96 protein-coding genes (1 of these 96 running past the window's edge) are annotated in these 115343 nt (G+C 43.6%); 65 read left to right on the top strand and 31 right to left on the bottom strand.

Annotated features, from left to right (window positions below; genetic code table 11):
- On the bottom strand, window positions 1-47 hold the beginning of the coding sequence (locus ACN0W5_RS16525) for an isocitrate/isopropylmalate dehydrogenase family protein (RefSeq protein ID WP_417455185.1). Its footprint begins 1057 nt before the window's first position; the window shows 47 of its 1104 coding nt (coding positions 1-47); its start codon is at window positions 45-47; its stop codon lies beyond the left edge, outside the window.
- A gap of 373 nt (window positions 48-420) precedes the next feature.
- Between ACN0W5_RS16525 and ACN0W5_RS16520 the strand changes: the two genes are divergently transcribed.
- From ACN0W5_RS16520 to ACN0W5_RS16480, 9 genes are all read left to right on the top strand, one after another.
- Entirely contained in the window at window positions 421-1443 is a 1023-nt protein-coding gene (locus tag ACN0W5_RS16520) for a TRAP transporter substrate-binding protein (RefSeq protein ID WP_417455184.1), read from the top strand.
- Window positions 1444-1514: 71 nt separating this feature from the next.
- Window positions 1515-2060: a TRAP transporter small permease gene (locus tag ACN0W5_RS16515; RefSeq protein ID WP_417455183.1), complete on the top strand. Its 546-nt coding sequence runs from the start codon at window positions 1515-1517 to the stop codon at window positions 2058-2060.
- A complete protein-coding gene (locus ACN0W5_RS16510; protein WP_417455182.1) occupies window positions 2057-3340 on the top strand; it encodes a TRAP transporter large permease in 1284 nt (427 codons plus the stop codon). Before ACN0W5_RS16515 ends, ACN0W5_RS16510 begins: the two co-directional genes overlap by 4 nt.
- Before the next feature lie 78 nt (window positions 3341-3418).
- The gene (locus ACN0W5_RS16505) at window positions 3419-4438 is read left to right on the top strand and encodes an SMP-30/gluconolactonase/LRE family protein (RefSeq protein ID WP_417455181.1); all 1020 of its coding nucleotides are present in this window, start codon (window positions 3419-3421) and stop codon (window positions 4436-4438) included.
- Window positions 4438-5481: a Gfo/Idh/MocA family protein gene (locus ACN0W5_RS16500; RefSeq protein ID WP_417455180.1), complete on the top strand. Its 1044-nt coding sequence runs from the start codon at window positions 4438-4440 to the stop codon at window positions 5479-5481. The genes ACN0W5_RS16505 and ACN0W5_RS16500 overlap by 1 nt, the downstream gene beginning before the upstream one ends.
- Window positions 5482-5547: 66 nt before the next feature.
- Entirely contained in the window at window positions 5548-6240 is a 693-nt protein-coding gene (locus ACN0W5_RS16495; RefSeq protein ID WP_417455179.1) for a GntR family transcriptional regulator, read from the top strand.
- Between the two features lie 350 nt (window positions 6241-6590).
- Complete coding sequence (locus tag ACN0W5_RS16490) at window positions 6591-7523, top strand: AEC family transporter (RefSeq protein ID WP_417455178.1); 933 nt, start codon at window positions 6591-6593, stop codon at window positions 7521-7523.
- An 856-nt stretch (window positions 7524-8379) separates the two neighbouring features.
- On the top strand, window positions 8380-10584 hold the full coding sequence (locus ACN0W5_RS16485; protein WP_417455177.1) for an ATP-binding protein: 2205 nt from the start codon (window positions 8380-8382) through the stop codon (window positions 10582-10584).
- Window positions 10585-10590: 6 nt separating this feature from the next.
- Window positions 10591-11298, top strand: coding sequence for a response regulator (locus ACN0W5_RS16480; RefSeq protein WP_417455176.1), 708 nt, complete (start codon window positions 10591-10593; stop codon window positions 11296-11298).
- 24 nt (window positions 11299-11322) lie between these two features.
- Here ACN0W5_RS16480 and ACN0W5_RS16475 read toward each other — a convergent pair whose 3' ends face one another.
- Window positions 11323-11808 carry a hypothetical protein gene (locus ACN0W5_RS16475; RefSeq protein ID WP_417455175.1) on the bottom strand — a complete coding sequence of 162 codons (486 nt, stop codon included), beginning with the start codon at window positions 11806-11808 and terminating at the stop codon, window positions 11323-11325.
- A gap of 634 nt (window positions 11809-12442) precedes the next feature.
- On the opposite strand from ACN0W5_RS16475, the gene ACN0W5_RS16470 reads away from it, so the two are divergent.
- The 7 genes from ACN0W5_RS16470 to ACN0W5_RS16440 all read left to right on the top strand — a co-directional run bounded on the left by ACN0W5_RS16470 (window position 12443) and on the right by ACN0W5_RS16440 (window position 20969).
- Window positions 12443-13792 carry a hypothetical protein gene (locus ACN0W5_RS16470; protein WP_417455174.1) on the top strand — a complete coding sequence of 450 codons (1350 nt, stop codon included), beginning with the start codon at window positions 12443-12445 and terminating at the stop codon, window positions 13790-13792.
- Window positions 13793-13975: 183 nt separating this feature from the next.
- On the top strand, window positions 13976-16063 hold the full coding sequence (locus tag ACN0W5_RS16465) for a hypothetical protein (RefSeq protein ID WP_417455173.1): 2088 nt from the start codon (window positions 13976-13978) through the stop codon (window positions 16061-16063).
- On the top strand, window positions 15999-17168 hold the full coding sequence (locus tag ACN0W5_RS16460; protein WP_417455172.1) for a hypothetical protein: 1170 nt from the start codon (window positions 15999-16001) through the stop codon (window positions 17166-17168). Before ACN0W5_RS16465 ends, ACN0W5_RS16460 begins: the two co-directional genes overlap by 65 nt.
- Window positions 17169-17177: 9 nt before the next feature.
- Window positions 17178-17729, top strand: a complete 552-nt coding sequence (locus ACN0W5_RS16455; RefSeq protein ID WP_417455171.1) for an RNA polymerase sigma factor — start codon at window positions 17178-17180, stop codon at window positions 17727-17729.
- A gap of 2 nt (window positions 17730-17731) precedes the next feature.
- The gene (locus tag ACN0W5_RS16450; RefSeq protein WP_417455170.1) at window positions 17732-18349 is read left to right on the top strand and encodes a S8 family serine peptidase; all 618 of its coding nucleotides are present in this window, start codon (window positions 17732-17734) and stop codon (window positions 18347-18349) included.
- Entirely contained in the window at window positions 18349-19956 is a 1608-nt protein-coding gene (locus tag ACN0W5_RS16445; protein ID WP_417455169.1) for a S8 family serine peptidase, read from the top strand. The genes ACN0W5_RS16450 and ACN0W5_RS16445 overlap by 1 nt, the downstream gene beginning before the upstream one ends.
- Window positions 19957-20174: 218 nt before the next feature.
- Complete coding sequence (locus tag ACN0W5_RS16440) at window positions 20175-20969, top strand: hypothetical protein (RefSeq protein WP_417455168.1); 795 nt, start codon at window positions 20175-20177, stop codon at window positions 20967-20969.
- Between the two features lie 67 nt (window positions 20970-21036).
- Here the strand turns inward: ACN0W5_RS16440 and ACN0W5_RS16435 are convergent, their stop codons facing one another.
- Both ACN0W5_RS16435 and ACN0W5_RS16430 read right to left on the bottom strand, forming a co-directional pair.
- Entirely contained in the window at window positions 21037-27729 is a 6693-nt protein-coding gene (locus ACN0W5_RS16435) for a VWA domain-containing protein (RefSeq protein WP_417455167.1), read from the bottom strand.
- Between the two features lie 511 nt (window positions 27730-28240).
- The gene (locus ACN0W5_RS16430; protein ID WP_417455166.1) at window positions 28241-29497 is read right to left on the bottom strand and encodes an MFS transporter; all 1257 of its coding nucleotides are present in this window, start codon (window positions 29495-29497) and stop codon (window positions 28241-28243) included.
- Window positions 29498-29736: 239 nt separating this feature from the next.
- Here ACN0W5_RS16430 and ltaE point away from each other — a divergent pair, with 239 nt between their 5' ends.
- The 6 genes from ltaE to ACN0W5_RS16400 all read left to right on the top strand — a co-directional run bounded on the left by ltaE (window position 29737) and on the right by ACN0W5_RS16400 (window position 35188).
- Window positions 29737-30810 (top strand): low-specificity L-threonine aldolase, encoded by a 1074-nt coding sequence (ltaE, locus tag ACN0W5_RS16425; RefSeq protein ID WP_417455165.1) that lies wholly within the window; start codon window positions 29737-29739, stop codon window positions 30808-30810.
- 172 nt (window positions 30811-30982) lie between these two features.
- Window positions 30983-31810, top strand: a complete 828-nt coding sequence (gene phnC, locus ACN0W5_RS16420; protein WP_417455164.1) for a phosphonate ABC transporter ATP-binding protein — start codon at window positions 30983-30985, stop codon at window positions 31808-31810.
- Between the two features lie 67 nt (window positions 31811-31877).
- Window positions 31878-32894, top strand: a complete 1017-nt coding sequence (gene phnD, locus ACN0W5_RS16415; protein WP_417455163.1) for a phosphonate ABC transporter substrate-binding protein — start codon at window positions 31878-31880, stop codon at window positions 32892-32894.
- 93 nt (window positions 32895-32987) lie between these two features.
- Window positions 32988-33794 carry a phosphonate ABC transporter, permease protein PhnE gene (gene phnE / locus ACN0W5_RS16410; RefSeq protein ID WP_417455162.1) on the top strand — a complete coding sequence of 269 codons (807 nt, stop codon included), beginning with the start codon at window positions 32988-32990 and terminating at the stop codon, window positions 33792-33794.
- A 3-nt stretch (window positions 33795-33797) separates the two neighbouring features.
- Window positions 33798-34442: a chloramphenicol acetyltransferase gene (locus ACN0W5_RS16405; RefSeq protein ID WP_417455161.1), complete on the top strand. Its 645-nt coding sequence runs from the start codon at window positions 33798-33800 to the stop codon at window positions 34440-34442.
- 44 nt (window positions 34443-34486) lie between these two features.
- A complete protein-coding gene (locus tag ACN0W5_RS16400) occupies window positions 34487-35188 on the top strand; it encodes a DUF1045 domain-containing protein (RefSeq protein WP_417455160.1) in 702 nt (233 codons plus the stop codon).
- Window positions 35189-35198: 10 nt separating this feature from the next.
- Here ACN0W5_RS16400 and phnN read toward each other — a convergent pair whose 3' ends face one another.
- From phnN to phnG, 8 genes are read right to left on the bottom strand one after another with little or no spacing between them, the layout of a single operon-like run.
- Window positions 35199-35801 (bottom strand): phosphonate metabolism protein/1,5-bisphosphokinase (PRPP-forming) PhnN, encoded by a 603-nt coding sequence (gene phnN, locus ACN0W5_RS16395; RefSeq protein ID WP_417455159.1) that lies wholly within the window; start codon window positions 35799-35801, stop codon window positions 35199-35201.
- Between the two features lies 1 nt (window position 35802).
- Window positions 35803-36945, bottom strand: coding sequence for an alpha-D-ribose 1-methylphosphonate 5-triphosphate diphosphatase (locus ACN0W5_RS16390; protein ID WP_085902641.1), 1143 nt, complete (start codon window positions 36943-36945; stop codon window positions 35803-35805).
- A gap of 2 nt (window positions 36946-36947) precedes the next feature.
- Window positions 36948-37643 carry a phosphonate C-P lyase system protein PhnL gene (gene phnL, locus ACN0W5_RS16385; RefSeq protein ID WP_417455158.1) on the bottom strand — a complete coding sequence of 232 codons (696 nt, stop codon included), beginning with the start codon at window positions 37641-37643 and terminating at the stop codon, window positions 36948-36950.
- 10 nt (window positions 37644-37653) lie between these two features.
- Entirely contained in the window at window positions 37654-38457 is an 804-nt protein-coding gene (phnK, locus tag ACN0W5_RS16380) for a phosphonate C-P lyase system protein PhnK (RefSeq protein ID WP_417455157.1), read from the bottom strand.
- The gene (locus ACN0W5_RS16375; RefSeq protein ID WP_417455156.1) at window positions 38454-39374 is read right to left on the bottom strand and encodes an alpha-D-ribose 1-methylphosphonate 5-phosphate C-P-lyase PhnJ; all 921 of its coding nucleotides are present in this window, start codon (window positions 39372-39374) and stop codon (window positions 38454-38456) included. The genes phnK and ACN0W5_RS16375 overlap by 4 nt, the downstream gene beginning before the upstream one ends.
- Before the next feature lie 4 nt (window positions 39375-39378).
- On the bottom strand, window positions 39379-40533 hold the full coding sequence (locus ACN0W5_RS16370) for a carbon-phosphorus lyase complex subunit PhnI (RefSeq protein WP_417455155.1): 1155 nt from the start codon (window positions 40531-40533) through the stop codon (window positions 39379-39381).
- 1 nt (window position 40534) lies between these two features.
- Entirely contained in the window at window positions 40535-41161 is a 627-nt protein-coding gene (phnH, locus tag ACN0W5_RS16365; RefSeq protein WP_417455154.1) for a phosphonate C-P lyase system protein PhnH, read from the bottom strand.
- Window positions 41161-41667 (bottom strand): phosphonate C-P lyase system protein PhnG, encoded by a 507-nt coding sequence (gene phnG / locus ACN0W5_RS16360; protein ID WP_417455153.1) that lies wholly within the window; start codon window positions 41665-41667, stop codon window positions 41161-41163. The genes phnH and phnG overlap by 1 nt, the downstream gene beginning before the upstream one ends.
- A 126-nt stretch (window positions 41668-41793) precedes the next feature.
- Here phnG and phnF point away from each other — a divergent pair, with 126 nt between their 5' ends.
- Window positions 41794-42531, top strand: coding sequence for a phosphonate metabolism transcriptional regulator PhnF (gene phnF, locus ACN0W5_RS16355; protein ID WP_417455152.1), 738 nt, complete (start codon window positions 41794-41796; stop codon window positions 42529-42531).
- A gap of 1 nt (window position 42532) precedes the next feature.
- Here phnF and ACN0W5_RS16350 read toward each other — a convergent pair whose 3' ends face one another.
- From ACN0W5_RS16350 to ACN0W5_RS16340, 3 genes are read right to left on the bottom strand one after another with little or no spacing between them, the layout of a single operon-like run.
- A complete protein-coding gene (locus ACN0W5_RS16350; RefSeq protein ID WP_417455151.1) occupies window positions 42533-43477 on the bottom strand; it encodes a carbohydrate kinase family protein in 945 nt (314 codons plus the stop codon).
- Window positions 43478-43480: 3 nt separating this feature from the next.
- Window positions 43481-44167 carry a D-lyxose/D-mannose family sugar isomerase gene (locus ACN0W5_RS16345; protein ID WP_417455150.1) on the bottom strand — a complete coding sequence of 229 codons (687 nt, stop codon included), beginning with the start codon at window positions 44165-44167 and terminating at the stop codon, window positions 43481-43483.
- Between the two features lie 30 nt (window positions 44168-44197).
- Window positions 44198-45412: an ROK family transcriptional regulator gene (locus ACN0W5_RS16340; protein WP_417455149.1), complete on the bottom strand. Its 1215-nt coding sequence runs from the start codon at window positions 45410-45412 to the stop codon at window positions 44198-44200.
- 240 nt (window positions 45413-45652) lie between these two features.
- Between ACN0W5_RS16340 and ACN0W5_RS16335 the strand changes: the two genes are divergently transcribed.
- The gene (locus ACN0W5_RS16335) at window positions 45653-45784 is read left to right on the top strand and encodes a hypothetical protein (RefSeq protein ID WP_417455148.1); all 132 of its coding nucleotides are present in this window, start codon (window positions 45653-45655) and stop codon (window positions 45782-45784) included.
- Window positions 45785-45875: 91 nt separating this feature from the next.
- Here the strand turns inward: ACN0W5_RS16335 and ACN0W5_RS16330 are convergent, their stop codons facing one another.
- The gene (locus ACN0W5_RS16330; protein WP_417455147.1) at window positions 45876-46790 is read right to left on the bottom strand and encodes an aldose 1-epimerase; all 915 of its coding nucleotides are present in this window, start codon (window positions 46788-46790) and stop codon (window positions 45876-45878) included.
- A gap of 254 nt (window positions 46791-47044) precedes the next feature.
- Here ACN0W5_RS16330 and ACN0W5_RS16325 point away from each other — a divergent pair, with 254 nt between their 5' ends.
- The 3 genes from ACN0W5_RS16325 to ACN0W5_RS16315 are packed head-to-tail and all read left to right on the top strand — an operon-like array spanning window position 47045 to window position 49360.
- Window positions 47045-47749, top strand: coding sequence for an ABC transporter permease (locus tag ACN0W5_RS16325; RefSeq protein WP_417455146.1), 705 nt, complete (start codon window positions 47045-47047; stop codon window positions 47747-47749).
- Complete coding sequence (locus ACN0W5_RS16320) at window positions 47749-48510, top strand: ATP-binding cassette domain-containing protein (RefSeq protein WP_417455145.1); 762 nt, start codon at window positions 47749-47751, stop codon at window positions 48508-48510. The genes ACN0W5_RS16325 and ACN0W5_RS16320 overlap by 1 nt, the downstream gene beginning before the upstream one ends.
- A gap of 13 nt (window positions 48511-48523) precedes the next feature.
- Window positions 48524-49360, top strand: coding sequence for a substrate-binding domain-containing protein (locus tag ACN0W5_RS16315; RefSeq protein ID WP_417455144.1), 837 nt, complete (start codon window positions 48524-48526; stop codon window positions 49358-49360).
- A gap of 53 nt (window positions 49361-49413) precedes the next feature.
- Here the strand turns inward: ACN0W5_RS16315 and ACN0W5_RS16310 are convergent, their stop codons facing one another.
- The 6 genes from ACN0W5_RS16310 to ACN0W5_RS16285 form a co-directional block, all read right to left on the bottom strand.
- Entirely contained in the window at window positions 49414-49869 is a 456-nt protein-coding gene (locus ACN0W5_RS16310; protein ID WP_417455143.1) for a DUF411 domain-containing protein, read from the bottom strand.
- 48 nt (window positions 49870-49917) lie between these two features.
- Window positions 49918-50274 (bottom strand): hypothetical protein, encoded by a 357-nt coding sequence (locus ACN0W5_RS16305; protein WP_417455142.1) that lies wholly within the window; start codon window positions 50272-50274, stop codon window positions 49918-49920.
- Window positions 50275-50387: 113 nt separating this feature from the next.
- On the bottom strand, window positions 50388-53363 hold the full coding sequence (locus tag ACN0W5_RS16300; protein ID WP_417455141.1) for an NAD(P)-dependent oxidoreductase: 2976 nt from the start codon (window positions 53361-53363) through the stop codon (window positions 50388-50390).
- A 491-nt stretch (window positions 53364-53854) separates the two neighbouring features.
- A complete protein-coding gene (locus ACN0W5_RS16295; protein ID WP_417455140.1) occupies window positions 53855-54874 on the bottom strand; it encodes a fumarylacetoacetate hydrolase family protein in 1020 nt (339 codons plus the stop codon).
- A 15-nt stretch (window positions 54875-54889) separates the two neighbouring features.
- On the bottom strand, window positions 54890-55426 hold the full coding sequence (locus ACN0W5_RS16290) for a VOC family protein (protein ID WP_417455139.1): 537 nt from the start codon (window positions 55424-55426) through the stop codon (window positions 54890-54892).
- Between the two features lie 275 nt (window positions 55427-55701).
- Window positions 55702-56676 (bottom strand): GlxA family transcriptional regulator, encoded by a 975-nt coding sequence (locus tag ACN0W5_RS16285; RefSeq protein ID WP_417455138.1) that lies wholly within the window; start codon window positions 56674-56676, stop codon window positions 55702-55704.
- A gap of 162 nt (window positions 56677-56838) precedes the next feature.
- Between ACN0W5_RS16285 and ACN0W5_RS16280 the strand changes: the two genes are divergently transcribed.
- The 6 genes from ACN0W5_RS16280 to ACN0W5_RS16255 all read left to right on the top strand — a co-directional run bounded on the left by ACN0W5_RS16280 (window position 56839) and on the right by ACN0W5_RS16255 (window position 65322).
- Entirely contained in the window at window positions 56839-57732 is an 894-nt protein-coding gene (locus ACN0W5_RS16280; protein WP_417455137.1) for a 3-keto-5-aminohexanoate cleavage protein, read from the top strand.
- Between the two features lie 40 nt (window positions 57733-57772).
- Window positions 57773-59266: a carnitine 3-dehydrogenase gene (locus tag ACN0W5_RS16275; protein WP_417455136.1), complete on the top strand. Its 1494-nt coding sequence runs from the start codon at window positions 57773-57775 to the stop codon at window positions 59264-59266.
- Between the two features lie 207 nt (window positions 59267-59473).
- Window positions 59474-60634: an acyl-CoA dehydrogenase family protein gene (locus ACN0W5_RS16270; RefSeq protein ID WP_417455135.1), complete on the top strand. Its 1161-nt coding sequence runs from the start codon at window positions 59474-59476 to the stop codon at window positions 60632-60634.
- A 32-nt stretch (window positions 60635-60666) separates the two neighbouring features.
- Complete coding sequence (locus ACN0W5_RS16265; protein WP_417455134.1) at window positions 60667-62745, top strand: acetate--CoA ligase family protein; 2079 nt, start codon at window positions 60667-60669, stop codon at window positions 62743-62745.
- On the top strand, window positions 62745-63527 hold the full coding sequence (locus tag ACN0W5_RS16260; RefSeq protein WP_417455133.1) for a carnitinyl-CoA dehydratase: 783 nt from the start codon (window positions 62745-62747) through the stop codon (window positions 63525-63527). Before ACN0W5_RS16265 ends, ACN0W5_RS16260 begins: the two co-directional genes overlap by 1 nt.
- Window positions 63528-63696: 169 nt before the next feature.
- The gene (locus ACN0W5_RS16255; protein WP_417455132.1) at window positions 63697-65322 is read left to right on the top strand and encodes a GMC family oxidoreductase; all 1626 of its coding nucleotides are present in this window, start codon (window positions 63697-63699) and stop codon (window positions 65320-65322) included.
- A gap of 26 nt (window positions 65323-65348) precedes the next feature.
- On the opposite strand, the gene ACN0W5_RS16250 is transcribed toward ACN0W5_RS16255, so the two are convergent.
- Window positions 65349-66251 (bottom strand): LysR substrate-binding domain-containing protein, encoded by a 903-nt coding sequence (locus ACN0W5_RS16250; RefSeq protein WP_417455131.1) that lies wholly within the window; start codon window positions 66249-66251, stop codon window positions 65349-65351.
- Window positions 66252-66370: 119 nt separating this feature from the next.
- Here ACN0W5_RS16250 and ACN0W5_RS16245 point away from each other — a divergent pair, with 119 nt between their 5' ends.
- From ACN0W5_RS16245 to maiA, 13 genes are all read left to right on the top strand, one after another.
- Entirely contained in the window at window positions 66371-67480 is a 1110-nt protein-coding gene (locus tag ACN0W5_RS16245) for a mandelate racemase/muconate lactonizing enzyme family protein (RefSeq protein ID WP_417455130.1), read from the top strand.
- A gap of 59 nt (window positions 67481-67539) precedes the next feature.
- Window positions 67540-69033, top strand: coding sequence for an aldehyde dehydrogenase family protein (locus tag ACN0W5_RS16240; RefSeq protein WP_417455129.1), 1494 nt, complete (start codon window positions 67540-67542; stop codon window positions 69031-69033).
- A gap of 466 nt (window positions 69034-69499) precedes the next feature.
- Window positions 69500-71086 (top strand): ABC transporter substrate-binding protein, encoded by a 1587-nt coding sequence (locus tag ACN0W5_RS16235; RefSeq protein ID WP_299371860.1) that lies wholly within the window; start codon window positions 69500-69502, stop codon window positions 71084-71086.
- Window positions 71087-71096: 10 nt separating this feature from the next.
- Window positions 71097-72056: an ABC transporter permease gene (locus tag ACN0W5_RS16230; RefSeq protein WP_417455128.1), complete on the top strand. Its 960-nt coding sequence runs from the start codon at window positions 71097-71099 to the stop codon at window positions 72054-72056.
- A gap of 11 nt (window positions 72057-72067) precedes the next feature.
- A complete protein-coding gene (locus ACN0W5_RS16225; RefSeq protein WP_417455127.1) occupies window positions 72068-72889 on the top strand; it encodes an ABC transporter permease in 822 nt (273 codons plus the stop codon).
- Window positions 72889-74523 carry an ABC transporter ATP-binding protein gene (locus ACN0W5_RS16220; protein ID WP_417455126.1) on the top strand — a complete coding sequence of 545 codons (1635 nt, stop codon included), beginning with the start codon at window positions 72889-72891 and terminating at the stop codon, window positions 74521-74523. Before ACN0W5_RS16225 ends, ACN0W5_RS16220 begins: the two co-directional genes overlap by 1 nt.
- Before the next feature lie 71 nt (window positions 74524-74594).
- Window positions 74595-75434, top strand: coding sequence for an alkaline phosphatase family protein (locus tag ACN0W5_RS16215; RefSeq protein WP_417455125.1), 840 nt, complete (start codon window positions 74595-74597; stop codon window positions 75432-75434).
- Between the two features lie 131 nt (window positions 75435-75565).
- Window positions 75566-77629, top strand: coding sequence for a CocE/NonD family hydrolase (locus ACN0W5_RS16210; protein ID WP_417455124.1), 2064 nt, complete (start codon window positions 75566-75568; stop codon window positions 77627-77629).
- A 130-nt stretch (window positions 77630-77759) separates the two neighbouring features.
- Complete coding sequence (locus ACN0W5_RS16205; RefSeq protein WP_417455123.1) at window positions 77760-78785, top strand: TRAP transporter substrate-binding protein; 1026 nt, start codon at window positions 77760-77762, stop codon at window positions 78783-78785.
- A 158-nt stretch (window positions 78786-78943) separates the two neighbouring features.
- On the top strand, window positions 78944-79390 hold the full coding sequence (locus tag ACN0W5_RS16200) for a TRAP transporter small permease (RefSeq protein ID WP_417455122.1): 447 nt from the start codon (window positions 78944-78946) through the stop codon (window positions 79388-79390).
- A complete protein-coding gene (locus ACN0W5_RS16195; protein WP_417455121.1) occupies window positions 79390-80694 on the top strand; it encodes a TRAP transporter large permease in 1305 nt (434 codons plus the stop codon). Before ACN0W5_RS16200 ends, ACN0W5_RS16195 begins: the two co-directional genes overlap by 1 nt.
- Before the next feature lie 75 nt (window positions 80695-80769).
- Complete coding sequence (locus ACN0W5_RS16190; protein ID WP_417455120.1) at window positions 80770-81267, top strand: MarR family winged helix-turn-helix transcriptional regulator; 498 nt, start codon at window positions 80770-80772, stop codon at window positions 81265-81267.
- A 3-nt stretch (window positions 81268-81270) separates the two neighbouring features.
- Window positions 81271-81918: a maleylacetoacetate isomerase gene (gene maiA, locus ACN0W5_RS16185; RefSeq protein ID WP_417455119.1), complete on the top strand. Its 648-nt coding sequence runs from the start codon at window positions 81271-81273 to the stop codon at window positions 81916-81918.
- Between the two features lie 84 nt (window positions 81919-82002).
- On the opposite strand, the gene hppD is transcribed toward maiA, so the two are convergent.
- Complete coding sequence (gene hppD, locus ACN0W5_RS16180; RefSeq protein ID WP_417455118.1) at window positions 82003-83106, bottom strand: 4-hydroxyphenylpyruvate dioxygenase; 1104 nt, start codon at window positions 83104-83106, stop codon at window positions 82003-82005.
- Between the two features lie 439 nt (window positions 83107-83545).
- On the opposite strand from hppD, the gene ACN0W5_RS16175 reads away from it, so the two are divergent.
- The 6 genes from ACN0W5_RS16175 (at window position 83546) to ACN0W5_RS16150 (ending at window position 91628) form a co-directional block, all read left to right on the top strand.
- On the top strand, window positions 83546-84439 hold the full coding sequence (locus ACN0W5_RS16175) for a ribokinase (protein ID WP_417455117.1): 894 nt from the start codon (window positions 83546-83548) through the stop codon (window positions 84437-84439).
- Window positions 84440-84447: 8 nt separating this feature from the next.
- Window positions 84448-85401, top strand: coding sequence for a nucleoside hydrolase (locus tag ACN0W5_RS16170; RefSeq protein ID WP_417455116.1), 954 nt, complete (start codon window positions 84448-84450; stop codon window positions 85399-85401).
- A 198-nt stretch (window positions 85402-85599) separates the two neighbouring features.
- Window positions 85600-88371, top strand: coding sequence for a xanthine dehydrogenase family protein molybdopterin-binding subunit (locus tag ACN0W5_RS16165; protein ID WP_417455115.1), 2772 nt, complete (start codon window positions 85600-85602; stop codon window positions 88369-88371).
- Entirely contained in the window at window positions 88364-88879 is a 516-nt protein-coding gene (locus tag ACN0W5_RS16160) for a (2Fe-2S)-binding protein (protein ID WP_417455114.1), read from the top strand. The genes ACN0W5_RS16165 and ACN0W5_RS16160 overlap by 8 nt, the downstream gene beginning before the upstream one ends.
- Complete coding sequence (locus ACN0W5_RS16155; RefSeq protein WP_417455113.1) at window positions 88876-89883, top strand: hypothetical protein; 1008 nt, start codon at window positions 88876-88878, stop codon at window positions 89881-89883. Before ACN0W5_RS16160 ends, ACN0W5_RS16155 begins: the two co-directional genes overlap by 4 nt.
- 182 nt (window positions 89884-90065) lie before the next feature.
- A complete protein-coding gene (locus tag ACN0W5_RS16150; protein WP_417455112.1) occupies window positions 90066-91628 on the top strand; it encodes an alkaline phosphatase family protein in 1563 nt (520 codons plus the stop codon).
- Between the two features lie 89 nt (window positions 91629-91717).
- Here ACN0W5_RS16150 and ACN0W5_RS16145 read toward each other — a convergent pair whose 3' ends face one another.
- Window positions 91718-94042: a methyl-accepting chemotaxis protein gene (locus ACN0W5_RS16145; RefSeq protein ID WP_417455111.1), complete on the bottom strand. Its 2325-nt coding sequence runs from the start codon at window positions 94040-94042 to the stop codon at window positions 91718-91720.
- Window positions 94043-94543: 501 nt separating this feature from the next.
- Here ACN0W5_RS16145 and ACN0W5_RS16140 point away from each other — a divergent pair.
- Together ACN0W5_RS16140 and ACN0W5_RS16135 are read left to right on the top strand one after the other, a co-directional pair.
- The gene (locus tag ACN0W5_RS16140) at window positions 94544-96139 is read left to right on the top strand and encodes a peptidoglycan DD-metalloendopeptidase family protein (protein ID WP_417455110.1); all 1596 of its coding nucleotides are present in this window, start codon (window positions 94544-94546) and stop codon (window positions 96137-96139) included.
- Window positions 96120-96785 (top strand): bactofilin family protein, encoded by a 666-nt coding sequence (locus ACN0W5_RS16135; RefSeq protein WP_417455109.1) that lies wholly within the window; start codon window positions 96120-96122, stop codon window positions 96783-96785. Before ACN0W5_RS16140 ends, ACN0W5_RS16135 begins: the two co-directional genes overlap by 20 nt.
- On the opposite strand, the gene ACN0W5_RS16130 is transcribed toward ACN0W5_RS16135, so the two are convergent.
- The 3 genes from ACN0W5_RS16130 to ACN0W5_RS16120 all read right to left on the bottom strand — a co-directional run bounded on the left by ACN0W5_RS16130 (window position 96782) and on the right by ACN0W5_RS16120 (window position 100660).
- A complete protein-coding gene (locus ACN0W5_RS16130) occupies window positions 96782-97765 on the bottom strand; it encodes a threonine ammonia-lyase (protein WP_417455108.1) in 984 nt (327 codons plus the stop codon). The genes ACN0W5_RS16135 and ACN0W5_RS16130 overlap by 4 nt on opposite strands.
- Before the next feature lie 22 nt (window positions 97766-97787).
- Complete coding sequence (locus ACN0W5_RS16125) at window positions 97788-98471, bottom strand: haloacid dehalogenase type II (protein ID WP_417455107.1); 684 nt, start codon at window positions 98469-98471, stop codon at window positions 97788-97790.
- A 119-nt stretch (window positions 98472-98590) separates the two neighbouring features.
- The gene (locus ACN0W5_RS16120) at window positions 98591-100660 is read right to left on the bottom strand and encodes a lytic transglycosylase domain-containing protein (protein WP_417455106.1); all 2070 of its coding nucleotides are present in this window, start codon (window positions 100658-100660) and stop codon (window positions 98591-98593) included.
- A gap of 251 nt (window positions 100661-100911) precedes the next feature.
- Between ACN0W5_RS16120 and dapA the strand changes: the two genes are divergently transcribed.
- Both dapA and smpB read left to right on the top strand, forming a co-directional pair.
- Window positions 100912-101805 carry a 4-hydroxy-tetrahydrodipicolinate synthase gene (gene dapA / locus ACN0W5_RS16115; RefSeq protein ID WP_299379262.1) on the top strand — a complete coding sequence of 298 codons (894 nt, stop codon included), beginning with the start codon at window positions 100912-100914 and terminating at the stop codon, window positions 101803-101805.
- A 4-nt stretch (window positions 101806-101809) separates the two neighbouring features.
- Window positions 101810-102298, top strand: a complete 489-nt coding sequence (smpB, locus tag ACN0W5_RS16110; RefSeq protein ID WP_417455105.1) for an SsrA-binding protein SmpB — start codon at window positions 101810-101812, stop codon at window positions 102296-102298.
- An 82-nt stretch (window positions 102299-102380) separates the two neighbouring features.
- On the opposite strand, the gene ACN0W5_RS16105 is transcribed toward smpB, so the two are convergent.
- Entirely contained in the window at window positions 102381-103040 is a 660-nt protein-coding gene (locus ACN0W5_RS16105; protein WP_417455104.1) for an NYN domain-containing protein, read from the bottom strand.
- A 404-nt stretch (window positions 103041-103444) separates the two neighbouring features.
- On the opposite strand from ACN0W5_RS16105, the gene folK reads away from it, so the two are divergent.
- The 9 genes from folK to parC all read left to right on the top strand — a co-directional run bounded on the left by folK (window position 103445) and on the right by parC (window position 112888).
- On the top strand, window positions 103445-103957 hold the full coding sequence (gene folK, locus ACN0W5_RS16100; RefSeq protein ID WP_417455103.1) for a 2-amino-4-hydroxy-6-hydroxymethyldihydropteridine diphosphokinase: 513 nt from the start codon (window positions 103445-103447) through the stop codon (window positions 103955-103957).
- A 132-nt stretch (window positions 103958-104089) separates the two neighbouring features.
- On the top strand, window positions 104090-104464 hold the full coding sequence (gene rpoZ, locus ACN0W5_RS16095; protein WP_299373725.1) for a DNA-directed RNA polymerase subunit omega: 375 nt from the start codon (window positions 104090-104092) through the stop codon (window positions 104462-104464).
- Between the two features lie 120 nt (window positions 104465-104584).
- The gene (locus ACN0W5_RS16090; protein WP_299373727.1) at window positions 104585-106732 is read left to right on the top strand and encodes a RelA/SpoT family protein; all 2148 of its coding nucleotides are present in this window, start codon (window positions 104585-104587) and stop codon (window positions 106730-106732) included.
- 43 nt (window positions 106733-106775) lie between these two features.
- Window positions 106776-107183, top strand: a complete 408-nt coding sequence (gene acpS / locus ACN0W5_RS16085) for a holo-ACP synthase (protein WP_417455102.1) — start codon at window positions 106776-106778, stop codon at window positions 107181-107183.
- 65 nt (window positions 107184-107248) lie between these two features.
- Window positions 107249-108028, top strand: a complete 780-nt coding sequence (gene lepB / locus ACN0W5_RS16080; RefSeq protein ID WP_417455101.1) for a signal peptidase I — start codon at window positions 107249-107251, stop codon at window positions 108026-108028.
- The gene (rnc, locus tag ACN0W5_RS16075; protein ID WP_417455100.1) at window positions 108015-108731 is read left to right on the top strand and encodes a ribonuclease III; all 717 of its coding nucleotides are present in this window, start codon (window positions 108015-108017) and stop codon (window positions 108729-108731) included. The genes lepB and rnc overlap by 14 nt, the downstream gene beginning before the upstream one ends.
- Entirely contained in the window at window positions 108731-109687 is a 957-nt protein-coding gene (era, locus tag ACN0W5_RS16070) for a GTPase Era (protein WP_417455099.1), read from the top strand. Before rnc ends, era begins: the two co-directional genes overlap by 1 nt.
- Before the next feature lie 99 nt (window positions 109688-109786).
- Window positions 109787-110500 carry a DNA repair protein RecO gene (gene recO / locus ACN0W5_RS16065; protein WP_299373734.1) on the top strand — a complete coding sequence of 238 codons (714 nt, stop codon included), beginning with the start codon at window positions 109787-109789 and terminating at the stop codon, window positions 110498-110500.
- Between the two features lie 135 nt (window positions 110501-110635).
- Window positions 110636-112888 carry a DNA topoisomerase IV subunit A gene (parC, locus tag ACN0W5_RS16060; protein WP_417455098.1) on the top strand — a complete coding sequence of 751 codons (2253 nt, stop codon included), beginning with the start codon at window positions 110636-110638 and terminating at the stop codon, window positions 112886-112888.
- Between the two features lie 47 nt (window positions 112889-112935).
- On the opposite strand, the gene ACN0W5_RS16055 is transcribed toward parC, so the two are convergent.
- Together ACN0W5_RS16055 and ACN0W5_RS16050 are read right to left on the bottom strand one after the other, a co-directional pair.
- On the bottom strand, window positions 112936-114147 hold the full coding sequence (locus ACN0W5_RS16055; RefSeq protein ID WP_417455097.1) for a benzoate/H(+) symporter BenE family transporter: 1212 nt from the start codon (window positions 114145-114147) through the stop codon (window positions 112936-112938).
- Window positions 114148-114170: 23 nt separating this feature from the next.
- Complete coding sequence (locus ACN0W5_RS16050; protein WP_417455096.1) at window positions 114171-115145, bottom strand: bifunctional helix-turn-helix transcriptional regulator/GNAT family N-acetyltransferase; 975 nt, start codon at window positions 115143-115145, stop codon at window positions 114171-114173.
- Window positions 115146-115343 lie beyond the last annotated feature (198 nt).

Below are 115343 nucleotides of genomic sequence, written 5' to 3'. Positions count from 1 at the left end.
ATTCCGTCACCTTTAATTGTAGCAATTTGAAAAGACGGTTTACTCATTTTTTTGTCCTGTTTGGTTTTTATCTCTTCCTGAAAGTTATTCAGAAGAGTGAATTGCGTGCGGTTGCTTTGAAGGAGCTTAATTTATTTTGTGAAGTCTTTTAAAAAATAAATTTCGCCTAATGAAATTAAATAATTCATATAAAACAAGCCTTTAATGTTGATTTGGCATTTGCTGTTGGTTTGTATTAGATAGATAGTTTTGGTATGTGTCAATGTATACATTAAAAAATACATTGACACATACTTTTAATAATTTATCGTGATCCGGGTTAGAAGTTGCTGTTGATGTTCGTATTTTGGGACCATTTAAATCAGCAACTCGAATTGGATTTAAAAACGGTAAAACATGCCGTTAGCTGGGGAGGCTTAAATGTTAAAAAAAATATCAAAAATAACGACGGGAACACTTACAGCGGTCACGTTGTTAGGTACAGCTATGATAACAACTGGTGATGCGTATGCTGAAAAAGTTCTTCGTTTTAGTCACACAGATAATCCTGGAGGGTCCCGACAGGCTGCAGCAGAAGTGTTTGCAGAAAAAGTCGGCGAATATACTGAAGGGCGTTATAAAGTAAGAATTTACCCATCTGGTCAGCTTGCGAATGATCCAAAGGCTATTGAACAATTACAGTTGGGTGGTGTTGATTTTACCGTATCCGCAACAGGAAGTTATGCAACACATCAACCAAGCTTGAATCTAACGGCGATGCCTTTCCTTGTTGATACATATGAACAGGGATGGGAGTTTTATGATAATTCTGCCTGGATGAAATCTGAGTTTGCAAAATTACCTGAAAAGGGTTTCCGCGTACTTTCTACTTGGGAAGCTGGCTTTAGAAGCTTTACAACAAGTGATCCCCTTGCATCGCCAAAAGATGCAGAGGGCAAGAAAATGCGTGTTTATCCTAATGATATGATTAGATGGACAATGGAAGCGATTGGCTTCCAGACTGTTGTGATGCCAATCACCGATGTTTATCTTTCTATTCAACAGGGGGTTGTTAATGGACAGGAAAACCCAGTAGATACAATTAAATCGCTGCGTTTTTACGAAGTAGCACCAAACATTACACTTACTCGCCACGTTTATAGTCCTTTACCACTAACAGTATCAGAGCAGACATGGCAGAGCTTCTCTCCTGAAGATCAAGCTGCTGTTCAGAAAGCTGCGATTGATGCGTCGGCATTCAGCCGTAAACTGGTTCGTGATTCCGTAAATGGTCAAATTGAAGAAATGAAAAAAGCTGGTGCAACAGTAAGTGTTCCGGAAATTGGCCCCTTCCGTGATGCCGTACAATCTGTGTATGAAAAAGCCAAAGGCATTTATGGCGATGAAGTTGAAAAGGTTCTAGCCGATACTGCTGAAATTCGTAAAAAACTCCCAGCAAATTAAGTTTTAAGTTATTGAAGTGCCTTTTCTTTTGAGGGGGCACTTCTCTTTTATCCAGTTTGGGAGCCCGTATTGTGGATTACCGAAGTCGATATCCCGCCTTGTTAAGATATCTAAGCCAATTGATAGATATTTTTCTTGTTTGTGGCGGTGTGATTGTTCTCTTACTTATATTTTCCAACGCTGTTTTACGCGGAGCTGCAGGCTTTGACTTGGCTTGGTCGCTTGAGATCACAGCGTTTTTGTTATTATGGCTGACTTTCTTAGGCTGTGCAGCAGCAACAGCACGTGGAGCACATATGCGTGTTACAGAAATAGTTGAAAACTTAGTACCTTTAAGGTTGCAATCAGTTCTACAGATTCTGATCAATTTGGTTATCACTATTATACTCGTAACGGTGCTTTATAATGGAAGTAACATTGCCTTACATACCTGGGCTCAAAAGACGACTGTTCTATATTGGCCCGTAGGGCTTTTGTACGCATCTTTGCCAATTGGTATGCTCTTTACTCTGATTTTTCATCTGTATAATTGCTTAATAGACGTACAGAATATTTCTAAAAATATTGATGGCGGGATTTCGAAATCCGATGACCATAGCTGGGAGGATTTCGAATGATATTACTCTTTATTTGCGCCGTATTTCTTTTTACGATTGTGATCGGCATACCGCTTGTCTGGGCTATCCTTATCACTGCTATATTACCCATTTTTGTCTTTGATTTAGGGTATCCGTTACAGGCTGTTTACCTCAATTTTATTGGGGGAGTTGAGCCAAACCATTTCATTGCAATTCCATTGTTCATTTTTGCGGGTGAATTAATGGGCAGAGGCGGCGTTGGCCAACGCATTATTGATTTCGCAAAAGAGGCTTTTGGCTTCTTACCTGGTGGCCTTGGTTTTGTCGTTGTCGGTGCATCTATGCTTTTTGGTGGCATTTCAGGATCTGCAATTGCAGATTCTGCTGCCATTGGTTCTGTAATGATTCCAAATATGGCCAAGCAAGGTTATAGCAAAGCATTTGCAGGCGGTTTAGTTGCCGCAGCAGGAACGATCGGTATTATTATACCGCCATCCATTCCAATGCTTATTTATGGCTTTGTGGGAAATGTTTCTGTCGCTGATTTGTTTTTGGCGGGTGTTGTTCCCGGGCTGATTTTTGGTCTTTTGTTTATGGCTGTTTGTTACTACATCGGCAAAAAAACCAACTGTGATCCTGGGGGGCAAAGAACATCGGCCAAAGCTCTTTGGAGGTCTTTTGTTCGGTCTGCGCCGGCCTTGTTTATGCCTGTTTTGATATTAGGTGGCATTTTTGGCGGTCTTGTTACGCCTACAGAAGCTGCTGCTGTTGCCGTGGTATATGGTTTTTTTGTAACAGTTGTTCTCTACAGAGACTTCAGTATCAAAGAAATGCCTAAGCTAATCATTGATTCCTTTATAACCAGTGCCATTGTTATGGTTGTAATCGGTGCTACAACAGTACTGGGGTGGTTGATTACACTTGAACAACTTCCTCAAATGCTTGCACAGTTTATCAATAGCGTTTCAGAAAGCCCGTTTACCTTCTTGTTGTTGGTTAATGTCGTTTTACTGATGCTTGGTTTGGTTCTGGATCCGCTACCTGCAATCCTGCTGACCGCACCGTTGTTTATTCCTACAGCAATGAGCTTTGGTGTAGATCCTGTGCATCTTGGCGTCATAATGACGTGTAATGTTGCTGTTGGATTGTTTACGCCGCCAGTTGGTGCAACACTTTATGTCGCATCACGAATATCAGGCGTAGGGGTTCTTTCTATCGCAAGGGCTATGGCACCACTGTATTTAGCTGCTATATCGGCTTTGTTACTCGTGACTTACGTTCCGGCAATATCCATGACAATGGTCGAGTTATTCAGATAGATTCCTCACGCTATGATATGATGAGCCTGGATTAAATAGATAAATTCAGGCTCATTCTTAACAATGAGTATTTAAGGTATGAGTACGATGATAAGTCTTGATAATATTGAGAAAGTTGGGACAGGCCTAAACAGACCAGAATGTGTTTTGAGTACATCAAATGGTCGTTTGTATACGGCTGATTGGCGCGGCGGCGTCGGGATAACAGAAGCCGATGGTTCTCAGTGGTATTTGTTACCGAATGATAAATCCTTAAACCTAAAACCGAATGGTATATGTCTGATGCCGGATGGTTCTGTTCTGATTGCTCATTTAGGGGATACAGATGGAGGGGTTTATCGAATAGCCCAAGATGGCACAACAACCCCGTTTTGTCTGGAAGTTGACGGTAACTCATTACCACCTAGCAATTATGTACATCTAGATGAAAAGGGGCGTGTCTGGATAACGATCAGCACACGAAAAATGCCCAGAAGCGAAGGTTATAAACCTGATGTTTGTGACGGGTTTGTCGTACTGGTTGATACATCAGCAGAAAATGTACCGCCCCGAATAGTTGCGGATAACCTTGGTTATACGAACGAATGCTTGGTTAGCCCTGACGGTAACAAGCTCTACGTAAATGAAACTTTTGCTCGTAAGTTGGTATCTTTTGATATCGCTGAAAATGGTGACCTCTCAAATAAAACCACTGTTGCTGAATTCGGTTTGGGAACATTCCCTGATGGTATGACATTTGATACAGATGGTGGCATTTGGATTACATCTATTGTGAGCAACAGGGTTATTCGTATAGCACCGGATGGCTCTCAAACCGTGATGATTGAAGATTGTAATAATGATCATCTAGAGTGGGTTGAGGCAGCATTCCAAGCTGGGGAAATGGGGCGTCCTCATCTGGATAATGCACAAAGTAAAAAGCTTAAAAATATTTCAAGTCTTGCGTTCGGTGGGGCAGATTTAAAAACCGGGTACCTCGGTTGTTTATTGGATCAATCAATCTATTCGTTTGATTCGGACTATGTAGGACATGCCCCGGTGCACTGGAATTTTGATGGCCCGAACAAATCTTCGATGAAAAGTGAGACTGCATCCTGATGAAGCCGTCAAAAACGTTAAAGGTCGCAACTGTCGGGACAGGATATTTTAGCCGGTTTCAGTATTCTGCCTGGGCCAGAATTCCCGAGGTGGAAATGGTTGCCGTATGTAACCGAACAATTGAACCTGCTCAGGAACTGGCGAATAAATATCAGATTAAATCTATCTATCAGGATTTTGATCAAATGCTTGATGAGGCTAAGCCTGATCTGGTTGATATTATTACCCCCCCGGTAACGCACCAATCTTATGTGAAATCATGTGTTTTGAGGGGAATTCCCGCGATTTGCCAGAAGCCTTTTACAACTTCGCTCAAAGATGCAACTGACCTGGTAGCATTAATCAAAGAAAAAAAAGCGAAGGTTATCATTCATGAAAACTTCAGGTTTCAGCCCTGGTACCTGAAAACCAAAGAGCTTTTAGCGCAAAATATTCTAGGTGAACTCTATCAGATTTCTTATGCGTTGCGCCCCGGGGATGGTCAGGGGCCTGATGCTTATATGGAACGGCAACCTTACTTTCAACAAATGGATCGACTTTTGGTGCACGAGACTGCTGTGCATTTAATTGACGTTTTTCGTTTTCTGTTTGGAGATATGAAATCAATTTATGCTGATCTAAGACGTTTGAATCCTGTGATTAAAGGTGAGGATGCCGGGATTATTATTTTCGATTTCGTAAATGGATCACGCGGTGTTTTTGATGGCAATAGGTTGTCAGATCACAAAGCGAACAATCGACGCCTAACCATGGGAGAATTAAGAATAGAAGGAGCGAAGGGAACGCTGTTTTTAAATGGTGATGCTGAACTCTCATTTCGTCAACATGGTGAAAATACAGATGAAAAAATAAGTTATACTTGGAAAAATTGCGATTTTGGCGGAGATTGTGTTTTTAATCTGCAACGTCATGTTGTTGATCATTTACTATACGATAAAGAGGTGATGAATACTGCATCAGATTATCTGCTTAATGTTCAGGTAGCTGAAGCTGCATATCAATCAAATGATCAAGGAAGGTGCCTTAATTTGATTGATCGCTGAAACAAGTCTTGATAAACGCAATAGAATTGTTAAAAAATAGCTTAAATGCAAAGGGGATAATTATTGGTGACAACACTTAAGAAAAAGAAATCAAAATCACCAAAAATATCTTTAACTGAAAAAGCTTATAGAGAGCTTAAACGACGCATTCTGGAAAATGAACTTCCCCCAGGGACACAGCTTATGGAAGGCGAACTTGCTGAGTTACTGGACATAAGCAGGACCCCGGCGCGAGAAGCTATGACACGTTTGGAAGTTGAAGGTCTCGTCGAAGTACGTGCCCGTCATGGGATGAAGGTCAAGCCAATATCCGTTTCCGATATGCAGGAAATTTATGCTCTTTTGACAGGATTAGAATCAACTGCAGCGTGGCAAGCAGCAAAAAATGACCATAGCCGCGGAGAAATAGAATCTCTTCGAGGGACTGTGAAAGAGATGGATAACGCTTTGCATGCAGAAGATCTCAAAGCTTGGGCTTTATCAGATGAAAAATTTCACAAACTTTTAGTTTCTATGAGTAGAAACAATAGGTTAATTGAGCTGGTTGATCGTTTTATTGACCAATCTCACCGTGTTCGTATGCTAACTTTAACATTACGTCCAATTCCGGCGCAATCCAATGAAGATCATGCAAGAGTTGTTGATGCAATAGAGGCAAAAGATGCAGATACAGCACGTCGTGTGCACCGTATCCATCGCGAAAATGCAGGAAAATTATTGGTCGATCTTTTGGAAAAACACCATCTGACACAGCTATAAAAGCGTAACCCATCAGCACTTTCATCCAGTTATCTGGTTTTGGCCGTTGCTGAAGATATTTATACGCATATAAATTGTTCCGATTGTGTTTCTTGTCATAAATATATTGGAACGCACGACAAATAAAAACAGAGTTTGTTTGTAAGCTAAACTAAACAAAACACCCGTTTTTTATGCTTCGATAGTGAAATTATTAGCGATATCTCTCAACTCTACGAGAAAGGCGAGATCTTAAGCGAACTATTCGTTGATATTAATGCTCGTGGAACTCACCCAAAAGAGTTAACTCTCTAGTTTTTAATGAGAAAATTCCTTGAAACTATTTACCTGAAAAGGGTTTTTGAAAACATATGTTTGATATCTTGATTAAGGTTTCTCCTTTTTTTGGTCTTGTTGCACTTGGTTATTTTATTAAACAAAAGCAGGTTATATCTGTTACGGGACAGCAATATCTCACTCGCTTTATAATGTATGTATCACTCCCTGCTGTTTTACTGGAAAAACTTGCAACGACTGAGTTTAAAATGTTGCTAGATTTCAAATTTCTTGGAGCTTATATTTTATCCTTATTTGTTCTTTTGATATTGAGTGGGCTTGTTGGTTTTCTTGTCTTTGAGCGCAAGACATCACATGGGATTATGATTGGTCTCAGTAGTGTCTATGCAAATATTGGGTTCCTTGGTATTCCGGTATTGGCGGTAAGTGTTGGAGAGTGGACATCCATTCCGCTTGCTCTCATGCTAACAATTGATCTGGTGATTTTGTTGCCGCTTGCTTCTTTATTATTGCAACTGACGACGGAGCAAAATGTAGATAATACCCACAGGCCCGTGGAAATTCTAATTCGTTCGCTCCTTAATCCCTTAATCATTTCTATTATCGTCGGGCTTTGTATATCTGCCTTAAGGGTTAATGTGGGGGAATCAATAACGGAGGGCTTGAAATTTATTGGTAACACAGCGGGGCCATGCGCCATGTTTATTGTCGGCACATCATTGGTAGGACGTAAAATAAGCGCAAAACCTTATGAGGCAGGTCTTATATCGGTTTTCAAGCTCTGTATCGCCCCTTTTATTGTCTTCATGGTGATGACAGGCTTTAATGTTTCCCCTGCTTGGATAATGGCGGCAACCTTAGGTGCTGCTATGCCATGTGCCGCTGTTTTAGGGGTTGTTGCTGAAGAATATAAAGTTATGCCTTTTCAGGCCTCGACAGCGGTTGTGTTGACAACATTATGTGCAGCGGGAACCTTACCCGTTTTAATTCATTATTATCCTGGCTGAAGAATTCTCACTTGAAGACTTTATAGTATGCTCAGACGGCAGCCTTCTGTCGTTATTTATTCGTGTTATGCTGGTCATACTCAACGCTATCTTAAATTTTACTGAGATACGCTAGATGTCTTTTGGTGATTAAGTCGATATGTAGGGTTTTAAAATAATCGCGTTATTCTGAAGAAAAAAACAAACCAGATTGACCACACCCCCAGAATAAAGAACTGCACTGTAAAGATACTCCATATGTAAGCGTGTGAAGATGAAATCCAGACCGAAGCACAAAGCACGATGCTTACGATAGCAATTAATAAGACTTGGGGGCGGAGATGATGTTGGATTTCGTCCGACACCCAAAAGCAAGAATATACCAATAAGCAGCTAAGGCTAATTCTCAAAATCCACTTGGGTAGAGTGATTGACCAATTATTTTGCCACCCAAAATAAGCAGTTGTTAAATGTATTAATATGATACTTATAGGGATTAAAAATTCTAATTTCACTATGTCAGTACTCTTTAAGTTATGTATGCAGAATTGGGTATTTTACTACAAGTATTATATTCTTTGATATTATGATCGGCGTTTGTATCATTCTGATGTCTTACTCAGATGGTCGGTTTGTTATTAATTATTGTGTGTCTTATTACGGACGCCTTTTACAAAAATGAAAACTACGAACCAAACTTTTTAACTATCGCGAATTGATAGTGTTACAATTGATACAAATTACAAATGCTTAGACATCTTACAGATACCTTCATTTTCTACTATAATCATGTGGATTAGAACATTGTGGCTCGAACACGAAAGAGAATTAAGTGGAGACGTCTGTTTTTGAGGCGGTAATACAAAAGGGATCTCAAATGGAGACTGGTTTTGCGACCTTTGATCAAGATGGACGCTTACTAACAATCAATGATTGTTTTGTGACCTTGAGTGACGAAGAGCGGAAAGCCTTACTTAAGACCAAGGCCGAGCATTTTGTTTTGGAAAAATCCTTTGGAAAGTCAGTAAATTCTAGCCTCATACAAACAGTTATACGTAAATGGCAGTCTTCTGATCGCGGCTTTGTTTGGCAAGATACTGTTGGTGATAAGTTTTCATTATCACGTTACACAACATCAGAAGGAAATACCTGTTATCTAAAAGTTTTACTTGAGAACCAGAATGCAGACGTAAAAGTATCTGCGCCTGAAGTGCTTTTCGATATTATTCAATCATTGGATATTGCTGTTGCACTTTATGATTCTGATTTGTGTTTCGTCTTATCAAATAAAAAGTATGCCGATGTTATTGCCTTACCTGATGATAAGTTGCGGCGGGGGCGTCCTATAGAAGAAATTATGCAGGGGATGATCACTGGATACCAAAATACATGTGATCACAAATCTATAATCAAGAACACAAACGAAGCCGAGAAAACGATTGAGAGAATTATCAAAGGTGTTTCAAGTTATAAAAAGGACCATGAAATAGAGCGTTCTGATGGACGTATTTTATCAAGTTCTTCACATGAAACCGGATTTGGCGGTTATCTGGTTACGATCAAGGACATTACCGAGCAAAAGAAAATTGAAGAGGCGAGCCGTGAAGCAGATATGTTGCTTCATAAAATTGTTGAGGCTTGTCCTGCGAACTTTTTGGTATCCCGTGTTTCGGATGGAAAAATCATATATTTTCCACCTGCTTCTCGCGATCGGTTTGGTGATATAGAAACGGCAAAAAGCTTTTTCATTAAACCTCAAGACCGTGAAAATTATCTCAAGGCTTTGTTGCCGACGGGTGTATTGGATGATTATAGGGTGCAGTTTCGCCGGCGAGATGGCACCATTATGCAAGGTCTGACGTCTGCCCGAGTGACTGATTACAAAGGTGAGGATGTTATTGTCTCGTCAACACGAGATATCACCGAACAAATTCAGATGCAAAAAGAGCTGGAAGAGCAGAAGGAAATCGCACATCAGAATGAAAAGATATCAGCCTTAGGCGGGTTACTTGCTGGTGTTGCCCATGAACTGAATAATCCACTTTCTATTGTCGTAGGTTATGCCTTGATGCTTCAGGATAAAACGGATGATCCCGAGGTAAAGCGAAGAGTAGATCGAATTGCAATGGCAGCAGAGCGTTGCGCCAAAATTGTTAAAACATTTTTGGCTATGGCCAGACAGCGTCCGATGCAGATAGAAAATTGTAATCTGAACGAAGCAATCGAAGTCGCCATGGATGTTGCTGGTTATGGGGTGAGGGTATCTGGCGCAGAGGTATCTTTGTCATTGGCGAAGGATTTGCCTTTTGTCGATGCCGACCATGATCAAATGGCACAAGTCTTTACCAATTTGATTGTAAATGCAGAACATGCGTTATCTGAGAAAGGAAAAGAGGGGAAACTCGTTATTCGTTCCTCGTTTGATGACTTATTAAACGAAGTCGTTGTTGATGTTATTGATAACGGCGTAGGTATTCCCAAAGAGATACAGGCCAGAGTTTTTGAACCTTTTTTTACAACAAAAGATGTTGGAAGTGGTACAGGTGTTGGGCTTGCTTTTTGCCATCGTATTGTTGATGCTCACCACGGAAACCTGTCTTTCCGATCCTCAGGTAAAGGAGGAACTTGCTTTACAGTGCGAATGAAAGTTTCGGAAGTAACAGATGAAAATAAAAACGTTCCTGATATTCCGGATAAAAAACATTTAAAGCAAGGAGTACTGGTTGTTGATGATGAGGTCGATGTCGCTGATTTAATTAGCGAAATTTTGAGTGAAGACGGCTATCAAGTGACTGTTACCAATTCAGCTAAAGATGCCCTGAAAAAATTAAAAGCACGTTCATACACCGCAATTTTAAGTGACGTGAAAATGCCCGGTATGAATGGTATAGAGTTTTTACAGCATATGACGGCTGAATTTCCTGATATGGCTAAAAAAACTGCTTTTGTGACTGGAGATTCAATGAGTCCGGAAGTTGCCGATTTTATCGAAAATTCTGGATGCTTGCATCTGGATAAACCTGTTTCTCCGGAAGAGCTTGTCAATTTGATGCGATCACTTATCCAAAAAACAAGGACCTAGTTTTACATGAGTGCGAATGGTTACAAAATTATTGTCTGTGATGATGAACCACATTTACGTGAAATGGTTGCCGAATATTTAAGTGATCGTGGCTATGAAACAGTTGAAGCCGCCGATGCAAAAGCGATGCACAAGTTTACCGAAAAGCATTCTCCTGATTTGGTAATCCTAGACATTAATATGCCCGGTGAAGATGGTTTGACTGCCCTTCGTAACTTACGAAATAACTCTGACGTGCCGGTTATAATGTTGACGGCGGCATCTGAAGTCGTTGACCGTATTGTCGGACTGGAAATGGGGGCTGATGATTATCTGGCCAAACCTGTGGATTTGAGAGAGTTGGAAGCAAGAATAAAAGCGACTTTACGAAGAATACCGAGCGCTTTGTCAGAGCAAAAATCTGCTAAAACCAAAGGATCAATTCAGTTTGGCGTGTGCAGACTTGATCTGGATAGTGCGCAGCTTCTTGATGCTGATAATAATGAAATTGCCATGACAGCGATGGAATTTAGTCTTTTACGTGTTTTTTCTGAAAATAGGGGGCGTGTTTTAAATCGGGATCAATTACTTGAACAAGCTCATGATAGAGGGTGGGAACCCTTTGACCGATCCATCGATCTTCGTATTTCCCGGCTTCGGCGTAAAATTGAAGTTAATCCGACAAAACCAGAAATCATACGTACCGTTCGCGGAATAGGTTATGTCTTTGGGTAATTGGGTATAAAGAATAAATCAGAACTAATTCTTAGGTATCGTGATCTCTATGTTTCGGGGTTGTTTTCCATCGCAGGGAATTGTTGCTAGCGTGATGTTCTTATCATTCATTCCTGTTAATACGCTGCCACAGTCACCGGGAGAAGTTGACCAAACTTCTTGGCTGGTTTGTGTCTCGATATCTAGGTAATAGGCTTTGCCTGTTCCATTATATCCTTCTGTTGCAACGTAAAGTGATTTTCTGTCATTTCCCCACATAAAACTGGTGATAGAAAAAGCCCAGTCACCGCCTTGCCATGTCCTTTGGGTGAGGCTATAGGGGCCGATTATGGGGGTATCATCGCAATAAACATCGACGGAAAATTCCCCGATAGGTTGGTTGTACCTGTCGGCTTCACATACTTGGCTTAGATCTTTCAGGGCAGGTTTTTGCGCGTTGGCATGTCCTTTGATGGAGTGAAAACCAACTGAACTTACAAGTAACCCGATAAATATGAGGCTTTTAAGCATAGGAAGCCTTTACTTTCATATCTATGAAAAGTTTACAGATTAATGGGTGCTTCGTGAAGGTTTATCAAGTTCGCTGCAAGATAGAGTTGTGTATTATTATCAAGTAACTGTCTGTGGTTTCCAAATGAGGAAGGTGTGTCCTTATGAGAGGAGGAGGTGGGAATAATATCATCAAATAGGTCAGAAAAGACTATAGTATTGCCCATGTGTAATTCTGTTTTTCGGGGGCGATCCTGAAGGTGAGTAATAGGCATTTTCTGATGTCCTGTTTAATCGTTGTTCCAATTCGTTGATAGAAGTTGGTCGTAGGGACGGTCAGCCAGGTTCAAATTTAATTATTTATGCTCTGGGTTTAAGGCAGGTCATATCACAGTGCCATTCTTCTGTTTGATACAATCGATACTTTTCCTGAAATAATGCAGATACCAAAATCGTTTAAATTATTTTTCATCGATGAACGGGATAGAATTTCTGTACATCATGGTGTCTGTATTGAGAACAACGAGATAGCTTAAATGGGACTATCTGAAATAAAAATTATTTATTTTGAACCTTTCCCGTTCTTATTGCGTCAGACCCTGTAACGACAACATCGGGTTACTCGAAACAGTGAGTGACAATACAGGAGAACAAAATGAATAAGTTTCAAAAGTTACTTCTTGGCGTAAGCGCTGCTGCACTTGGGACGAGTGCTATCATTTCAAGCACTGTCTTTGCGGCATCTAGTGGAAACTCTGAGTACGTTCAGAATGTAGATCTGAACTTTCCGGGGTATGCCGCGGTTATTAATGTCAAGAATACTTCAGGAAGTAAGTCTGTAAACAATGTCAATTTACAGATACAGGAATCATCCATTGAGATCGAAGCCGATGGTTTTGTACAGTGTGGCGATGATAAAAAAATAGATTTTAAAGAGGCCAAGATTTATTTTGGCCCTCTCGGTATGTTTGTTGATGACATCAATGATAATGCAGCACTGTATCAAAGTTCCTATGAAGTTAGTCATAAAAGCCGCATTGGCTTGGGTAAGTGGGTAACAGAGGGGACGGATGGTGATGAGAGTTTCACAGTTCCTTTAAATCAAATTAAAAATGGCCATCCGGCTGTTCGCGTTGATCCCTTGGAAGAAATCAATAAAAAATTACAATCCCACCTACAAGGTGGTGGATCGAAAGCAGATTTTTATAAAAACGATCAGGAAATCGTTCTGCAAAGGCCTGTTTCTCTTGCGGGGTGGTGCAGAAAATATCTCTCGCCAGGTCACAGCCCATGGAAAGCTGGCTTTGAGACCAAAAATTTTACTATTCAAGTCAAATATAAAGGTGACTCCGCTATAACCGATAAGCCTATTTTGAATGCTCAATTGGGACAGGTGGGCAATAATCCACAGTATAACAACAATCAATCTTTGCTTTTAAATCAGGCAACTTTTCAGCCAAACATGCCACATCATATTGGAAAATGTTCCGAAGGGACGCCTAACCCTAAAATTCGTGTGAACTACAAAGGGGCAGGTAAGGGAACGGTCCGTTTTAAAATTGATGTGAAAAACAGTGAAGGAAATTTTGTACTGCCAAACATCTATTTGGGCAGTTACGATTCAGAGAGCCAGATAAACAGGCACTTTGATTTTGATTATCCCTTGATTGAAAAAATGTACAATCATCAACAATTCAAATGGTGGAACACAATCAATAAAACCTATGAACATGCGATGACGATTGAAGCTCAAGTCAAAGATCAAAACAGTGATAGTTATGGGCCTTGGAAAGAGTTTGGTTCAGCGACTTTCAAGCATCGTTGTACACCTCAGGTAACTGTAAATGGTAGTAATGCCAAACTGGGTGGTTATCAAAATCAGGGGAGCGACACTATGCCAGATACACGTGGTACTGTGCAGAAAAAGCCGCAAAGGGCTCCCCTTGGTAAAGCAACACAAGAAACTGAAAGACCCAAACGCCTGATAATTCAGACACCTCAATAAACGAAAGTGAAGTAAATGTAGCAGGGTCTAAAATAAGGTCCTGCTGCTCTTTTCTTATGTCGTTGAAAATGAATTCAGCTTTTACTGATACAATTGATACACTTTGGATTATTGTTCAAATTACTGATTTCTATAGTATCTTGGTGTAAAATTGTACGAAGTCTGCCTTGGAGAATATCAGGCGTGCGTTTGAAAAAACGAAAAAAAAATCGATATGGTTTGGGTACGCTGATAGCGGCAATATTTTTGCCGTTTTTATGCGTTCAATCAAGCTTGGCCGATTGGATTGCAGATTTTACACCACCAGAAACATCTGATGCAAAAATACGAATAGATCTTCCGGATGATTTGGATGTGATAACTCTGACACAACTTGGTGTCGAGTTGGACGGTATTGATATTACGTCACTTCTTTCCCTTGATGGGGTTGATTTTATATACAAGCCACTTCAAGCCCTTGAGGGAAATGAACACACATTGAAATTGGTAATGCTAAACCCTGACGGTTCGTCAGAGATAAGGCAGAAATGGACTTTTACTATAACTGGCGATGGCACAGGATCGGCTGGTAATGTTTCTGATTTAAGTGCAAGCAACCCTGAGATTGAAATGGCTGAACGTTTACTTCGTTCGGCTTATTTTCGGGCTGATACGCTCACCGAATTCAGTCGACGTGTCGTGCAGCAAAATATTGGACATGCAACCAATCGTTCTACTTTATCGGGTAGTGGCGATGTTAACTCAGGTTTTACCGCTGGAAAATGGACGGTCGATGCCCATGCGAATTATTTAGTACAAAGTGATGTCGATTTTGCGCAGACAGAACGTACGATCGATTTGGGTGAATATGACGTAAATGCAGATTATCAGGGAGATACTCTGACAGGTGGCTTTTCACTGGGGCACCATGATACAGGGCTGGAAAATCTCCTTGTTTCAGACTTTTATCGTCGGGGTGTTTCTGCGCGAATTGGGACAAGTGATAGCAGGGTAGAGGCACAAGGCTTTGCATTCGGGGCTGAGTCCGTTTCTGGGGCGGCTGATATGACTGGTCTTAACAGTACGGAAAACCGTGTTAAAGGTGTTAGTCTGTCGGTAAAACCCTTTGCAACTGATGTGGACGCGTTGAAATTAACGGGCACCTATTATGATGGTTTGGGGGAGGGAAGCGGTATTGGTCTTTCAGATCTGGATAGTTCTGCATCTGGTTCTGGCTGGGGGATCGGTGTTGAAAAGAGCTTTGGTCATCAAAGAACAAGATTAAAAGCGCAATATGCACATACACTATTTGATCAAGATGGAGATCATGGTGATGCCCCCAAAGACAGCAGCGACGCTGTATCACTACTGATAGATCATCGATTGTTTGATGAAGGGCCCGTCATTGGTGATGACCTACTTAATATTGATGTTGGTTTTGGCTATGACCGTGTTGATACTTTCTTTGAAAGTCTGGCTAACCCTGGCATGATATCAGATCGCGATGCCTATACTGCTTTCAGTAATCTTTATTGGGGCGCTTTATCTGCGAATATCTATGCCTTGCATGAAACCAACAATGTAGATGGTCTCGCGAACGTTCCAACTGATCGCTTGAAAAGTATTGATTTTGGGATGAACTATTCTTTTGATCAACAGACTGGATCAAGGGAATGGTTAGGAACCCCTTATTTATATATGAACAGTTACTTTGCCAGTTTGGAACGTGTTAAAACGCCAAATGGTTATGAGGGCGGAGATACAGATAATTTATCTTCGTCAATTACATTGGGCGGAGGATCAAGCTACGATGTATGGTATTGGTCTTTATCGCATAGCTATTCACGTTTTGATGATTATACAAATATTTCCAGCGACACAGTTAACAATTTGACGGGTTTGGATGTTGGCTGGACTGTTTCTGATAGACTGCAACTTAACGGTGGTACCCAGTTTGGCGTGTTTGAAGACCTTGATACAAATAAAAACAGTTTCAGCACAAACCTGTATTTAGGGGCGACAGCGGAACTTGTTCCAGAAAAAGTTGAGTTAAATTTTGATTATAATTTGAACCTTGCGAATGGTAGTGGCGACTCATCTGATAGTCATATCGTTAATAGCGAGGTAGAATGGACTTTCCTTCAACCTCGCACCAATCGCCCTGGTTTGGCATTGGCCCTAAGAGGATCAATGGAGGAATTCAATGGAAACGCAGATAGTGCCCAAAATGAAACAGAGTATCAGGCCTACATGGTTTTGCGCGTTAAAGCGCCATTTTCGCTTAGCTATTAAAGCGGTTTTTGTTTCGGGTATTATATCCGGAGCTGGACTGACCGTCCCAATGATAGCAGAGGCGAATGTAACTTCGGTTACGGTGACGCCCAAACGCGCTAATGTTCATGTCAAAGGTGCATCTGCCCTTTCGTTAACATGGAATGTTACAAGGCTAGAGCCAACAGCTCCGGCAACAGTTCCGGTTAGTTCGACAAATGCTATTCTTCAAATTAATGGCACCAATGTCGCGACGCTTGGTGGTACTTTGCTTCGACAGTCAACTTTGAATCCTGCCCAAAGTGAAACGTTGCGCTTTAGTGAGGTTCTCTCAATCTCTTCAGCTCTTGCTCGAAAAATAGCCGAAGCCCCCGCGGGATCGGTTTTGATATCCAGAACCTTTACAGATACGCAAACAACAGGCTTGGCGCGACTTTCTGTTTTTGCTGGTTCTGGTCAGGGGGGAGCGCTCAGTATAAATCGTATTGATCTTCGTTTTGATAATGATGCTAGAACAGACGTTATCGCCAAAGGAGATACGAGACGAGCCATTGCGGAGATAAATTTCAGAAGTAGCGGTCTTCTAAAGGGCGAATGGCGTATTATTGACCCCACAGCAAGTCTTGGAAGTGCGCGAGGTCGTATTCTACAGGTTGTGCGACAACAGGTTGTGAGTTCGGGGCAGGGCAGAACGAGGATAGTAAGCCCGGCATTACCGACAACAAAAAATGGCCTTTATTTGCTAACCTTTAGTGTCGAAAATGCTGAAGGCATTACCGAATTACCTGTGTTGAGGTATTTTGTTCTCGAAACTTCGACAAAAAGGCCAGCTGATAATTTGACGGCCTTGAGCCCAGGAAACGGTGCCCGTGTCAATCAGGATACAGTTTTCGCGTGGGAAAATGTCCCCGGTGCACTTGCCTATCAGGTAGAAATACTTACTCCGGGACATGACGAAGTTGTTTCTGGAAAAGTTGTTTCCGCTCAGGATTTGAAACTTAAACTTTCTGCTTTTTCCTTGGACAATCTGAATTCAGGGGAAAGTTATGATTGGCGATTACGTGCTTTTGATAAAAGTGGGCGCGTTATCGGCTCCTCACCACGTCAATTGTTGTATATGCCATAGGGATTATTAATGACCGAAAACGATACAGCATATTCTCTTCTTCAACGTGTCAGCAAAGGCGATGAAACCGCCTTTGCTGATTTTTATCATCTGTTTGAAAAACGACTGTATCTTTTTATTAAATCAAAATTGAACGATTCATTCGAAGCCGCCGACATACTAAATGAAACCTTTTTAGAGGTATGGCGTAAAGCCGAAACCTTTGAGGGGCGTTCTAAAGTATCAACCTGGCTATTTGGAATAGCATACTTCAAGACGGTGGATCGGATGCGTAAGAAAACAGACATACCAATGGATAGCGACAACTTTCCTGAAACGGCGGATGATAGTCCGGATGCTATGGCATGTCTTTTGACTGCTGAAAAAAGTGATCATATCAAGTTCTGTCTTGATACCTTAAAAGCAGTACACCGTGCCGTGATGCAACTGGCATTTTTCGAAGACCTTCCTTATTCAGAAATTGCACTGATTGTAGACTGCCCGGAAAACACCGTTAAGACCCGTATGTTCCATGCCAAACAGGCAATGAAACGTTGCCTGTCCAACCGTATGGGAGGCTGAACATGAAAAAGGAAATCTCAGAACTCTTACCATTCTATGTGAATGGTAGTCTTCAGGGGGAAGATCTTGAGGCGGTTAAAAAAGCTTTGAGCCAAGATAAAGCTCTTCGAGATGAATGTGCTTTTCTGGAAAACCTGAGAGACGAAGTTCAAAATCAAACACATGAAAGCTCGCCTGGTCAGCTTGGTCTGAAGCGTTTGCAACGTGATCTTGCAAAAGAGCAAACAGCACGGGGCGGACGTTTACCTCAAAATGATAATATCAAAAATAAGGTGTGGCGGATAGCAGCGGTTGCAGCCTGTTTTATGTTGCTTGTCCAGACGGCTTATGTTGTGCCCTTGTGGCAAAACAACAAAGACTTGGTTGCTGCGAGTGGTGGTAATGCCGCCTATATCCGTGGTCCAGTGCTGTCGGTTACTTTTGTTCCAGAGGCACGTGAAGAAAATATTCGCGAACTTTTATTGGCTGTTGATGCTCGTATTATTGATGGCCCTTCATCTCTGGGCGTTTATAAGCTGGCTGTATCAAAAGATCCTGAAGCTGTTATCGCCAAGCTTCAAGCGCACAAAAATCTGGTTGAAACCGTACAACGTAACGGCGGGGAAAGTGGTGGGAAGTGATGTTGCGCCATTCTCTAACTCTCGTCGTTTTCTTGCTGCTTTCAATTGGAATACCGCAGGATTTACCCGCACAAACATCTGCTGATCCCGCGAGTGAAGAACCAGGTACGACACCGATACCTGGCACTCCAGGTACGAGGGCAACACCCAATACTCGGCCAATACCGGGGGCGTCGACATCTACAGGAAAGTCCCGGACCGTAACTGATGATCCGGTTACGTCCCGACCGACAGGTAATCGATCTGATGAGATTATCTTTTCCGGGATAAGAGCAAACTGCGTTCGCCCGGGCACAATATTAACCATTCAGGGCAAAAACTTTGACGATATTCCAAATAGCTATCGCTTGGGATTAAGTAATACTCATGATTTGATAGAGTTGGATATTCTAAATAAAAAGAATACTCTGATCTCAAGTTATTTACCTAAAAAGGGTATTGATTTAAATACAAAATATGACCTTGTTTTCTTTAAGAGGAGTACTCGCCAAGTATTTGATAAAACAGGTTTAAGTGTACGCATCTGTCCAACGGAAACCAGTGTGGTTAATGATGTCTCTATCGAACAGGATGTCATTATTCTGGTTGATAGTGCTCAGGAAAATGCAGTTCGTTCCGAACTTCAAAGACGTCGTTTACCTGTTCTCGAAGTTTACAACCTTGATGCCTTACAATCAGTATTGATCCAGACCCGATCTACAAACGCGGGGGCTGTTATTCAAGAGCTGAGAACTGTTTTTCCAAATGCCGAGGTTGATTTTAATAATGATCTTACGTCTTCTGCAAAACCTCGTTTATATGCACAAAAAGCGATTGGTTGGGATCTGGATCAAGGGTGTCAGGTAACACAGCTTGGTTTCCCCATTGGTCTTCTGGATGGTGCTATTGATCAGCACCACGCTGCTTTTGATGGACAGGCCATTGTATCGCGTAATTTTTTGGGTAATCAGACGATTGACCTTAGTCATGCAACTTCTATTGGATCTATCTTGATCGGTAATAATCAAGAAAATGGTTATCAAGGGCTGATACCCGGAACACAGCTATTTAATGCGGTGGTTTTAAGGTTGAACAATTCCGGGGATCAATTGGCGAGTACTGTTGCGGTATTACAGGGTCTGGATTGGCTGCTTGAAAATCATGTGCGTTTAATCAATGTTTCGCTTAGTACTGATGTGCCGAACAGGGTGTTAAACAAAGGTTTCGTTCTTTCGCTAGAAAAAGGCGCCCTTGTTTTCTCAAGTGCTGGAAATCAAGGACCTGAGGCACCTGTAAGTTACCCGGCAGCTTTAGAGGGGGTCTTTTCAATTACAGCCATTGATTCCCGTCACAAGATATACCGCGATGCCAATCAGGGGGATTTTATTGATTATGCTGCCCCCGGTGTGGATATCTGGACAGCTGTGCCGGGGAATAAGGGCGGGTATGTTTCCGGTACATCCTTTGCGACACCACACGCCTTGGCTGTTGCGTCGCTTATCCTCAAAAATAATCCGAAAATGTCACGACAGGTATTATCTCGGGCCTTGTCTTTTTCCGTAATTGATTTGGGTGATCACGGACGAGATTCCATTTACGGTGCGGGATTGATCAAAGGTACTTGTTAAAACCCTTGTGAATTATAGAAATAAAAACAGTTAGATGGAAATTTTATATTTTTATTTGAACTGTTGTTTGTGTTGGACCGACCTAGTTGTGAACAAAACATTGGGTGCTGTCCGACGGATTGATGATCAGATCTTTAGGCCAACCCCATACTCGTAATTAAAAGATTTGAAATTAAAGGGCTTCAAGTTCAACGGGCCTTAAATTCAAAGGAAAAGTCATGCTCAAAAATATGAAGCCTGTTTATTTGGCTCTGGTTACAATTGGATCAATGGGGTTAACTGCAATGCCTACTCACGCGTGTAAGGAAATAACAGCGGTTGCGCTTCAAGGAAGTGACGCAGCAGAATTAAGAGTGAGGGTGAATAACGTCATCCTGATAAATCACAAGGGATCACACTCGAATACTGTTCCGGCAAACCTGTTGTTAGAGGGGGATAATGATTTCAAGATTGAATTGATTACTGATAGCCCTGATGCCACAGGGCGTGCAGAGGTTTTCGTTGCTTGTGAAGGCGATTTCCCCAAAGAGCCGGGTAAGAATGAAAATGTACTGGCTGAGTTGTATCAACAAGGGGCAGGGGAACAAAACGCCATTTTTCAGGCCAAGACCCAGCCTGCCTTCAGTTATCTGACAGGTGAAATTACCTCTGATGAAGGATTGTTGGAAGCGATAGAGATGATGCGTAACGCCGCAGAGGCCGGTGATGCCAAGGGTTATATGGCTTTCTTTGAGCCGATGTTTACCGATCTACCTCTTGCTGGTGGGCCGCCCCCTGAAATGATCAAGGGTATGGTTTCTGAATTGCTCAGTGGTAAATACACGATCAAATCAAGCAAAGATGTACAGGTGAATAAAATATTGGGCGGACGTGCTTACCAGGTTGTAAACAGTCAAGATCAAGGACCAATACAGTTTGAAGAAAAAACTGATGTTGCCACGGGACGTACAACAATTACCCAAGGCGCATTTTGGTTGAAGACAGCGAATGGGTGGAAGGTTTTCCGACCTTAAATAGCATACCAAAACAACAAAACCCCCGCAGTTTTTCTACGGGGGTTTTGTTCGTTAAGGGGTAAAACTATCCAACGACAATCATGTGTTCGTCGTTATCAAGAATAACCGTCAGGATATCTGTCGCACTGACATTTTCCATAACAGCAATTTCTGTATAGGTAACGCCATCGCTAGAGATTTCCAGTGATGTAGTCGGTCCTGTATCCGTTGCTCGAATAAAATTCGCAACAACATCGGTATTGTCATCAAAGACAATCAGATCACTGACATCCAGAATATCACCCTCGCTGTTGTCATAATCTGTGATGGTATCAACATCTACACCAATATTTTGACCATAGAAGAGGAAAGTATCCGCCCCAGTACCACCCGTTAAGGTGTCTGAGCCAGCTCCCCCGATCAGGGTGTCATTTCCACCGCCGCCGATGAGGGTATCATCACCATCGCCACCGACAAGAATTTCACCATCGCCCGTACCGGTAATCGTACTACCGTCCTGATATTCGACGGATGCACTGGCAACGTCAGTTGTTAATGTATCTGATATTTCATAGTCGAAACCACCATCCTGAAGTTGGACGATATCAGTACTTTCGATAGAAAGCTCTGCTTCGTAGTCTCGTGTTCGTGTTCCACTATCGTTTTTACTATCGGTTGATTGTACCCGGATATAATAGTTTCCAGAACTGATGGCCGTATAACTTTCTCCCGGGTTAAAGTCAGAATCTATAACTGATCCTCCGGGGCTATAAAGCACAACCTTAAGGTTGGAATGCCCTGTAAAGCTCTCGAGTGAGAAGGTTTCCCCACCCAGCAATGCGATTTGATAGCTATCACGGTCATAGCGTCTGGTTGTAGAGAAGCCATCACGATCACTTGCATCTCTAATTCGGCCATTGATATTCAGTAAGTGAACAACTTCATTTGCCGGTGTGCTGTCATCTCTTACCCAACTTGTACGATTAAGTTGAGTTGAACGATTAGAGCCAGAGGTATCCCTATCACTATTGCTTTCATAGTTATCGACATGATCATTATTAGGTCCGGGAGGATCATGGTAAAAATATCCATCAGATCCATAATTTCGCTCTGAAATTGTCTGGACCGTACTACCGGACCCAAATCCCAGGCTGGAAACATCCATACCATCTGATACGAAGGTCACAACACCACCACTTTCGCTGACGGCCCCGTTTACAGGGTTATCAACATCGGTGAGTGTTGTACTTGCGTTGATGTCATCGTTAAACAGCAAGGCTGAATCAGGAATATCGATATCACCAGAGGTAATGTTTGTTAGGATGATATCGTTTACCGCATCAACTGGCTCTGGCAATGTTACACAGACTTTTAGGTCTGCGGAAGAAGGATCGCCGTCACCATCGACCATGGTATAGACAAAGGTTTCTTCATAATCACCATTAACTGAACCCGGGGCGGTATAGGTGTAATCGCCTGTGGCCGTATCGACCACCAGTTTACCGCCTTCGGCCGTAGACGCGATAATGATCATACCATCACTACTACCATCACTTACGTCGGTATAAACAACACCATCGTGAAGAACTTCGGTAATCGCAACAGCACCAAATCCATCAGCACCCGGTTCGTCATTTGTCAGAAGGTTGCCACTAGCATCAGTTCCGCCGACGGTACCATCTAGGGCATCAGCAAGATCAGCGAAGTTTGGTACACTGACAAAGCTATAGAGACTGCCGGGGATAGAAGGATTTACGGCATCACCGCCGCCCGTATTAAGGAAATAATCCTCTAGTCCATTTTCAACAGAGGTACTTGTACCAATACCTATTCCGGTAACCTGGATGTCGTTATCAACAATTGCGGTTGCAATACCACTATCAATTTCATCACTATTGCTTGTACTCGTGTCGTTAGGTGAACCATCACTAATGAAGTAGAGGTGACTTTCATGTGATGGTAAGCTTGTCACAGGATTGTCCAGATATTCAGAGTTCGCCCCGAACATTGACGCCATACCTGCATCATAGTTGGTTGAGCCTGACCCATCATAAGCCCCATAAATGGTTGAAAGTTGATCATCCAGGGTTATCGATGACAGGGTCCCATCATTATTGAGACGCTTGAAATCATCAAGGTTCAGCGTTCCACCTGCGAAGCCATCAAAGACAAAGGTGCCATAGTCTTCGGCATTCGTCCCGAAAGTAACCAGAGAGAAAGCCAGTGTTTCCAAAGCAGTACTTTCCGCGACGAGATTGTCAATAAAGGTACGGACACCATTTATCTGGGTCTGATAGTCTGATTGACCAATCGATCCGCTCTCATCAATTACAAAGGCAATATTAAGCGGTGGTGTTTCACCGGGCAGGGCAACAAGACAAATTTCGTCATTGTTTGCAACAGGCTCATCATCCTTGATACAAATTGTTAAATCAGCGGAAGATTTATCGCCGTCGTTATCGAGGATAGAGTAAGTGAATACATCATCAACAACGTCATCGGTTGGTGTTCCTGGTGCGCCATGTTGAACGGCCGGCAAGCTGGTGTAAGTATAGTCACCAACAGCATTACCGCCACTATCTTCAAGGTAAATCTCTAGCGTTCCTTTGGCTGAGGTAACGGTTAAGAGTTTGGTTCCATCATCATAAATCGCAGATGGTGTACCTATCGTTGGCCCGGTTAGAACCCCAGCATCATCAACGCTAAAGGTCGTACCATCGATTTCGATATCACAAATACGGTCAAGTCCATCGGCACCAATTTCGTCGTTAGTGATAACGTTACCACTTACGGTGTTACTCAGTCCGATTGTTCCAACCAACACATCAGCAAGATCTTCGAATGATGCCGCGTTTAGAACTTCGCCGTCGTTGGCAACAACGCCACCATCAAAGAAATTGACAAAATCACTCGGCTGGACGCCTCCGCCAATACCAACAGCTGTGAAGCCAATATCGCCGTCCAGTAGGTCAGCTTTACCACCACTATCCAGCACAATAGATCCATTGCTTAGGGGTGAAGCGCCGTCATTCTGTTCTCCGTCACTGAGGAAGAAGACCTGGTTATTGGCACCGGGAACATATTCAAAGTCACCACCGCTGTCGGAAAAGAGCATTTCCATAGCGGCTTCATAATCCGTAGCGCCAGAGTTTATGACGCCACGGCTGGTGCCATCCAGCGCAGCCTCTGCAGAGGCCAGATCAGTAAAGGTTCCAAGGTTTGCAGCATCAGCACCAAAGGCCACAAGTGATACTGAAACACTTGCCCCCGATGCAAACAACGTCTGGATAAAGGTTTTTACGCTGGCAATTTCTGTAGCGAGGTCGCTATTGCTGACTGACCCACTGAAATCCATCACGATGCCGATATTTTGCGGTTGGGTTTCTTTTTCAACCTCAGTTACGCATTCTTCGTCATTATGGGCAAGCAGGCCATCATCTTTTACGATGACATCCACAGAACCCCAATCATAATCCCAGTCTCCATCTACCAACTTGACGTAGAATTTCATAGGCAGTGGGTCATTGTGATCATTCGTATTTGGGTGTTCCAATGCGGTGAATTGCTCGTACTCGTAGGTCCCGTCAGGATTTACTGTAAAGGTGAAGGCGACGTCGCCACCAGCCCACCCGGTGAGCACATTGCCAACTTGTGAAGTTGTAATTGGCGTATCTGTTTCAGCGGTTGTGATGCCACTGGTGTCTACTGAAATTTTGATGGCGTCGTTATGAGGGGACCAGCCATAGTCCGTTTGTGGACCGTCAGCGCCGAAATCAAAGGTATCAAAAGCGCCACCATCCTTGATAGAGGCATTGGTGTTCAGGTCTGTTTCGTCGACCATTACCATTTCCTGGCCACCAATATCAGGCCCATCATCCAGAACTTTAAGGATTACATTGCCATAGGCTTTGTCTCCATCACCATCCTTGATCCGTACGGAAAACTTCATTCCGATTGGTTCGTTATGGTTATAGGAGTTCCAGTGCTCCAACGCTTCATATTGTTCATAGCTGTAGGATCCATCTGGATTAACTGTGAACCGGAACACTTCTTCACCATCAGCTGTACCGATTAAGGTGTCTCCGGACTGGCTCGTACTGACAGCGTGGTTTCCATCGGATGTTCTGATGGTACCAAGAGAAAACATGCTGATACGAATGTCGTCAATGGCTGGACCATCAGCGCCAAAGTCAAAGGTATCGAATACACCTGAATCTGAAATAACCGCGCTGTTATCAAAATCGGTTTCATCGACACAGAGGAACTCATGCCCACCGATCTTAGGACCATCATCATCGAAGTTGATTCTCAGTTTACCGATATTACTCTGGTCACCTTCATCGTCCACAGCGAAGAACCTAAGCTTCATTGTATTGATGTCTTCGTCGTGGCTATAGGTTTTAGGATGCTTGAGCGAGAGATACTGTTCGACATAGATATCGACGTCATTTTCGCCATTTGTAAGGTCAGCACCAATTGTTACCACAAAGGCCAACTCACCATCTTCACCGCCGACACGCCCATAAATAACAGAAGGATCTGAGTCCGAAGAATAGAGATTGATATGTGAGCCATCAGTTGTTTTTACACCACTGTATGCGCCGTCATAGTCAATAAAGCGAATATCTTCCAGATCATCAGGTGGTGAGAAGCTGGGACTTGAAGGGGCATCAGTATCCAAAGGCCCATCAGAACCATCTGCTTCGTCATTCGAACCATCAGTGTAGAGATTTAACCCGTCTACTATGGATGTGAATCCTCGGCTGACAATTTCGCCGCCTACAGTACTATCCGCAGCCATTGCCGTCGCCAGAATAGTCTGTGCATCTGAAACACCGGGGACATCATTGGCAGCACGCCATTCATCTGATGTTTGGACACCTTCGGTTTCATCCAGATACAGTTTTGCATAGCGGACAATATCAGGAACATCTTCTTCGATATCAAAAACAAAGCTGCTTTCTGCAGTCGCTATATTGTTTTCAGTCGTTAATTCGTCTGTTCCAACGTCTGTTTCTTGTTCTTCCGCAATGGCCTGAACAGTAATGACAACTGGGCCGTTTGTATGTGTCGGACCTTCTTGATAGCGTCCACCGTCTTCTGGTTTAGGGGGAAGAATGATAGATTGTTCATCTGTTAGGACTGTCGGAACAGGGCTTTCTCCACCTTCACCGCCTTCACCGCCTTCGACATCAACACCCGTCGTTGTGTAGTCATTGGTGTTAAATGCGACAAGGCCACCAAAAGTTGTAAAATCAACGGTTTCCGAAGGATCAAGGTCGGGATCGTCTGGATCAGGCAAATCACCTGTGTAACGAACAATGTATTGAACAAGTTGTCCGGGTTCTTCCGACAGTATGCTGTCTTCACCGCCTTCGCCGCCGTCATCTGGAACAGGGGCAGGGGTGATTGGACCAAAAAGTTCCCACCCTTCTGGTAAATTTGTGCATTCTTCGTTAATGGTAAAGGCAGCGGGAATTCCAGAGAGGACGAGAGTTAGTGTTTCAGATCCATCTTTGTCGCAAAGTTCAGCATTGATGGGGAGTTTTATTATGCTTTCTTCACCAATGGGATCATTCAGGCCACCTGTTAAGTAAACTTCATTCTCGTTTTCGTCTGGTAGATCTGTGATTTGATCTCTTACCTGAAGGTCAGGGTAATTATGTTCACCGCCTTCGCCACCTTCACCGCCTTCACCACCTAAAGACAGTAGAGGCATGTCAGCAACAGCATCAATAATGGCCTCGACAGAATAAGGGAGCACAGCAGATAGACCTGAATCCGGATCGGTAATCACCGCAGTCCCGGAAACATTGATGTCTTCATCAGAATCTGGCGGGGGAAGAATATATACATCCCCTAAATCGCTACCTGCGATGACAGCTGGGAACCCACCGACATATTCATCACCCAAATCGGTGCCGCCAATGAATAAGCGGGCTCCATCGGGGAGGGGGTCCATTACCACAAAATCAAGAGTTTCGTTATCTGCGGGCACAAAAGTAAAGATAACCTGCATAGGTGCCGCGACAGCCTCTAAAGTATCTTCGCCGCCTTCACCACCAAAAGGGTTATCATCTTTACCTTCATCGCCACCAGGTAAATGCTGGTTCGGTAGCCAGTCTTCAAAGCCACCAGCAAAGGTGCCTGATATACCCCCTTCATAATCAGGAACTTCTGTTTCTGTTGTAATAAAGGTAACGTCAAACGTCCCTTCGGCAGGATCGGTATTTTCGTCAATGCCATCAAGAAGGCCAAAGTTTAGTTCTGTCGGCCCAATAATGCCTTGTGCTATGAGCAAGTCGATAACACTACCAGTGTCTTCACTATAAACACTACCGCCGCCACCTGCAGGACCAGCACCTGCACCAGCTGCTGTTTCAAGCGGTAGATCCCCTGCCTGAGCCAAAACAAGACCTATAAGTTGGCTGGCAGCAACCTCTGTCCCGTCAATGATAAGAAGAGGGGCTTCGCCGTCAGAAAAATCACCAGCCAAATTTTCAAAGACAATACTACTTTCTGGGGTGCCATCGTTATCAAGGTCAAAATTAAGAACTAAATTTTGTCCATCAACAACAGCGGCAGCTTGTGTCGCATCAAAATTAAGCTGTAGTCGTTGACCTGCCTGCGCAGTAATTGCTTGGGATGTCCCAACAGCGGGCAAATCAATAGAAAGTTCCGTGGCCGCTTGGCCTACAGCAAGAACCGAATCTTGTTCTAACGTTTCAATTTCAGAAGTAGCGTCATCGGAATTACGGGGTGTGTTTGAATCTGACATTCTAGCCTCCTCGGGCTCTTCGTATTGGCACCGCCTTTTCAGGCAACTCACTCAGGCCATGGTTGAGGAATATGACTCAAATATCTTATCAGTATTTAAAATTTTATATAGAATTAATGTTTTAATAACTACATATATTTGTATGATTTTTTCGTTAAATTACAGTAATTGTTAATAATCATAAGAAAATAATCACATTTACTGTATTTTTTGTAATTAATTTTTGTGTGGATTCTTTTCTGTGGGTTTGAGGGTTTTGTTTTTCTATAATTTTATTGTGTTTATTCTGTTTCTATTTGGTGTTTTTGTGCATTTATTTCAGGTGTAAAAAAGACTGCGCATGTGTTAACGATGCGCTTGGCTTTCGCGATGTTCTGTAACGGGCTTTTGCTAAAGATCGAGTAAGCGTTGCTTTAAGTCTAGATAGACCATTGGTGTTACAACTACCGCTTAAATTGACGCAACCGTGTGAATCGATGTTCTTTAATATACAAGCAACTCTATAACTGGCTTACTGACTTTTTTCTTTTTCTATAGATGTCTCTGCCTTGATCGCAGCAGTATAGAGCTGTTTACTACTCATGCCGTTACCACCCAATGGCAGGAATGGCGCTTTGCTCTCACCGTGTCTTCTTCGTTGGAAAATACGTACAATGGTAAAAAGCACAAGAAGGCTGTTGTTCATGACAAAGAACATAAATATACCTTCAGGACCAATAAAGGCCATAAACTGTGCGGCAACTGTCGGTCCTAAACTTGCCCCGACCCCATAGGCTATTAAGAGGCCCGCAGATACTTGGACAAGTTCTTTTCTGTCGGCCATGTCATTAACCTGTGATGCCGAAATCGGGTATATTGTAAATGACATACCGCCATAAATCGCAATGGCAGCGATGAGAATAATAAAGCTCTGTCCTGTTGCCCAAATAACGGCAAAACAGGATCCGATTGTCAAAAGCGACGAGAAAATGAGAACCGTACGTCGGTCAAAGCGATCTGATATACGGCCAATCGGAAATTGCAACAGCATTCCACCAAAAATTGCCGCAGCCATAAAGGTTGAAATCTGGGGAATAGTAAGGCCAACATCCTTTCCAAAGACGGCCCCCATACTGTTCAGAGATGAATTTGACATCCCGGCACATACTGTCCCAAACACCCCAACCGGAGAAACGAGAAAAAGATTCTTGAAAGCCATACGTTTAGGAGAACTTGGTGTTGGGGCCGTAGCTCTGGTCAGTAGAAGAGGTACAAGTGCAAAGGAATAGACCATTGAGCCAATAACAAAGAGCTGGAATTGAGCGGGGTCACCCAACAGCATCATAAATTGTCCGGTTCCAGACCCTATATAGTTGGTAATCATATAGAGGGAGAGAATTTTCCCTCTGTTTTCATTACTGGATTTTTCATTCACCCAGCTTTCGACCACCATAATCATTCCTGCCATACAGAATCCTGTCACAATACGAAGGCAAAACCAGAAAATAGGGTCGGTAAACAGTACGTGGGCAAGAACAGCAACTGAGAGGATAGAGGCAAAGGCAGCAAAGGAGCGAATATGTCCAACAGCGGCTATCACGCGAATAGCAAAAACGGCACCAATCAACATTCCAATAAACTGGCCAGTCATGATCAGGCCGGTGGTCTCGGTTGAGAACCCTTCAATTCGACTACGAAGACCCAGCAGTGTGTTAATCATCCCCTGACCAAGCATAAGCATGGCAAAACTAAAAAGGAGAGCTGAAATTGACCTGATTGATTGCCACATGCTGTGTATTTACCACTGAATAGGAGCAGAAGAAGAGCGTTATGAGTGCTTATCTAATATCAATTTAGGTGATTCTGCCTACTGATTTATTTGAATTTTTGATTTTATTTCAAAGATATCTTCAGAAAGTAAAAAATAATATCAGACAAGGTAAGCTTTTTCCCTTCGATGATTTCCTCTCGTGACAAAGTTTATAGCTGTGTTTATCGTTTGCTCTACTGTTTTGTAGGAGAGTTTGTATGTACTCAAGTATGTTGGATCGTAAAAATAAGATTGGCTCGAATTCGGGGCTGATAGCTGATTTTCGCAGCGATACTGTCACAAAGCCAAGTAAGAGAATGCGCGATGCTATGGCGCAAGCTAGGGTAGGTGATGATGTTTATGATGATGATCCAACAGTAGCAGAGCTTGAAAGAAAGCTTGCTGAAATGGCGGGGATGGAAAGTGCTCTTTTCTTTCCAACGGGTACTCAAAGTAATCTTGCTGCACTTTTGAGTTACTGCGGTCGTGGTGATGAATATATCGCGGGGGATGAATACCATATCTTCATTGATGAAGCGGGCGGCGCGGCTGTACTCGGCGGGATTTCTCCCTTTCCCTTGCCGACCGATAATTCGGGTGGTCTTACTCCTCAACAGGTAGTGGAGGCGATAAAGCCAGATGATTTTCATTGTCCAATCAGCCGCTTACTGTGCCTTGAGAATACAGTGAATGGGCGTGTACAAAGTCTTGAACGTATAGCATCCTTAGCTGCGGTCGCACATGAGAATGACCTAGGGGTTCATCTTGATGGTGCACGTATATTCAATGCGGCAACGGCTTTGAATGTGTCGTTAAAAACACTGTGCGAACCAGTTGATTCAATTTCTATATGTCTTTCCAAGGGCCTAGGAGCACCAGTTGGGTCAGTACTCTGCGGATCTGAGCATCTGATAAAACGGGCCAAGCGTATGCGAAAGCTCTTGGGTGGCGGTATGCGTCAGGTCGGGGTGCTTGCTTCTTGTGGTCTTTATGCCTTGGAACATAATGTTCCTTTACTTGGAAAAGATCATGAAAAAGCGACTAAGTTAGCCCGGGGGTTACAGTCCATTCCAGAGGTCTCACTTGATTTATCATCTGTTGAAACGAATATGGTCTTCATGAACCCGGGTGAGGGGCATCATCAAGCCCTGTGTGATTTCTTGCTTGAAGAAGGAATTTTGATTGGAGCACAGATCCCGGAAATCCGTTTGGTTACTCATATGGATATCTCGGATGAGGCAATAGAGTTGTTTGTCGAGAAAACGCGTTCCTACTATCAGATGAAAAATTGATTCTTCTTTTATGTGCTTTTTAAAAGAACGGAATTCATCTAGACAAACTTCCCTTCTTGTGCAGGAAAAGAGAAGGACGTTAACAGAACCTTAAAACAACCATCACGCAGGAGTCTTTCAAAGGCGGCAGACTAGCATCAACAAACATTCAATCGTTTATGGTGCAAGTTACATGGTTGCGATCAAGGTTACAGGTCTGAGTAAGACCTTCTCAAAGGGCAAAAAGGCTCTTAATTCACTGGATCTTCAGATTGGTAAGGGCGAGATGGTTGCCCTTATCGGGGCATCCGGTTCTGGTAAATCTACCTTGATCCGACATCTTTCCGGATTGATGAAAAGTGACAGCGATAACAGTAAAATCGAAGTCCTTGATCAGATTATTCAAGAGAATGGAAAACTAGGACGAGGCGTTCGTTCTGCGCGTTCTGATGTTGGTGTCGTATTCCAGCAATTTAATCTGGTGAACCGTCTTTCTGTTTTGACGAATGTGCTCATCGGTCTCTTGGGGCAGATTCCAAGGTGGCGGGGGACTCTAGGTCTTTTTACTCGGGAAGAAAAAATGATCGCCATGAAGGCACTTTCCCGAGTTGGTATCGATAATCTTGCTGAGCAGCGTTCATCGACCCTGTCCGGCGGTCAACAGCAACGTGCTGCTATTGCCCGAGCCATTACACAGGGCGCAGAGGTGATTTTAGCTGATGAGCCTATCGCTTCGTTGGACCCGTCCTCTGCCCGTAAAGTAATGGATACATTGGAAAATGTGAATAAGGAAGACGGTGTTACCGTACTCGTTTCCTTGCATCAGGTTGATTATGCTCTTCGTTATTGCCCTCGCACGATTGCGATGCGTAACGGTGAAATTATTTTTGACGGCGATTCAAAGCGTTTAACGCCGAAACTTCTCGAACAACTTTACGGTGATGACAGTTTGGAATTGCTAGGTTCCGTACAACAGGAAAAACCTGTTGTGTCATCACTTCCAGAACAGGCCGTAGCTTAAAGACTACGATCTGCAGTTCCTCATTCATCTGGCATTTATGTACTTTAAAACTAGGAGAACAGGTAAAATGGTTCGCAAATTAATCGCTTCTGCAGCTGTTGCTGTAACAGCACTTGTTGGTGGTGTTGCTCAGGCTGACACTAATTACAAACCTCTTGAGAAAGATCCGACAGAATTGAACTTCGGGATCATTTCAACAGAATCAACTTCTAATCTGAAAGAGCAGTGGGTTCCTTTGATGAAAGATCTGGAAACGGCTCTTGGCATGAAAGTAAACCCTTTCTTTGCCCCTGACTATGCTGGTGTGATCGAAGCAATGCGTTTTGGTAAAGTTCATCTTGCATGGTTCGGTAACAAATCAGGTATCGAAGCTGTCGACCGTTCTGGTGGTGAAGTTTTCGCACAGACATCTAAAGCAGACGGTGGTCAAGGTTACTATTCGCATATTATCACGCATGTAGATAACAAAGATATCAACAACCTTGAAGATATCTTCAAATGTGACAAGTCTTTGAACTTTGGTATTGGTGATCCGAACTCTACCTCTGGCTTCCTAGTTCCTTCATACTATGTGTTTGCCCAGAATGGCGTTGACCCAAAAGAGTGTTTCAAAACTGTTCGTAATGCAAATCACGAAACAAACTTGATGGCGACCGCTAACAAACAGGTTCATGTTGCTGCAAACAATTCAGAGCAAATCGGTCGCTCTATGAAAAAAGCGCCAGATGCTGCTGCAAAAATAAAAGTGATCTGGACATCTCCATTAATCCCTTCTGATCCAATGGTTTATCGTAAAGATATGTCCAAAGAACTTAAATCTCGTATCAAAGCCTTCTTCCTTGGTTATGGCCGTCTTGGTGATGTTGCCCATGCTAAAGAAGTTTTAGGTGGGATCTCTGATGGTCAGGGACTATTTATGGAAAGTAACAACACGCAGTTGTATCCTGTGCGTCAGCTGGCTCTGTTCAAAAATAAGCTAAAAATCGAAGGAAACGAAGGCCTGTCCGCTGATGATAAAGAGAAAAAGCTATTGGCGATTAACAATCAGCTTTCTGATTTGAAAGTTCTGGTTGCTGCACAATAAGCAACGAAACTGCAAAAACGGTGCTCTGATTGAGCACCGTTTTTCTGTTCAGTGAGAATAGTTATTTCTTTCATCTATATAAGATTTTTTCCGATGTCCAATTTTTCAGAAACACAAAAATCTATCGAAATTCCTGCTCATGATTTGAAGCGGTCCATTGGTAGCCTCGTTATGTGGGCTGTCTTATTTGCATTACTTGCGCTGTCATGGGAAGGGGCTGATATGCGGCCTTGGGATCTGATTGATAATGCAGAGAACATGAGCCAGTTTGCCTCTGGTTTTTTTCCGCCGGATATGTCGCAGTGGAAAATGTATGTCGAAGAAATTTGGATTACAGTTCAGATTGCAATCTGGGGAACAGCGCTTAGTATCGCGTGCTCAATACCTTTGGGCGTTTTGTGCTCAGAAAACATTGTACCGTGGTGGGTATTTCAACCTGTTCGCCGCCTTATGGACGCAGCCCGTGCAATTAATGAAATGGTTTTTGCCATGCTTTTTGTTGTTGCTGTTGGTCTTGGACCATTTGCAGGTGTTCTAGCCTTATGGATACATACAACAGGTATTCTTGCAAAATTATTCTCTGAAGCAGTAGAGGCTATTGATCCTAGCCCTGTTGAAGGGATAAGAGCAACTGGTGCATCTGGCTTACAAGAGGTAATCTTCGGGGTCATCCCACAGGTCCTTCCACTTTGGATTTCCTATTCACTCTATCGCTTTGAATCAAATGTTCGTTCAGCAACAGTTCTGGGTATTGTTGGTGCTGGTGGTATTGGAGCCATCTTATGGGAGAACATTCGTGGCTTCTATTATGCAGAAACCGCAGCGGTTGTCATTTTGATTATCGTATCAGTCAGCCTTCTCGATATTCTGTCACAACGCTTAAGAAAACTGGTTATCTAAAAGATGTATTTCCAAACCCAACCTCATGTTAAAAAACAACTTTCTGAACAGCCGACCATTGCTGATACCGCTGTTGTATTGGATAGTCATTTGGGGCAGTGGACTGAGGTTGGGGAGGGAACCAAGATTGTTGAAAGCCGACTTGATGATTATAGCTATGTCGTGAATAACAGTGATATTATTTATAGCCAGATAGGGAAGTTTGTGAATATTGCCGCTTTTGTCCGGCTTAATCCTGGGCAGCATCCTATGGAGCGGGCGAGCATGCATCACTTCCAATATCGGAGTGAGGCCTATGATATGGGGGATGATGACGCGGATTTTTTTGATTGGCGTCGTTCTTCTCCTGTTCGTGTTGATCATGATGTCTGGATTGGCCACGGCGCAATTGTCAAAGGCGGTGTTCATATTGGTACTGGCTCTGTGATTGGTTCCGGAGCGGTTGTAACAAAAGATGTTGCACCTTACTCGATTGTTGCCGGCGTTCCCGCGGCAGAAATCCGTCCACGTTTTGAGAGGCCTATTCAAGAAGCCCTTTTGCGCATCAAATGGTGGGATTGGACGCATGACCTTTTAAAAGATCGTTTAAAGGACTTCAGGATGCTTGCGATTGATGAATTTTGCTTGAAGTATGATCCAGAACTGTAGTCAGAATTAGTAAAATTTATAGGGACAGAATTATAGGATAAGTCATGGTTCATCAACGCTATGCCATTTATTATGCACCGCGATTAGATAGTAAATTGGGGCAATTTGGGAATGCCTGGTTTGGTTATGATCCTGTCTCTCATGAAGATATGCCAAGACCAAATGTTGAGGGGATGGCTGTCCAAGAAATTGAACATGTCACGCGAGGAGCGGGGCGGTATGCTTTTCATGGAACATTAAGGTCACCCTTTAAGCTAAGGAAAAATCGTAGTTTAGAGGTGCTAGATAAATCTCTAAAATCCTTTGTAACAAAAGCTCGTCCGATTATCTGTGGACCTCTTTCTATAAGATCTATTGGCAAATTTCTTGCGCTTGTCCCTGATGATCCAGAAAACCACATTCCAGGTCTTGCAGAGCAATGCATCAGAACTTTTGATGATTTTAGATTAGCACCGAGTAAGCAAGAACTAGATCGTAGACGACAGGGTGGCCTGACATCTGTTCAAGAAGAGTTGCTCGAAAGATGGGGCTATCCTTTTGTGATGGAAGAGTTCCGATTTCATCTGACGTTGAGTGACAAGCTTGATGGAATGGACTTAATCAAATATCAGGCTCTACTTGAAAAACACTGCGAAGACTTGTGTGACGAGCCTTTTGTCATTGATGAGATTGCCCTTTTTGGCGACCCTGGAAAAGGCGGGAAATTTGAAGAAATCTCCCGTTACCAACTTTTAGGTGACGACTGATTGATTTTGCCTAACTTTGTAGCGTTGCTGATTCAGCATACCGGTAAGGGTGGCTGGCCTGTAAATAAGGGTTTTCGATCGCCATAACAAAGTTTGTAATCGCGCTTTCAAGTGACCCGCTGTTATCTATCTCAATCACGTCATCGCCGCGAACACGGTATGATTTGGCGCGATCCAATCTTTTTTGTATGTCAGCTTCACTTTCCCGACCTCGGGCGTGTAATCGTTGCGAAAGAATATCGGGGTCGACTGTGATCGAGATTATTCTAAGGTTTGGGTACTCGTTACGTGCTTCGTTTAAAACACTTCGGGATACATTGACAACAACACATTTACCTTCGGATAATTCGTCATTGATAGATCTGGGAATGCCATACTTCAAATCATGTGCATCCCATGAAAGGGCGAAAATACCCGCCCTTTTTTTTCGGGTAAATTCCTCGACTGAAAGGCCCAAATGATTTTCACCGCCAGCATTTGTGGGGCGGGTGATTGATCTCCTTGGGAAAATAACGCTTGTTGTATTGCCAAAGCGTTGACGAGCGGCATCAAGCAAGGTGTCTTTGCCTGCACCGCTAGGTCCAACTACAAGATAAAGCCAACCTGTTTCCATTTTAAGAAACCCTGTTTCCTTCGCGCCATACCCCCCTGACAACAGGGTGGTGGTGCGAGTGGTGGACATGAATAAGATCTGCTCGTTTTCCCAAGGCAATCTCACCCCGGTCAGTTAAGCCAACACGTTCTGCTGGTGTCTTTGTCACCGTTTGAATTGATTTAGGTAGATCGTAGGCGTCAAAATCTTCATAGAGCAACATAGCGGCATGCAACAGGCTATGCGGGATGTAGTCACTGGAAATAATATCCAGATACCCTTCTTTAGCTAGCTCACCTGCGGAGATATTGCCGGAATGGGATTTCCCCCGAACCACATTTGGCCCGCCCATCATAACGGCCAAGCCCGAATTATGTGAACTTCTGGCTGCTTCGAGTGTGGTTGGAAATTCAGCAACCGTCATACCATCAGATACAGCTTCTTCCACATGTGTTTCCGTTGCATCATCATGACTGGCAAGGGCAAATCCATTATCATGGGCTGTACCAACAACGTATTTGCGGTTCTTTTGGCTATATTTTTCCTGATCAAGTCGCCTGTCAGAAATGAACTTCTCCATTTCTCCATCACTCAGGCCATATTTTCCCTGATAATAAATGTAATAGGCATCAAGAGAAACAAACTGTCTTTGTCCGGGGGTGTGATCCATAACGGACAACATCCGAACCAGATTATTTTTAGATAGCTTATCCAAAGCCGGGGCCATATCCGCGTAGCTGACTTCACACCTCAAATGTATCAGGTGATCAGCACGAAGCAGGTTTTCGCGATTGGCATGAACCAGACTACCGACCATTTCTTCCAGTCGTTTAACTCGGCTGCTTCCTTCGTTCACATCACCCACTGCTATGGCGTCAAAGACAGTTGTAATCCCTGCACTGGCAACTTGACTGTCATGACTGACAACCGCAGCGACAGATGGCCACTCAGTCTTGGGACGAGGGGTCATATGTTTTTCAAGATTGTCGGTGTGTAGTTCTACCAACCCGGGTAGCAAGAGATCGCCATCAAGATCCAGCGCACTGGATATGGATGTGTTTCTTGTTGAAATATCTTCAATCTTGCCATTGGCAATCTTTAAAGATCCATGGACAACTTCGTTCGCAAGAACGACTTTTGCATTCGTGAAGACTTTTTCATTCATCTCTAAACACTCTGAAATTTGGTGACATCAAAGGTTCTGGAACAAACCGCTTCTCTGGCTTCCTGATCGTGAAAAATGCCCAAAATAGCGCACCCTCTTTCTTTCGCCTGTTCAATAAGGTCCAAAACGGTTTGTCTGTTGACGGCATCAAGAGAAGCTGTTGGTTCATCGAGTAACAGGATCGGGTAATCTGCGATAAACCCACGGGCAATATTGACCCGCTGTTGTTCTCCGCCAGAAAACGTCAGGGGTGATAAACTCCACAAGCGTTCAGGTATTCTCAGACGAGCCAAAATGTCTTGTGCCTTTGTAATGGCCTGTTCTTTATCCTGTCCGAGAGCAATCAGAGGTTCAGCAACAATTTCGATCGTTGGAACTCTGGGAATAACACGCAAAAATTGGCTGACATAACCAAGGGTGCGTTTCCTTACATCCAGAATTTGATGTGGATCTGCTTTGACAATATCGACCAGTTGATCATTGTGGCGGATATGAATACTTCCTTTGTTGCATATGTAGTTGGCATAAAGCATGCGCATAAAAGTACTCTTACCTGAACCTGATTCACCGGTTAGTGCAACGCATTCACCCTGATTTAAGAAGAAAGAAATTCCTTCAAATACTGGGATTGTCATGCTTGCCTGATTGTGAAGAGTAAAATGTTTTGCGACATTTTCCACGTTAATCATTTTTGACATATTCATGTCCTTAAGATTGCAATATCGATGAAACAAGGAGCTGTGTGTAAGGGTCTTGCGGATCATCAAGAACCTGATCCGTTAAGCCACTTTCAACAACGTGTCCGTTTTTCATCACCATGAGGCGGTGGGATAATAACCGTGCGACGGCGAGATCATGTGTGACAATAACAACGGAAAGTCCGAGGTTTTGCACAAGACCACGCAGTAGATCGAGGAGCTTTGCCTGTACCGAAACATCCAGGCCGCCAGTTGGCTCATCCATAAAAACCAGGCGAGGGGCGGTGACAAGGTTACGTGCAATTTGCAGCCTTTGCTGCATACCACCGGAAAAGGTCGACGGAAGATCGTCCAGACGTTCTGTCGATATTTCAACCTTACCAAGCCAGTCAGTCGCAGTGTCACGAATGTTTCCGTAGTGACGCCAGCCAACGGCCATTAGCCTTTCACCAATGTTGGCACCTGCACTGACACCCATTCTAAGGCCATCACGAGGGTTTTGATGAACAAAAGCCCAATCCGTCCGCATTAGAAAGCGGCGTTCAGGCTCACTCATATCAGTAAAAAGGTCCTGTGACCCATCATGACGGGTGTGATAGCTAACGGAACCAAAGGTTGGCTTCAGTTGAGCGGAAATACAGTTGAGAAGAGTAGATTTTCCTGATCCGGACTCACCAACAATCCCAAGGACTTCGCCGGGACGAAGGTCAAATGATATGTTCTGGCATCCAATCCGACTGCCATACATCATGGTCAGGTCTTTTACACTTAAGAGTGCCTGTTCAGGTGATAACGTTTGATTTGAGGAAGTCATTTTGATGCCTCTGAATTTACGGATTGCATCTGGGAAGCTTGCGATAGGGTGTGTTCCACTGACGAAGGCATGGAACCATCTTGCCTGCTCTGGCAATAATCGCTGTCGGAACAAACAAACATACGATTACCTTTATCATCCAGAATGACTTCGTCCAGGAAGCTATCTGTTGATCCGCAGAGAGCACAGTCCTGATCCCAGGATTGAATTTCAAAGGGGTGATCTTCAAAATCCAGGCTTTGTACCTTGGTGTATGGGGGGATGGCATAAATCCGTTTTTCACGACCAGCACCGAACAGTTGAAGTGCGGCACAATTATCCATTTTGGGATTATCGAATTTTGGGGTAGGAGACGGGTCCATGACATATCGGTCATTTACCTTTACCGGATAAGCATAGGTCGTTGCGATATGGCCATGACGGGAAATGTCTTCATATAGCTTGACGTGCATAAGACCGTATTCTTCCAAGGCATGCATCTTACGGGTTTCTGTTTCTCGGGGTTCCAGAAAACGAAGAGGTTCAGGGATTGGCACCTGATAAACCAGAATTTGCCCCTCTGTTAGCGTTTCTTCGGGAATTCTGTGACGGGTTTGGATAACCGTTGCATCCTTGGTTTTTTCAGTCGTGTTGATATCTGCAGTCTTTTCAAAAAACTGCCTGATACTAACAGCGTTGGTTGTATCGTCGCTGCCCTGGTCAATGACTTTCAATGTGTCTGAAGGGCCGATGACGGTTGCTGTTACCTGTACACCACCTGTTCCCCAACCATAAGGCATCGGCATTTCTCGACCGGCGAAAGGAACCTGATACCCCGGAATAGCCACAGCTTTCAGAAGCGTCCGGCGGATCATGCGTTTAGTTTGTTCGTCCAGATATGCGTAGTTATAGGACGATGCAGTTGTACTTTGAGACATCGTTTTACTCTGCCGCCTGTTGTGTTTGTGACTGTTGTGTAGATGTGTCCTGTTGCTCTTCGCGCATGCGACGGACCAGTCCCAGTTCTGCCTGAAAATCTACGTAATGAGGGAGCTTGATATGTTCGACAAAACCCGTTGCCTGAATATTATCGCTATGGGACATAACGAATTCTTCGTCCTGAGCCGGGGCGACGATGTCTTCGCCCATTTCCTTGGCACGTAAAGCACGATCAACCAGTGCCATTGAAATGGCTTTACGTTCGTTTTGTCCGAAAACCAGACCATATCCGCGTGTAAACTGTGGTGGTTCTGTTTTTGAACCCTGAAACTGGTTAACTGTTTCGCACTCGGTTATTTCCAGATCACCAATATCAATTGCAAATCCCAACTCTGGTGGTTGGATTTCGATTGAAACAGTTCCTAATCTGATTTCGCCGACAAAGGCATGGTTTCGAGCGTATCCGCGTTGTGTTGAATAACCAAGTGACAGGATAAAACCCTCATCTCCCCGGGCAAGATTTTGTAACCTTTGATCTCGATCCACAGGAAATTCCAGTGGTTCGCGGGTTAAATCGCCTACAGGATGTTCTTTTTCATTTTCGGGTAGAGTTTCCGCCTGAATAAGACCCTCATTATTTAAAAGCCCCCCCAAGACCCTTGGCATTCCTGTCTCGGATGTTTGAGTGGTTTTCTCAGGTTTCAGGCACTCAGCATCTGTCGGAGCTTCTTCGGACAGATCATCGTCAGAGGCTTCCATCAGATCAAAATCAAGAAGACGATGAGTATAATCAAAGGTTGGACCAAGGATCTGCCCGCCAGGCAAGTCTTTATAGGTAGCCGAAACTCTCCGTTCTACGTTCATCTTGTCAGTTCTGATTGGAAGGCTATAGGCCAGACGGGGTAAGGTGGTTCTGTAGGCACGAATTAAGAAGATTGCTTCTATTAAATCTCCACGAGCCTGCTTGATGGCCAAAGCGGCGAGATCTTCATCAAACAATGATCCCTCAGCCATGACACGGGATACAGACAGGCTGAGCTGTTCTTTTATCTGTGCAATGGATAGTTCAGGTATTTCTTTTGGACCGCGTCGTTTTTCTGCGAGAAGACGGTGTGCGTTTTTGATCGCTTTCTCGCCACCTTTTACAGCTACATACATTTTAAATGTCCATTTCTGAAGAACGGGGAAGGGCGCAAATATGAGTGGGAGAGGCAAAAATGACGTCAATGCCGCAAGGGAAGTAGTTTCTGTTATCCTTCATCCAGCTCCAAAGCTTTGGGTTGAGGGGAGAAGGAGACAGTTCGCTTGTGGTTTTGATGCCTGGTCCGCTCAAGACAGCTTTTTGTTCAGCATTGAAATGATCAACGGCAATGATAAGCGTTGCGGAACGATCAGGATTTTCAGCTGTACCAATTGGCAAGTTAGCAATCTGATCTGGACCTTCCATGCCATTGAGAACGGCGAAGTCACAGTGGTTCGCATTCTTTGTTAGCGAACACCCGGTATGGAACCTCAAATAATCAGCAACATTTGAGCACTCTGTTTCTGGAGAAAGCCAAATTGTCGTATCCATGTCTGCAAGAGCCAGCAGAACAGAAGCTGCAGATGAATTCAGCTTGCTTGGACTTTCACATGTGAGCGGTGTTTCTATGACCGTTCCGGGATGAGACATCGCGTCCAGAACAGTTCTGAAAATTGCCGTGGCATCAAAAACAGGATTATCGAAACCGGGAAGAGTTGTTTGACCAATATCTTGCGTAGAAAGAGAATTTGTTTGGAAGTCCATCACGCGTCTTCTCCTCGTACCATAGTGAAGAAATCAACCTTGGAAGTCGCAATCTGTGATTTACGATCTAGTTTTGCTTTTTCCTGAGCAGATGCCAGTGGTGTAACAAAAATCTCGCGTATTTGTTGTGACCAGCGATTTGTCTGGAGTAGGGCGTCAAGGACAGCGACCAGTTCCGCTTTCTTGTGATCTCTGCCTCGAATATACGCGTATCCAATGTGGTCGCTATCAAGGCACACAGTACATCGTGTTACGGACACTTCACCCAAATTGAATTGCTGCCCGTCACCGCCGGCTCTTCCGCGAACCATAACCAATCCAGTTTCTGCTTTACGCAGGAAGCGATAGGGAAGATTGCTTAGATCAGCTTCTGTTTTTGTCAGCTTATTCCAATGGTGTTGTAAATCTTGCAATGTGCAACGAGCCAGAACAGACAACCATTTCTGTCGCTCGCTATTAGTATCTTTCTGATCTAACTGGTCTTTCTGGCCCGAAACATCGGTCACTTTTATCTCCTTTCGACAAATATTAAATTTGTCTAGACGTCTATACCTTTTTGATTTATAGAATGAAGCGTTAACGAAGACAATTGACGACTGATGAAAGTTTTATGAACTTTAAAGGACAGTGAGATGGAGTGGGAAAAGGGTGAAGCAATCTGGAAACAGATTGGACGTCTTTTGCTTCAGGATATTACATCGGGTGTTTTTAAGCCGGGCGATAAACTGCCGACAGAAAATGAACTTGCAAAAAGGTTTGGTGTGAACCGTCACACAGTGCGCAGTGCGATTGCTGCACTTACAGAAGATAATGTGATGCGCGTCGAACAAGGGCGGGGAACTTTTGTTCAGGAAAACCTGATGGATTACACCTTGGGAAGTCGGACCCGTTTCTCCCAAATTGTGTCAGGGCGGCATCGTTTGCCGGATAAAACCTTGTTAAGTAGCGAAAAAGAAAAAGCAACGAAGCAAGTTGCAAAAAGATTGCTGGTCGCCAGGGATGAAAAGGTAATCAAGCTCGAAGCTGTTAGTCAGGCGGACGGTGTCGCGCTCGCCCATTCAATTAGTTATCTGCCAGCACTCCGTTTCAAGGGGATCGAGACGGTCTTTGCAGAAACAAAATCTCTAACGGAAGCCTTTAAGCATTTCGGATTAAACGATTACACCCGTAAAAATACGAGAATTACGGCGCAAATGCCAAGTAAACGTACGGCAGAACTGTTGCAACAAGCTAAAAACAAACCAGTCCTGATCACAGAAAGTGTTGATGTGGATGCCACTGGCAAAGCGATACAGTTTGGTATTACGCATTTTGCCAGTGAACGTGTCCAACTCTTTGTGGATAACGAGAGCGCTCATCCGCTCTCTTAATTTATGTTATAGAGGTCAATTCCTCTGCCCAAGGAGGAACTGCTCCACTTTGCGTCACGGTAAAGGCCGCAACTCTATTGGCTTTATTCAACGCGATAGATAGCTGCTGTTCTGTTAAGTCTTTTAACTTTGATTTAGATAGGATTCCTTGTTCACTAAGGCTTGAGAGAAAGCCAGCATTAAAGCTGTCTCCGGCCCCGATAGTGTCTTTTACCGGAACCTTCTTGCTCTCCAGTTTTATGGTTGAGTTTTGACTATAGGCAGTGGCGCCTTGCGAACCTTCGGTAAAAAGTACGATTGATGCGCCTTGTCGCAATTGTTGTTGCGCAAAATCCTCGGGTTTCGTCTTTGGTGAAAGCCATAATAGATCTTCGTCAGAGACTTTAATAATATCGCTTATTGAGAGCAACCGTTTGATGCGCTGACGATACCCATCGGGATCAGTGATGAAACTTGTCCTGATATTGGGATCAAAAGACAACACGCATTTTTCTTGGGCAGATGTAACAAGGTCTTCGAAGGTCGTTCCGCAAGGTTCCTGAATGAGACTGATTGCACCGAAATGGAATGCCTCAGCATCCGCAGGTATTTCTTTAATGTTGTTTCTTTGGAATAGTTTGCCCGCGGTATTTTCATCATAAAAGGCATAGCTGGCTTGCCCGTTTGTAAACTTTACAAACGACAAGGTCGTTGGTGCTTCCTGTCGATAGGAGTAACTGTAATCAACATTTGATTCTGAGAGTGATTGGCAAAGTTGTTCACCAAAGAGATCAGTCGAAATGCCGCCGCAGAACCCTGTTTTCGTGCCTAATCGTCCTAGGGCGATAGCGGTATTGAAGATTGCTCCCCCCGAAACAGGTTGATAGGTGGTTCCTTTTTGTTCCTTTTGTGAAGGAATCTCTACCGGCAACATGTCAATTAGGGCTTCGCCACAACAAATGATCATGGGTTATTTCATCCATTTATCGTAATCAGAAACAAGCAGGTGTTTCGGAGCTTCGTTTTCTTCTATTTGAGAGAAACGTCCTATCTTTGCATGAAAGACATTATCAGTCAGATCGTCATTTACTGTTGAAACTTCACCAATGAGAACATCTGCTCTTTCCCCCCAGAAGGCGTGCCAAACGCCAGGCAGAAGGGTAACACTCTCGCCCGGTGCCAATTTCAAAAGGCCACCCGCTTTAAGCTTTCTGTTAATGCCATCACAGGGAACAATTACTTCGGCTTCTTGATCAATATCACCGTTAGGATCAGACATGAATAGCTCAAGGACAAGATCACCGCCGCCCCGGTTAATAATATCTTCTGCTTTGATATTATGGCGGTGCATAGGGGAAATTTGATCTTTGCGAGAAATCATAATTTTTTCGGCATAAAGCATGCCTTTGCCAGTTTCCAGATCCTCTGCAAAGCCGTTTCTGACGGTAAAAAGAAATAATCCCAGCTCATCAAATTTTTCCTGACCGTAATCCGTAATGTCCCACCCCATTCGGGCCTTTGTGATGCCTGTTAGCTCTTTTTTGCGGTTTTGCATGTCCTGAGGGCTGAAGTATGCAAAGGGGGGCAGGATATAACCATGGGATTTGATGAAACTGTCTGATTGAGCAAGGATTTCATTAACTTCTGAGCGTTGCATTTTCTTAAGTTCTCGTTAGTTTTAATAGGGTTATTGATTGAGAGAGGTATTTTGATCAACAAAAAAGCGATCAAACAAAGGAAGGCTTGCCCCCCCTAAGGCGCGAGCAACTGTTCCAAGTGATCCTTCGCAAATTATTGGCTGTTCTATCCCCTGTTGATTATAGTTTTTTATGGCTTCTTGAGTGGCTGCGACAATGCGGCTACGCACGTGTTCCGGAAAAGCCCCATCTATTACTGTTGCTTCCTGATCAATCAATGCTGTGGTTGAGATGATCGCCTGAGCCAAGCCATTTGCGACACGTTCTATCCAAGGATTAATTGTCTCATTTAAAGCTTGCCAACCATTTTCCATATTCCAAAGCGGAGAGGGGTCAATACCAACTTCTTGTAACTGTTTTTCAAAGGTGACGATTGATGCTTCATCAATAAGTTGTTTGTAATCGCCAGCTTTGTCACTTATCAGCATGGAGCCTAAGGCCCCGGCATTCCCGTTCTTTCCGATAAATAGGCTACCATTAATAACGAGGCCGCCGCCGATAAAGGTGCCGATGTAAAAGTACGCAAAATCACGTTTGGTTTGGTTTGTTCCAAAAGCGAGTTCAGCACCACAGGCTGCCGTTGCATCATTTTGTAAATAAACAGGGTAGGAACAGCTATGACTTAGTACCTTCTGTATGTCATATGTTTTCCAGTTTTCCATCTTGTCGGTTGATGTGCCAATGGTCTCTGCCCAATTCCAGAGCTCAAAAGGCATAGCAATGCCCAGGCCAGAAATTTTGGATGCGGTTTCTCCTAAATCGACCTCAAATATTTTGATCGACTTAAGGGCAAATTTCTCTATGTCATCAGGCTCAGGGAAAGGGTAGGTGTGAATAACCCTTTGTTTCACCTGCCCTAAAAAGTCGACAAGGATGAGTTCAGAACTGCGCCGCCCTATTTTTAATCCCAAAAAGAAGACACCATCGGGATTAAGAGAAAGGGGGACTGAAGGTTGACCGACTTTTCCACGCACAGGTTCACCCTTTATAAGTAATCCATCGGCTTCTAGTGAACGCATAATGACAGATACTGTTTGTGCAGATAGCCCAGTCATTTGAGCAAGTTTCATTTTGGGGAGCTGCCCGTTTCGACGCACAAGCGAGAGTACCAAGCGTTCGTTATAAGCTCTCATATTACTTTGATTAGATCCTTTTAGCTTTTGATCTAATTCAGTAATGTTTTCTTGATCGGGTTGTTGATCCAACTCTGAAGCCTTTGTTGTTTTGGCTATATGCTGACCTTGTAAAACACATATTTTCCATTTTGCTCTATGGTAACTATCGGGAATTATTTTTGGATGGTCAATAAATAAATAAGAGTGATTTATTTATTGTGAATAGATCTATCCACAATACATGGTGTGTAAGGTAAAAAAGAAGTAGGGCGTTGCTGGGTGATCCCAGATCCATAGAAAAGTTAGTCACCTATATCCGATGAATGAAGGATGATGAAAAACGTTTTGTTATCTCTATCTCAGGTTTGGCTTGATTTTGAAAAGGGATTGATCAAGCAATGGTTGGGTTTGGGTTTGGGTTTGGGTTTAAGTAAAGAGGCGGCAACAAAGCGTGCTTTGTAAAATGATATTCCTAATGCCAATTTAGTGAATTATAACTTATTTCGGGCTGATATTATTCTTGAGTTATATCCTATAACTATCTGTAAAATAACTAAAACTCTGTGTAGATATTGAATTTTATCCAACCTTCAAGTGTTTGTTTTGGTGCAAGAACATGAATGCCTGTGTCTTCTAACGACATACCTTTTGATGTCGAGTTCAGGGCATCCGTTATGTGTGATGTTGGTTCTACGCAGAAGAAACTTTCGTCTTTTGGGGCGTAAACGACGAGGCGATTTAGGTTTTTACTGGCGTTCAATTCAACTGAAACATTGTCTTCTGGCCAATGAATCTGTGCCTTGCCATCCCATGGTTCAAACTGATTGTCGCATTCTAATGTTTCGACCAATGGATTTGTCCTTAAATCCCAATGTTCGGGACATTCAACAAGCTTTGTGGGGAGGCAGGTTTGATTAGTTATCCAGACGTTTTTCGCATTTGCTTTTAATCGCGTGTTTTTACGTTTTGGTAAATAAGGGTGCACCCCAAGACCTACAGGCATTGGGCGGTCACTGGTATTAATGACAGAAATATGCTGAGTTAAGTCAGTACCAGTTAGATTAAAAGTTTGAACGGCATCAAAATCAAAGGGCCAATCCGTGGGCTTTTTGTCATTTGCCGTATAGTTTAATTCCAACATTATTTGAGACTTTTGATGATCTTTAACCTGCCAATGTCTTTGCCAGGAAATTCCATGAATCGAGTGGGGATGATCTGCGAAGTTTAGCGCCAGTTGATATGATTTACCGTCAAAGGTGAATTGCCCTCGTTTAATACGGTTGGAATAGGGAATTAAGGGAAAGGACGCTGTGTTCAGCGGTGAAAAGACAGCTTCGTTGTCTTGTTGATAGGGGCGTAAGATATCATAAGCACGATCTCTCTTGATTGCGTATGACATAATACAACCTCCATCCAATGAGAAGGAGGCGACAGCTATATCTGTTTCGATGGTCAGGTCTGAGATCAAGAACAGTCGGCCTTTCGTCGGATTGATATTGAATATGGTTATCTTAAAAATATTTTCACTTTAATTATGATCAGATTTTAATCGAACATTTTTTACAAAATCACAAAGTTTAATCTGTTTTTCAAATTTAGATTTTCAAATATAAATACATACAAAGCAAAAGTATCTGAGTAGTGTGCCCGAACATTTTGCCATAACAGCTTTATGGCATAAAACTCTATGTGCGTCCCGTATCAGTTATATTTTGGAATTTTATGAACGATCTTTGGCAGGCATTTTTCAAAGCGATATCGCTTGTCATTACCCTAGATGACCAGCTACTTGAGATCGTCTTTTTATCTCTGCGATTAAGTTTGTCAGCAGTGGGAATAGCCTTGCTCATTGCACTGCCTTTTGGTGCTGTTCTTGCGTTAACAAAATTCCCCGGCAGAAAAATTTTAGTCATTATTATCAATGTTTTTATGGGACTGCCGCCCGTTGTTGTCGGGCTTTTTGTCTATTTACTTTTGTCCCGTAGTGGCCCCTTTGGTGTTTTTGGCCTGTTGTTTACCCCCACAGCCATGATCATTGCTCAGGTTATCTTGGTCGTGCCCATCGTGACGGCAATTACACGACAGGTGCTGGAAGAGCTCCATCTTGAATATGATGAGCTCCTGAGATCACTTGATGTGCCTTGGTATCGCAAGGTGACGGCTTTAGTCTGGGATGCCAGATTTTCCTTAACGACAGCTGCATTAGCCGGTTTTGGACGTGCTATTTCAGAGGTTGGCGCTGTGATGATCGTCGGGGGTAATATCGACCACCTGACCCGTGTCATGACAACGGCTATTGCTCTGGAAGCAAGAAAGGGTGATTTGGTTATGGCTCTTGCTCTTGGATTAGTATTGCTGGCGGTCGCTCTTGGAATTAACCTTTTTGCCTACAGCATTACAGAAACGGTAAAGAGGCGACATAAGTGATGACAAAACATCCTTCGATTTTACCGTTAAAAGTTGAAAACCTTGAGTATGAGGCAGGTGGGAAGCAACTGATTAAAAATATCAGTTGCGAATTCAACCAAGGGAAAAGATATCTTCTTTTGGGGCCAAACGGCGCAGGGAAAACACTTCTGCTACGACTGTGTCATGGTTTGTTGAAGCCAAAATCTGGCAAAGTGATATGGTCGTCTGGCAAAGATGCTAACCCTAAGCATCATCAGGCTATGGTTACTCAACGACCGGTCATGTTACGGCGTTCAGCTTATGCAAATATTGATTATGCGCTTTCCGTTCGCGGTGTAGAAAAATCCCTGCGACCGGATATGATTAACGCTGTTATCCAGAGAACGGGATTAACGCGGGTCGCAAATAAACTTGCGACCGTTCTCTCGCTTGGGGAGCAGCAGCGTTTGGCAATTGCGCGGGCATGGGTGTTAAAACCAGAGGTCCTTTTTATGGATGAGCCAACGGCTAGTTTGGATCCGCCGGCAACACATTCCATTGAAGAACTTATCCACGAAATTTCTGTAGAGGGCACGACGGTTATTATGACCTGCCATGATCTTGGTCAGGCAAAGCGTCTGGCAACCGATGTTCTTTTCATGTTCAGGGGACGTATTAAGGAAATGTCTTCTGCAGATGATTTTTTTGCTGGTCCGCAAAACGATTTGGCGCAAGCCTTTTTAGACGGTCAGCTTATCTGGTGGAAACGCCGCCCAGAAAAAGACGATGTTCAAATTTAGGAGACACTATTTAATGTTTAACAGATCTATTATGCGTGCACTTGGTATCGCAGCCGCATTAGTAATGGTTGGGTATGGCCCAGCTTCATACGCAGATGAAGCAAAGAATAATATTACGTTGGCTTCCACCACATCGACACAAAACTCAGGCTTGTTTGATTACTTGCTGCCTCTTTTCAAAAAGCAGACTGGTGTTGATGTACATGTTGTTGCCGTCGGTACAGGGGCCGCCCTTAAGCTTGCCCGTAATGGGGACGCGGATGTTCTTATGGTGCATCATAAAACGTCTGAAGAGAAATTTGTTGCTGATGGGTATGGTGTGAAGCGTTTTGACGTGATGTACAACGATTTTGTTCTTGTCGGACCGGATAGCGACCCGGCTAAAGTTAAAGGTTCTGAAACTATCGTTGATGCGTTGAATAACATTAAAACAAAACAATCAGTCTTCCTTTCTCGTGGTGATGATAGTGGTACCAATAAAAGAGAATTAGAACTTTGGAAAGCCAACGGAGATAACCCTAAATCTGCATCAGGTGACTGGTATCGTGAAACCGGTTCTGGCATGGGCGCAACTTTGAATACGGCTGTGGCTATGCAAGGGTATGCGCTGACTGACAGAGCGACCTGGATCAGCTACAAAAACAAACAAAACATGGAAATCCTTTTTGAGGGTGATGAACGTCTGTTCAATCAATACGGTGTAATCGTTGTGAACCCGGAAAAGTTTCCACATGTAAAAGTAAAACCTGCGGAAACTTTCGTGAATTGGATCATATCTTCTAAAGGGCAAGAGGCTATTGCGGGTTATAAATTATCCGGCGAGCAGTTGTTTATTCCCAACGCTGAATAAATAAAGTTTTTTAAAAATTTTGAGGAGGGAGCCTTTGGAGGCTCCCTCTTTTTTTATTCGATCGTATAGAGAGTAATCGAGTGATCATTTTCTTTAATATCGTACGAATAAATTCTAAAGGGTTCTTCTTTTTCAATTCCCATGCCGGGTGACCCCATTGGCATTCCGGGCAAGGAAATCCCCGTTACATCAGGTTTTTCCGATAAAAACTTATCAACGACATTTAGGGGAACATGTCCTTCGATGACATAACCGTTGATTAAGGTTGTGTGGCAAGAAGACATTTCATCTGTAATGCCATACGATTTTTTGATCAGGGACATTTTTTCTGTGGGTACTTCTTTAACCTTGTAGCCGCTTTGACGGAGATGCTCGGCATAAGCACTACAGCAACCGCATTGCGGATTTTTAAACAAGGTGGCTTCACCTTCACCTGCATGAGCATTAATCGGCAAAAGGTTGATAAACATCGTAGCTGCAATTGTTGCCACAGGAATAAAAGATCTCATTTTATAATCCTATTGTTTCTGTATTAGTTGGTTGTTTTTAGTTTTATTTTACAGATTTATAGGGGGAGAAATCTCTACCGCTGGGAACAACCCAACAGATTGTTCTAGGTGAGGATATGCATCATCTGAGTGGGATCGTTGATTGTTAAGTGTGTTTTCAACGAGTATGGCTGGCGCCATAGATAGGCAAAAATCAAGGCAGATAACCGCATTGGAATGGTCAATACACTCTTTGCAGCTATCGATATCTGATGCCATATCCTGTACGTACGATATGTTTGGAATAGACGAATTATTTACATTGTGATCGCTTAACTTAGGTGTATGCGCACCAGCCTGTGCAAGCGGTGTAAAAAGAACGCTTAAGCTAAAGATTAAACAAATTATAGTACGCCAGGATTTCATGGACTTAAATTACCGAGATCTATCGGTGCTTGTCTAGGATCATTATTGTCACATAAATAAAAAAGGTGCCATGAATGAACATGACACCTTTTTCAGTTGATCATTTTATGAACTTAACCGTATGGGCCTTTCAGACCAAGCTGTTCAACAAGCGTGATGTACTTGTTGGACTGCAGCGTTAGTTGAGCGCCGTAGCGATCAATAAGTTCCTGACGACGTGAAGCATCTTTCGTAACAGAAAGAGCGCCCCAAATTGCGGCCATGTCTTCGGTTAGCTTACGAAGCTCTGCGGCTGTTTCGTCTTCAGCGGCAACGGAAGCCAGTGCATTGGATGTTACTTTACCCACACCATTAACTGTTGTCGCACCGGCATCAGTATACCCAGTAGGAAGATCACCTTTTAGGTTCATGATCGACTTGTACTGGATCGCATCAAAGATCTGATCAACGGCCTGTTTTGCACCCTGAACGCGGGAAACGTGCTCGGTATCCGCAGCTGCATGAGGCAGAAGCTCTAGCTTGTCTGCATGACGATCAACAAGCGTAAGGTAAGGAACCATTGGTCCGCTTAGTTCGCCAGTTTCTGTATTTTTGAACAGATCTGCATCAATCGCAGCATAGGCAACCTTGCCACTTGTAAGGGCAGCATCAAGGGCGTCGATGTTGATCACTTCACCACGGTCGTAGTTAACAACAATTGCGCCATCATTCAGGGCGTTGAGTACGCCTTCGTTGACCAGGCTGTCATTGGCAAATTTACCTGTTTCTGCATTAAAGGCACCCAGACCGGTATGTGGGCTGATAACATCAGCACCTTTAGCTGCTTCTTCAGGCGTTTCTGCGTAGATGAAACCTTCTGATTCAATCCATGCTTTGTGACGGGCACGTGCATAGATGGACACTCTCATACCAAAGGCTTTGCCAAGATTTGCAACTTCGCGGCCAATATTACCATAACCGATCACAGCAAGTTTTTTGCCTTCGAGTTTCTCAGTCGGGAACTTGCACAGGTCTTTTCCTGTGTCAAAATCACCTGCGCAGACAAGTTTGTGCATTTCTTCGACAGGAAGATCAGGAGTAACTTTCAACAGGGCTTTCATTGCCATCTGTGCTGTTGCACGGCTGTTAAAGCTCGGCGTATTCATGAGGGCGGCTTCACCACCGTCACCATTACCACCACCCCATGAATCAGAACCCATGTTGCCGGTTCCCGCACCAATACGAACACCACCGTGTTTGAATACGGAAGCTTTCGGCAGGAATGTTGCCGCTACGATTGTTGCGTCATACTGGCCTTTATCTGTCTGGGGTAGAAGCTCTTCTTCTGTACTCAGGTTTGGCTGATATGAGAAATGAATCTTGCCAGTTTCCAGATTTGCATCATCTGCAATCGGACCTTCGTGGAAAACACCGCCCTTTGCTTCGACATAGGCACGAACCTCGGAATGATCTGGATTGCCGTTTGTATCGAATTTCAATCCAACAAGGTCGGCAACAAGCACTTTGTACGCTTTATTTTGATCATCCTGACGTACTTTGCCAGATGTATCGTTTGCAGTTGATTCAAAAGTTACCCCTTCTTTCGCAAGAAGTTCTTCTAGCACAACGATTTTTGCACGGTGGTAGGCGTATTCGAGGTTTTCAAGCAGAGCAATAACGTCTTCTACTGGGCGTAGACCACCAATCCAGGCGCGATAGTCACCAGGTGTGCCCGGGAAAGCATTGACGTAACGGGCAACGTCCAGACCTTCTTCATGCTCACCATTCGGATGCGTTAGGCCTTCGTAGCCAAGCATCTGCTTGGATTTGGCAATGATGTCTGCGTGGATTGCAGGGTCTGTGTTTGCGCCTTCTGTTACTTTGAGTAGAGTAACAGCTGCACCACGGTTATCTGCATCTGTAACACCCAGTTCTAGTGTTGGGTTGTTTGCAATCCAGTCGTTGGCTGTCTGACGGTTTTTAATGGACCGCTTGTTCAAGTCCCGTGCTGAGCCGATTGACTTTTCAGCGCGCAGAAGACCAAAAGTTGTTTCTGCAAAAGCAAGGGTCGAGAAGGTATTGATGATACCACCAAGCATCTTGTGTTCAGCAGGATCGTAAACCGGACCAAGTTCCCAGGTTTTTTCGCTGCTCATTGGCTCTTTTGGGTCTGCAGGAACCGCTATTTTAAGTTGACGAGGGATCGCCCATGCAGGATCTTTCTGGTTCTGGTTCATCAGGGTCAAAGCTTCTGGTGTATAAGAAGCAATGAAATAACCTGAAATACCACCAATCGCTTTTTGGAATGGCATGAACATACAGCATTTGTCCATAACCTCTAGGACGACATTCTCTGCCCACGGCATTGCACCCAGCATAGATGTACTGTCAATGATGGCGTGATGTTCGGTTGGGTTCGCATCGATCCACTTTAAAAGCTCGATGATTTCGGACTCTTTATAGGTCGTTGCGCCTGTTGTCTCGTGACCAACACCAACAAAGAGTTTGATCCCCTTAGAACTCAGCTCGGCTGCAGTCGGAATTGCGCCTTCGCCTTCGGAGTAGTGGATGCGTTCTATATCACCATTTGCAGCGAATTTCTGCATTTCCATAATCTGGGAACCCCAAGATTGACGGAAAAACCCACCCGCTTTGCCTTCGGCAGATTCAGGTTTTGGTGTATCTACATAGATTTTTTGATCAGGGTTGTTTGCATTCATCAAATGAAGAATGGAAACGGTAAAGCCACTGTGTCCACCACCTAGACCAATAGCCATTTTATTCTTTTTTGGGAATTCAAAGTAACGATGAATTTCACGGACCATATCCAGTAGAACTTTATCAGCTGGATAGCCACGGTGCATGCTGCGACCGATTTCAGCAGTTGTAAAGCTGCCGATGCGATTGCCGCGATCATCTACTTTGGCATAATTTTCTTCAAGCCATGCATCAAACTGAAAGCGCAGGCGACGCCCGTCAACTTCGTCGGATGTCATATCCGTAATGGGGCCTACGCCAAAGAACTGGTTAGACGTTCTTGTTGGAGCACCTTTTGCGGTGACAGCCAAGGACGCATCGCGTTGTGCCTTTAGGTCATCAATCGATACCATGATGTTAAATTCCCTGTGTTACTCAATAATGATGGCCTGCTGGGCGTGGTGAATGCACACGATCTGTTGATTGTTGTCAATCGCAAGAAATAGGCTTAATCGGAATAATCCAGCGCCTAAAAAGTAATTTGGTGTTCAATTACCAGCCAATTGCAGCACAAAATTTCAAAATTTTGCATTCCATGTGCTGTATATACCCCCTGTAAATCAGGGGTATGCCGATCAGCGCAGCAAAATGTGGTAAATACGACCACTTGCTTTGTTCCATGTGAGTATAGTTGTCTTTGATAGGCAAATCCTACTATATGATTTGAGAAAACAGATAGGATTTTGAGTAAGAAATACTCTTAACCTTCTGAAATTGTGCCGAAAGTGGATCATTTTCTTTTGTTTTGATATGAAAACAGCTCTGAATTTGACTTCAGAGCTGTTGTATAGCTGTAAGGAAAAGCAGTATCTGGTTTTTGGTCTATGACCCTATGGTTCATAGATTATGGGATAGAGTACTCTACTATTTTCTGATCAATTTTCCCAAAAATTGAATGACCTCCCTTATCCATCATTTCTATTGCGATTGTATCACCAAACTTCATAAAGGGCGTTTGAGGAGCACCTGTGTTGATTGTTTCAATCATACGGACTTCTGCAATGCAGGAGTAACCAACACCACCGTCCTGTACGTGTTTTCCTGGCCCGCCATCAAGCTTATTCGAAACGGTTCCTGATCCGACAATCGTGCCCGCACCGAGCGGACGGGTTTTTGCCGCGTGAGAGACAATTGTTGGAAAATCAAACGTCATATCTTCGCCAGCTTCAGGTTTTCCGAACAGCTTACCGTTTAGCGTCGAGAGTAGAGGCAAATGAACCTTGCCGTTTTTCCATGCAGGGCCAAGTTCATCTGGTGTTATAGCCACAGGGGAGAAGGCACTGGATGGTTTGGATTGGAAAAAGCCAAAACCTTTTGCCAGTTCCGCCGGAATTAACCCGCGCAGAGAGACATCATTAACGAGCATCAAAAGTTTGATGTGATTTTCTGCCTTTTCAGGGGATGTGCCCATGGGCATATCGTCGGTGATGACAGCAATCTCTGCTTCGAAATCAATACCCCAACTTTCTGAACCAAGTGGAATATCGTCTCTTGGACCAATAAAGCTGTCAGAGCCACCTTGATACATCAAAGGATCAGTCCAGAAGCTATCTGGTAATTCGGCGCCTCTTGCTTTTCTAACAAGCTCAACGTGATTTACATAAGCAGAACCGTCAGCCCATTGGTAAGAGCGAGGAAGAGGGGATGCACAGGCAGGTTCTTCAAAGTCAAAACTATCTGTCAGATCCCCATTATTCAGAGCTTGATAGAGCTTGTCTAACTGCGGGAAAATATTGTCCCAGTCGTCCAGTGCTGATTGTAGCGTTGGCGCGATTGTTGTTGCCTTAACACACTTTTTCAGATCGCGACTGACAACAACAAGCTCACCATCTTTGGTGTCATTTTTATAGGTAGCGAGTTTCATTTTATTAACCGTAACTTATGAGGAAAGTTCTTTTTGATGCATCCAATCGGCATGTGTTGGGGCTTTTTTGGTTTTTGACCACTCTTCAAGCATCTGCCATTTAACGTCGTCCAGCTTTTTGCTCATATCTGGTGTTGCTGTATTAACGGCCAGTTCAATGCGATGACCACTTGGGTCGAAAAAGTATATGGATTGGAAGAGGGTGTGATCTGTTGGCCCCAATACATCAATACCATCCGCTTCGAGTTTGCTTTTTACAGCCAGCATTTCATCCATTGTTGCTACTGATAACGCTAAATGTTGCACCCATTCTGGCGTATTGGGATCTTTGCCCATGGGTGGAGAGTTCGGTATTTCAAAAAAGGCCAAGATAGAACCTTTACCGGCATCAAGGAAGATGTGCATGTAAGGGTCTGGAGCTTTTGTGGAAGGGACCTCGTTTTCAGCAATTGCGAGGATAAAATCCATGTTGAGATATTTTCCGTACCATTCAACAGTTTCTTTTGCATCTTTACATCTGTAAGCGACGTGATGAATTTGTTCTATTTTCATTTTAAGCCTCGCATTGTTCTTTGCATCTGTTCTGTAAATCTGCTCTGTGCAGTTCACAAAATTGATCCATTAATTCACTGTGAAAATAGGGAAAAGAAGACCACTACTTTCACAGCATTCTATCTTGATACATAATATTAGTTGCAAATGAAACTAATGCAAGTTTAAACCAATAAATAAGAATTTTATGAAAGGAATAAATAGAATGTAAAAAAAACTAAAATTAAAATATTATTTTAAATCAATTTAATATGCTAGGTATTGCGTCTAATGTATTAAGATATAATACGCCGACTTGTTTTGGGAGCTTGGCCAAAACGATTGCGATAGCTTCGGGCAAAAGATGTTGCAGAATTAAAACCACATCGAATAGCAATGTCTAGAATAGACAGGTCCGTTTGCTTCAATAGTCTCTGCGCTATATCCAATCGATAGTTTCTATAATATGAGGCTGGGGACGTCTTTAAATGCTTCTTAAAAAGTCGTTCTAATTCTCTGACAGTAGATCCTATTTTTTCAGCAAGATCTGTTATGAGGAGCGGCGTTTCGATGGTTGCTTCCATCGTTTCTATCGCCGTGGTCAGGACTTTATTATTCCGGATTTGTGGATTGTTCGAAATCAGCCTTTGTGGATTGTTTCCTTCTCGGAACCGCTGGTAAATAAATATATCAGCAACATCTGTCGACAGTTTCAAACCGTGTTGAACCCTGATGAGCTGTAACATCATGTCCAGACTGGTTGTACCCCCACCTGATGTAAATCTGTTCCGATCGACAATATAAAGATCCAGTTCAGCCTGAACATTAGGATAGGTCTCGGTAAAGCTTTCAAAATTCTCCCAATGAACGGTCGCTTTATAGCCGTCCAAAAGACCAGCTTTGGCAAGGATTTCGCTCCCCGCATCCATGCCACCAAACTCGGTCCCTTTTGAGCGAAGTCTTCGAAGAATTGCGGCTAGTTGTCTTGTATTACTTTCTTCCACATCATAACTGGCACAAACGATCAAGACAGGAATACTGTCGTCCAATGCAATTTCTGCATCAACATTAATGTCCATACCGTTACTGGCGCGTACTGTTGAGCCATGGATGGAATATAACTTCCATTCATATATTTTTTCACCGACCTTGAAGTTGGCAGCACGCAAGGGCTCTAAGGCCGATGAAAAACAAAGCATGGAAAAGCCAGGTACAAGCAAAAACGCAATTTTTTGAGGTTTGGTGTCTGCTTCTCTTCCAAATAGATACATCTTGAAGTTCTCATCTATTAGATATCGGTTGGCGTAAAATGTTTCATAATTAGCGCAAAGTGTAAATTGAGAAATAAAAACCGTCCTACACTAAGAAAAAAATAAACGGACTCATCTTTGGAATTGATGTTCTGATAGGTTAGTGTGAAAGAGGGAATTACTATGAATAATGAAGTTATTATCACCTGTCCTGTGACAGGCTCAGGCATCAAAAAAGACCGCCATACGAATGTTCCTGTAACGCCTGACGAGATTTCTGATGCCGCTATTGAGGCTGCATTGGCGGGGGCTGCTATTGCCCATTTGCACGTTAGAAACCCGGATACTGGTCAGGCTAGCAATGATTTGGAACTTTATCAGGAAACAGTTGGTCTTCTTCGCGACAAAATGAAGACTAAAGGTGTTGATGTGGTGATCAATATTACGGCAGGCATGGGCGGAGAGTTTGTCCCCGACGCAACAAACCCCAATGTTGGCGGACCGGGAACGGATATGCTCAGTCCAGCTGATCGCCTTAAGCATATTGATGCTATTCGCCCCGAAATTTGTACCTTTGACTGCGGATCTTTGAATTTCAGCGATTATGCCTATATCTCGACGCCGGATATGCTGCGTGAGATGGCTGCGATTATTCAAAAGATGGGGGTGAAACCTGAAATTGAAGCGTTTGAATTTGGTCATATCTGGATGGCAAAGCAGCTAATGTCGGAAGGTTTAATTGATGCACCACCTTTGTTTCAGCTTTGCCTTGGCATTCCTTTCGCGGCTGAAGCAAATGGCGAAACCATGCTTGCGATGCGCAATATGCTTCCCGAAGGGGCAAATTGGGGCGCTTTCGGGGTTGGTCCAGCCCAAATGCCGATGGCGGCACAATCGGTCATCTTTGGTGGTCATGTTCGCGTTGGGCTGGAAGATAACCTTTATCTAGAACGTGGTGTTCTGGCGAGTAATGGGCAATTGGTCAGTCGAGCCAAGGAAATTATTGAACGAATGGGGGCGAAGACACTTACGGCTGAAGATGCTCGTAAAAAGTTCAATGCTGTCAAGCAGGCTTAATGATAATTTTTAAAACATAGATATGAGCAGGGTGTTAAAAATGGCACGTGAAATCAGAACAGTCGCCGTCGTTGGGGCTGGCGTTATCGGGGCAGGATGGGCTGCGCGATGTCTCCACCGAGGAATTGATGTGGTCGTGACGGATGTTTCTGCTGATGCAGAGCGAGGCTTGAGAGACGTTGTATCCAATGCTGAGCCTGCTTTGAATCAACTTAGTCTGGCCCCACGTAAGGAAAAGGGCACACTGACATTCACCACAGACCTTGCTGAGGCTATTTCCAAGGCTGATTTTGTTCAGGAAAATGCACCCGAACGGGAAGAGTTAAAAAGAAATCTTCTTGGGGAAATAAGTAAACACGCTGAACCGGATGTTATTATCGCCTCCAGTTCTTCTGGGTTGCTCCCAACGATTATTCAGGCTGATTGCATTCATCCTGAACGTGTTCTGATCGGTCATCCATTCAACCCTGTTTACCTCTTGCCTCTTGTCGAGGTCCTTGGTGGAGAAAAAACGAGCGCCCAATTTATAGAAGATGCCATGGCGTTCTATAGCTCGATCGGGATGAAACCCCTTAAGGTTCGCAAGGAAATAGAAGGGTATATTTCTGATCGCCTTCAGGAAGCTTTATGGCGCGAAGCCTTACACATGGTTGCTGATGGTGTTGCAACAACAGATGAAATAGATCAGGCCGTGATATATGGACCAGGGCTACGTTGGGCTTTTATGGGAACCTGCCTCACATTTCATCTTGCTGGTGGCGAGCAGGGGATGCGTCATATGTTGGAACAGTTCGGTCCGGCGCTTGAGTTACCCTGGACAAAATTAAAAGCGCCTGAGCTGACAGATCAACTTATTGATCGAATGGTCGAAGGAACGCAACAACAGGCTGAGGGTTATTCCATACGTGATCTAGAACAGCTACGAGACAATTGTCTCGTGTCTATTATGCAGTCCCTGCGCAGTTTTAACTATGCATCTGGTAAAGTATTAAAAGAGGACGATGAAGGGCTGTATGGGGACGCAAGTGGTTCCAAGGAATGGTCTGAACAGGATGATTTAACCCAACCATTGAATCTTCATAGGGACAAAGTTCATCCCGAGTGGATTGATTATAATAATCACATGACTGAATCTCGTTATTTACAGGTTTTTGGCGATGCCTCTGATGCGCTTTTTCGTTATGTCGGCGTTAATGCTGAATACCATGCTAATGGTCATTCGTATTATACGGTCGAAACCCATATAAATAATATTCTTGAAGTCGCAGTTCATGAGCCTTTGAGAGTTACGACACAACTACTTGGTCTGGATGATAAACGCATCCATTTCTATCATAAAATGTACAAGGAAAAAGACAACAGCTTACTGGCAACAGCAGAGCAAATGGTCTTGCACGTTGATATGAAAGCCGGGAGAGCTTGTCCAGCCAAACCTGAAATACTGAACGTTTTAGGGAAAATATTCGATGCACATAAAAAAATGCCGGCGCCTGAACGCCTCAGTCGGCAAATGATGGTGCCACCACCCAAATAATAGACAATCTTACTGTCGGGTTTTGTCTTTGATTTTTAATCCGATCTGCAAATAAGTGTCAAATACCAGTGTCGCCATGACACTTGGAAATATTGATATTCAATCTGTGTTGATTTTCAACGTGGGAATGCCTTCTGATGTCCTGATTTAATGGCGAAAGCTTAGAGAAAATAAATCAGAAACAGTTAGGGTTTAGGGAGAAGTGAAATGGATTTTGGTCTTTCGCAAGAACAGCAAATGGTTGTTGATACCGTTCGGGATTTTGTTGAAAAAGAACTGTACCCCCATGAAAATACTGTTGAAGAGTTGGGCTATGTTCCCGCTGAACTGACCAAGGAAATACGTCAAAAAGTTTTAGATCTCGGGTTCTATGCGGCAAATATTCCGGAAGAATTCGGAGGTGGCGGATTAGACTATGTCACCATGTCCTTACTTGAAAGAGAACTGGGGCGCGCTTCTCAGGCACTGAGTGTTATCTTTGGGCGACCCTCTAATATTCTTTGTGGATGTAAAGGGGAACAGATTGAAAAATACCTTAAACCAGCTATTCGCGGTGAAAAGATAGACTGTATCGCGATGACCGAACCTGATGCAGGGTCTGATGTAAGATCCATGAAAGCATCGGCCGTCAAAGACGGGGACGACTGGGTCTTAAATGGCACGAAACATTTTATTACCCATGCTGACGAAGCTGATTTTGCCATTGTTTTTATCGCAACAGGTGAAGAAGAAACCCCTCGGGGGAAAAAGAAACAAATTACCTGTTTCCTTGTTGATCGCGGAACTCCGGGATTTGAAATAAGAGAAGGTTACAAATGTGTATCACATCGAGGGTACAACAATTCCATCCTCAATTTTGATAACTGCCGCATTCCTGCCACGCAAATCCTGGGGGAAGAAGGCAGAGGTTTTGATGAAGCCAATACATGGTTAGGGGCTACAAGGTTGACTGTGGCGGCTATGTCTGTCGGACGGGCACAGCGCTGTTTTGATTTGGCTGTTAATTGGGCTGCAGAGCGAAAACAGTTTGGGCAGGCGATTGGTAAGTTCCAAGGTGTATCCTTTAAGTTGGCTGATATGGCGACTGATATTCAGGCTGCAGAGTACTTGACCATGGGGGCCGCCTGGAAACTTGATAAGGGTCTCCCCGCAGACCAAGACATTGCCATGGCAAAAGTTCATGCGACAGAAATGTTGGCCAGAGTAACCGATGAAAGTCTTCAGATCTTTGGCGGCATGGGTTTAATGACTGAACTTCCGATTGAACGATTTTGGCGCGACGCGCGGGTTGAGCGGATCTGGGACGGGACCAGCGAAATTCAACGCCATATCATTTCACGGGGTTTACTTCGACCTCTCGGCGCGTAATCGGCCACGTCATTGATCTGGGGAGTTCTTAAATGTCAAAATCAGCAAATATAAAACGCCTTCTTTGCCCCAAGAGCATTGCTGTTATTGGTGGGGCTGAGGCAGCTGAAGTCATCCGGCAAAGCCGCAAAACGGGTTTTCAGGGGGAAATGTGGGCCGTAAATGCGCGCAGAAATGAGATTGAAGGATTAAAGTGCTTTGCATCGGTAAACGATCTGCCAACAGCACCTGATGCCGCTTTCGTCGCGATACCTCGCGAACCAGCTATATCCGTGATTAAAGATCTAGAGAAGATGGGGGCAGGTGGCGTAATTTGTTATGCATCTGGTTTTTCCGAAACCTCTGACGGACAGGGATACCATACTGATCTGATGAGTAGCGTAGGTGATTTGGCGTTGGTTGGCCCGAATTGTTACGGTATTTTAAATTATCTGGATGGCGCTGCTCTCTGGCCTGATCATCATGGCGGGCAACATGTTGATAAAGGTGTCGCGATCATTACCCAAAGTGGAAATATCGGCATCAGCCTGACAATGCAGGAAAGATCACTGCCCATTGCTTATATGATTTCTGTTGGTAATCAGGCCGTGTTATCTATGCCTGATTACATTGATGCGCTTTGTGATGATGATCGAGTGACGGCGATTGGCCTTCATATGGAAGGTGTTGATGATATCTCTGGTTTTTGTCGTGCTGTTAATAAGGCCAGAAGTAAGGGCATACCGGTAGTTGCCTTAAAATCAGGTGGGTCTGACATCGGGGCCGAGATTGCCCTAAGCCATACGTCAACCTTGGCTGGGTCTGATGAACTTTATTCCGCTTTGTTTCAGCGCATAGGGATCGCTCGCGTTCGTACGCTTAGCGAGATGATCGAAACCCTAAAGTTACTTCATGTTGCGGGACCTCTTTCGGGTAATAATATATCTTCTCTTAGTTGTTCCGGAGGTGATGCAGCTTTGATTGCTGATTTTGGCAGTAAGCTCAGATTAAAATTCAAGCCGATCCCCGATGTTCAGGCATCGCAGTTGCAAAAGCAACTTGGAGACAAGGTTTCTATATCAAATCCCTTTGATTACCACACCTATATCTGGGGGGATGTCGAAGAAAAAACCAACTGTTTTACACGTGTTATGCAGGGGGAGTATGACATCAGTCTTTTGGTTCTGGATTATCCCAAGAGTGATTTAAGCGAAGCCCACGAGTGGGATATCGCACTTGACGCCATGATTGCAGCACAGAGAAACTCTGGTTATCAAGCGGCTGTTCTTGCCACACTTCCGGAAAACCTTCCTGAAAAAGCACGATCCACTCTAATTAGAAACAACGTCGTACCTCTACAAGGCGTCGAAGATGGTCTAAAAGCAATTTCATCCGCCGCATGGATAAATGCCAGATGGAAGGAGCTTGCGAATAATAACGTATCTTCTACTGTCAGGAAATTCTCAGAGGTCGAAAATGAAATTGTTTTACTTGATGAAACCCATGCAAAGTCAATTCTAAAAGAACACGGACTTCCAATACCCAGAAGTGAAACGGTTACGATTTCAGAAGCTGGTTTCACTGCGGAACGAATTGGTTTTCCGGTTGTTGTTAAGGCTGTGAGTGCCGATCTCGCCCATAAGACAGAAGTCGGTGGCGTGGCTTTGAACCTTCAAAGTGCTAAAGAGGTAACTTGTGCGGCAGAAAGAATGGCGCATTTGTCTGACAAAGTTCTTGTCGAAAGCATGATTAAAGATGTTGTTGCCGAAGTTATCATCGGTGTGACACGCGATCCTCAGTTTGGGCTTTCTCTTGTCGTGGGTTCTGGCGGTATTTGGGTTGAGTTGATGCAGGATTCAATAGCATTACTATTACCAGTTTCACGTGATGATATCCATGTCGCTTTGAAGAAACTCAAACTCTACAAGTTGTTGGAAGGCTATCGTGGCCAACCTGCTGGTGATATTGATGCGTTGATTGATACGATCTTATCGGTTGCAGATTTTGCCTTACATAATGAAAAGAAACTTGCCGAAATGGATTTAAACCCCGTTATGGTGCTTCCAAAAGGAAAAGGCGTTGTTATAGCAGATGCCATGATCCGTATGTCTTCAGAAGAAAGAGTGAATTAATGTCAGAAGTTGTAAAAGTTGAGAGACGAGGGGCTATTCTGGAAGTGACACTGGATCGCCCAAAAGCAAACGCTATTGATGCCGCAACAAGTAAGGTAATGGGAAAGGTTTTTTGCGATTTTCGTGATGCCCCCGACCTTCGTGTCGCTATTTTAACTGGTGGCGGTGAAAAGTTTTTTTCAGCCGGATGGGATTTGGTTGCCAGTAGCGAAGGCGAGGCCCCTGATACTGACTATGGTCCAGGAGGATTTGCGGGAATAACAGAACTCCATGATTGCTATAAGCCAATTATTGCTGCTGTAAATGGAATGGCTGTTGGCGGAGGTTTTGAGCTTGCTCTCGCTGCTGATTTTATTATTGCAGCAGATCATGCACAATTTTTCCTTCCAGAAGCAAAGGTTGGACTGATCGCTGATGCAGCATCATTCCGCCTTCCTAAAAGACTTCCCAGGGCAGTTGCCATGGAACTTCTTTTAACTGGGCGGCGCATGGATGCCAATGAAGCAGCACAATGGGGGCTGGTAAATAAAGTTGTTGGCGCTGAAGACCTCATGTCGGTTGCCAGAGAATTCGCGGAACAAATTTTAGAAGCGGCGCCTCTGTCTGTTATGGCTGTCAAAGAAGTCTTGCAAAAAACATCAGATCTTGATGATGAAGCTTGTTATCAAGATATGCGTTCCGGGAAGTGGCACTACTATGAAAAGATGCTGCACAGCGAAGACTCTAAAGAGGGATCGCTTGCTTTTGTTGAAAAAAGATCTCCAATCTGGAAAGGTAAGTAATTTAATTATATCAATAGCATATGGTCTTTTAAACAAATCATCACGCCTCTAGTGACAAATGTAATGATGTCTTGTTTAAGCTAGGCAAAATATTGTTTGAAATACGTAAAATTTTGCTCATAAATGAAAAAAGAAATTCATTTGGAACGTATTTTTCAGGTTTTGAGCTATGGGCAAAGAAAAGCAGTCTTTTGACTATATCATTGTTGGTGCAGGTTCTGCAGGCTGTGTTTTAGCTAATCGCCTAAGTGAAAGCGGCAAATATTCTGTTTTGATTGTCGAGGCCGGAGGAAGCGATAAACGTTTTTGGGTTCAAGTTCCAATTGGCTACGGAAAGACATATTACCAAAAAGCCGTCAACTGGATGTACCTGACCGAAGCGGATGAAGGTACGGCAAACAGACAGAGTTATTGGCCGCGTGGAAAGGTGCTTGGTGGATCCAGCTCAATTAATGCCATGGTGTATATCCGGGGCCATAAAAAGGATTACGATGATTGGGCTGCACTTGGAAATCCGGGATGGAGTTATCGGGATGTTCTGCCCTATTTTAAAAAATCAGAAGTTAATCAACTGGGGGATGATGGCTTTCGGGGCACGGATGGCCCAATGCATGTTTCTGATGTTTCAAAAGATTTACACCCCCTCTGCCAAAACTTTATTCGGTCAGGGCAAGAGCTCGGTCTTGCTTATAATGAAAACTTCAATGGTGCTGAACAGGAAGGCATCGGTCTTTATCAGACAACAACGCGCAACGGTTTTCGTGAGTCCGCAGCCAAAGCATTTCTACATCCGGCCTTAAAGCGTAAAAACCTTAAACTTGTCACCCATGCCCACGTTTCAAAAATTCTTTTTGAGGGAAAAAAAGCTGTCGGTGTTGAGTATGTCCGCAAAGGAAAAACTTCTACAATTACAGCCAACAAAGAAGTAATTCTGAGTGGTGGTTCCATCAATAGCCCGCAATTGCTACAACTGTCGGGGATTGGTCCCAAGGCATTACTTGATGAACACAATATACCGATTGTCGTTGATAACCCGGCCGTTGGACAAAATCTGCAAGATCATATCGGAATGGATTATCTTTATTCCTGCACTGTCCCCAGCCTTAATGATGAATTGCACTCTTGGTGGGGCAAGTTGGTTGCCGGGCTGAAATATGTCCTGTTCCGCCGCGGTCCTCTTAGTCTGAGTATCAATCAGGGAGGAGGCTTTATTAAAACCCGACCGGATTTGGAACAGCCGAATATACAGCTTTATTTCTCCCCTGTTAGCTATACGCGGGCACCAGCGGGAACGCGACCGATGCTCAATCCTGATCCGTTTTCTGCTTTTCAACTGGGTTTAACAAACTGTCGTCCGACTTCGCGCGGTGAGATAAATATTAAATCGAATGATCCGTTTGAACCACCAATGATAAAGCCAAATTATCTTTCTACCGACGAAGATGTTTCTGAGATGCTTGAAGGTGTGAAGTATCTAAGAAAATTAGCCGAAACCAAAACCTTTAAAGATATTATCATCGAGGAGTTTCGCCCGGGGAAAGAATGTAAAACAGACGAAGAGTTAATCGCCGATATTCGCGGTTACGCTTGGACCTGTTTCCATCCTTCAGGAACCTGTAGAATGGGGCCTGATCCAGAAACGTTTGTCGTTGACCCCAAACTCAGGGTTCATGGCGTTGAAGGCCTTCGCGTGATTGATGCATCAATCTTCCCTAACGTGCCATCGGGAAACACCAATGCAGCCGCTATTATGGTCGGTGAAAAAGGGGCCGACCTTGTTTTAGATGATGCATAAATCCTTATAGGTTTATGCGTTTAAAGCTACTGTTCTATCTGAGCTTGATCCAGTAACCAGTTTCTAAATAACAAACTTTCAGGTTTAGATTTTTCGTCTTTTATTGGTGTTAACAAGTAATGAGAATCATCGTAATCGAAGTCTTGCTCGACAACCCTCATTAATTTTCCGCTATCGAGATCTGGTTGGGCATGGGCTTTTAAGACAAGTGAAACGCAAGCGCCAGAGGATGCCAACTGCACCGAATTCAGAGAGGTATCCACTGTGATATTTACCTCGAGATCTGCTCCTTTAAGGTGAGTCTCGAATATTTTTTGCCAGCGGCCTTCACAACCCATAATCCTGACACAACAGAGGTGATTGATAAGGGATTTATCGCCAGTCTCGATGGATTGTTTTAGAAGCTTCACATTGTCTGGTGTTGCCACGAGAACTGAAGGTTCTGTGTGTATTTTCTGACTGTGAAAACCAGGCCAGTTACCATGTCCGCTGCGAATATCAATATCAATGTTGTCGTGATCGAGTGATTCTGTCCAGATCGCGGTGTGTAATCTGATATTGATATCGGGATACTTTGTGAGGAAATCTTTTAACCTTGGTGCCAACCAGGAAACGGAAAAGGCAACAGTACAGAGAATATTGATCGTCTGTTTGCCCTTGGTGCCGAACAGCCCAGTCGTTGAGACTGATATATCTTCGAACGCTCGTCGTACTGCTGGTAGGTAAGCTCTTCCCTTGTCGGTTAACTTTAAACTGCGGGCTAGTCGCTCGAATAACAGGAAGTCCAGCTCTTTTTCAAGCGACCTTACTTGATGGCTAACTGCAGCTGGGGTGAGGTTGAGCTCTTTGGCTGCGGTCGTGAAGTTATTATAGCGGGCGGCGGCTTCGAACGCGCGCAACCAGTTTAGAGGGGGGAGTTGATATGCCATGTGAGTACGATTATCAGCTTCAAATAAAATGATGTCTTAGGCGAATAATACTTCGTTTGCTTTTATCTTCAAGCTTGGACTAATAGTACGCCATAGATTTTTATTGAGTGAGATCCAGCGTGAAAATAGCAAGCATTGAAACCTTTACCAATGAATATGTCGGTTTTGTTCGGGTACGAACAGTCGAAGGTGATGAGGGATGGGGGCAGGTCTCAACCTATAATGCAGATATCACATCGCAAATCGTACACAGGCACATTGCGCCACATACACTTGGAAAGGATGCTTCCGATCTCAAGGCTATAACCCAAACGGTGCTAGAGCGAGAGCACAAATTTCCGGGGAGTTATCTCTATCGCGCCCTTTGTGGTGTTGATACAGCCCTTTGGGATATCCATGGTAAACGCGCAGGAAAAAGCGTTGCCAGTTTACTCGGCAGCACGCGAAAGAGTTTTCCTGTCTATGCATCAAGTATGCGTCGCGATATTACACCGGAAGAAGAGGCCGAAAGATTTGTCGCCCTTCGAGAACAATTTGGCTACAAGTCATTCAAATTCAGAGTAGGGCGCGAATGTGGTCACGATGTTGATCAGTGGCCGGGACGTACGGAAGAAATCGTAAAAAAGGTACGAGAAACTCTTGGTGATGATATTACTCTTTTGGTAGATGCCAATAGCGCCTACACACCGCAAAAGGCTATTGAGGTTGGGCATTTATTGCAGGATTACGGTATTGGCCATTTTGAAGAACCTTGTCCTTATTGGGAACTGGATTGGACGAAACAGGTAAAAGAGGCTCTGGATCTTGATGTGTCTGGTGGAGAGCAAGATAACAACATGGTTGTCTGGAACCAGATTATCCAAGGCAGGGTTGTTGATATTGTTCAACCGGATATATGTTATATGGGTGGCATTACGCGAAGCCTCGAAGTTGCAAAATTGGCTGAAGCAGCAAAAATTCCCTGTACGCTACATTGTGCGAACCTTTCTCTTATAACGTTGTTTTCTGCTCACTTTATGGCGGCAATTAATAACCCTGGCAAATATCTCGAATTCTCAATCGAGGGATTGGATTACTATCCGTGGCAGGCAGGTTTGTTTGACCCCGGGTATGAAATTGTGAATGGCGACCTTATTATTTCAGATAAACCGGGGTGGGGGATTGAAATTGATCCTCTGTGGCTTGCGAGTGCGGATTATCAGGTGAGCTATAATGCTTCACGCTTTTGATAAAATCTTTGAATATAGAACATAGTTAAATAAAAACGATAAGGCCTTTAGGTGTGATTATGACGAAATCAACAGATGCGCTGATCAGCGAATATTTTCAAACAGGTACATTACTGGGGTTGCCAAATAAGCTGTTCATTAATGGAGCGTGGGTTCCTGCATCAACAACAGAGATGATTGACAGCAAAGATCCGGGTAATGGTAAGGTATTTGCATCTGTCAGTGCTGGGCAGTCTGAAGATGTTGATGAGGCTGTTGAAGCTGCCAGGGATGCCTTTGTCAATATTTGGCGTGATATGAAACCCAGTAAGCGCGGCCTCATACTTTTTAAGGCTGCTGATATATTGGAGCAAAAGGCTGATTATTTTGCTGTGGTTGAAGCCCTTGATTCTGGTAAGCCACTGGACGAAGCTCGGGGAGATGTTGCGAGCTCTGTTGGAGCACTACGTTATTATGCTGGTTTCGCTGATAAAATTCAGGGCGATACTTTCCCTTTGGGGGATGGTGTCTTCTCATTTTCTAGTGTTGAAGCTGTTGGTGTTACCGCACATATTATTCCTTGGAATTACCCTCTTGCTACAACAATAAGAGGTGTCGCCCCCGCTTTATCCGCAGGGTGTACAGCTGTGGTAAAGCCTGCAGAGCAAACCCCTTTGACAGCACTATTGTTGGCAGATGTCTTTGTTGAGGCCGGCCTTCCCAAAGGTGTTTATAACGTTGTAACCGGTACAGGGGCGAATGCTGGAAGCCCACTAGTCAATCACCCGAAGGTTCAACACATCACCTTTACAGGCTCAGTAGGTACAGGAACGCTGGTGATGGAAGCTGCTGCCAAAAACATCAGCAGCGTAACACTGGAACTTGGCGGGAAATCACCGATTGTAGCGCTTTCTGACTGCGATATAGAAAAAACGGCGGAGGGTGTTCTTTGGGCAATTTATTATAATGCCGGGCAAATTTGCTCTGCAGGATCCAGGTTGGTCGTAGAAAGAACAATTCATCGTGAGTTAGTGGCAAAGATTGTTGAGAAAACTTCACAGTTAATAGCAGGTCATGCCCTCACTAATCCAAATTATGGTGCGATTAATTCTCTACAGCAGTTGGAGAAAATAGAAGGCTTTGTGGAACGCGCCAAAGCTCGAGGAATAACCGTTGCTTGCGGCGGTGAACGGATCAATACTAAAGAAACAGAGAATGGTTGGTTCTATGCGCCAACAATTATGGATGATGTGCCTAACAATGACGAACTGGTTCAAGAGGAAATTTTTGGCCCTGTGTTAACTGTTCAGGTTGTCGATAATCTTGATGAAGCTATAGAAGCTGCCAACTGCACTGATTTTGCACTTGCGGCAGGGGTCTATACACAAAACATTACTCATGCGCTTAAGCTTTCTAAGGCAATTGATTCAGGGCAGGTAACAGTTAACGATTATTGGGCTGGTGGTATAGAAGTACCGTTTGGGGGCAATAAATCATCAGGTATTGGCCGTGAAAAGGGAGTAGAAGCCCTTCGAAACTATGTAACAACAAAAGCAATTACGATGACGTTTTAAATTAACTTTTTTGCTTAAAAATGTCAAAAGACGTTAGTTGTGACGCGGGCCTTAAGTTCCATAAAAGATTGTATTTGATTGGTTAGAAAAAATAACTTGATTGAATTTTTACCATAAACGACCCTAAGATGTGGTTTTTTGATTAAAAGTTGACGTTTTTTGGATGGAAAGTCGCTGTTGGTGATGTTGTTGTCTTTAATGCGACAAAGTTATGGGTAGTTGACTCTATTCAAAATAAGGTTCTGGGAAACAGAACCAAAGCTGGTGGTGAGTATAGGTTTTATGTTTCTGGCAAGAGAACAAGACTTTGTCTTTGTGTAGATTTTGACGCTGTCTAGGTATCTAATACAGGGAATTAAATTAATTAAACCTTATAATCACTTGAATCATATGATAAAATAAAAGCGATTAAACGCTTATGTGATTCTCACCTAAAAGGTTTATGCAAACAGGGAGTAGAATAGGAATGACACAACATATTAATTATCTGGCAAAGCTTGCCGCTCAGGGTAAATTAGGTCGCCGTGAGTTTATGGGAAAAGCTGCTGCTGTCGGTGTCTCTACCGCTGCTGCTGGTAGTCTGTTGTCCAGTGCGGCAATGGCCGAAGGCCCAAAAAAAGGTGGAACACTTAAGGCTGGCCTTGGCGGCGGCGAAAGTACAAATAGCCTTGATCCGGCATCTTTTCTGACACAAGTGTCCCATGATTTTGGTAAATGTTGGGGTGAAACGCTTGTTGAAGTCTCACGCATTGGTGAAATTAACTACCGATTAGCTGAAAGCATTGAGCCGACAGCTGATGCGAAAACATGGCATTTTACAATTCGCAAAGGTGTTGAGTTTCACAACGGCAAAAGCGTAACTGCTCAAGATGTGCTCAAAACAATGCAACGTCACTCGGGCGAAGATACTAAGTCCGGTGCCTTGGGCGTTATGCGTAACATTGAGTCCATGAAGGCTGACGGTGATGTTTTCTCTGTTACACTAAAAACGGCAAATGCTGATTTACCTTACTTGATGTCTGATTATCACCTGATCATTCAGCCCGACGGTGGTATGGATGCACCTGATGCTGGTATCGGTACTGGCCCATACAAAGTTGCTGTTAATGAGCCGGGTGTACGCCATGTCGGTGAGCGCAATCCTAACTATTGGGATCCGTCACGTGGCCATGCCGATCAGGTTGAAATTGTCGTGTTAAACGATGCTACAGCCAGAACTGCAGCTCTCCAAGGTGGTCAGGTTCATATGATCAACCGTGTGGAGCCAAAGGTTGCTGACCTTCTGGAACGTGTCCCCGGTCTTCAGGTGAAAAGTGTATCTGGTCGCGGTCACTATGTATTCCTGATGCACTGCAACACAGCACCGTTTGATAACAATGATCTTCGTCTTGCACTGAAGTATGCAGTTGATCGTGAAGAAATGGTCGATAAGATCCTGCGTGGTTATGGATCTGTTGGTAATGACATGCCAATCAATGGTGGTTATCCGCTGTTCTCTGAAGATATTGAGCAACGCTCTTTCGACCCGGATAAAGCAAAGTTCCATTTCAAAAAATCAGGCCACGAAGGTCCTGTTCAACTTCGGACAGCAGGTACTGCCTTTGCTGGTGCTGTTGATGCTGCGCAGCTATTCCAACAGTCTGCTGCGAAATGTGGTATTACGCTTGACGTTAAGCGTGAGCCTGATGACGGGTATTGGACAGAAGTGTGGAATAAACAACCATTCTGTGCATCTTATTGGGGCGGATCGCGTCCGGTTCAAGATCAAATGTATTCAACGGCTTATCTATCAACAGCTGATTGGAATGACACGCGTTTCTTCCGCGACGATTTTGACAAGCTTCTTATTGAAGCACGTGGTGAGCTTGATCAGGCAAAACGTATTGCGCTTTACCGTGAAATGGGTGTGATGGTTCGTGACGAAGGTGGTGTGATCGTTCCTATGTTTAATGACTTCATTGCTGCTGTCAGTGATAAAGTCGGCGGTTACGAAGATGATCCAAGTGGTGAAATGATGAACGGTTTCGCCCTCGCAAAAACTTGGTTGGCGTAATCAGCGTCTCATGGGACATCCCATTCTAAATTTGGTGGCTCAACGCATAGCGTTGGGCCTCCTTCTCCTCTTTCTGGCATCTGGGTTGATATTTATCGGTACCCAAATTTTGCCAGGAGATGTCGCACAATCTATTCTGGGCCAGTCAGCAACACCGGAAGCTGTTGCGAACTTAAGAAAGAGTTTAGGCCTAAATGACCCGGCTTACGTTCGATACTTTAAATGGCTGTCTGCATTTTTACAGGGGGATTTAGGTACCGCATATTCAAATGGAAAATCGATAGCAGAAGGTATTTCTTCTCGACTAGGTAATACGCTTTTCCTTGCAGGTTGGGCGGCCCTTTTTTCTGTTCCTCTAGCCGTTATTTTAGGTCTTCTTGCTGTTCAATATAAAAACCGTTGGCCTGATAAAGTTATCTCAGGGATAACGTTGGCATCAATTTCATTGCCAGAGTTTTTTATAGGTTATTTGCTAATCTATTTCCTTTCTGTGCAATACAGAGTTTTTCCTTCTGTTGCGATCATTGATGATGGTATGTCTTTAGGTGAAAAACTACACACCATAGGGCTTCCCGTATCGGTGTTAGTTCTTGTTGTTCTTGCGCACATGATGCGTATGACCAGAGCTGCCATTTTGAATGTTATGCAATCTGCTTATGTTGAGACTGCTGAGCTAAAAGGATTAAGCCCCTTTACAGTAATAAGGAAGCATGCTTTTCCAAATGCCATAGCTCCAATTATAAATGTTATTATGCTCAACTTAGCTTATTTAGTTGTTGGAGTTGTAATTGTTGAAGTTATCTTCGCTTACCCAGGAATGGGGCAGTATTTGGTTGATCATGTTTCTAAGCGCGATGTACCTGTAGTTCAGGTTTGTGCATTGATATTTGCAAGCGTTTACATATCCTTGAATATCATTGCTGATCTGGTTTCAATTATAGCAAATCCACGATTAAGACATCCGAAGTAAGGGAATGAATAATGAATTTTAAACGTATCCCTATAAGTGCCTTAATCGGTCTGATTGCAACAACAGGCTTTTTACTTATCGCAATCTTTGCACCTGTTATAGCTCCTTATGACATGGCAGAACCGGTTGGTGATTCATGGGAACCGATTTCGTCAAGCTTTTGGCTTGGTACTGACAGCATTGGCCGAGATGTACTTAGTCGTTTGATTTATGGTGCCAGAACAACAATCTTTATCGCGGGTGCTGCGACTATAATCTCATTTACTTTAGGATCTGTTTTAGGGTTTACAGCAGCAGTAACTGGTAGTTGGTTTGACATGATTCTTTCTCGTTTTGTCGACTTGCTAATGTCAATCCCAACCCTGATATTTGCATTGGTTGTGCTAACAGTGTTGCCCGGTAATCTCGTAACTCTTATTTGCGTGATGGGTATACTAGACAGTACCCGTGTTTACCGTCTATCAAGAGCTGTGGCTGTTGATATTAACGTTATGGATTATGTAGAAGCAGCACGTTTGCGTGGTGAAAAAACGCAATGGATTATCTTTCGAGAAATTCTTCCGAATGCACTTTCTCCGTTGATTGCAGAGTTAGGATTAAGATTTATCTTCGCAGTTCTTTTCCTTTCTTCTTTATCGTTTCTCGGTTTGGGAATTCAGCCCCCAGAAGCAGACTGGGGAAGCATGGTTAAAGATAATAAAGATGGTATCCAATTTGGAATACCAGCTGCATTAATTCCTGGGGTAGCAATTGCTGTTCTGGCAATCTCTGTAAACCTTGTTGCGGATTGGATACTCAATAGAACGAGTGATCTAAAAGGAGGGCGCGGATAATGTCTGATAATCTTCTTGAGATTAAGAAACTCAAAATCGGTGCAACCGTCTATCCTCCGGGCGAAAAGCCCCACGACATTACCATCGTTCATGATGTGTCTCTTAACCTGAAAAAAGGTCAGGTTATGGGGTTAATCGGTGAAAGTGGTGCTGGTAAATCAACTATTGGCCTTTCTTCGATGAGTTATGGTCGGGGTGGTGTTGAAATTACAGGCGGTGAAGTTTTCGTCAATGGACGGGACATCTTGCAAATTCAGGCTCAAGGTTTAAGGCAACTACGGGGGAGGGAGGTAACTTACGTTTCCCAGTCTGCCGCAGCTTCTTTTAATCCCGCAATGCGCTTGATGGATCAGGTAATTGAAACCACCATTTTACATGGGCTTTCAAACAAAGCACAGGCAGAAGAACGTGCTATTGAACTCTTCAGGTCCCTAGGACTTCCTGATCCGGAAAACATAGGTAATCGGTATCCGCACCAGGTATCGGGCGGGCAATTGCAACGTGTTATGACGGCAATGGCACTGTGCCCTAAACCTGATTTGATCGTTTTTGACGAACCGACAACGGCACTTGATGTGACAACACAGATTGATGTCTTAGCGGCGATTAAAAAGGCGATCAGAGATACTGGTGTTGCTGCCCTGTACATCACCCATGATTTGGCTGTGGTGGCACAGGTTTCTGATGAAATTCTTGTTTTGCGTCACGGTAATATGGTTGAACATGGCACTGTTCAAGAAATCATTGAGGCGCCAAAAGAAGAGTACACCCAGGAATTGGTGAAAGCCCATTCTATTACGCATGAAGAGAAAAAGCCAACGGATAACCCAATTCTTCGTGTGGAGAATATCTCTGCTTCTTACTCTGGAGAAATTCAGGTTCTGAAAGATGTTTCTGTTGATATTCATCCGGGGCAAACACTGGCTGTCGTCGGTGAGTCTGGGTCTGGAAAATCGACGCTTGCACGGGTGATCACCGGGCTTTTACCGCCGAGTGACGGACGTATTATCTTTGACGGAAAAGAGTTAGCACCAGCACTCCCTGATAGAAGCATAGATGATTTGCGTGAACTTCAAATGATCTATCAAATGGCTGATGTAGCGATGAACCCACGTCAGACAGTTGGTCAGATTATTGGTCGCCCTCTGGAACTTTATTTCGGAATGAAGGGTGCTGAAAAACGTAAACGCGTTATCGAGTTGCTTGACGAAATCGAAATGGGCGAAAAGTTTATCGATCGCTATCCTGCGGAACTTTCCGGCGGTCAAAAACAACGTGTTTGTATTGCACGTTCATTGGCTGCGAAACCCAAGCTGATTATCTGTGATGAGGTTACATCCGCGCTTGATCCTTTGGTTGCAGATGGCATTTTAAAGCTTTTGCTTAATTTGCAAAAGATAGAGAATGTTGCCTATCTCTTTATTACCCATGATCTTGCAACGGTGAAATCAATATCTGATTCCATCGCTGTTATGTATCTTGGGGAACTCGTGAGATACGGAACCAAATCCGAAGTTCTGTCTCCTCCGTTCGATGATTACACAGACCTTTTACTTTCCTCAGTACCAGAAATGAAATTGGGGTGGTTGGAAGAAGTCTTGGCGCATCGAAAAATGGAAAGTGCCGGCAATTAGTCGGCACTTATATCCGCGGTCAATATTTCACATGATGGCCTGTTATTAGTACTGTTTAGGGAGGTTGTCTCTTGGCTCTTAAAAATAAAGTGTTGTTGATCATCCTTGATGGTCAGCCTTGGAGAGATGCGCGTCGTTATATGGGGAACCTAGAAGGTTGGGTTCAATCCAGTGAAGCGCGTGTTTGGAAAATGCGGGCAGTGTTACCATCAACATCTGCGTCTTGTTATGCGTCTATCCACACAGGCGTAACCCCGCAACAGCACCACGTAGTTTCCAATCAATCAATCTTCCGCGTAAAACAGGCCGATATTTTTAGCCAGGTCCGTGCTGCAGGTGGAAAAACAGGCGCCGTAACGCATTCGTTCTGGTCAGAATTCTTTAATCGCGCGCCGTTTGATATGGTACGTGATATTGAATATGACGAAGACGATGGTCCAATCAATCATGGTCGTTTTCATACCATGACCGGCTATGGACACATAAATCAGATGACTCCATCAGACGCTGATTTGTTTGCGACGCTGACGATGCTAACGGAACGTTATAAGATTGACTATGGCATCTTGCACACCTGTACGCTTGATTCCATGGGGCACAGGTTTGGGCATGATTGCGGCGAGATGGATCAAGCCTGTTTTGCCATTGATGCAATGCTTGCGCATTTCCTGCCACGTTGGATAGGGAATGGCTACGAAGTCATCGTAACGGCTGATCATGGTCAATCTGACCGTGGACACCACGGTGGGCGTGGAGAAGATCAACAGGATGTTGCGCTGTACTGGTTTGGTGGCGGTAATGGCCCCAAAGAAGATATAGTTCTTGATCAGTTACAACTTGCCCCCACGATCCTTTCCAGAATGGGTGCTCCGATTGCGGATACAATGAAGGCAGAGCCTTTCTTGAAATAAATCGGGTACATTATCTGGCTTTATTTGTAACTGGGTGCGAGAGCTTTTCGTGAGGCCTTCGTATCCAGTTTTTTTATGCCAGTTTTATCATGACTGTTTACATTTCCAGATATAGCTTTTTGAGGTGCGATATGGCGACAAATTTTCAACCGCAAACAGATGTTACTCAACACGATGGTTTTTGCGTCTGGGAGAATATCTGGATACCGCTAAAAGATGGTCGACAATTATCGGCACGTATTTGGATGCCTGATTTGGTGCAGGGTGAAGAGGGGGGAATTATACCTGTTCCTGCGATCTTTGAGTATCTTCCCTATCGTAAGCGTGATGGTACGGCACAAAGGGACGAAAGCACCTATCCTGTTTTTGCCCGTGCAGGATACGCAGGCGTCCGTGTTGATATATCTGGTACTGGTGAATCTGATGGTGTTTTTGACGATGAATATTCCCCGCGCGAACTCTCTGATGGTGTAGAAGCGATTAACTGGATTGCAGAACAGCTCTGGTGCAGTGGAAAGCTGGGGATGATGGGGATATCCTGGGGGGGATTTAATGCTTTGCAAATTGCGGCCCTGCGACCCGCACCATTAAAAGCTGTCATATCAATTGGCTCTACCGTAGATCGTTATAATGCTGATATTCACTATAAAAGCGGCTGCCATTTGAATTCTAACCTGTCTTGGGCTGGTGTAATGCAATGTTATGCTAACCGTCCGCCTGATCCAGCCTTGGTTGGTGATAAATGGCGGAAAATGTGGCTTGAACGCTTAGAGGGCGCAAATCTTATTCTGGACGAATGGTTGTCGCATCAAAGCTATGATGACTTCTGGAAGCATGGCTCTATTGAACAGGACTATAAGGCTCTGGAGATACCAAGTTTGGTGATTTCTGGTTGGGCCGATGCTTATAAAAATGCGCCTCCAATTGCAGCAGAAAACATGCCGGGTCTTGCTAAAGCGATTAATGGTCCCTGGGTGCACAAGTATCCACACTTTGCCTATCCGTACCCTAGATCAGATTTCCACCAAGAAGCTTTACGTTGGTGGGACCGCTGGCTTTGTGAAAAGCAGAATAATGTAGAAAGCTTACCAGCTTATCGTGCTTATATTTCTGAGAATGTCAGGCCTTCACGTTGGCGAGAACATGAAGAGGGGAGATGGGTTGCCGAAAACGTCTGGCCGTCTGATAGTATCGTATCCCAAAGTTTATATTTGAACACTGATTACAGTCTCTCAAAGACCAATCATGCTGAGGGACAGATGTCTATTTGTTCTCCTGAAGATACGGGTATCGCGTGTGGCGAGGTCTTTGCGCTTAAACCTGATACAGAAACACCGGGTGATCAACGTATTGATGACGGGGGATCTTTGGTCTTTGAAACAGATGTTCTGAGTGACGCCATTGAGATCCTTGGCCAACCGACGTTATCTTTAAACGTGGCTATTGATGCACCATTAGGAAACCTGGCAGTTCGTTTGATTGATGTGCATCCTGATGGTGTTTCTCATCGTGTGTGTTTCGGGGTTTTGAACCTGGCACATCGACAGGGCAACGAAAAGCCAAAGGAAATGGTTCCAGGGCAAAGGGAAGATGTTACAGTTATCTTGGATCACATTGGTTATCGTTTTTTACCGGGGCACAAAATTAGGATTTCAATTTCGACAGCCTATTGGCCTTTGATCATGCCTTCCCCGTATCATGTAACGGCCTCAATTTTTCTGGGTAAAAATACTGCTCTTTCACTACCTGTCAGGGCAACAGGCAATCAAATGGTTGTCGATGATGAAATTCATATGCCTGAACCAGAAAATGCAAACCCGCTACCTCTATACAAAGAGATAACACCCTCTAAAACGGCCCGCAGGGTTGAAAAAGATCTTTCTGGTAACTTGACGCACTACATCACCGAAGATGACACAGGGACGACAGAAATTCCGGACCATGCTTTACGCGTTCGGCACACGAATTTTGTAAAATGGTCCATAAGCTCAGATACTCCCTTGGGGGCACAAGCGCACTCACAATGGTGTTGCTATATGTCTCGTGATGATTGGTCTATCAAGTTGGAAACTGAAGTTTCAATGATTTTAAGAGCGGACAGTTTTGAAATTTCAGGGAAAATGCTTGCCTATGAAGAAGAAAATGAAATCTTTAGCCGCAGTTATCAGAAATCCATCCCAAGAGATCACATGTAAATTAGAATCAATCCTGTGACTTGAAGAATAGCTTGCAGTATAGTTTCATATGAAACTATACTCGGTCTGCACATAAATAATTTTAAGATCTGTGTCAAAGTAGAACCAAAAAGAGCGGGAAGGTTATAGGATGAAACGTACACTTATAGCGCTGACAACGGTTGCCAGCACTGCATTAACGGCTATTTTTTCAAATGCTGTCGGGGCAGAATTTGAATTAAAGCTTAGCCATTTTTTACCGTCGTCTCATCCAACGCAAACCCAGTTTCTTGAGCCTTGGGCAAAAGAGCTTGAAGAACGGAGTGAGGGTAAAGTCAAGGTAACGATCTTTCCTGCGGGATCTGCCTTTGGACATGTCGCAAAGCAATATGATCAAGTAAAAGCTGGTGTCGTCGATATTTCTCATGGTCTCACGGGCTTTCCACGTGGTCGGTTGCCACGTACTTTGATTATGGATCTTCCCTTCCTCGCAAAATCATCTGATGCTGCATCCCGTACGTTATGGGATTTGTATCCAACCTATCTTGCCGAAGAATATAAAGGTTTAAAGGTTCTAGCCTTACATGCTCATAACCCCGGCCTTATTCATACAAGGGGCAAGCAAGTCAAAACCATGGATGATCTTGAAGGGCTTCGAGTGCGTGCACCTTCTGCGGCGACATCTATGATGCTTAAGCAACTGGGGGCAACACCGATTGGACTTCCACCTACCCAAGTTTATGAAAACCTGCAAAAAGGCGTGATTGACGGTACGATCTTTCCCTATGACGGCGTTCATGGGTTTAAGCTGGCCGAAGTTCTGGATTATCATCTTGATGCCAAGGCTTACACAACCAGCTTTTATTTCATTATGAACGAGAAAAAGTATAACGCGTTACCGGAAGAGATCAGGACAATTATTGATGATATGTCTGGCGATGCACTGGTCGCGAAGTTTGGTCCTTGGTGGAATAATTGGGATACGCCCGGACTTGAAGACATCCAGAAAAAAGGAAACCCGGTCGTTGTTCTTGACGATAGCCAAAGGGACGAATGGCGTCGTGCTTTGGAACCTACCACAGCTAATTATCTAAAAAGCTTGGAAGAGGCTGGTGTGAAGAATGCACAAGAAATTTACGATGCTGCGGTAAAATCCATCGCAAAATACGAGCAATAATTATTCTTGAAATGGTCGTTCTAACGATTGATTCGGACGACTATTTTTTTATCATCATAGAACTGTTCGTGTGAAGCATGATTTTTGTTATATCAAAATATTTCAACCAATTAGTTAAATACGTTGCTTGGATAGGTGTCCTGTTTTTGTTGGGCGCTATGTTTATTACAACGACAGATGTTGTTTTGAGAAAGATAGATAATGCTGGCATCTATGGTACGATTGATCTGGTTCAATTGATGATTATCTCGGCCGCATATCTTTCCATTCCTTATGCTTTTATGAAAAAAAGCCATGTTGCTGTCGCAATTCTTTCGGAACGGATGCCAGAAAAAGTAGCTATTTTCTGTCAGGCTTTTGGGATGTTATTTTGCGCTGTATTTATGAGCGCAATAGCGTGGTTTGGTTTTTTACAAGCTGAACAGCAGCATCAGTATGGCGATATCTCTATCACCCTCGGCTTGCCGATGATTTATTACTGGATACCGCTTTTGCTTGGCGCAACCTTGTCAGGCGTAGTTTCTATCGGCCTATTAATCAACAGCCTTATTAAGATGTTTGGTCTTGAGCAAGATCCTTCAAATGAAAATCGGGTTAAGAGCTAATGGATAACACAACAATTGGCCTTATCGCATTCGCTGTTCTTTTCGGTTTAATCGCCATCAGGGTACCTATTGCCATTGCTATGGGTATTGTTGGTATGGTCGGTGGCTTGATCATAAACGGTTTTGATTCCGTAGCCTTTATTATGGGATCGGTTCCATTCGAATCAATCTTTCCTTATTCGTTATCTGTTATTCCGTTATTCATCTTGATGGGCGTCTTTTCGTCCAAAGCGGGCCTCTCCAGAGCGCTCTATGATGCGGCACACGCTTTTATCGGGCACTATAAGGGCGGATTAGCAATGGCGACGGTTGGCGCTTGCGCTGCATTCGGTGCCATATGTGGTTCATCCCTGGCAACAGCCGCGACAATGTGCCGTGTCGCTATGCCAGAAATGCGCCGCCGGAATTATGATGATGGCTTGGCGAGTGCGACAATTGCTGCTGGTGGAACTTTAGGCGTCCTCATTCCCCCAAGCGTTATTATGGTTATTTATGCCATTTTGACTGAACAGTCGATCGGTCGTCTTTTTGCCGCGGCCCTAATTCCTGGATTGCTTGCCACGATACTTTATATGCTTGCTGTGCGCATAAAAACGGCTAGAAATCCTGACTTAGCACCGGCAGATACACCTGTTGATTGGTCTGGACGCATTATTGCTATGCTAAATGTTTGGCCTGTTATGCTGTTGTTTACCGTTGTTATTGGCGGCATTTATGCAGGGTGGTTCTCGCCAACAGAAGCTGCGGCAATTGGGGCAATTGGGGCTTTTATTCTTGCACTTCTAAAAAGAAAAATGGATCGACACACATTCATTGAATGTCTTGAAGAAACGGCGAGTTCAACCGGTATGATCTTTATGATCCTCATTGGAACCGCGGTATTCAATTACTTTGTCGAGACAACGGGGCTACCGCAAGCTTTGGTCGCTTACGTCGGTGAACTAGGATGGAATGAATATACAATTCTGATCTTATTGATCATTTTCTATGTCATTTTGGGATGTTTTATGGATGCGTTATCAATGATCCTGCTGACACTGCCCTTTGTCTATCCTTTGATTACCAATATGGGTTTTGATCCGATTTGGTTCGGTGTGATTATGGTTTCTGTGGTCGAGGTCGGCTTGATCACTCCGCCTGTAGGCATGAACTTGTTTATTATCATGGCCGGGACACCGGGATTGAAATTGCAAACCATTAGCCGAGGCGTAGTTGCATTTTTGATGGCGGATGTTGTGCGGCTGGCTCTTTTGATCCTTTTCCCGGCACTATCCCTTTGGCTTCCTGCTTTGTTGATGGATTAGCACAGGGAATATCAATTTGTTGAAGAAGCAAAAAACAAGTAACTCAATTCATAAAAACGTGGCGAATAAGACGAAATGACAGATCAAAAAACAACGAACCCAGATCATGAAGTTTTAGATTTAAAAGACTTCTTTCCTTATAAAGTCCGTGTTTTTTACCGCTCAGTAAGTCAATCCGTTGCCGAGGTTTATACAAAGTCAAAAGGACTGACGGTTTATCAATGGCGCGTAATGGTTGTTTTGGGAAATAGCCAACCACTTTCTGCCAGCGAAGTAGTCGACTATTCCAGTTTGGATAAGGTTCAGGTTAGCAGAGCAATTAAGGGGCTATTGGAAAAAGAATTCATAGAACGTCATGTGGATGACCTTGATAAACGTAAGGTGAATTTACTTTTGACCGAGAAGGGTAATGATACGCTTCAGGAACTTATCCCGCTTGTCCTAAAACGTGAACAGGAAATCCTTAATGGTCTGAGTGACGTTGAAAAAGAAACGCTAGAGAGCCTCATGGGGCGGGTTTTGAAAAATGCAGATAAATGCTTTGGCGCAGATAAACTGGTCGAGGACATCTGACTTATGAAACTCTATAGCTATTGGAGATCAACAGCAGCCTATCGTGTTCGAATTGCCTTAAACCTCAAAAGGGTTGAATACGATATAATACCTGTTCATCTCGTTAAAAATGGTGGGGAGCAATTAAGGGATAGATACAAGCAGATCAACCCGCAAAAACTTGTGCCAGCGATAGAAACTAGCAAGCACGGAACTCTAACGCAGTCGATGGCAATTATTGAGTATCTGGAAGAAACCCTACCCGGGCATAATCTATTACCAGATAATCCCGCTGATAGATCGTTCATAAGAAGTTTATCTCAACTGGTCTGCTGCGATATTCACCCAATAAATAACTTACGGGTTCTAAAGTATCTCACCGGAGAGATGTTACTTTCCCAAGACCAGAAATCCACATGGTACGCGCATTGGGTTCTAGAGGGATTATCCGCGTTTGAGCAACGTTTAAAAACACGTCAATCAGAAGGGCTATATTGTTTTGGCTCAGAGCCCGGAATGGCTGATTGTTGCTTGGTGTCGCAACTGTATAATGCCCATAGGTTTGATATATCGATTGCCGAGTTTACTGAAATAAGAAGAATTGAAGAACACTGTCTAAAGTTAGAAGCCTTTGATAAAGCGAGACCAGAAAACCAGATAGATGCTGAATGAGCTTAAGTGGAAAAGATACAGTTATAAAAACTAAAAGGGCGCTGATTATAAAATAAAGCGCCCTTTATTTTTGATGATAGCGGTTTAGTCTGTTTTTAGCACGCCGCGATTAACCTGATCGCGTTCGATTGATTCAAACAGGGCTTTGAAGTTACCTTCACCAAATCCGTCGTCGCCTTTACGCTGAATGATTTCAATAAAAGCAGGGCCGATCACGCATTTGGTAAAGATTTGAAGCAAAAGACGCGGATCGCCAGCTTCAGTTGCGCCATCCAAGAGGATGCCGAGTTTTTTAAGCTTTTCCGGATCTTCACCATGACCGGGGAGGCGTTCGTCCAACATTTCATAATAGGTCTCTGGAGGTGCATCCATAAACTCAACACCATTGGCGCGCATATCTGATATTGTTTTATAAATATCCGGTGTTGTTAACGCGATATGCTGAATACCTTCGCCATTAAACTTCATAAGATATTCTTCAATCTGGCCTTTACCTGCGGAAGATTCTTCGTTCAGCGGAATACGAATTTTACCATCAGGTGCCGTCATCGCTTTCGATGTTAAGCCTGTGTACTCGCCCTTAATATCAAAGAAACGAATTTCTTTGAAGTTGAAGAACTTCTCATAAAACTCTGCCCAATAGGCCATGCGACCACGATATACATTATGGGTAAGATGATCGATGATATCCATGCCATAGCCTACAGGATTTTTCTCAACACCCGGTAAGTACTCAAAATCGATATCGTAAATGCTAGAGCCATCTTCGTATCGATCAATTAAATAGACCGGTGCGCCGCCAATGCCTTTGATTGCTGGAAGTTTGAGTTCCATTGGACCGCAAGGAATATCCAGTGGTTGCGCGCCAAGTTCTAGAGCTCTGTTATAAGCTTGGTGTGCGTTATCTACTCTGAACGCCATACCACAGGGGGAAGGGCCGTGCTCTTCCGCAAAATAATAGGCCGGGCTGTTTTTCTCTTTATTGAGAATAAAGTTCGTGTTGCCCTGACGATAGAGATCAACGTCTTTAGAGCGATGTTTTGCAACAAGGGTAAACCCAATTGTTGTAAATAGATCAATCAGAACCTGTGGATCGGGGGCTGCGAACTCTACGAATTCAAAGCCATTCAGGCCCATAGGGTTATCAAACAAATCTGAACGTTCAGCCTTTTTGTTCATTGTGGTCATCTTTTTTATCCATAGAAAGTAATCAAAATTAGGGTGTTTCTAACTTTGTTACTGAGGTGATCCTCTGGATAAGCCTCTGTTTTCATTGGATAGAGTTTGCCCTATTGTCATTACTATATAGGGGGCAAGAATCTTTGTGCGTGCCATCAGGCGAAAAGCACAAGCAGCATAACTAAGGGTCATTTTTATACGGTGATACTTCTTCATCGTGTGTAACCCTTGGTTAAGTTGAATAAGATAATAGTTTCATTTGAAATTATATTGATAAGTAGGTTGATAGTCAATAATAACAAGGGATATCGGTGATAATATTCCAAGACGTTGGTTGGTTGTTTAAGCAGGATCAAATCCAAAAAAATTACCAGCCAGAAAATTATTGTCGGACTTTTATTGACCTGTGTATGATCGACTAACTATTGCATTATTCAGAAAGAGTTTCGTGAAGCACAATACAATTACCAATATTGGTTCGATAAACGTCGATCACGTCTATCGAGTTCCTTATTTTGTGAAACCGGGTGAAACCTTATCAAGCAAGTCTTATCAACGGGTTCTCGGGGGAAAAGGTGCTAATCAGTCTGTTGCCTTGGCAAGAGCAGGTGAGGCTGTGAAGCATATTGGCGTGGTTGGTGATGACCATACCTGGATTATAGAAGAACTGAAATCTTCAAAAGTTGATACATCATCGATCGAAGTTGGATCTGTTGCAACGGGACATGCTTTAATTCAGGTCGATGATAATGCAGAAAACTGTATCTTACTTTTTGCAGGCGCTAATCATGAACTTAGTATGAATAGTTTATCTGGCAAGCTAACAGATGTTGAAAAAGGAAGTTGGGTCCTTTTTCAAAACGAAATGCCTAATCTGGATAAGATGATTTCATTGGCTAAAGAAAAGGGTGCCCGTATCGCTGTTAATCCTGCGCCCTTTGATGGTGCAGCAAAAGAAATCGATTATAATCTCGTGGATTTGTTGATTGTAAATGATCTTGAAGCAGAAGAACTTGCAAAAACAAAATGTCAGGGAGATTTGAGCAAACTTGCCGAACTTTGCCCGGTGGTAATTATAACCAGAGGTACGCAAGGTGCCATTTGTTATTCAGAGAACGAAACTATTGAAGTGCCGTCATTTAAAGTTGAAGCCGTTGATACAACAGGGGCCGGAGATACCTTCGTTGGGTATATTTTATCCTCTATTGCACAAGAGTTACCCTTAAAAGACGCCATGTTAAGAGCCAGCGCAGCTTCGGCACTGGCAGTGACAAAGCCCGGCGCTTCAGTTGCTATTCCGACCTCTGCCGAGGTGAAACAATTTTTAGAGAGTATTGAGTGATTTATAAAATGAAAAACCCTGTAATTTTTGATACAGATCCTGGGATTGATGATGCTTTTGCAATACATCATGCTCTTTACCATCCTGAAATTAACCTGATTGGTCTAACGACCGTTTTTGGAAACGTTCCAGTAGAAACGGCCGCCAAGAACGCAAAAATTCTGGTGGAAATGGCTGGTCAGGATATTCCCGTTTTTCAAGGTGCTTCTGGTCCTCTTGTGGCACCTCACAAAGGCTTTCCAGATTTTATTCACGGGGCTGATGGTTTCGGTAATATTAACTTGCCTGATCCCAAGGGTACTGTTGAAAAGACATATGCTCCGCAGTTCATAATTGATGCAGTACGCAAACAACCTGGCGAGGTAACCATTATTGCCGTTGGGCCTTTAACAAATTTGGCGATGGCGCTTCGTATGGCACCTGATATTGCCCCCTTAGTTAAAGAAGTCATTATTATGGGGGGTGCGGCCAAAGAATATGGAAACGTTTCTGCTGTTGCAGAAGCGAACATATTCAACGATCCCCATGCGGCGGATATTGTATTTCGGGCTGATTGGCCCATGGTCATGGCGGGGCTTGATGTTACCCATCAAGTTACCTTACACAGAAAAGAAGCTGAAGAACTCGCTCAAAAAGTACCTAGAATTGGTGGTTTTTTGCTTGATGCAGCAGATTTATATTTCAAATTCTATAATGGCGCATTTGGAATCGATGGGTGTTATTTCCATGACCCCTGTGCAACGGCATACTATGTAAATCCAGAACTTTTTGAATCAATAGATGCAGCTGTGCGCGTAAGCTGCGAAGGACCAGCTTTTGGGCAAACTCTGATAAAACCTAAGGGGCACCCCGGACCATCGACTGAATGGGATGGTTGCCGGAACCATAAGATCCTGATGCAGGTCAAGGATACAGAAACAAAAGATGAAGTTTTAGGGACGATTGCCAAGTTCGCGGATTAAAATTTGTAAGTAAATATTTCTTGCGATCATTCGTAAATAATCAAAGGCGCTACCATTATGGGGCGCCTTTGATTATTCTCTTAATAGGGGAAAAATAATCACAAAACTTTACCAAGAATAAACCATTGGAATGCTTCACTGTGAACTCGGAAGTAAGAGGTAAATCAACTACCCATAATCTTTTTTCAGGGGGAATTCATGAAAAATACCGCGTTTTCTATGACGCGTCGAAGTTTCATTAAAACCGTAGCAGGGGTATCGTTTACCGTAAACATGATACCCGTCACACAGCTGCTTGCGGATGAAACGGACGAGATAACATCTTTAAATAGTGGCGATTGGTCAAAATCACCCGGAAAAGCCCGGTATAGGGTTGATGGATTGGTCAAAGTTACGGGGCAAAAAGTTTTTGCCCGTGATTATCATGCGTGGAATTTGCCTGGGTGGCCCAATGAAGAACGTCCGGTGATGATTGTCAGGGCGACGGATGTTAACAATCCATTCAAAGCTTTAGATCTGTCCTTAATCCCAGAGAATGCTCAACCTATAGAAGTTCTTTACGGCGAAAAGATTATCAGTGAAGTCCTGCGTCCGAATAAGTTACAGGATCAGGAAGAGCCAGAAAATCAACCTCTCATGCAGGATGTCAAAGTTAAAAGGCCGAGTGCGCTGACTTGGCCCTTTATTGTCTCTAAGGGCAAGCGAGCAAGTTTTTATGGTCAGCCTGTGGCTTTTTTGATCTTTAAGGATCGTAAAGATTATAGAGCGGCCAAAAAAGCGATCCAGTTTGATTCTGATTTTGTTATTTATGACAAAAAACCAAGAAACAAACCCGTATTTCCTTTTAATCCTCTGACAAATTACGTCCGTGTAGCATCAAATGAAAAAGGAAAAGACGTCTTTTCCTACGCGCAAAATGGAGGGGATAATAATTATTCGGAACAAGCTTTTGCGCATAGAGTTCACATCCAAGAACAAATGGCTTCTGGAAAATGGAAAACCTATAACACCAGTTGCTCCATGCAGGCAATGGATCCCATGTTTATGGAGCCAGAGAATGGACTTGGTTGGTATGATGCTGCGAATAAAACCCTGAATTTATTGGTCGGCACGCAATCTCCTGACGGGGATATGACTGACGTACTTGAGATGTTTACTGGGGATAACCCCGTCGTTCAAGTCGAGACTGTCAATATCATTTCGTGTTATCCTGGTGGTGGCTTTGGCGGGCGAGACAGCTCTGTCTTTACCTTGAACCTTGCAATTGCAGCCGCTTATGCAGGTGGAAAACCGATCCGGTTGGCATACGATCGCTTTGAACAATTTCAAGCCGGGTTAAAGCGTCATGCCTGTGAATTGACAGAAAGTCTGTCTGTTGACGATGATGGTAAAATCCAGGCTCTGGACGTCATGATGTCTTTTGACGGTGGCGGGAGAGAAAATCTGAGCCCATGGGTAGCCCAGCTTGCCGGATTATGCGCAGGCGGATCTTATAGTATCCCCCGTGCTGCTATTAATTCTAATGCCATGTATTCAAAAAATATATCTGGAGGGTCTCAACGTGGTTTTGGCGGGCCACAGGCATTCTTTGCCATTGAAACCCTTCTTGATGAGGTTGCAAAAGACAATCATTGGGATCCTATAGAACTCCGACGTAAGAACACACTCTATGAAAATGAAAATACTGTCGTTGGTGGGCCTATAACAGAAAAGCTACGTCTGCACGAAATTCTCGATAAGTCCGAAAATCATGATATCTGGCAGAACCAGAAAAGAGAAAAGGAACGTTGGCGCAAGGATGGTCTTTTGTATGGTGTTGGTTTTGCTATGTCCATGCAGGCTTTTGGCACGTCTGGTGATGGTCTTATCGGATATGTAGAGCTTGATCGTTCAGGTCAGTTGACAGTGAAAACAAATGCCGTTGATATGGGGAATGGTTCTGCAACAACACTCGCCGTATCAACGGCAGATTATTTAGGGCGCAATGCGTCAAAAATTGACATGGGTAACCCGGATTTATTTCCTGTACTCAAGATGAATACTGCAAGTAAAGGATCGTGGAAAGAACCTGATTGGACGGCAAACGGGGTTGGATCGTCCAGTGCTTGCCTAACGGCATTTCACCAAGTGCATGCCATTAATCAAGCTTCGAAGGTCCTATTTGACACAGCTATCGTTCCTGTTGCCCGAGAGATATTTGGATTACCAAATATTCCCGCAGATGATTTAATCTGGGAAAATGAGCGACTATATGCAAAAGACATGGATCTCCCCCCAATACCTATGGATATTATTGCAGATGTTATCTATCGTTCAGGACGTGTGAAAGCGGCTCTTGTTCACGCATATTTCCAAGAAAATTGGGTAAAGGCTGATTTTGATGTTAAGGACATTACCCATAATTGGGAAATTGATGGTCTAGCTGTTTATTCGGCGGGTCAAAGCACGCCTGAAATTATCCGACGCATTGCAAATAGTGGTGTTTATCCATCACCAGCATCGTCCCGCTATTCCCGAACAACATTTGCGCCTTGTGGGAATATCATCGGTTTAACGGTTGACCCCGTTTCCGGGGAAGCTGTCGTTCGAAAATCTTTGTCAGTCCTAAACGCAGGTAAAATTATCACGGAAGAGTTAGTGTCAGGACAAAGTCAGGGCGGTGTTGCAATGGCCATCGGTTATAGTTTGTTAGAAGATATGCCGCCGGGATTGGGCGGGCCAGCGGATGGAGACTGGAACCTCAATCAATATTTCGTTCCCCGTGCTGGTGATGTAGCGCGAGATGGTCAGGAACTAATTACCCTTGAACCTCTAAAACATGACAAAACGGGCAAGGGTATTGCAGAAGCTGTGATGTGCTCTGTGGCACCGGCAATATCAAATGCTTTGTATGATGCAACGGGGGTGCGGTTCAGGGATCTCCCCATAACAGCAGAAAAAATTCGCAAGGGGATGGATAAAAATGGCTGATATCTCTTTTTCCGTAAATGGTAAAACAGTTCACGCCTCGCAGGAAGAGGCTGATTTGCCGCTCATTGATTTTCTACAGGAAGATTTAAATCTGACAGGCACGAAGTTTTGTTGCGGTATTGGTGTCTGTCGCGCCTGCACCGTATCTGTTCGGCGACAATCTGGGGCACCGTCAGAGCCAATGATTGCTTGTTCAACACCTTTATCATCCCTGTCTGGTGTCGAAGTCTATACGGTAGAAAGCGTTGCCAAAGACGGTAAGTTGCACCCGTTACAACAAGAATTTTTGGATCATTTTTCTTTTCAGTGTGGCTACTGCACCCCCGGTTTTTTGATGGCGGCAATGACTTTATGGGATCGATTAACGGATAATCCCATTCCAAGGTCTTCGTTGGATAAAGTTGTTGATGATGCCTTGAAAGATCATATCTGCAGATGTACAGGCTATATTCGATATTATAAGGCAGTTAAGGCTGCCATTCTCAAGCAACCGGGGATGGTGGCATGATGAAAACATTCCTTAAAAGCGTTTCCAGTGCATCACTTCTTTTTCTTCTTAGCTGTACCCCAAGCGATCAACCGAAACAGCAACAAGAAGGGCAGGATCTGGCATCTTATGGAAATATGTGTGCTGAAGCGATAAGAGATCTTCCAGCTTTTAATTGTCAGACGGGTACGATGATTCCCATCACCATTAATGGTGGGGAGACACCTGATAAATACTATAAAGACATGGATTGTGATCGTCCGTCGTTATTACCCCTGGGCAAAGATGCTGATGGACAGTGTGTTCCTTATTCACGGGTGCTCGATCTATCAGAAGGTGATAATCAAGTTGCTGTTCTGTGCAGGCAAAAGAAAATCAGAACAGCAAGCAGCATTTATTATGATGAAATCGATGTTGTAGCCCACTCTGCTAAAGATGGTAGTACCTGCTGGTTTCAGGCCACAGGCTCAAACGGACTTCCCATTGATGGATCTTTGGTGCCATCGCCGATGAAAAAGGCACCCTTTGAGGACTATGAAGAGGCTAGACAGTTCTGGAATACACCTAAAGAAGTCTCAGACGACGGTTGCGGAAATTGTCATGATAATGACCCCTTTATGTATAGTCCCTTTATTGGGCAGGTCTGGGATAAAGTTCCGACAGATCCAGAAGGCTGGTATAAACACCTGGGGCGAGATTTTCAAAAGTGGCAACCAATTTCTTTAAGTACTCGTGACAATACTTGTGTTGGGTGTCACCGTCTTGGTGTTGACTTCACCAGTGGTCAGGCCACCGAAGAAGCCGTGGGAATGGCGGATATTCCCAATGCCAACACCTGGGCGCAAACCTATCCTGCGTCTCATTTTATGCCTGTAGGCAATTTTCATTCCGAAGCGCAATGGCGGGTGATTTACGCCAAATCAGTGTCTGAAATCCTCAGATGTCATGAAGCCTATCAAGATGATGACAAAGATGAATTGGCAAAATTAGGCTGTATGCTTGACCCCATAGGTGGTAAACCCTGATGTGAAAAAGCCCTGCTTATGCGGGGCTTTTTTTATGAATATATTTTCACTGTATTTATTATAAAAAATTCATTGTTGTGGCTTGGTCAGTAAGGGCAAAGTGGATCTATACTTATGAAGAGAACAAGCTTTTAAATAATAACAATTGAATAGTCGCCAATCCGTTTATTTTCGGTGAAAACATGACAGACAAAGAAATTAGAAACATCCTGCTTATTTCCGTTGATCAATGGCGAGGGGAATGCCTATCGTCTGCTGGGCATATAGTACAGACACCCAATTTGGATAAATTGGCCTTGGATGGCCTAGCTTTTAGAAAGCACTATACGCAGTGTGTTCCTTGTGGCCCTTCCAGAACGTCGCTGTTAACGTCTATGTACGCAATGAACCATCGTCATGTGTCAAATGGAACACCGTTGGATGCGACCTTTACCAATATTGCGTTAGAAGCTCGTAAAAAGGGATACGAGCCAACACTTTATGGCTATACGGATACGCCCGTAGATCCCAGAGGCCGTGATAAAAATGATCCTGATTTAAAAACGTATTGCGGGGTGATGCCCGGTTTTAAAGTTGGATCTTTGGTCAGTGAGGAAATGGCTGTTGACTGGTTCGGGGAATTGGAAGCCAAAGGATATCAACTGCCGGAGAACCAGTTTAATATAACAATAGGTCAAAATGATTATCCAGATGTAGAGACGAGGGGGCTGAGTTATGCGCCGCCAGCCTATGATAAGGATAGCAGTGATACGGCGTTTATCGCTGACAAACTTATCAACTATATAAATATCCACAAAGATCCCTGGTTTCTTCACGGTGTCTTTTTGAGGCCACATCCGCCTTTGTTTGCGCCTGAACCTTACAATACGATGTATAACCCAGAAGACATTGCAATGCCGCATCGTGCGAAGGATGTCGAGACAGAGAGAGCGCAACATCCATATTTGGATTTTGCCTTGGATAACATGGCCAAAGTCGGCGCTTATATGGGGCATGAGGAAAATGTCCGCGACCTTCCTGATCATGAAATCAAGCAAATGAGAGCCGCTTATTATGGTTTGATTTCCGAGGTTGATGATCAGATAGGGCGCGTTATTCAAGCGCTTAAAGATGCTAACCAGTATGATAAGACACTCATTGTATTTACTTCTGATCATGCGGAACAGCTTGGCGATCACTGGCTGTGGGGCAAACTCGGTTACTTTGACGAGAGTTGCCATATTCCCTTAATCATCAGAGATCCCAGAGAAGACGCAAATCCGTCACGTGGACAGATCGTTGATAATCACTTTACCGAAGCTGTCGATATTATGCCGACCATTCTTGACGTGATGGGAATAAAGCCACCCATGCAGTGTGACGGGCACTCTCTGCGACCTTTCATTGAAGGGAATGAACCTGATAAATGGCGTAATGAAGCACATTGGGAAGTGGATTTTCGAGATTTGAAGACGTACAAAGCAGAAGAAAAATTCTGCTTAACAAGTGATCAATGCGTGATGACAATCATTCGGGATGATAATTATAAATATGTTCACTTTACAACTCTTCCACCGCTGTTGTTTGATCTGAAAAAAGATCCTGATGAAACTGTTAATCGCGCTGAAGACCCAGACTACACTTCCATAGTGTTATCTTATACCCAGAAGATGCTTAGCTGGCGTCAGAACTATGTCGCGCGACGTATGAGCCATATTCAATTGACACCTGATGGCGTTTTAGAACGAGAATACAGCAGAATTTAATAGAAGATAAAGAATTTTACCGTGCATAAAGAAAGGCGATGATTAAATAAATCATCGCCTTTTAATTTGGAAGACAGTTGTAATTTTCTCTATCCTGCTTGATCCAGATGTTTCTGATAATCGGATAAGCGTTCACTTAATTTCTCTGCTTCCTCGGCAAGTTCTTTTGATGTTCCAAGAAGGCTTTGTGCTGAACTACCTGTATTTATTGACTGTTGGTGCACATCATTCACCAGATCAACAATCTGTCTAGATCCCTGAGCCATACTTTCAATGTTCTGTGCTATTGCTCCGGCAGCACGATCCTGTTCGTTAATGGAGTCAGATATCTTATTTTGAGTTTCCCCAACTTGCTGCATAACAGTATCAATTGATGCCATTGTATCTGTTGTAGCCTGGGCATGTACCTGTAGTTCTTTGATCATTGCCGCGACCTGATCAGTCGCAGAGGCCGTTTGCTCAGCAAGGGCTTTCACTTCTGATGCAACAACACCAAATCCACGTCCTGCTTCGCCTGCTCGTGCGGCTTCAATAGTCGCGTTCATGGCCAGTATTTTCGTTTGATTGGTAATCGTGGTGATTAGCTCGTTAATTTGGTTGATTTTGTCACTGGAACTACGGAGCTGTGTAACTGTTTCTGATGCTTTTGTCAGCTGACTAAGAGCATCAGAGGATGTGCTTCTTGCGTGATCAGATTCAGTATTAATTGCCCTGATGTCATGGGACATTGTTTCAGTTGTCTGGGTCACTCCTTGTGCTGAATCATAACCACTTTGTGCAAGTTGTTGTGTATTTTCTGCTTGCTCGGTAACGGTCTGTGATTGTGTATTCAAAGACGTCGATGTCTCTTCAACATTCTTAGACAAGGCGCTCACACGGTCAGCAACGCGCTGAACACTACTGATCAATTCACTTGCCGCTTGTTTATTACTTTCACGATCCGTCACGTCAAGCCAAGTCAGCATACAGGCTTTGAGTTCACCAGTATTATCCATCACAGCGGATGCTGATACTTCCAGTTGACGACCTTGGAAGATAACCAAACGTGTCATGGGTAAATTTTCCGGCGTAGTCAGCTCATTAAATTCTGTTTCATCAAGCTGAAAGAAATTGCCGGTTGTTCCTGTTAAATCACTATCTGTGTTTTCAGGACTGATAAAACTTCTGGCCTTGAGGTTTGCAAAAGAAAGCGTACCTTCCAGATCAATCATTACGGTAGACATGGGGCTTGTTTCAACCATGTTTTGCAGTTGAAATACTTGGGCAACGCTATTGCTGAGTTGATCCAATGCGGTTGCCATGGTTCTGAATTCGTCAGGCCCCACAGTTGGCGGGGTAATATCGACTTTGCCTTCGCTGATGGATGTCATCGCTTTGGCAAAGGATTTTAGCTTACCAAAAACGGCAAATCGCAGCATAAGGAAAGCAATAAGCCAAGTTGTTAGGAAAACGCCAGCGAGTACTTTAATCGCATCCTCAGTTAATTGTTGAGATCCTTCGGCAAAGTCACTTACGTCACGTATCAAAGTCGCCTTTGCCCAAATAGTATCGTGTGTGCCCGTTATTGTCGTTGTAATGTATGCTGTTGATCCATCTAGTTTTAGACCGTCTTTTAATGCGAGGCTGTCGACTTTGTTTTCTGTCGTTTCGTCATTTTCTTCAGATTCATTTGCCTTTTCGGTATCAGGGGTTTCTGTTTCGTCCTCGGCTTCGGAAGTGATGACTTCCTTATGGCTGCTTTCTTGGAATGCAAATCCTGTTTCACTTGAAGGGTCATAGATTGTTACATCAGCCCCTAATGTTTCACTGATACCTTCAAGGTACTGCATGGGGTCTGTGACAAGTTCAACAAAGCCAGCAACTTTAAATCCACCAATAGGGAAAATGGTTGAATGAACAGGTCTTCCGTTTGGGGTGGCCCAAATATAAGAAATGGGTTTACGTTTGGCTTTTTTATCCCGGGATTTTAGTTCTTCTAGTATTGTTTCGTTATCGGTAATACGGCCATCTTCTGATGATGTAATTAATACCATATCCGGATTGTAAAAGTGTGTTGAAATTAGGGAAATTTCACCAGTTTGGATTTCTTTGTTGTCGCGGTACCATTTATCAAACGTCGCAATTTCTTCTGGATCGTTTGTCTTCATCGCTTTGACGAGATGTGTATATCTGGCCCAGTCGGAACCCAGGGTATAGAGCTTTGGTTCGTAGGTCTGAACGACCCGTTCAAGCACCATAAGCTGGAATTGAGAACTGCTTTCTTTCTGCAATGTATCCAGAGAGAAATTTTTATATTTCTCAAAAGACCAAAACTGGGCTGCTACAATTGCTGCTGAGGCCAATAGACCAATCAAAAAAAGAATTTTACGTAAAGTCCATATTGTGGACTTTTGATGGTCCCTCGACCCAAGCATGATTTTTATCCCTATTATGATTATCTAATGCACTTATTTTGTCGTAAACAAATTTGTTCATACAAGTGTTGCTATATCGTAAATAAAATGTCGTTTATTAATTTACTCACTGTTTTCTGCAAAATATTATGATCTTTTGAAAAAAAATTAGTGGTTGAGGTTTGATTTATTCAATTATTTTATTTCTTCTTATCAAAGGGATTATTGTAAGTCAGTCTTTATCGTTGTTGTTGTCTGGTTAATGTTATTTTTCTATTAACCTTTTAATATCATAATGTTTTTTGGTATTATATGTGAAGGGATTAGCCTTCATTGTAACAAGTAGGGGCATTGAAATGCTTCCTGTTGTAAAGACAAATAAAAATTGCTCGCGGTTTCTCTTTGAAACAAGTGAAATCATGATGTATAAAATCGCCCAGAATTATTTGCCATCCTATATACAAAATCTCCACTACGGGGTATTTTGTAAAAATACAGTCGAGAAGGTAAGAGGGGGGAAGAATGGACGTGCATGAGTTCGCGCGAAAAGCAAAACTTAAAGTTGACCAGGTTTTTGCTCAGCGTGAAATCCATATCCGTTCCCATGATCAGGTTAAGTTTATTCGCCTGACGCCTAGGTTTCAGAAAACCATTGCAACCAGTGTTCTTGCCTTAACAGGATGGATTGCGTTCTCTTCTGGAACGATGTTCTATACTGAACAAAGACTTGCGCAAAAAGATACTGTCATCGAAGAACAGAAACTCGACTATTTTGATCTGTTACAGCAAGTTGGTGAATATCACACTCAATTCTCTAAGATTACAAAAGATCTTCAGGAGAATCAGGATCAACTCATCAGTCTTCTTGATGGTAACGAGGTTGATACAGATACAAGTACCCAAGTTGTTAGTCTTAAAAACTCTGAAACCGAGCGCGCACGTGTCGCTTTGGCTCGACAGGTTTTGGAAGACAAGCTTGATCAGTTCGAAGATGATTTAGAGACGATCGCAGGACAAAGCGCAGCTTTGGAAACTCAAGCTAAACAATTACGTAGGGTTTTGGCTACTTCGGAAGAAGAGAGATTTAAGTCTGCTGAAGCTGGTAAAATGCTTGGCGGTAAACTTCTGAAACTTCAAGAAGAACTTGCGTCTGTTACTTCGGCAAAAGAAGCATTGGAAGGTAATAAAGTTACAATTCTGGCAAATGTCGAAAATCTGGAAGCTGAAATTGTCAGCTTAAAGGGACAGATTGCCGAAAAAGACGAACTTTTTAATGAGCAGCAAGCTCAAATGTCTTCATTGATGGAGGCAAGAAGAGTTGCAGACAAATCATCAAAAGAAGCCAGAGATAAATTTATAGAGCAGGCTTCTATCCTTGACATGTATCGTGAGGATAACGAAGGCTTGGAGGATCAAGTCGGTCAGCTTCAGAATTCACTTATTGAAGTATCGAACATTCAACGTGAACTTGTTGACCGGCTAACAGAACGATCAAAATATAGTTTAGGTGTTATTGAAAAAACAGTTGAGATGACTGGGCTTAATCTGGATACCCTCCTTGGGTCAGAGGATTTGAATACAGGTCAGGGCGGGCCGTATATACCTGTTGATGAAATACAAGAAAGTGCCGATTTTGAAGCGTCTGTGAATTTACTGGATATGCAATTAACGCGCTGGGAAACTCTGCAAGAAGTTGTTGCTAAGTTACCGTTGACGACGCCAATTGATCAATATCGTATCACTAGTTCGTTTGGTAAACGTCGCGATCCCGTTACAGGCAAGACTTCTGTACATAATGGCCTTGATATGGCCGCACCAATGAAATCGTCCGTTTATGCTCCTGCGCCCGGTAAGGTTGTTTATTCAGGTTGGCGTGGACGTTATGGCCGTATGGTTGAGATTGATCATGGAAATGGTATCCGTACTCGCTACGCTCACCTTAGAAAGTTGCTCGTAAAACAAGGTCAGGAAGTTTCTCATAGAGAGAAAATTGCGCTTCTTGGTAATTCTGGACGGAGCACAGGGCCTCACGTTCATTATGAAGTGCTTTATAATAATAAGCCCGTAGATCCCCGTAAATTTATTTTGGCAGGTAGACATGTTTTCAAAGTCCAGTAAAACAAACACAAAAGTTGCCACTACAACTGATTCTCCTAAAAAACTTACACCTTCGGGGATACCTTCTATTTTGAGTCCTGATTTAAGCCTGGTCGGCGATTTAACCTCTACAGGTGATTTGCAAATTGATGGAAATGTGCAGGGTGATGTTATTTGCCGTGCAGTTACAATTGGTGAAAAGGCGGTTGTAACCGGTTCTGTCAAAGCCGATGAAGTCCGGGTTTGCGGGATGGTAAGCGGACAGCTAAATGCTGATACAATTACCTTGGCAAGCACAGCAAAGGTTGTTGGTGATATTCTACATAAATCAATAGCGATAGAAGCTGGTGCGCAAGTCGAGGGTCAGTTCAGACGTATCTCTGATAAACCTGAGCAATCACCAAAACCTTCTGTTAGTACTCTTCCAGAATCAACAACAGCAAAGATAACTCCGCCACCAACAAATGTGAATAATGGCCCTGTAAGTGCCGTTGATGGCGGGGCATCTGCATCTTCATCTGCTCAATCCTCGGCAGCTTCTTCTACCAACGGATCAGGCGTTACACCGACAGCTACGCCTTTGAGTGAAATAAAGTCAGAAGATAAAAAAGAAGAAAAGAAAACAAGTATATATGGTGCTTCTTCCTCGTGGAACAACTCGAATTAGCTCTCTAGACATATTTTAAAAGTTGAAGGGTCAACGTTCCCCCCGGACAGGGTAAGAGCGATGGCCTTTTTCTTTGTTGACAGCTTGTTGTGCAGCACTGCAGCCAAAGCAACCGCACCACCAGGCTCTACAACGAGTTTAAGTGTTTTAAAGGCAAACTTAACAGCGGCTTTTACCTCTTCATCTGTAACAACAAGACCTTGTTCCAATAACTCATTGCAAAGCGCAAAGGGTATCTTGCCGGGAGTAGGGGTTAAAACTGCATCACAAATAGATCTGGCCTTGGGATCATTGCTCAAACGCTTTCCTGCTTCCAAGGATCTGGACATATCGTCAAATCCCAGGGGTTCAGCAGAATAAATTTTGGTGCTTTTGGATTTCTCTTTAACCGCAAGAGCAATACCGGATGTCAAACCTCCACCACCAAAGCAGGAAACCATGGCGTCTGGAATAATGCCTTTATCTAATAATTGCTCAATAATCTCTGTGCCGCATGTACCTTGGCCCGCAATAATAAGGGGGTGATCATAAGGGGGGATTAACAGGGCGCCTGTGGAATTTATAATCTCAGCACCAATTGCTTCCCGATCTTCATTGAAGCGATCATAAAGGATAACCTTTGCCCCATAAGAACGTGTGTTTTCTATTTTAATTTCAGGGGCATCGCTCGGCATTATTATTGTGGCTTTGGCGTTAAGTAACTTAGATGCATAAGCTACGCCTTGGGCATGGTTTCCAGATGAAAATGTTAGCAGCCCCTGTTCTTTCTGCTTCTGAGATAACGTGCAGATGAAATTATAAGCTCCCCTGAATTTGAAGGAGCCTGTATGCTGTAGAACTTCAGCTTTTAGGAAAATACGCCCGCCAGTAACATGGTTTAACTCGGCACTTTCGATAAGCGGTGTGTAGATTGCTTTTTCGTGCAGGTTCTCACGGGCCTTACAAATATCGTTGTAAGTTGGAAGTGCTATCGATGACATTGTCAGTAATTCCAAATAAATATTAGGTGTTGGGCTGATAGAGTTGCCTTAGTTCAGAAAGGCTATCAATTATAAACTCAGGCCTGCCAGGTAAAACTTCTGGCGGTCGCTTAAAACGATTGATCCAGGCCACTCTAAAGCCAAAATAATTTGCTCCGGCGACATCCCAAGCATTTGCGGAAACAAATAGTATCTCTTCAGGCTGACACTCAACATAATCAGTTGCCAATTTATATACTTGTGGGCTCGGTTTATAGGTCTGCACATCATCAATTGAAATTGCTTTATTGAGAAGTGGTTGGAGGCCTGAACTTTTTAAAGATTTATCCAGCATTTCCTGAGATCCGTTGCTCAGCACAAGCGTTGTGTATTTATATTTATTTATTTCTTTTAAAGTGCTTAGTGCATCTTGATAAGCTGTTAACTCAAGATATAAAGACATCAGTCGTGCATGCAAGTCTTGATCTTCCATATCGTGATATTTCAGTGCATAGGTGAGGGCGTCTGAAGTTACAGTCCAAAAATTACTATGTGCTTCCATTAGGCTACGGAGCCAGGAATATTCCAATTGTTTTGTGCGCCAGATATCTGAAATGCTTTGTGCTTCAGGTCCAAGTTCTTCTGATAATTTACGAACGGCTGAATGTACGTCTAGCAGGGTACCGTATGCATCAAATACGAATGCCTTAATGTCTGGATTTGTCATGTCAGATAACCGTGAGAATGGATGTAAAAAATCTTAAGCTTATTTTATCATATCTAGGCTAGGGGAATTTGTGGACTTTAGTAACAAATCCTAGGCACAACGGGAAACACACCAACCCCTTATCCTCCAGAGTTGGTATGTCCCCACAAAGAAAAGGGAAGGTTGCCCGTAATTGCCGTATTTGTCTGTTCTAATTTGTTGCGATACATGACATGGCTTTCCAGAATTCGTTGGACGTAATTTCTGGTTTCGTTAAAAGGAATTTGTTCCATCCAGTCGATAATGTTGACATTTTCATGTCTTGGGTCGCCGTAATCTTTTACCCATTTTCGAACACGATGGGGGCCTGCATTATAACCCGCCAGTGCCATAACATACGATCCATCAAATGATCCTATCAAGTCAGATAAGTAGGCCGTGCCAAGTTGTATGTTATAAGTGGGATTATCTGTAAGCTGTCGCTTTTTATAGGATAGCTTTTCCTTTTTTGCGACAGATTTAGCTGTGGCAGGCATAAGTTGCATTAAGCCCCGTGCACCTGCATGACTGATTGCTTTGTGATTAAATTCACTTTCTTGTCTGATGAGCGCTAAAACAAGCGCAGGATCTGCATGAGAATCTTTAATTGTATCAATTTGCATCTCTGGATATAGGAGATCTGGCAAAAGGATCCCCTTTTGTCGGGCTGATTTTGCCGTTCTCAAGGCAATATTGGGATGAGAAACTTTATTTGCCAATTCTGCGGCCAGTATATGATCTTCGTCAGTCTGTGCATCCAGACGCAAACGAGTCAAAAAGGTTATGACCAATTTATCTTGATCTAATTGATCCAGAAGTTTTATTGCGCGAACAATTTTCTTGTCATTAAATATGCCTTGTTGGACGGGCTCTATTTTCTTGTTTGAATCGTGTATGACAGGTTCTTGACCAAGCTCATAGTTTGCCTGTTGTCCATAAAAAGTTGTTTGATATGTTGCTGCTAGACTGTACCAACGCGTTGCCCAGTCATCATGCCCGATATCTTTTGCAGCTCGACCCGCCCAATAAGATGCTCTCGCTTTACTGATCGGAGATTTAACACCGTTATAAAGTTGGTGAAAATGTGTGTAAGCCCTGCGGGGCATGGACAATTTTCTAAGGGCTATCCAACCAGAAAGAAATTCACCTTCGGCAAAGCCAACGCCTTGTGTCAAGCCATGTCCGGAAGCAATACGATACGCTTTTTCATAATCTTTTTGTACAAGAACCTTTCTTGCTGCCCAATGCCGGATAGGCCACCATTTCTCGGCTTGTCTTGCTGTCGGTATCGGTGGATCAAGAAGCTCTATAGTTTCTTGGTTCCTGTCGGCTTTTAATCTCCATCTGGCGCGGGCGTAGATCAGGGAAGGATCATTTTTCAACTTTGTTGAAACTCGGTTGATCAAACCATCGACATTGCCTTTTCCTGTAAGCAGCGCGATTCTTGCTTTCCCAAGGTTTTTATAATCGCTGGGCACACGGGATAATTGTCGTTGAGCTGCAACAAAATGTTTGTTCCAAATCAAGATATCAAGTCGATCAATGTGATCTTGTACTGTAATTAATGACTGGTATTTATTGATAAATTTTTTCTCGTCTGTTTTTCCTAAATATTGCTGTATCCAGAAATTTTTGACAGTGCTTTCCAGTTTTCCGTTTTGACCGGTTGCTTTAAGTGAAGAGGTATATCTGGTTAGGCCGTAATAGCTTCTAGGCGCTTTGTCTTTAAACCAGGTTAGGATCTGTTGATCAGAAAACGAATCAGGAAGAACCTTTTCTGCGTTACGCATTAGTTTTGCCTGTCGCGGCCAATTTAGAGGCTCGTCTGTAAATTTAGCCAGAGCTTCAAAATCTCGCGTAGCGCCATCATTTGAATAGATCATCCAAAGGGCAATATCCCGCATAAGAGGATCTTGGATTTTCTTAGCTTGTGCTTGGGCGCGTGTATATTGTTTTTGAGATACGTGTTGAGCAACCGACTTAAAAACGGCCTTATCGGTCATAAAATCTTTTGTCTTTGCCATGGTATTAGCTTCAGCATCCCCAATTAACGGAGATATCTGAAGTGTATAGGGCGTATTCTGTAGTATATTAATACTTCCGAGAATCCCGATGATCCCGATTATTTTTAATGATTTGGTTTTCCGAAGCCGGCGCGTAAATTCAAACATTGTCAAACCTTAACAGTGACTCGCGGTTGTGACCACAAAAGGATGATCACAAAATAGACAGCCGCGATTCTATTCTTAAATTTGTTGTTAAATCTGCAAATATTTAACAAGGATATGCCTTAACTATTAAAGAAATAACACCGAAGCCTTTATTTGGCCTTTTCGCAATGCAAATCTGTCGCTATTCTCCGCCATTCATGAAGGCATTCGGCCCTTTTGACAACGCAACGATGATATATTGAGGTATCGCTATGACCGGCCCGCTTTTTAGAGGCTCTTTTCCTGCTCTCGCAACACCCATGCTCGAAAATGGTGATGTTGACGAGAAACGGTTTCAGAACTTCGTACAGTGGCAGATCGATCAAGGGAGCCACGCGGTATGCCCCGTCGGAACTACGGGGGAATCGCCAACCCTAGGTCACGACGAACATAAACGTGTAACAGAACTCTGTCTTGAAGTTGCAAAGGGCAAGGTACCAGTCATAGCTGGTGCTGGTTCAAACTCTACACGTGAAGCCATTGATTTCACCCGCCACGCTCAAGAAGTTGGTGCTGATGCTGCTCTTGTTGTAACCCCTTATTACAACAAGCCTTCTCAAGAAGGGCTTTATCAGCACTTTAAGGCTATTCACGATAATACGGATATACCGATCATCCTTTACGATGTACCTGGTCGCAGTATTGTGAATATTGATGTCGACACAGTTAAACGGCTTTCCGAATTGCCACGTATTCAGGGTATCAAAGATGCGACTGCAGACTTGGCATTGCCTGTAAGAACCCGTTTAGCCTGCGGTGACGACTTCACATTGTTGAGTGGTGAAGATGCGACAATCGTGCCTTTCCTTTCTCTTGGTGGTCATGGATGCATTTCTGTGACGGCGAATATTGCCCCGAAACTTTGCTCGGAATTACATGAAGCATGGTGGGCTGGTGATTATGAGAAGGTGAGCAAGATTAATGATATTCTGACACCTCTGCATGAAGTGTTGTTTATTGAATCAAGTCCAGGACCTGTAAAATATGGTATGCATCTTTTGGGTTGGGGAGCTAATCGCTTACGCTTGCCGCTTCTTGCTGTAAGCAAAGAGACTGAAGATCGTGTTCGTGCTGCAATGGTGCATGCAGGATTAATCGACGGTTAAATAGATGGCTAAGTCAAAAAAGAAAAGCACTTCTTCTGGTAAGGGAAATACGGTCGCGGTTAACCGCCGCGCCCGATATGACTATAATATCGGGGACACCCTGGAAGCTGGTCTGGTTCTGACAGGAACAGAGGTAAAATCACTGCGTACAGGTAAGGCGTCGATACAGGAAGCCTATGCCAGTGAAGAAGATGGCGAGTTCTTTTTGATTAATGCCAATATACCCGTTTACGAGGCTGCAAACCGTTTTAATCACGAGCCGAAGCGACATCGTAAATTGCTTGTTCATCGCAAAGAACTCGCAAAGCTGATAGGTATGTGTCGTCGAGACGGGTACACAATTGTGCCAATGTCTCTCTATTTTAACGACAGAGGCATTGCCAAAATCAATCTTGGTTTTGCCCGCGGTAAAAAAGCTGTTGATAAACGTCACACAGAAAAAGAGAGAGATTGGAAGCGTCAACAATCTCGTATTCTAAAAGATCGCGGCTAAAAATTTCTGATTTGTCCCATAAACAAAAGAGCCACCCGGTAAGTTGGATGGCTCTTTTTTTAGCAGTTAACAAGGTGAAGCATTAATCTCTGTCATCGGTTTCATCATAATCATCGTCATCGTCGTAATATTCATCATCATAGTCATCTTCATCAGCAGGCTGCTGATCCAGTGCCTGAATGGGCGTCGGGGGCGTCGGGCGATTATTATCAGAAACTTTGCGGCCAACTTCACTCTTGAGTTCAATTAAGTCGAGGAAGATATCTGCTTGGCGTCGAAGTTCATCAGCTATCATAGATGGTTGACTGCGGACAGTAGAGACAACAGTTACCTTAACGCCTTTACGTTGAACGGCTTCGATAAGGCGGCGGAAATCACCGTCACCAGAAAACAGAACAATGTGTTCGATGTGTTCAGACATTTCCATGACATCAATTGCCAACTCAATGTCCATATTTCCTTTGATCTTTTTACGACCAGCAGCGTCGGTAAACTCTTTGGCTGGCTTTGTCACCATGGTGTACCCATTGTAGTCCAGCCAATCGACGAGGGGACGTATCGGTGAGTACTCCTGATCTTCAATTAATGCTGTGTAATAAAAGGCGCGTACTAAACTGCATTGTTCAGCGAACAACGACAAAAGCCTTTTGTAATCAATATCAAACCCCAGTGCACGCGCGGTGGCATATAAGTTAGATCCGTCAATAAATAGGGCTACGCGTTCTTGAGGATAAAATTGCATTTTTAAATCCTTAAAAAAATATATTTAAAAAATGTCCAGAATATAAGTTAACGATAATTATTAAAGTAACATATTTCGTGAAGTTATATTCTTTTCTAATTTTGGTAAGCTTACTCTTTTTTGTTCGCCTATCAACAATCAAATTAAAGTAAAAGTACATTAAAAGGTAATTAAAATTATTATTTAAGCTATTTTTTAAAGTTATAAATAAGATCTTCTAATTTTGCAGGAATTACCTTGTCGATTACACTTTCAGATTGTGGGTTACACGTGTCGATCACGATCAATCCTGAATTCGTCACGTTAACGCGTTTGTATCATAAAAATACAGTATTTTAGTCTTGCAGAAATATGGTATTTGAATTGCTCAATCAGAATACAATCGTCAATTAAGGTAAAACCAAGTGATCATTATTGCAATTGGGGCTAATCTTGAGAGCCCTAAGTATGGCCTTCCATTGCAAACATGTATGAAAGCTCTTTCTAGATTAGAGGAGCTTGGGGTCGAAGTTGTGAAGCAATCAAGGTGGTTAAAAACGGCACCGGTACCGATTTCGGATGCGCCTTGGTATGTAAATGCGGTTGCTCAAATTAAAACCGACTTAAAACCAGATGAATTGTTGGAATTATTGCATGGTGTAGAGAGCGAGTTTGGACGGGTTCGGCCCTATATTAACGCTCCTCGCATACTCGATTTGGACATAATTTCCTACAATGATTTTGTCAGTTCGACAGGGGATCATTTAATTGTTCCGCACCCTCGGATGCATGAAAGGGCTTTTGTTCTCTTGCCCTTGATGGATATCGACGAAAACTGGGTTCATCCTGTACTGGGGCAAACAGTAAAAGAGATGTCACAATCAATTCCCCTTGATCAAGAAACGATAGAATATTCGGATAAGGGCTCTGAAAATTAAGCCGCATTGTTAAAGCAAAGTTTTTTAGCGGATTTATGTTGATTATCCTTGCGTTCCCATGAACTGCTTCATATATTGCACCGATTCAATACCCTGTTGAAGGGTTAACTACGACTACTGGAGTTATCATCTATGGCACGCGTTACCGTCGAAGATTGTGTAGAAAAAGTTCCTAATCGCTTTGAACTTGTTATGCTTTCAGCCCAGCGCGCACGGGAAATCGTATCTGGCGCTCCCCTTACTGTAGAGCGGGATAACGATAAAAACGCCGTTGTTTCTCTTCGCGAAATCGCTGAAGAGACTATCAGCCTTGATGCTGTGAAGGCTTCTTTGGTTCAAGGTCTTCAAAAACAAGCAGCATTTTCTGAAGTTGATGAAGATGAGCCTGAGTTTGATGCGATTGGCCCTGAAGCCCTTATCGCTGCCGATGCTGGCGAACAGTTTGCAAACGCTGATGGTATGTCTGTTGAAGATACACCAACCGAATTGGCTAAAGATTCTGAGTAACTAAACTCGGTTTAGCAAATAATTCTAAGAATATAGCCTTCCAGAGCTTGGCCTACGCCTTTTCAGGGCGTATCATTTTCTGGAAGGCTATATTTTTGTATAAGGGCTGTTTGATCCACCATGATCCGTCAGTTTGAGTTGGTTGAGCGCGTTAAATCTTATGATCATGACGCAGATGAAGATGCTATAAACAGAGCATACGTTTTTGCGACCAAATATCATGGGTCGCAAAAACGAGCATCAGGAGATCCGTACTTTTCGCACCCGGTTGAGGTCGCGGGTATCCTTACAGATCTAAAGCTGGATCATAATTCCATTATCACAGCCTTGCTGCACGATGTCGTCGAAGACACCGAAGCCAGTCTGGAAACTGTTGAAAAGGCTTTTGGCGCCCACATTGCCAGACTCGTTGATGGGGTCACAAAGCTTACCCGACTAGAGCTGCAATCAGAAGAAAGTAAATACGCTGAAAACTTTCGCAAGCTTGTTCTGGCCATGTCTGATGACATCCGGGTGTTGCTGGTAAAACTGGCTGACCGTTTGCATAATATGCAAACGCTTAAATACATCAAAAAAGAAGAAAAACGCCGCCGTATCGCCCGTGAAACTATGGATATCTATGCTCCCTTGGCCGAGCGTATCGGTATGCATAGATTTAAAGATAAACTAGAAGATCTTTCTTTTGCTGAACTTAACCCTGAAGCGCGAGAATCTATCGTTAAGCGTCTGGATTTCCTCAAAGGTGAAGATGACGATAATCTTGCCAAGAAGATCATTGATGAGCTTAACAAGGTAATCAAAGCTCAAGGAATTGAAGGCGAAGTTTTTGGGCGCCTCAAAGCGCCATATTCAATCTGGAAAAAGATGCAGCGCAAAGCTGTCACCTTTGAACAGCTTTCAGATATCATGGCATTCCGTCTTATCGTTAAAGATATGGCTAACTGCTATCAGGCTTTGGGGGTCATCCACGGTAGTTACCCCGTTGTTCCTGGCCGTTTTAAAGATTACATATCAACGCCCAAACCCAACGGTTACAAGTCGATCCATACCTGTGTGATTGGGCCTGAAAAACACAAAATCGAAATACAGATCCGCACGGCAGAAATGCATGATATTGCGGAAATGGGTGTCGCAGCTCACTGGTCATACAAGCAAGGCGGCGAACACATGGAGGGGCGTCAATACCGCTGGCTTCGTGAACTTCTGGATATTTTGGATCACGCATCAAATCCAGAGGAGTTCCTGGAACATACCAAAATGGAAATGTTTCAGGATCAGGTTTTTTGCTTTACGCCGAAAGGGGCGCTGCTTTCCCTACCGAGTGGTTCAACCCCGATTGATTTTGCCTATGCCGTACATACCGAGGTTGGGAATACCTGTGTAGGGGCCAAGGTTAACGGCCGTATGGTACCTTTCAGATCCATCTTGCATAATGGTGATCAAGTTCAGATTTTAACATCCAAGAACCAGAAACCATCACCTGATTGGGAAAAGTTTGTTGTTTCAGGTAAGGCCAAAGCCTGTATCCGTCGATACATAAGACTTCAGGAACGTGATCAGTACAGTTCTCTCGGCCATCAAATGGTCCAGAAGGTCTTCCGTCAAGAAGGTTACGAGTTTACGGAAAAGGGCATTGAAGGTATTCTTGGCAAGTTCCATATGGATCAATCCGAAGATCTTTATGTCAGTGTCGGGCAAGGACATCACTCTGCCCGAGAAGTCTTGGTTGCGGTTTATCCCGGCGCCCGTGTTCTGCCGAAATCCCCAAGCCCGGGATCGCAGCGTAAGAAGCAAAAGACATCAGGCGCCAAAGACAATGGGCTCCCCATCAAGGGGCTTATTCCGGGAATGGCTGTACATTATGCCCGTTGCTGTCATCCGCTACCCGGTGATCGCATAGTTGGTATCGTTACGACTGGTAAAGGCGTTACAATCCATACAATTGATTGCGATAATCTGGTCAATTATCAAGACACGCCAGAAAGATGGATTGATGTTTCTTGGGATTCCATGGAGGTTGAAGGCCCGCAACACACAGCTCGACTTAAACTGATTGTTGCCAATGAACCAGGATGTCTTGGTGGTCTATCCGTTGTTATTGGAAAAAATCAAGGGAATATCAGCAACTTAAAGATCGTTCATCGTTCTATGGACTTCTTTGAAATGATGATCGACGTCGAAGTAACGGATGTTAAACATCTTGCTGATATTACGGCTGCCCTTCGGGCTATGTCTGTAGTGAATTCAGTTGAGAGAGCCCGAAATTGACCTGCCTTTCTTCGTATCGTATCACTGAAGCCTTGGGGGCACGATGATATTGGGCATTGGAAATGATCTTGTAGATATTAGACGGATTGAAAAATCTCTCGATAAATATGGGGATCGGTTTGTTAATCGGATTTTTACCGATGTAGAAAAGAAGAGGGCGGCATCTCGGCCAGATCCCGCAGCGACCTATGCAAAACGTTTTGCAGTAAAAGAAGCTTGTGCAAAAGCTCTTGGTACAGGTTTGTGGCGACAGGGTGTGCTCTTTACCGATATTGGTATTACAAACAATTCCAGAGGTCAGCCAGTACTTGAACTCACAGGCGTGGCACGTGAACATTTAAATAATATTGTCCCACAGGGGATGACAGCACAACTACATGTGACTATATCTGACGATTATCCTCATGCGCAGGCTTTTGTAATTATCTCTGCTATTCCGGCGTATCGTTAAATCGGGGCATAGTTAAATAATTAGGTAAAGTACTTATTTTACCGAAGTAATAATGGAATTAATAAATGACGACTGGGTCAGAAGACGTGGAAAAAACAAAAGAAGACGAAGGTGTTGTCAAAACAGTTGTTTACGCACTGTTAATCGCTTTGACGGTACGAACCTTTTTGTTTGAACCTTTTAATATTCCTTCAAGCTCAATGAAACCGACGCTCTTAATCGGTGACTATCTTTTTGTTTCTAAATTTTCCTACGGCGTCAGTAAGTATTCCTTCCCCTTTGGCGCTAAAATATTTGGTGATAGTTTCGAAGGACGCATTCTTGGCAGTGAGCCCGAGCGAGGCGATGTCATCGTTTTTCGGAAACCAACAAACGTCAACATTGATTTTATTAAACGCCTTATTGGTCTGCCCGGTGACACAATTCAAGTGAAACAGGGACAGCTTTATATTAACAATGAAATCGTTCCGCGAGAACTTGTCAGAATTGGCGATGGTCGCGATGGAATTCCCCTTAAAGCTTATGAATATGAAGAAACGTTACCCAATGGTGTAAAGCATTTAATTTGGGAGAAAAGCGATACGGGGTATTTAGATAACTTTGGGCCTTACCTTGTACCAAATGGATATTATTTCTTTATGGGGGATAATCGTGACAATAGTACGGATAGCCGAGTATTGAATGAGGTTGGCCCTGTACCATACGAAAACCTTATTGGCCGGGCAGACATGCTATTCTTCTCACACCGCGGTGATGATGGTGGCGAAGATTACGGCGATTGGTGGGAAGTTTGGAAATGGCCCTCAATGATCAGATTTGGACGCATTTTTAATGGCATCAATTGAGGAAACCTTTATCCGTAATCTTGCTGCGGTTACGGATAGACTAGGGCATAACTTTAATCGACCAAATTTAGTCAAACAAGCCCTGACACATCCGAGTGCTTGTGGGCGTCATTTGATCGTTGCTGATAGCTATGAACGATTAGAGTTCCTGGGGGATCGGGTTCTGGGGCTTGTTATTGCAGATATGCTTTTGCGGAGTTTTCCAAAGGAAAGCGAAGGCTCTTTGGCAAAACGCTTTACCGCATTGGTTCGTAGAGAAGCCCTCGCGCTTGTTGCACAAAAGCTTGGCTTTGATAAGTTGATTGTTTTGGCAAAAGGCGAAGAAGAAAGTGGTGAACGGGAAAATCCGGCCCTTCAGGCGGATGTTTGTGAAGCTTTAATCGGTGCTCTGTATCTAGACGGGGGATATGCAGCGGCCCAGAGCTTTATCGAGAAGAACTGGAAACCACTTTTAAATCAGGATCTTTCCCCGCCACAAGATGCAAAATCAACCCTTCAGGAATGGGCCCAAGGTCGTGGGTTGCCACTTCCAACCTATCAGGAGATTTCTCGTTCAGGGCCACCACATGCGCCTCTTTTTAATATCCAAGTTTCCGTCAAAGGTCTTGATCCTGTTATTAAGCAAGGTAATTCCAAACGCAAAGGCGAGCAGGAAGCGGCAAATGAACTTCTACGACTTATCAGTGAAAATGGCATCTCATAATGAGTAACAATCAAGAACCCCCTTGCGAAGTGAAAGATACACTTGGCTCTGACTTACCCCCTGATATGAGCTGTGGATTTATCGCGCTTATCGGGGCACCTAATGCCGGAAAATCTACCCTGATGAACCGGATGGTCGGCGGAAAAGTCTCTATTGTGACCCACAAAGTCCAAACTACACGGTCACAAATTCGCGGAATCGCGATGCACAAAAATGCGCAACTTATTTTTGTTGATACGCCTGGCATATTTGCACCGAAAAAACGCTTGGAGCGTGCCATGGTATCATCAGCTTGGCAGGGCGCAGGGGACGCAGAAATTGTGGTTGTTCTGCACGATGCCTCTAAAAAGAAAATTGGCGAAGATACACGCGCTATTATCGCCGGGCTGGAGAAGCAGGAACGTAAAGCAATTTTGGCGCTGAACAAAATTGATTCCATAAGGCCGGAAAAACTATTGGCTTTGGCGCAAGAGTTTATGGCCATGGGTGTTTTCTCGGAAATATTCATGATTTCTGCGCAAGAAGGTGATGGCGTAAACGACCTAATGGATCATTTGGCTGGTATTGTACCCGAAGGCATGTGGCTATACCCAGAGGATCAACTGTCAGATCACCCCATGAGATCTATTGCCGCAGAAATTACACGCGAAAAACTGTTCTTGAACCTTCATGATGAACTTCCTTATAATTTGACGGTCGAAACCGAGAATTGGGAAGAATTTGACGACGGTAGCGTCAAGATATCCCAGACAATTTATGTTCAACGTGAACAACATAAAGCAATGTGTCTGGGCAAGGGCGGTCGAACAATAAAGTTGATCCGGTCCAAGTCCCAACATGATTTACAAGAAACAATAGAGCGAAAAGTACATCTCTTTCTTTATGTAAAGGTGCGTGAAAAGTGGGCCGATGATCCGGAAAGATATCGGGAAATGGGGTTGGATTTTAACAGTTAAAATCTAACAATATTTTTTTATTGTTCACTGTACTCTTTTCTAGATCTCTGATTTGAAAATGATTACAATGTTCACCTGTTGTTCTTTGAAAGTTGGGTGATGATACATTGGGAAGACGAGGGGATACTTCTTTCTGCGCGGCCCTTTGGTGAAAATGATCTGGTTGCACAGGTCTTAACCCGTCAGCACGGACGCCATGCTGGCTTGGTAAGGGGCGGGCAAAGTATCAAAAAACGCTCAACATATGAGCCGGGAAACCGCCTGCATGTTCGGTGGGGTGGGCGTTTAGCTGAACATTTAGGACATTATGATGGCGAAGTTCTGGATAATATTTCAGGTCGTCTTTTTGATGAGCCTGGGCGTCTTGCTGCTTTGTTATCTGCTGCCGCAATCTGCGAGCAAGCAGTTCCTGAACGCGAGGAAAATTCATCCTTTTATGAAGGTTTTCTCGTTCTTTTAGAACATCTCGAAAGTGATTTTTGGGGCGAGATTTACGTTCGCTGGGAACTGGCTCAACTATCTGCATTGGGGTTTGGTATTGACCTTACTGCTTGTGCCGGTGGCGGTAATAATGATCAGCTTGCTTACATCAGTCCTAAATCTGGCCGAGCGGTATCTTTAGCAGCAGGAGAGCCATACAAAGATAAGCTTTTTCCGCTACCATTATTCTTGCTTGGGCAAGGCGGCGGCGGGACGACTGAAATTTCTCAAGGGCTCGAAATTGCAGGGCATTTCTTAGAACGTCACCTGTTTCATCCCCATGATAAATCACTACCGTCAGTGCGTGATCGTCTAGTTGAAAATTTTTTATAGCTTAGTTATTGTTTAAATTTACTTCCTTTTCCCGTTAATTGATGATTTCTTTTTCTTAACAGCCCCTTATTCATTCAAACAAGTTGCTTCGATGGAACTGTTGGGTAAAATGACAGAAGAGTTTGTGAGGGGTATATGAGCAGTTCTTCAAATAGAGTTCCATCCCAGGAAATTCGGGATATTCGTTTCGTTGATGCACTTTCTGACCGTTATCTCAGTTATGCACTATCAACTATCATGTCCAGATCTTTGCCGGATGTTCGCGATGGTTTAAAGCCTGTCCATCGACGTCTTCTCTATGCCATGCGACAACTAAAACTTGATCCCGGATCAGGTTTTAAAAAGTCTGCCCGTGTTGTCGGGGATGTCATGGGTAAATTCCACCCCCATGGTGACCAATCGATCTATGACGCGCTTGTCAGATTGGCGCAGGAATTTTCACTTAGATTTCCCCTCATTGATGGTCAGGGTAACTTTGGTAATATCGACGGGGATAATGCCGCGGCAATGCGGTATACAGAAGCCCGCCTGACTGCTATTGCCGGTGAGCTTCTTAAGGACATTGATCAAGATACTGTTGATATGCGTCCGACATACGACGGTGAATCTGATGAACCCTGCATTTTACCGTCTGCTTTTCCCAATCTGTTAGCAAATGGGGCGCAGGGGATTGCCGTGGGTATGGCAACATCTATCCCCCCACATAATGTTGGCGAAATATGTGACGCGCTTCTCTATATGATCAAGACCCCAAATGTTGGGTTTGATAAACTTATAGATTTTATCCCCGGGCCAGATTTCCCCACGGGTGGTGTTATGGTTGAAGGACGCGATGCCGTTCTACAAGCCTACAGTACGGGTCGTGGGTCTTTCCGGGTTAGGGCAAAATGGGAAACCGAAGACCTCAAAGCTGGACAATATCAGATCATCATCACCGAAATCCCGTTTCAGGTTCAAAAGTCCAAACTTATCGAGAAGATTGCTGAGCTTATTAACAATAAAAAACTCTTTTTGCTCAATGATGTTCGCGATGAGTCCGCTGAAGATATTCGTGTTGTTCTTGAACCCAAAAGCCGTAATGTTGATCCTGTTGTCTTGATGGAATCTCTGTTTAAGTTGACTGAACTGGAAAGTCGGGCAAGTTTAAATATGAACGTTCTGGATGCAGATCAGGTTCCACGCGTTATGAATTTGCGTGAAGTCTTACAGGCATTCTTGGATCATCGACATGTCATTCTTGTCAGGGCAAGTAATTACCGTCTGGGTAAAATTGCGAACCGCCTTGAAATTCTCGAAGGTTATTTGATTGCTTATCTTAATCTGGATGAAGTTATCAAGATTATCCGAGAAGAAGATAAACCGAAACAAGCACTTATAAAACGCTTTTCGCTTTCTGAGATACAGGCTGAAGCTATTCTCAACATGCGTTTGCGTGCCTTGAGAAAGCTTGAAGAAATTGCCATTAAGGGCGAACATGATGATCTGACGGCTGAAAAAGCTGATCTGGAAGATATTTTAACCCGTGAAGAGCGCCGATGGGAAATCGTTGGCAATCAAATCAAAGACTTGCGTAAGGCCTATGGTCAGAAAACAGAACTTGGCAAGCGTCGGACAGAAGTTACGGACGCGCCAACGGATGTTATTGTGCCGCTTGAAGCTGTGATAGAGAAAGAACCCCTGACGATCCTTTGCTCTGAAAAGGGGTGGATCCGCGCGCTAAAAGGTCATCAAGACGATACAAGTGATGCCAAATACAAAGAGGGCGATACTGGCCGTTTCTCTATACTTGCACAAACAACTGACAAGCTCCTTGTTTTTGCGACTAACGGACGTTTCTACACTTTAGGCGCCGACAAACTGCCAGGTGGCCGTGGTTTTGGTGAACCTCTAAGCCTTATTCTCGATCTACCAAATGATCAGGATATTGTCGATATTCTTGTTTATCGCCCAGGGCAAAAACTGTTACTGGCTTCCACAGATGGTAGGGGGTTCCAGATAAATGAAAGCGATGTCATTGCCCAAACACGGACGGGCAAACAAGTTCTAAATGTGGCCGATGGGGCAAGTGCTTTCATCTGTTATCAAATTGGTGAGCATGATGACATGGTGGCCGTCATTGGCGAGAACAGGAAGCTGCTGGTCTTCAAACTTGAAGAGCTACCAGAAATGGCAAGAGGTCGGGGGGTTATTCTCCAAAAATATAGAGACGGCGGTCTATCCGATATCAAAACCTTTAAAAATGGTTTGGAAAAAGGAGAGGGGCTAACCTGGTGTGATACGTCAGGGCGTACATGGACACGTAATGAAATAATTGATTGGCATGGACGTAGGGCAAGTGCAGGACGTTTGCCGCCGACTGGCTTCCCAAGAACAAACAAATTTAATTAAACCATAAGGCGATATCATATGTTGATATCGCCTTTTACTTTGTCCTTTTATTCTTGACTTAAAGCTACGTGCTTCTTCCCTAGAGAAAATAGATGCGTTATATAAAGAATTAGACCGCCCGCCAATAACCCCCAAAAAGCGCCAGAAATTCCAAAAAAAGTAACACCAGAGGCCGTGACAAGAAAGGTAACAGCCGATGCTTCCCTGATATCAGGGGCATTAAATGCAGCCAGCGCAGCATTGGAAAAAGCACCGATCAAAGCAAGTCCGGCTACAGCCGCAATCAATATGCCGGGGGCAATAACAGCAAATGTTGTCACAAGCCCGGAAAGTAAGCCAAATACGATATAACCAAGACCACTTATAACCGCAGACCAATAACGTTTTGTCGGATCCGGATGAGCATCCTCGCTCGCACACATTGCTGCTGTAATAGCTGCCAGATTAACGGCATGCCCCCCGAAAAGCGCACTGATACCGGAAAATAATCCCGTAATCGCAATAAGAGGCCCCGAGTTTGGCTCATAGTTATGAATTTTTAAAACCGCAATACCAGGTACATTTTGCGAAGCCATTGTTACAATGAAAAGGGGAATGGTAATCCCGATTAAACCAGCCAAACTAAATTCAGGGAAGACCATTGTAAACGAAGGTACGATATTACTGAAAAGTTCGTTTTTATTGGCTGTCGTAAAATCGATACCAAAAACCATAATAAGAATTAAAGCGGTTAGGGCTGCTGGAACGGCAAGCAATTTATTTATACGGCCAGCTATGATCCAGGCTAACAATATACAAAGTCCGAATAATGGTTTTTCCGCAATTGCTTTGATAGGTGCCAAACATAAACCGAGCAAAATCCCAGCAAGCATTGCATTGGCAAGGGCAGAGGGGATTTTATTGACTGCTCTCCCCAGTGGTTTCCACAGCCCAGCAATCACAAATAAAATCGCACAAAGAATAAATGAGCCAGCCGCAATAGAAAAACCACCAGGCACAGTGCTTGTACTCGCCAATAACGCTGCACCGGGTGTCGACCAAGCGACGCTAATGGGAAGCTTACTGTATAGGCTAAGAACAATGGCACATGCCCCCATCGCGATAGATAAAATCATTAACGCAGTCGCTGCTTGTTCTTCCGAAGCCCCAACAGCTCTTATGCCCTGAAGAACAACAGCAAATGAGCTTGCAAACCCAACAAAAGCAACTAACAACCCCATAAACGTACTTTGTAATGATAAATCACGTAACATATTCATTTTCTTTGCCTTTATAGATACGTCTAATTTTTTTTACTATTTTTACGTATAAATTTTTGTTCCAAAACGGTTTTTCCCCATTGATCTCCTGAATATTCATTGACCAGAACAAATCCATTTTTTTCATATAGATTGCGGGCAGCATCCAAGCCCTTAAAAGTCCAGAGATGTGTTTCCTTAAAACCTCTTTCATCACAAAATTTCAAGGCATGGTTAAGTAAGGCTTTTCCTAAACCTTTTGGCCTTCCCTGGCTTTCAACAATAAACCATCTTAGATGAGCGATATTTTTGCCAAGATCTTGACCATCAATAGCAATAGATCCGATTATTTTGTTTTTATAAGTGACTGACCATATCGCGTTCTCTTCACGCCCCAGTCGAGGAAAAAAATCACCAAGACCTTTTGTTACCGTAGCTTCAAAAGCGTCATCAAAATCAGCAAATTTAGAATAGTAATGAGCATGCATTTCAATAATACGGCCAATCAACCCAGTTTTATGGCCTTGTGCAATCTCAACAGGATAGTTTTTTTGTAAGCCTGATTTTTGATCATTTTTTAAGCGACAATTTTTTAGAGCATTACTATATTTATGTAATCCTTGTGCAATCTCAGCTGTACTCGATTGCGGTAATGTCCTGAGTGCAGCAACCACTTGTTGCTCTGCAAATTTAGTTATTTGTTGAACTGTATTTTTACCTTGGGGTGTAAGCTGTATAATTTTTTTTCTTATATCTGTTGAAGAAGGAGATTCATAAAGTTCTCCTCTCGTGATCAGATTTTTGATCAAGCGGCTGATTGTAGATTTTTCAAGCAGTAAAATATCAGACAGATCCCTTGCGTATATCGTATCTGCGTTTCCGATTTCGACAAGAGCATGAACTTGTGACGCGGTTAAGTCTGTTCCTGCGATTGTTTTATTCAAAAAACCAAGTTCACGAATAAGGTTTCGTGAATATTCGCGAATGTCTTGTATTATTTCCCAAGGTATATCTGTCATTATTCGATCCAATATAGTTGCTTTATACAACTATATACAGTTTCACTCAAAAGGGAATTAGCAATTATTGGATATTATAGATAATAAATAAAATTATAAATTAAAAATTTCGACTATAAAAACAAAAAAAGCCGCTGAAGTTTTCTTCAGCGGCTTTTTTGATTGATCTTTGGGGTTTTGATTTAGCCAAAGATGACC

This window comes from Kiloniella sp., assembly GCF_048270245.1.
Taxonomy (GTDB): Bacteria; Pseudomonadota; Alphaproteobacteria; order Kiloniellales; family Kiloniellaceae; genus Kiloniella.
This window is presented reverse-complemented; position numbering and strand designations above follow the sequence as displayed.

Excerpts from the sequence above, each read along its gene's own strand:
- ACN0W5_RS16520 (WP_417455184.1), top strand. The coding sequence starts at position 421 with ATGTTAAAAAAAATATCAAAAATAACGACGGGAACACTTACAGCGGTC.
- ACN0W5_RS16510 (WP_417455182.1), top strand. The coding sequence starts at position 2,057 with ATGATATTACTCTTTATTTGCGCCGTATTTCTTTTTACGATTGTGATC.
- ACN0W5_RS16505 (WP_417455181.1), top strand. The coding sequence starts at position 3,419 with ATGAGTACGATGATAAGTCTTGATAATATTGAGAAAGTTGGGACAGGC.
- ACN0W5_RS16500 (WP_417455180.1), top strand. The coding sequence starts at position 4,438 with ATGAAGCCGTCAAAAACGTTAAAGGTCGCAACTGTCGGGACAGGATAT.
- ACN0W5_RS16490 (WP_417455178.1), top strand. The coding sequence starts at position 6,591 with ATGTTTGATATCTTGATTAAGGTTTCTCCTTTTTTTGGTCTTGTTGCA.
- ACN0W5_RS16485 (WP_417455177.1), top strand. The coding sequence starts at position 8,380 with ATGGAGACTGGTTTTGCGACCTTTGATCAAGATGGACGCTTACTAACA.
- ACN0W5_RS16480 (WP_417455176.1), top strand. The coding sequence starts at position 10,591 with ATGAGTGCGAATGGTTACAAAATTATTGTCTGTGATGATGAACCACAT.
- ACN0W5_RS16475 (WP_417455175.1), bottom strand. The coding sequence starts at position 11,808 with ATGCTTAAAAGCCTCATATTTATCGGGTTACTTGTAAGTTCAGTTGGT.
- ACN0W5_RS16470 (WP_417455174.1), top strand. The coding sequence starts at position 12,443 with ATGAATAAGTTTCAAAAGTTACTTCTTGGCGTAAGCGCTGCTGCACTT.
- ACN0W5_RS16460 (WP_417455172.1), top strand. The coding sequence starts at position 15,999 with ATGAAACAGAGTATCAGGCCTACATGGTTTTGCGCGTTAAAGCGCCAT.
- ACN0W5_RS16455 (WP_417455171.1), top strand. The coding sequence starts at position 17,178 with ATGACCGAAAACGATACAGCATATTCTCTTCTTCAACGTGTCAGCAAA.
- ACN0W5_RS16450 (WP_417455170.1), top strand. The coding sequence starts at position 17,732 with ATGAAAAAGGAAATCTCAGAACTCTTACCATTCTATGTGAATGGTAGT.
- ACN0W5_RS16445 (WP_417455169.1), top strand. The coding sequence starts at position 18,349 with ATGTTGCGCCATTCTCTAACTCTCGTCGTTTTCTTGCTGCTTTCAATT.
- ACN0W5_RS16440 (WP_417455168.1), top strand. The coding sequence starts at position 20,175 with ATGCTCAAAAATATGAAGCCTGTTTATTTGGCTCTGGTTACAATTGGA.
- ACN0W5_RS16435 (WP_417455167.1), bottom strand. The coding sequence starts at position 27,729 with ATGTCAGATTCAAACACACCCCGTAATTCCGATGACGCTACTTCTGAA.
- ACN0W5_RS16430 (WP_417455166.1), bottom strand. The coding sequence starts at position 29,497 with ATGTGGCAATCAATCAGGTCAATTTCAGCTCTCCTTTTTAGTTTTGCC.
- ltaE (WP_417455165.1), top strand. The coding sequence starts at position 29,737 with ATGTACTCAAGTATGTTGGATCGTAAAAATAAGATTGGCTCGAATTCG.
- phnC (WP_417455164.1), top strand. The coding sequence starts at position 30,983 with ATGGTTGCGATCAAGGTTACAGGTCTGAGTAAGACCTTCTCAAAGGGC.
- phnD (WP_417455163.1), top strand. The coding sequence starts at position 31,878 with ATGGTTCGCAAATTAATCGCTTCTGCAGCTGTTGCTGTAACAGCACTT.
- phnE (WP_417455162.1), top strand. The coding sequence starts at position 32,988 with ATGTCCAATTTTTCAGAAACACAAAAATCTATCGAAATTCCTGCTCAT.
- ACN0W5_RS16405 (WP_417455161.1), top strand. The coding sequence starts at position 33,798 with ATGTATTTCCAAACCCAACCTCATGTTAAAAAACAACTTTCTGAACAG.
- ACN0W5_RS16400 (WP_417455160.1), top strand. The coding sequence starts at position 34,487 with ATGGTTCATCAACGCTATGCCATTTATTATGCACCGCGATTAGATAGT.
- phnN (WP_417455159.1), bottom strand. The coding sequence starts at position 35,801 with ATGGAAACAGGTTGGCTTTATCTTGTAGTTGGACCTAGCGGTGCAGGC.
- ACN0W5_RS16390 (WP_085902641.1), bottom strand. The coding sequence starts at position 36,945 with ATGAATGAAAAAGTCTTCACGAATGCAAAAGTCGTTCTTGCGAACGAA.
- phnL (WP_417455158.1), bottom strand. The coding sequence starts at position 37,643 with ATGTCAAAAATGATTAACGTGGAAAATGTCGCAAAACATTTTACTCTT.
- phnK (WP_417455157.1), bottom strand. The coding sequence starts at position 38,457 with ATGACTTCCTCAAATCAAACGTTATCACCTGAACAGGCACTCTTAAGT.
- ACN0W5_RS16375 (WP_417455156.1), bottom strand. The coding sequence starts at position 39,374 with ATGTCTCAAAGTACAACTGCATCGTCCTATAACTACGCATATCTGGAC.
- ACN0W5_RS16370 (WP_417455155.1), bottom strand. The coding sequence starts at position 40,533 with ATGTATGTAGCTGTAAAAGGTGGCGAGAAAGCGATCAAAAACGCACAC.
- phnH (WP_417455154.1), bottom strand. The coding sequence starts at position 41,161 with ATGGACTTCCAAACAAATTCTCTTTCTACGCAAGATATTGGTCAAACA.
- phnF (WP_417455152.1), top strand. The coding sequence starts at position 41,794 with ATGGAGTGGGAAAAGGGTGAAGCAATCTGGAAACAGATTGGACGTCTT.
- ACN0W5_RS16350 (WP_417455151.1), bottom strand. The coding sequence starts at position 43,477 with ATGATCATTTGTTGTGGCGAAGCCCTAATTGACATGTTGCCGGTAGAG.
- ACN0W5_RS16345 (WP_417455150.1), bottom strand. The coding sequence starts at position 44,167 with ATGCAACGCTCAGAAGTTAATGAAATCCTTGCTCAATCAGACAGTTTC.
- ACN0W5_RS16335 (WP_417455148.1), top strand. The coding sequence starts at position 45,653 with ATGATGAAAAACGTTTTGTTATCTCTATCTCAGGTTTGGCTTGATTTT.
- ACN0W5_RS16325 (WP_417455146.1), top strand. The coding sequence starts at position 47,045 with ATGAACGATCTTTGGCAGGCATTTTTCAAAGCGATATCGCTTGTCATT.
- ACN0W5_RS16320 (WP_417455145.1), top strand. The coding sequence starts at position 47,749 with ATGACAAAACATCCTTCGATTTTACCGTTAAAAGTTGAAAACCTTGAG.
- ACN0W5_RS16315 (WP_417455144.1), top strand. The coding sequence starts at position 48,524 with ATGTTTAACAGATCTATTATGCGTGCACTTGGTATCGCAGCCGCATTA.
- ACN0W5_RS16310 (WP_417455143.1), bottom strand. The coding sequence starts at position 49,869 with ATGAGATCTTTTATTCCTGTGGCAACAATTGCAGCTACGATGTTTATC.
- ACN0W5_RS16305 (WP_417455142.1), bottom strand. The coding sequence starts at position 50,274 with ATGAAATCCTGGCGTACTATAATTTGTTTAATCTTTAGCTTAAGCGTT.
- ACN0W5_RS16300 (WP_417455141.1), bottom strand. The coding sequence starts at position 53,363 with ATGGTATCGATTGATGACCTAAAGGCACAACGCGATGCGTCCTTGGCT.
- ACN0W5_RS16295 (WP_417455140.1), bottom strand. The coding sequence starts at position 54,874 with ATGAAACTCGCTACCTATAAAAATGACACCAAAGATGGTGAGCTTGTT.
- ACN0W5_RS16290 (WP_417455139.1), bottom strand. The coding sequence starts at position 55,426 with ATGAAAATAGAACAAATTCATCACGTCGCTTACAGATGTAAAGATGCA.
- ACN0W5_RS16285 (WP_417455138.1), bottom strand. The coding sequence starts at position 56,676 with ATGTATCTATTTGGAAGAGAAGCAGACACCAAACCTCAAAAAATTGCG.
- ACN0W5_RS16280 (WP_417455137.1), top strand. The coding sequence starts at position 56,839 with ATGAATAATGAAGTTATTATCACCTGTCCTGTGACAGGCTCAGGCATC.
- ACN0W5_RS16275 (WP_417455136.1), top strand. The coding sequence starts at position 57,773 with ATGGCACGTGAAATCAGAACAGTCGCCGTCGTTGGGGCTGGCGTTATC.
- ACN0W5_RS16270 (WP_417455135.1), top strand. The coding sequence starts at position 59,474 with ATGGATTTTGGTCTTTCGCAAGAACAGCAAATGGTTGTTGATACCGTT.
- ACN0W5_RS16265 (WP_417455134.1), top strand. The coding sequence starts at position 60,667 with ATGTCAAAATCAGCAAATATAAAACGCCTTCTTTGCCCCAAGAGCATT.
- ACN0W5_RS16260 (WP_417455133.1), top strand. The coding sequence starts at position 62,745 with ATGTCAGAAGTTGTAAAAGTTGAGAGACGAGGGGCTATTCTGGAAGTG.
- ACN0W5_RS16255 (WP_417455132.1), top strand. The coding sequence starts at position 63,697 with ATGGGCAAAGAAAAGCAGTCTTTTGACTATATCATTGTTGGTGCAGGT.
- ACN0W5_RS16250 (WP_417455131.1), bottom strand. The coding sequence starts at position 66,251 with ATGGCATATCAACTCCCCCCTCTAAACTGGTTGCGCGCGTTCGAAGCC.
- ACN0W5_RS16240 (WP_417455129.1), top strand. The coding sequence starts at position 67,540 with ATGACGAAATCAACAGATGCGCTGATCAGCGAATATTTTCAAACAGGT.
- ACN0W5_RS16235 (WP_299371860.1), top strand. The coding sequence starts at position 69,500 with ATGACACAACATATTAATTATCTGGCAAAGCTTGCCGCTCAGGGTAAA.
- ACN0W5_RS16230 (WP_417455128.1), top strand. The coding sequence starts at position 71,097 with ATGGGACATCCCATTCTAAATTTGGTGGCTCAACGCATAGCGTTGGGC.
- ACN0W5_RS16225 (WP_417455127.1), top strand. The coding sequence starts at position 72,068 with ATGAATTTTAAACGTATCCCTATAAGTGCCTTAATCGGTCTGATTGCA.
- ACN0W5_RS16220 (WP_417455126.1), top strand. The coding sequence starts at position 72,889 with ATGTCTGATAATCTTCTTGAGATTAAGAAACTCAAAATCGGTGCAACC.
- ACN0W5_RS16210 (WP_417455124.1), top strand. The coding sequence starts at position 75,566 with ATGGCGACAAATTTTCAACCGCAAACAGATGTTACTCAACACGATGGT.
- ACN0W5_RS16205 (WP_417455123.1), top strand. The coding sequence starts at position 77,760 with ATGAAACGTACACTTATAGCGCTGACAACGGTTGCCAGCACTGCATTA.
- ACN0W5_RS16200 (WP_417455122.1), top strand. The coding sequence starts at position 78,944 with ATGTTTATTACAACGACAGATGTTGTTTTGAGAAAGATAGATAATGCT.
- ACN0W5_RS16195 (WP_417455121.1), top strand. The coding sequence starts at position 79,390 with ATGGATAACACAACAATTGGCCTTATCGCATTCGCTGTTCTTTTCGGT.
- ACN0W5_RS16190 (WP_417455120.1), top strand. The coding sequence starts at position 80,770 with ATGACAGATCAAAAAACAACGAACCCAGATCATGAAGTTTTAGATTTA.
- maiA (WP_417455119.1), top strand. The coding sequence starts at position 81,271 with ATGAAACTCTATAGCTATTGGAGATCAACAGCAGCCTATCGTGTTCGA.
- hppD (WP_417455118.1), bottom strand. The coding sequence starts at position 83,106 with ATGACCACAATGAACAAAAAGGCTGAACGTTCAGATTTGTTTGATAAC.
- ACN0W5_RS16170 (WP_417455116.1), top strand. The coding sequence starts at position 84,448 with ATGAAAAACCCTGTAATTTTTGATACAGATCCTGGGATTGATGATGCT.
- ACN0W5_RS16165 (WP_417455115.1), top strand. The coding sequence starts at position 85,600 with ATGAAAAATACCGCGTTTTCTATGACGCGTCGAAGTTTCATTAAAACC.
- ACN0W5_RS16160 (WP_417455114.1), top strand. The coding sequence starts at position 88,364 with ATGGCTGATATCTCTTTTTCCGTAAATGGTAAAACAGTTCACGCCTCG.
- ACN0W5_RS16155 (WP_417455113.1), top strand. The coding sequence starts at position 88,876 with ATGATGAAAACATTCCTTAAAAGCGTTTCCAGTGCATCACTTCTTTTT.
- ACN0W5_RS16150 (WP_417455112.1), top strand. The coding sequence starts at position 90,066 with ATGACAGACAAAGAAATTAGAAACATCCTGCTTATTTCCGTTGATCAA.
- ACN0W5_RS16145 (WP_417455111.1), bottom strand. The coding sequence starts at position 94,042 with ATGCTTGGGTCGAGGGACCATCAAAAGTCCACAATATGGACTTTACGT.
- ACN0W5_RS16140 (WP_417455110.1), top strand. The coding sequence starts at position 94,544 with ATGGACGTGCATGAGTTCGCGCGAAAAGCAAAACTTAAAGTTGACCAG.
- ACN0W5_RS16135 (WP_417455109.1), top strand. The coding sequence starts at position 96,120 with ATGTTTTCAAAGTCCAGTAAAACAAACACAAAAGTTGCCACTACAACT.
- ACN0W5_RS16130 (WP_417455108.1), bottom strand. The coding sequence starts at position 97,765 with ATGTCATCGATAGCACTTCCAACTTACAACGATATTTGTAAGGCCCGT.
- ACN0W5_RS16125 (WP_417455107.1), bottom strand. The coding sequence starts at position 98,471 with ATGACAAATCCAGACATTAAGGCATTCGTATTTGATGCATACGGTACC.
- ACN0W5_RS16120 (WP_417455106.1), bottom strand. The coding sequence starts at position 100,660 with ATGTTTGAATTTACGCGCCGGCTTCGGAAAACCAAATCATTAAAAATA.
- dapA (WP_299379262.1), top strand. The coding sequence starts at position 100,912 with ATGACCGGCCCGCTTTTTAGAGGCTCTTTTCCTGCTCTCGCAACACCC.
- smpB (WP_417455105.1), top strand. The coding sequence starts at position 101,810 with ATGGCTAAGTCAAAAAAGAAAAGCACTTCTTCTGGTAAGGGAAATACG.
- ACN0W5_RS16105 (WP_417455104.1), bottom strand. The coding sequence starts at position 103,040 with ATGCAATTTTATCCTCAAGAACGCGTAGCCCTATTTATTGACGGATCT.
- rpoZ (WP_299373725.1), top strand. The coding sequence starts at position 104,090 with ATGGCACGCGTTACCGTCGAAGATTGTGTAGAAAAAGTTCCTAATCGC.
- ACN0W5_RS16090 (WP_299373727.1), top strand. The coding sequence starts at position 104,585 with ATGATCCGTCAGTTTGAGTTGGTTGAGCGCGTTAAATCTTATGATCAT.
- acpS (WP_417455102.1), top strand. The coding sequence starts at position 106,776 with ATGATATTGGGCATTGGAAATGATCTTGTAGATATTAGACGGATTGAA.
- lepB (WP_417455101.1), top strand. The coding sequence starts at position 107,249 with ATGACGACTGGGTCAGAAGACGTGGAAAAAACAAAAGAAGACGAAGGT.
- rnc (WP_417455100.1), top strand. The coding sequence starts at position 108,015 with ATGGCATCAATTGAGGAAACCTTTATCCGTAATCTTGCTGCGGTTACG.
- era (WP_417455099.1), top strand. The coding sequence starts at position 108,731 with ATGAGTAACAATCAAGAACCCCCTTGCGAAGTGAAAGATACACTTGGC.
- recO (WP_299373734.1), top strand. The coding sequence starts at position 109,787 with ATGATACATTGGGAAGACGAGGGGATACTTCTTTCTGCGCGGCCCTTT.
- parC (WP_417455098.1), top strand. The coding sequence starts at position 110,636 with ATGAGCAGTTCTTCAAATAGAGTTCCATCCCAGGAAATTCGGGATATT.
- ACN0W5_RS16055 (WP_417455097.1), bottom strand. The coding sequence starts at position 114,147 with ATGAATATGTTACGTGATTTATCATTACAAAGTACGTTTATGGGGTTG.
- ACN0W5_RS16050 (WP_417455096.1), bottom strand. The coding sequence starts at position 115,145 with ATGACAGATATACCTTGGGAAATAATACAAGACATTCGCGAATATTCA.